The 115,037-nt window shown below is 70.8% G+C and carries 86 protein-coding genes and 1 pseudogene (1 of these 87 running past the window's edge); 33 read left to right on the plus strand and 54 right to left on the minus strand.

Annotated features, from left to right (window positions below; genetic code table 11):
- The 3 genes in view from H0524_RS08785 to H0524_RS08795 are tightly spaced (at most 26 nt apart) and all read right to left on the minus strand, a layout consistent with a single transcriptional unit that may run on beyond the window.
- On the minus strand, nucleotides 1-489 hold the 5' portion of the coding sequence (locus H0524_RS08785) for a VWA domain-containing protein (RefSeq protein ID WP_180198196.1). The gene continues 471 nt to the left of window position 1, outside the view; 489 of the gene's 960 nt are visible here — the first part of the coding sequence; it begins with the start codon at nucleotides 487-489; the stop codon falls past the left edge of the window.
- Nucleotides 486-1,472, minus strand: coding sequence for a DUF58 domain-containing protein (locus H0524_RS08790; protein ID WP_180198197.1), 987 nt, complete (start codon nucleotides 1,470-1,472; stop codon nucleotides 486-488). The genes H0524_RS08785 and H0524_RS08790 overlap by 4 nt, the downstream gene beginning before the upstream one ends.
- 26 nt (nucleotides 1,473-1,498) lie before the next feature.
- Complete coding sequence (locus H0524_RS08795; protein WP_180198198.1) at nucleotides 1,499-2,545, minus strand: MoxR family ATPase; 1,047 nt, start codon at nucleotides 2,543-2,545, stop codon at nucleotides 1,499-1,501.
- A 329-nt stretch (nucleotides 2,546-2,874) separates the two neighbouring features.
- Between H0524_RS08795 and H0524_RS08800 the strand changes: the two genes are divergently transcribed.
- Complete coding sequence (locus H0524_RS08800; protein WP_255435847.1) at nucleotides 2,875-3,711, plus strand: S1 family peptidase; 837 nt, start codon at nucleotides 2,875-2,877, stop codon at nucleotides 3,709-3,711.
- Nucleotides 3,712-3,892: 181 nt separating this feature from the next.
- Complete coding sequence (locus H0524_RS08805) at nucleotides 3,893-4,834, plus strand: endonuclease/exonuclease/phosphatase family protein (RefSeq protein ID WP_375371997.1); 942 nt, start codon at nucleotides 3,893-3,895, stop codon at nucleotides 4,832-4,834.
- 1 nt (nucleotide 4,835) lies between these two features.
- On the opposite strand, the gene cimA is transcribed toward H0524_RS08805, so the two are convergent.
- Both cimA and H0524_RS08815 read right to left on the minus strand, forming a co-directional pair.
- The gene (cimA, locus tag H0524_RS08810; RefSeq protein ID WP_180198200.1) at nucleotides 4,836-6,428 is read right to left on the minus strand and encodes a citramalate synthase; all 1,593 of its coding nucleotides are present in this window, start codon (nucleotides 6,426-6,428) and stop codon (nucleotides 4,836-4,838) included.
- 249 nt (nucleotides 6,429-6,677) lie between these two features.
- Nucleotides 6,678-6,968 (minus strand): MFS transporter, encoded by a 291-nt coding sequence (locus tag H0524_RS08815; RefSeq protein WP_309225047.1) that lies wholly within the window; start codon nucleotides 6,966-6,968, stop codon nucleotides 6,678-6,680.
- Nucleotides 6,969-7,048: 80 nt separating this feature from the next.
- Here H0524_RS08815 and H0524_RS08820 point away from each other — a divergent pair, with 80 nt between their 5' ends.
- Both H0524_RS08820 and H0524_RS08825 read left to right on the plus strand, forming a co-directional pair.
- Nucleotides 7,049-7,414 carry a helix-turn-helix domain-containing protein gene (locus H0524_RS08820; protein ID WP_255435848.1) on the plus strand — a complete coding sequence of 122 codons (366 nt, stop codon included), beginning with the start codon at nucleotides 7,049-7,051 and terminating at the stop codon, nucleotides 7,412-7,414.
- Nucleotides 7,415-7,465: 51 nt separating this feature from the next.
- Nucleotides 7,466-8,194: a tyrosine-protein phosphatase gene (locus H0524_RS08825; RefSeq protein ID WP_180198201.1), complete on the plus strand. Its 729-nt coding sequence runs from the start codon at nucleotides 7,466-7,468 to the stop codon at nucleotides 8,192-8,194.
- Nucleotides 8,195-8,203: 9 nt separating this feature from the next.
- On the opposite strand, the gene H0524_RS08830 is transcribed toward H0524_RS08825, so the two are convergent.
- Nucleotides 8,204-9,301, minus strand: coding sequence for a branched-chain amino acid aminotransferase (locus tag H0524_RS08830; RefSeq protein WP_180198202.1), 1,098 nt, complete (start codon nucleotides 9,299-9,301; stop codon nucleotides 8,204-8,206).
- 293 nt (nucleotides 9,302-9,594) lie between these two features.
- On the minus strand, nucleotides 9,595-10,626 hold the full coding sequence (locus H0524_RS08835; RefSeq protein ID WP_180198203.1) for a 3-isopropylmalate dehydrogenase: 1,032 nt from the start codon (nucleotides 10,624-10,626) through the stop codon (nucleotides 9,595-9,597).
- A 226-nt stretch (nucleotides 10,627-10,852) separates the two neighbouring features.
- On the opposite strand from H0524_RS08835, the gene H0524_RS08840 reads away from it, so the two are divergent.
- Together H0524_RS08840 and H0524_RS08845 are read left to right on the plus strand one after the other, a co-directional pair.
- Nucleotides 10,853-11,707 carry an FAD:protein FMN transferase gene (locus H0524_RS08840; RefSeq protein WP_180198204.1) on the plus strand — a complete coding sequence of 285 codons (855 nt, stop codon included), beginning with the start codon at nucleotides 10,853-10,855 and terminating at the stop codon, nucleotides 11,705-11,707.
- 346 nt (nucleotides 11,708-12,053) lie between these two features.
- On the plus strand, nucleotides 12,054-12,392 hold the full coding sequence (locus H0524_RS08845) for a hypothetical protein (protein ID WP_309225062.1): 339 nt from the start codon (nucleotides 12,054-12,056) through the stop codon (nucleotides 12,390-12,392).
- A gap of 95 nt (nucleotides 12,393-12,487) precedes the next feature.
- Here the strand turns inward: H0524_RS08845 and serA are convergent, their stop codons facing one another.
- From serA to H0524_RS08870, 5 genes are all read right to left on the minus strand, one after another.
- Nucleotides 12,488-14,083 (minus strand): phosphoglycerate dehydrogenase, encoded by a 1,596-nt coding sequence (gene serA, locus H0524_RS08850; protein WP_180198206.1) that lies wholly within the window; start codon nucleotides 14,081-14,083, stop codon nucleotides 12,488-12,490.
- Nucleotides 14,084-14,432: 349 nt separating this feature from the next.
- Nucleotides 14,433-15,446: a ketol-acid reductoisomerase gene (gene ilvC, locus H0524_RS08855; RefSeq protein WP_180198207.1), complete on the minus strand. Its 1,014-nt coding sequence runs from the start codon at nucleotides 15,444-15,446 to the stop codon at nucleotides 14,433-14,435.
- A gap of 59 nt (nucleotides 15,447-15,505) precedes the next feature.
- Entirely contained in the window at nucleotides 15,506-16,021 is a 516-nt protein-coding gene (gene ilvN / locus H0524_RS08860; RefSeq protein WP_018218878.1) for an acetolactate synthase small subunit, read from the minus strand.
- Between the two features lie 61 nt (nucleotides 16,022-16,082).
- Nucleotides 16,083-17,966, minus strand: a complete 1,884-nt coding sequence (locus H0524_RS08865; RefSeq protein ID WP_180198208.1) for an acetolactate synthase large subunit — start codon at nucleotides 17,964-17,966, stop codon at nucleotides 16,083-16,085.
- A 390-nt stretch (nucleotides 17,967-18,356) separates the two neighbouring features.
- A complete protein-coding gene (locus H0524_RS08870; RefSeq protein WP_180198448.1) occupies nucleotides 18,357-20,636 on the minus strand; it encodes a bifunctional diguanylate cyclase/phosphodiesterase in 2,280 nt (759 codons plus the stop codon).
- Nucleotides 20,637-20,780: 144 nt separating this feature from the next.
- On the opposite strand from H0524_RS08870, the gene ilvD reads away from it, so the two are divergent.
- From ilvD to H0524_RS08885, 3 genes are all read left to right on the plus strand, one after another.
- A complete protein-coding gene (gene ilvD, locus H0524_RS08875) occupies nucleotides 20,781-22,628 on the plus strand; it encodes a dihydroxy-acid dehydratase (protein WP_180198209.1) in 1,848 nt (615 codons plus the stop codon).
- A 737-nt stretch (nucleotides 22,629-23,365) separates the two neighbouring features.
- Nucleotides 23,366-24,766 (plus strand): right-handed parallel beta-helix repeat-containing protein, encoded by a 1,401-nt coding sequence (locus tag H0524_RS08880; RefSeq protein WP_180198210.1) that lies wholly within the window; start codon nucleotides 23,366-23,368, stop codon nucleotides 24,764-24,766.
- A gap of 147 nt (nucleotides 24,767-24,913) precedes the next feature.
- Nucleotides 24,914-25,303: a PH domain-containing protein gene (locus H0524_RS08885; protein WP_180198211.1), complete on the plus strand. Its 390-nt coding sequence runs from the start codon at nucleotides 24,914-24,916 to the stop codon at nucleotides 25,301-25,303.
- Here H0524_RS08885 and H0524_RS08890 read toward each other — a convergent pair.
- A complete protein-coding gene (locus H0524_RS08890; RefSeq protein ID WP_180198212.1) occupies nucleotides 25,297-26,214 on the minus strand; it encodes a 2-hydroxyacid dehydrogenase in 918 nt (305 codons plus the stop codon). The two genes, H0524_RS08885 and H0524_RS08890, sit on opposite strands and share 7 nt — an antisense overlap.
- Nucleotides 26,215-26,294: 80 nt before the next feature.
- Here H0524_RS08890 and H0524_RS08895 point away from each other — a divergent pair, with 80 nt between their 5' ends.
- Both H0524_RS08895 and H0524_RS08900 read left to right on the plus strand, forming a co-directional pair.
- Nucleotides 26,295-27,461, plus strand: coding sequence for a sorbosone dehydrogenase family protein (locus H0524_RS08895; protein ID WP_180198213.1), 1,167 nt, complete (start codon nucleotides 26,295-26,297; stop codon nucleotides 27,459-27,461).
- A gap of 238 nt (nucleotides 27,462-27,699) precedes the next feature.
- Nucleotides 27,700-29,280 (plus strand): metallophosphoesterase, encoded by a 1,581-nt coding sequence (locus tag H0524_RS08900; RefSeq protein WP_180198214.1) that lies wholly within the window; start codon nucleotides 27,700-27,702, stop codon nucleotides 29,278-29,280.
- Between the two features lie 35 nt (nucleotides 29,281-29,315).
- On the opposite strand, the gene H0524_RS08905 is transcribed toward H0524_RS08900, so the two are convergent.
- The 13 genes from H0524_RS08905 to H0524_RS08965 all read right to left on the minus strand — a co-directional run bounded on the left by H0524_RS08905 (nucleotide 29,316) and on the right by H0524_RS08965 (nucleotide 48,791).
- Nucleotides 29,316-31,673 carry a transketolase C-terminal domain-containing protein gene (locus tag H0524_RS08905; RefSeq protein ID WP_180198215.1) on the minus strand — a complete coding sequence of 786 codons (2,358 nt, stop codon included), beginning with the start codon at nucleotides 31,671-31,673 and terminating at the stop codon, nucleotides 29,316-29,318.
- Between the two features lie 115 nt (nucleotides 31,674-31,788).
- Nucleotides 31,789-33,288, minus strand: coding sequence for an Asp-tRNA(Asn)/Glu-tRNA(Gln) amidotransferase subunit GatB (gene gatB, locus H0524_RS08910; RefSeq protein ID WP_180198216.1), 1,500 nt, complete (start codon nucleotides 33,286-33,288; stop codon nucleotides 31,789-31,791).
- Between the two features lie 13 nt (nucleotides 33,289-33,301).
- Complete coding sequence (gene gatA, locus H0524_RS08915) at nucleotides 33,302-34,777, minus strand: Asp-tRNA(Asn)/Glu-tRNA(Gln) amidotransferase subunit GatA (RefSeq protein ID WP_180198217.1); 1,476 nt, start codon at nucleotides 34,775-34,777, stop codon at nucleotides 33,302-33,304.
- Complete coding sequence (gene gatC, locus H0524_RS08920) at nucleotides 34,774-35,079, minus strand: Asp-tRNA(Asn)/Glu-tRNA(Gln) amidotransferase subunit GatC (protein WP_018220804.1); 306 nt, start codon at nucleotides 35,077-35,079, stop codon at nucleotides 34,774-34,776. The genes gatA and gatC overlap by 4 nt, the downstream gene beginning before the upstream one ends.
- A 152-nt stretch (nucleotides 35,080-35,231) precedes the next feature.
- Nucleotides 35,232-37,649: a bifunctional diguanylate cyclase/phosphodiesterase gene (locus tag H0524_RS08925; protein WP_180198218.1), complete on the minus strand. Its 2,418-nt coding sequence runs from the start codon at nucleotides 37,647-37,649 to the stop codon at nucleotides 35,232-35,234.
- A gap of 144 nt (nucleotides 37,650-37,793) precedes the next feature.
- Complete coding sequence (ligA, locus tag H0524_RS08930; protein WP_180198219.1) at nucleotides 37,794-39,929, minus strand: NAD-dependent DNA ligase LigA; 2,136 nt, start codon at nucleotides 39,927-39,929, stop codon at nucleotides 37,794-37,796.
- Between the two features lie 83 nt (nucleotides 39,930-40,012).
- Nucleotides 40,013-41,020 carry a methionine synthase gene (locus tag H0524_RS08935; RefSeq protein WP_180198220.1) on the minus strand — a complete coding sequence of 336 codons (1,008 nt, stop codon included), beginning with the start codon at nucleotides 41,018-41,020 and terminating at the stop codon, nucleotides 40,013-40,015.
- 52 nt (nucleotides 41,021-41,072) lie between these two features.
- Nucleotides 41,073-42,146: a tRNA 2-thiouridine(34) synthase MnmA gene (gene mnmA, locus H0524_RS08940; protein WP_180198449.1), complete on the minus strand. Its 1,074-nt coding sequence runs from the start codon at nucleotides 42,144-42,146 to the stop codon at nucleotides 41,073-41,075.
- Between the two features lie 145 nt (nucleotides 42,147-42,291).
- On the minus strand, nucleotides 42,292-43,467 hold the full coding sequence (locus H0524_RS08945; RefSeq protein WP_180198221.1) for a cysteine desulfurase family protein: 1,176 nt from the start codon (nucleotides 43,465-43,467) through the stop codon (nucleotides 42,292-42,294).
- 112 nt (nucleotides 43,468-43,579) lie between these two features.
- A complete protein-coding gene (locus H0524_RS08950) occupies nucleotides 43,580-46,288 on the minus strand; it encodes an HAD-IC family P-type ATPase (protein WP_180198222.1) in 2,709 nt (902 codons plus the stop codon).
- A 155-nt stretch (nucleotides 46,289-46,443) separates the two neighbouring features.
- Nucleotides 46,444-47,403 carry an electron transfer flavoprotein subunit alpha/FixB family protein gene (locus tag H0524_RS08955; RefSeq protein WP_180198223.1) on the minus strand — a complete coding sequence of 320 codons (960 nt, stop codon included), beginning with the start codon at nucleotides 47,401-47,403 and terminating at the stop codon, nucleotides 46,444-46,446.
- A gap of 14 nt (nucleotides 47,404-47,417) precedes the next feature.
- Complete coding sequence (locus tag H0524_RS08960) at nucleotides 47,418-48,197, minus strand: electron transfer flavoprotein subunit beta/FixA family protein (RefSeq protein ID WP_180198224.1); 780 nt, start codon at nucleotides 48,195-48,197, stop codon at nucleotides 47,418-47,420.
- A 180-nt stretch (nucleotides 48,198-48,377) separates the two neighbouring features.
- Nucleotides 48,378-48,791, minus strand: coding sequence for a hypothetical protein (locus H0524_RS08965; RefSeq protein WP_180198225.1), 414 nt, complete (start codon nucleotides 48,789-48,791; stop codon nucleotides 48,378-48,380).
- Between the two features lie 64 nt (nucleotides 48,792-48,855).
- On the opposite strand from H0524_RS08965, the gene H0524_RS08970 reads away from it, so the two are divergent.
- Entirely contained in the window at nucleotides 48,856-49,278 is a 423-nt protein-coding gene (locus tag H0524_RS08970; RefSeq protein ID WP_180198226.1) for a PLD nuclease N-terminal domain-containing protein, read from the plus strand.
- A gap of 6 nt (nucleotides 49,279-49,284) precedes the next feature.
- On the opposite strand, the gene H0524_RS08975 is transcribed toward H0524_RS08970, so the two are convergent.
- On the minus strand, nucleotides 49,285-50,907 hold the full coding sequence (locus tag H0524_RS08975; protein WP_180198227.1) for an acetolactate synthase: 1,623 nt from the start codon (nucleotides 50,905-50,907) through the stop codon (nucleotides 49,285-49,287).
- Between the two features lie 73 nt (nucleotides 50,908-50,980).
- On the minus strand, nucleotides 50,981-51,754 hold the full coding sequence (locus H0524_RS08980) for an enoyl-CoA hydratase/isomerase family protein (protein ID WP_180198228.1): 774 nt from the start codon (nucleotides 51,752-51,754) through the stop codon (nucleotides 50,981-50,983).
- A gap of 97 nt (nucleotides 51,755-51,851) precedes the next feature.
- Between H0524_RS08980 and H0524_RS08985 the strand changes: the two genes are divergently transcribed.
- Both H0524_RS08985 and H0524_RS08990 read left to right on the plus strand, forming a co-directional pair.
- Nucleotides 51,852-52,385: a DUF6232 family protein gene (locus tag H0524_RS08985; protein ID WP_180198229.1), complete on the plus strand. Its 534-nt coding sequence runs from the start codon at nucleotides 51,852-51,854 to the stop codon at nucleotides 52,383-52,385.
- A 61-nt stretch (nucleotides 52,386-52,446) separates the two neighbouring features.
- Nucleotides 52,447-52,926: a DUF6232 family protein gene (locus H0524_RS08990; protein ID WP_026185361.1), complete on the plus strand. Its 480-nt coding sequence runs from the start codon at nucleotides 52,447-52,449 to the stop codon at nucleotides 52,924-52,926.
- A 64-nt stretch (nucleotides 52,927-52,990) separates the two neighbouring features.
- On the opposite strand, the gene H0524_RS08995 is transcribed toward H0524_RS08990, so the two are convergent.
- From H0524_RS08995 to H0524_RS09005, 3 genes are all read right to left on the minus strand, one after another.
- Entirely contained in the window at nucleotides 52,991-53,887 is an 897-nt protein-coding gene (locus H0524_RS08995; RefSeq protein WP_180198230.1) for a ribokinase, read from the minus strand.
- A gap of 72 nt (nucleotides 53,888-53,959) precedes the next feature.
- Nucleotides 53,960-54,835, minus strand: a complete 876-nt coding sequence (locus H0524_RS09000; protein ID WP_180198231.1) for an ABC transporter ATP-binding protein — start codon at nucleotides 54,833-54,835, stop codon at nucleotides 53,960-53,962.
- A 77-nt stretch (nucleotides 54,836-54,912) separates the two neighbouring features.
- Complete coding sequence (locus tag H0524_RS09005; protein WP_180198232.1) at nucleotides 54,913-56,088, minus strand: ROK family transcriptional regulator; 1,176 nt, start codon at nucleotides 56,086-56,088, stop codon at nucleotides 54,913-54,915.
- A 117-nt stretch (nucleotides 56,089-56,205) separates the two neighbouring features.
- Here H0524_RS09005 and H0524_RS09010 point away from each other — a divergent pair, with 117 nt between their 5' ends.
- Nucleotides 56,206-57,666, plus strand: a complete 1,461-nt coding sequence (locus H0524_RS09010) for a glycoside hydrolase family 3 protein (protein ID WP_180198233.1) — start codon at nucleotides 56,206-56,208, stop codon at nucleotides 57,664-57,666.
- A 289-nt stretch (nucleotides 57,667-57,955) separates the two neighbouring features.
- Here the strand turns inward: H0524_RS09010 and H0524_RS09015 are convergent, their stop codons facing one another.
- Nucleotides 57,956-58,618: a GNAT family N-acetyltransferase gene (locus H0524_RS09015; protein ID WP_180198234.1), complete on the minus strand. Its 663-nt coding sequence runs from the start codon at nucleotides 58,616-58,618 to the stop codon at nucleotides 57,956-57,958.
- Between the two features lie 154 nt (nucleotides 58,619-58,772).
- Here H0524_RS09015 and H0524_RS09020 point away from each other — a divergent pair, with 154 nt between their 5' ends.
- From H0524_RS09020 to H0524_RS09045, 6 genes are all read left to right on the plus strand, one after another.
- Nucleotides 58,773-59,465 (plus strand): response regulator transcription factor, encoded by a 693-nt coding sequence (locus H0524_RS09020; protein WP_018725865.1) that lies wholly within the window; start codon nucleotides 58,773-58,775, stop codon nucleotides 59,463-59,465.
- Nucleotides 59,458-60,489, plus strand: a complete 1,032-nt coding sequence (locus H0524_RS09025; RefSeq protein ID WP_018218845.1) for a sensor histidine kinase KdpD — start codon at nucleotides 59,458-59,460, stop codon at nucleotides 60,487-60,489. The genes H0524_RS09020 and H0524_RS09025 overlap by 8 nt, the downstream gene beginning before the upstream one ends.
- A gap of 60 nt (nucleotides 60,490-60,549) precedes the next feature.
- Complete coding sequence (locus tag H0524_RS09030; protein WP_180198235.1) at nucleotides 60,550-60,726, plus strand: hypothetical protein; 177 nt, start codon at nucleotides 60,550-60,552, stop codon at nucleotides 60,724-60,726.
- Nucleotides 60,727-60,869: 143 nt separating this feature from the next.
- Nucleotides 60,870-61,388 (plus strand): hypothetical protein, encoded by a 519-nt coding sequence (locus H0524_RS09035; protein WP_180198236.1) that lies wholly within the window; start codon nucleotides 60,870-60,872, stop codon nucleotides 61,386-61,388.
- A 66-nt stretch (nucleotides 61,389-61,454) separates the two neighbouring features.
- Nucleotides 61,455-62,282, plus strand: coding sequence for a DUF72 domain-containing protein (locus tag H0524_RS09040; RefSeq protein ID WP_180198237.1), 828 nt, complete (start codon nucleotides 61,455-61,457; stop codon nucleotides 62,280-62,282).
- 238 nt (nucleotides 62,283-62,520) lie between these two features.
- Nucleotides 62,521-64,263, plus strand: coding sequence for an Ig-like domain repeat protein (locus tag H0524_RS09045; protein WP_180198238.1), 1,743 nt, complete (start codon nucleotides 62,521-62,523; stop codon nucleotides 64,261-64,263).
- Nucleotides 64,264-64,328: 65 nt separating this feature from the next.
- Here H0524_RS09045 and H0524_RS09050 read toward each other — a convergent pair whose 3' ends face one another.
- From H0524_RS09050 to H0524_RS09075, 6 genes are all read right to left on the minus strand, one after another.
- Nucleotides 64,329-65,054 carry a hypothetical protein gene (locus tag H0524_RS09050; protein WP_180198239.1) on the minus strand — a complete coding sequence of 242 codons (726 nt, stop codon included), beginning with the start codon at nucleotides 65,052-65,054 and terminating at the stop codon, nucleotides 64,329-64,331.
- The gene (locus H0524_RS09055) at nucleotides 65,051-69,247 is read right to left on the minus strand and encodes an NEW3 domain-containing protein (RefSeq protein WP_180198240.1); all 4,197 of its coding nucleotides are present in this window, start codon (nucleotides 69,245-69,247) and stop codon (nucleotides 65,051-65,053) included. The genes H0524_RS09050 and H0524_RS09055 overlap by 4 nt, the downstream gene beginning before the upstream one ends.
- A gap of 69 nt (nucleotides 69,248-69,316) precedes the next feature.
- Nucleotides 69,317-71,740 (minus strand): discoidin domain-containing protein, encoded by a 2,424-nt coding sequence (locus H0524_RS09060; protein ID WP_180198241.1) that lies wholly within the window; start codon nucleotides 71,738-71,740, stop codon nucleotides 69,317-69,319.
- Nucleotides 71,741-71,786: 46 nt separating this feature from the next.
- Complete coding sequence (locus H0524_RS09065; RefSeq protein WP_180198242.1) at nucleotides 71,787-72,701, minus strand: carbohydrate ABC transporter permease; 915 nt, start codon at nucleotides 72,699-72,701, stop codon at nucleotides 71,787-71,789.
- Between the two features lie 2 nt (nucleotides 72,702-72,703).
- Nucleotides 72,704-73,576 (minus strand): carbohydrate ABC transporter permease, encoded by an 873-nt coding sequence (locus H0524_RS09070; protein ID WP_180198243.1) that lies wholly within the window; start codon nucleotides 73,574-73,576, stop codon nucleotides 72,704-72,706.
- 165 nt (nucleotides 73,577-73,741) lie between these two features.
- Complete coding sequence (locus H0524_RS09075; protein WP_026322422.1) at nucleotides 73,742-75,022, minus strand: ABC transporter substrate-binding protein; 1,281 nt, start codon at nucleotides 75,020-75,022, stop codon at nucleotides 73,742-73,744.
- 191 nt (nucleotides 75,023-75,213) lie between these two features.
- Between H0524_RS09075 and H0524_RS09080 the strand changes: the two genes are divergently transcribed.
- Together H0524_RS09080 and H0524_RS09085 are read left to right on the plus strand one after the other, a co-directional pair.
- The gene (locus tag H0524_RS09080) at nucleotides 75,214-76,233 is read left to right on the plus strand and encodes a LacI family DNA-binding transcriptional regulator (protein WP_180198244.1); all 1,020 of its coding nucleotides are present in this window, start codon (nucleotides 75,214-75,216) and stop codon (nucleotides 76,231-76,233) included.
- Between the two features lie 99 nt (nucleotides 76,234-76,332).
- Nucleotides 76,333-77,565 carry a hypothetical protein gene (locus H0524_RS09085; protein WP_026322421.1) on the plus strand — a complete coding sequence of 411 codons (1,233 nt, stop codon included), beginning with the start codon at nucleotides 76,333-76,335 and terminating at the stop codon, nucleotides 77,563-77,565.
- A gap of 74 nt (nucleotides 77,566-77,639) precedes the next feature.
- Here H0524_RS09085 and H0524_RS09090 read toward each other — a convergent pair whose 3' ends face one another.
- Nucleotides 77,640-78,653 (minus strand): SDR family oxidoreductase, encoded by a 1,014-nt coding sequence (locus H0524_RS09090; RefSeq protein ID WP_180198450.1) that lies wholly within the window; start codon nucleotides 78,651-78,653, stop codon nucleotides 77,640-77,642.
- Between the two features lie 205 nt (nucleotides 78,654-78,858).
- On the opposite strand from H0524_RS09090, the gene H0524_RS09095 reads away from it, so the two are divergent.
- Nucleotides 78,859-80,646: a glycoside hydrolase family 15 protein gene (locus H0524_RS09095; protein WP_180198245.1), complete on the plus strand. Its 1,788-nt coding sequence runs from the start codon at nucleotides 78,859-78,861 to the stop codon at nucleotides 80,644-80,646.
- Nucleotides 80,647-80,738: 92 nt separating this feature from the next.
- Here H0524_RS09095 and H0524_RS09100 read toward each other — a convergent pair whose 3' ends face one another.
- From H0524_RS09100 to H0524_RS09110, 3 genes are all read right to left on the minus strand, one after another.
- A complete protein-coding gene (locus H0524_RS09100; RefSeq protein ID WP_180198246.1) occupies nucleotides 80,739-81,143 on the minus strand; it encodes a hypothetical protein in 405 nt (134 codons plus the stop codon).
- 33 nt (nucleotides 81,144-81,176) lie between these two features.
- Entirely contained in the window at nucleotides 81,177-84,278 is a 3,102-nt protein-coding gene (locus tag H0524_RS09105) for an FAD-binding and (Fe-S)-binding domain-containing protein (RefSeq protein WP_180198451.1), read from the minus strand.
- 262 nt (nucleotides 84,279-84,540) lie between these two features.
- Nucleotides 84,541-86,316, minus strand: coding sequence for an Ig-like domain repeat protein (locus H0524_RS09110; protein WP_180198247.1), 1,776 nt, complete (start codon nucleotides 86,314-86,316; stop codon nucleotides 84,541-84,543).
- Nucleotides 86,317-86,720: 404 nt separating this feature from the next.
- Here H0524_RS09110 and H0524_RS09115 point away from each other — a divergent pair, with 404 nt between their 5' ends.
- The gene (locus H0524_RS09115) at nucleotides 86,721-87,551 is read left to right on the plus strand and encodes a phosphatidylinositol-specific phospholipase C/glycerophosphodiester phosphodiesterase family protein (RefSeq protein WP_180198248.1); all 831 of its coding nucleotides are present in this window, start codon (nucleotides 86,721-86,723) and stop codon (nucleotides 87,549-87,551) included.
- Between the two features lie 81 nt (nucleotides 87,552-87,632).
- Here the strand turns inward: H0524_RS09115 and H0524_RS09120 are convergent, their stop codons facing one another.
- The 5 genes from H0524_RS09120 to H0524_RS09140 form a co-directional block, all read right to left on the minus strand.
- Nucleotides 87,633-88,469 (minus strand): sugar nucleotide-binding protein, encoded by an 837-nt coding sequence (locus H0524_RS09120; protein WP_180198249.1) that lies wholly within the window; start codon nucleotides 88,467-88,469, stop codon nucleotides 87,633-87,635.
- A gap of 37 nt (nucleotides 88,470-88,506) precedes the next feature.
- Entirely contained in the window at nucleotides 88,507-90,225 is a 1,719-nt protein-coding gene (locus tag H0524_RS09125; protein ID WP_180198250.1) for an Ig-like domain repeat protein, read from the minus strand.
- A gap of 58 nt (nucleotides 90,226-90,283) precedes the next feature.
- Nucleotides 90,284-91,810, minus strand: a complete 1,527-nt coding sequence (locus tag H0524_RS09130) for an MFS transporter (protein WP_180198251.1) — start codon at nucleotides 91,808-91,810, stop codon at nucleotides 90,284-90,286.
- A 124-nt stretch (nucleotides 91,811-91,934) separates the two neighbouring features.
- Nucleotides 91,935-93,728 carry a long-chain fatty acid--CoA ligase gene (locus H0524_RS09135; protein WP_180198252.1) on the minus strand — a complete coding sequence of 598 codons (1,794 nt, stop codon included), beginning with the start codon at nucleotides 93,726-93,728 and terminating at the stop codon, nucleotides 91,935-91,937.
- 759 nt (nucleotides 93,729-94,487) lie between these two features.
- A complete protein-coding gene (locus H0524_RS09140) occupies nucleotides 94,488-95,090 on the minus strand; it encodes a TetR/AcrR family transcriptional regulator (protein WP_180198253.1) in 603 nt (200 codons plus the stop codon).
- A gap of 132 nt (nucleotides 95,091-95,222) precedes the next feature.
- Between H0524_RS09140 and H0524_RS24545 the strand changes: the two are divergent.
- Nucleotides 95,223-96,817: pseudogene (locus tag H0524_RS24545) on the plus strand (FAD-dependent monooxygenase).
- Between the two features lie 144 nt (nucleotides 96,818-96,961).
- Here H0524_RS24545 and H0524_RS09150 read toward each other — a convergent pair.
- Entirely contained in the window at nucleotides 96,962-99,484 is a 2,523-nt protein-coding gene (locus tag H0524_RS09150) for a DUF262 domain-containing protein (RefSeq protein WP_180198254.1), read from the minus strand.
- A gap of 369 nt (nucleotides 99,485-99,853) precedes the next feature.
- Between H0524_RS09150 and H0524_RS09155 the strand changes: the two genes are divergently transcribed.
- Entirely contained in the window at nucleotides 99,854-101,800 is a 1,947-nt protein-coding gene (locus H0524_RS09155) for an ABC transporter ATP-binding protein (RefSeq protein WP_180198255.1), read from the plus strand.
- 214 nt (nucleotides 101,801-102,014) lie between these two features.
- Nucleotides 102,015-103,607: an LPXTG cell wall anchor domain-containing protein gene (locus H0524_RS09160; RefSeq protein WP_180198256.1), complete on the plus strand. Its 1,593-nt coding sequence runs from the start codon at nucleotides 102,015-102,017 to the stop codon at nucleotides 103,605-103,607.
- Nucleotides 103,608-103,744: 137 nt separating this feature from the next.
- Here the strand turns inward: H0524_RS09160 and H0524_RS09165 are convergent, their stop codons facing one another.
- A complete protein-coding gene (locus H0524_RS09165; protein WP_180198453.1) occupies nucleotides 103,745-105,436 on the minus strand; it encodes an alpha-keto acid decarboxylase family protein in 1,692 nt (563 codons plus the stop codon).
- A 555-nt stretch (nucleotides 105,437-105,991) separates the two neighbouring features.
- On the opposite strand from H0524_RS09165, the gene H0524_RS09170 reads away from it, so the two are divergent.
- Nucleotides 105,992-107,428 carry an MFS transporter gene (locus H0524_RS09170; protein WP_180198454.1) on the plus strand — a complete coding sequence of 479 codons (1,437 nt, stop codon included), beginning with the start codon at nucleotides 105,992-105,994 and terminating at the stop codon, nucleotides 107,426-107,428.
- Nucleotides 107,429-107,587: 159 nt separating this feature from the next.
- On the plus strand, nucleotides 107,588-107,998 hold the full coding sequence (locus tag H0524_RS09175) for a hypothetical protein (RefSeq protein WP_180198257.1): 411 nt from the start codon (nucleotides 107,588-107,590) through the stop codon (nucleotides 107,996-107,998).
- A gap of 420 nt (nucleotides 107,999-108,418) precedes the next feature.
- On the opposite strand, the gene H0524_RS09180 is transcribed toward H0524_RS09175, so the two are convergent.
- Genes H0524_RS09180 through H0524_RS09200 form a run of 5 tightly spaced genes read right to left on the minus strand, consistent with a single transcriptional unit; the run spans nucleotide 108,419 to nucleotide 112,284 of the window.
- On the minus strand, nucleotides 108,419-109,324 hold the full coding sequence (locus H0524_RS09180) for an ABC transporter ATP-binding protein (RefSeq protein ID WP_180198258.1): 906 nt from the start codon (nucleotides 109,322-109,324) through the stop codon (nucleotides 108,419-108,421).
- 17 nt (nucleotides 109,325-109,341) lie between these two features.
- A complete protein-coding gene (locus tag H0524_RS09185) occupies nucleotides 109,342-110,130 on the minus strand; it encodes a hypothetical protein (RefSeq protein WP_180198259.1) in 789 nt (262 codons plus the stop codon).
- Entirely contained in the window at nucleotides 110,127-110,765 is a 639-nt protein-coding gene (locus H0524_RS09190; RefSeq protein ID WP_180198260.1) for a hypothetical protein, read from the minus strand. Before H0524_RS09190 ends, H0524_RS09185 begins: the two co-directional genes overlap by 4 nt.
- Before the next feature lie 41 nt (nucleotides 110,766-110,806).
- Nucleotides 110,807-111,736 carry a hypothetical protein gene (locus H0524_RS09195; RefSeq protein WP_180198261.1) on the minus strand — a complete coding sequence of 310 codons (930 nt, stop codon included), beginning with the start codon at nucleotides 111,734-111,736 and terminating at the stop codon, nucleotides 110,807-110,809.
- 2 nt (nucleotides 111,737-111,738) lie between these two features.
- Nucleotides 111,739-112,284 (minus strand): RNA polymerase sigma factor, encoded by a 546-nt coding sequence (locus tag H0524_RS09200; RefSeq protein ID WP_218941651.1) that lies wholly within the window; start codon nucleotides 112,282-112,284, stop codon nucleotides 111,739-111,741.
- 435 nt (nucleotides 112,285-112,719) lie between these two features.
- Between H0524_RS09200 and H0524_RS09205 the strand changes: the two genes are divergently transcribed.
- The 3 genes from H0524_RS09205 to H0524_RS24555 form a co-directional block, all read left to right on the plus strand.
- Entirely contained in the window at nucleotides 112,720-113,613 is an 894-nt protein-coding gene (locus H0524_RS09205; RefSeq protein ID WP_180198262.1) for a hypothetical protein, read from the plus strand.
- On the plus strand, nucleotides 113,610-114,809 hold the full coding sequence (locus H0524_RS25375; RefSeq protein WP_309225049.1) for a methyltransferase: 1,200 nt from the start codon (nucleotides 113,610-113,612) through the stop codon (nucleotides 114,807-114,809). Before H0524_RS09205 ends, H0524_RS25375 begins: the two co-directional genes overlap by 4 nt.
- A gap of 43 nt (nucleotides 114,810-114,852) precedes the next feature.
- Nucleotides 114,853-115,037: helix-turn-helix domain-containing protein (locus H0524_RS24555; protein WP_255435849.1), on the plus strand; the 185-nt coding region annotated here is incomplete at its 3' end.

Genomic DNA, 115,037 nt, shown 5'->3' on the forward strand with positions numbered 1-115,037 from the left:
CCCGGTCGCCCCCTCGACCAGCCGATCAATCCCCTCGTCGAGCGCCTCCCGGTCGGTGTCCGGCGGCACCAGGACAGCGGCGCTGCCGGCGAAGGCGACCAGGCCCACGTTGAACTCGTCGGGGAGGCCGTCCACGAAGCGACGGGCCGACTCCTTGGCGGCGCTGAGCCGGTCCGGCTCCACGTCCCCGGCGAGCATCGAGGTGGAGACGTCCACCGCCACCATCACGGTCGCCCGTTCCCGGGGAACCCGCACCTCGGCGGTGGGCCGGGCGAAGCCGACCACCAGCAACGCCAGCATCGCCAGGAAGAGCCCGGCCGGCACGTGCCGGCGCCAGGCCGGTCGCTGTGGTGCCACCCGGTCCAGCAGCCGCAGGTTCGTGAACCGCACCGCGTACTGGCTCCGGCGGCGCTGTAGCAGGACGTAGCCGGCGACCAGTCCGAGCACGGCGAGCAGCAGCCACAGCCGGGTCGGCGAGAGCCAGATCACCCGCTACCTCCCCTCCCGGCTGGGACCGGGACGGTGGCCAGCCGGCGTTGTTGGTGCACGTGCCGCACGATGTCGGCGACCCAGTCCCGGTCGGTCCGCAGTGGCAGGTGCGCCGCACCGCCACGGCGTAGCGCCTGGCGTACCTGATCCCGCTGGGCGGCAGCCGCCGCGGCGTACCGCTGGCGCAGCCCGGGGTCGCCGGTCCAGACCTCCCGCCGCCGGCCGCTCTCCGGGTCCACCAGGGTGACCAGGCCAACGTCGGGCAGCTCCCACTCCCGCGGGTCGGTCACCTCCACGGCGAGCACCTGGTGCCGAACGGCGAGCCGCCGCAGGAGTTGTTCCCAGGGGGCGGGTTGCCCGGGCGATTCGGGCAGGCCATCCAGGAAGTCCGAGATCACCACCACCAGCCCGCGGCGGGTCGCCACCCGACGTACGCCGTCCAGCGCGGTGGCCAGGTCGGGGGGCGCGAGCGGTGCGGTGTCCTGGTCGTACCCGCCGTGCCGGGGAGCGGCCAGCAGCGTTCGCAGCAGCCCGAAGAGATGGGTACGGCCGCTGCCGGGGGCGTGGCGGCGGAGCCCGGTCGGGGTGAGCACCGACGCGCCGAGCCGGTTGCCCACTCCGGCGGTGAGGAAGCCCACCGCCGCGACGGCGGCTACCGCCAGTTCCCGCTTGTCCAGTTCGGCGGTGCCGTACTCCATGCTGACGCTGGCGTCCACCAGGAGCCAGGTGGTGAGTTCCCGGTCGGCGTCGAGCTGACGCACGTGCGGCACGGTGGTCCGGGCGGTCACCGCCCAGTCCATCCGGCGGACCTCGTCCTCACCGGGCCGGTACTCCCGACTGCCGGCCGGTTCGCTGCCTGGCCCGGGGAGCAGCCCTTGGTACTGGCCGTGCAGCAGGCCGTCGAGCCGCCGGGTCACGGCCAGCTCGAGCCGGCGGAGCCGCCGGTCCCCGGCCAGGTCGGCCAGGCCGGGGTCCGGTAACACCGGGCCAGCGGGCCGACCGCGCCACCTCACGCCGCCGCCAGGTTGGGCGCGGCGTCGGTGACCCCGGCGACCCGGGGCGGCGGTACCGCGTTGACCAGCCGCCGGATGACCGACTCGGCCGACACTCCGTCGGCGACCGCGTCGAAGGAGAGGACCAGCCGGTGGGCGAGCACATCGGGCGCCAACTCGCGGACATCTTCGGGCAGCACGTACTCCCGGCCACGCAGCAGGGCCTGGGCTCGGGCGGCGGCGACCAGGCCGAGGGTGGCGCGGGGACTCGCCCCGTAGGCGAGCAGCGGGGCGACGTCGGGCAGGCCGAACCGGACCGGGTCCCGGGTGGCCAGGATCAGCCGGACCACGTACTCGGCGAGCGCGTGGTGCACGAAGACCCGGCTCGCCCGGGCCTGGAGGTCGAGCAGCCGTTGCGGGTCGAGCACCGGCTGGGGCGTCGGCCGGTCGCTGCTCATCCGGTAGAGGATGGCGAGTTCGTCGGCGTCGCTCGGGTAGTCCACCGTCACCTTCATCAGGAACCGGTCTCGCTGCGCCTCCGGCAGTTGGTACACCCCCTCGGACTCGATCGGGTTCTGGGTGGCCAACACCAGGAACGGCGCCGGGACCTCCCAGCTCCGCCCGCCGATCGAGACCTGGCGTTCGGCCATCGCCTCCAGCAACGCGGACTGCACCTTCGCCGGAGCACGATTGATCTCGTCGGCGAGGACCAGGTTGGCCATGATCGGACCCAGTTCGACATCGAACGTCTCCCGGGACGCCCGATAGACACGGGTGCCGACGATGTCGGAGGGAACCAGGTCGGGAGTGAACTGGATGCGGGAGAAGCTGCCGCCGACGACGGTGGCGAGGGTCTGCGCGGCAAGTGTCTTCGCGACGCCGGGCACCCCTTCCAGGAGGCAGTGTCCGTCGGCGATCAGCGCGGTGAGTAGGCGTTCCACAATCCGGTCCTGCCCAACGATCACGCGCTGGACCTCGGCGAGAGTCTGTCGTAGCTCGGTGCCGGCTGCGTCGGGATCGACCGAGCTGGGCTCGGGGGCCAAGGTGTCCGAGATGTCCGTCACGGTGCTTGCTTCCCGCGTCGGACGGCGGCAAACGTCGGACTTACCGCACGGGGAAGCCCACCACCAATGATTCTCCTCGTAACTGGACAAAGAACCTATTGAACGCCGAATACCTGCGGCAGCCTCGGCGCAGGGCTGGGCAGAGCGGCGTGCCCTGGACGAGTTACGCCACCCACGCTCCCGCCAACGTAGCCCCGACCCGGACATTCGGCCGACGAACGTGCTGGTCATCGGCGTAGGCCAGCAATGACCGGCCCGCGAGAAGGCCCGGCGCCGTTTCCCGCCGCAACACTTGCCGGATGACTCGTTCATCTATATCGACAGGTTCGATGGTGAGAGCCACGGACACGCCAAGCCGTCGGGCCATGTTCGTCAGGAGAGCGGCGAAACTGCTGAGCGGACTAGCCGCGCTGACGGTCGTCGTCGGAGCGGCCGCCATGCCCGCGCAGGCGACGCCGACGCTCATGGCACCGTCAGCGAACACCGCCACCACGCTCACACCCGTCGGCGGCGGCGACGGCATCATCTTCCTGCTCCGTCCGACCCCGGAGGCGCCCACCAGCTACGGCATCTGCACTCTCACCGCGGTCGGCCGCGATGGGACCGGCAATCTGGTGGCCCTGACCAACGCACACTGCTTCATCGACCCCGAGGGCAACAAACTGGTCGGCGAAGAGGTCTATCTCGACTCCTCACCGGCCGGGACGGCGGCCGCCCCCGCCCCGCCCGAGCAGAGCCGTCCGGACCTGACGACGGGCCCCATCGGCACGGTGACCTACGTCAGTACGCCCAACAACCTACTCAGCACCGACCCCAAGGGTCTGGACTTCGCGGTGATACTTCTGGACGAAACCAGGGTCGCACCCACCAGCACCGTCGGCGGGGTGACCATCACCGCGATTGGACCCCCACCCGCCACCGGAACCCGCATGTGCAAGCAGGGGCACAGGACCGGTCTCACCTGCGGCATGCGGCTGGGCACCAACGGCATCTGGTTCACCCACCTCGTCTGGACCTGGTCCGGGGACTCCGGCGCCCCCATCGTCGTCGGCCAGACGCTGGTAGGCAACGCGTGGGGCCTCCAGCACAGTTCGCCGATCCTGAGCATCATCGACGAGATGAACGCGGTGGGCGGCGTCGGCGCAGGATTCCACATCGTCTCCTGACGGCCCGGGGTAGGTACGTGGCGAGGAAGAAGTGAGCAGGGCCCCCGCGCTGGCGCAGCACGAACCGCGCCAGCGCGGGGGTCGGGCCACGGCGAACTCGATTCGCCTGCTGCCGTTGCCGTACTAGGCTGCGGTCGTGGCGGAGACAGGTACCCCCCTTCGACGGCCGAGGGCTTCGACCGTGGCCGGTTGGTTGGCCGTCACACCGGGTGCCGCCTGGGCGGCGGTACGCCTGCTCGGCCTCGACCACGGGCCCCTCGTCCAGCTACTGGCCTTCACCCCGTACGCCGCCGCGGCCAGCCTGCTGCCCCTGATCCTGCTCCTCGCGTGGCGACGCTGGCGGCCGGCCGCCGTGGCGGCGGTGACGACCGTGGTTCTGGTCGCCGTGGTGGCACCGCGGACGTTCGCGTCCACCCCGCCGCCCGCCACCGGCCCGCCGGTACGGCTGCTGACCGCCAACCTGCTGGCCGGCACCGCCGACGCCGAGGCGCTGGTTGGCCTCGTCCGGCGGCACTCGGTGGAGGTGTTGGCCGTACAGGAGTTCACCCCGGCGATCGCGGCCGAGTTGGACCGCCTCGGGCTCGACCAGCTCCTGCCGTACCGGGAGCTACACCCCGTCGAGGGGACCACCGGCTCCGGGCTGTACGCGCGCTACCCGATCAGCGCGGGCGGCGTCCGGCACAACAGCAACGGCTGGGGCTTCCGCCAGGCCTACGGAACCATCCTCGTCCCGGCGGCACCGCCGGTCCAGGTCGAGTCGGTGCACCCCGCCGCCCCGTACGCGCTCGACCAGGTCGGAAACTGGCGCCGGGACCTCGCCACCCAACCCCCCGCCACCCCGGACGGACAGCTGCGCATCCTCGCCGGCGACTTCAACGCCACCCTCGACCACGCCCCGCTGCGCGCCCTGCTGGACACCGGGTACGTGGACGCGGCGGACGCTGCCGGGACCGGGCTCACCGGCACCTGGGGGCCGTACGACGGTGACCTGATTCCACCGGTGACCATCGACCACGTGCTGGTGGACCGGCGGATCGCGGTCCGGTCCACCGCCGTGTACGCGATCCCGGGCAGCGACCACCGCGCGGTCTTCACCGACCTCCGCCTCCCGCCGGCCGGTTGAGTCAGGACCCGCCACCCCGGGCCTGGTCCAGCCCGTAGGTCAGCGCGTCGACCAACGCGTCCCAACTCGCCTCCACCACATTGGGGTGCACGCCCACCGTGGTCCAGTCCCGACCGGCGCGGTCTGACGTCTGCACCAGCACCCGGGTCACCGCCCCGGTGCCGTGGCTGCCCGCCAGAATCCCCACCTTGTAGTCCGCCAACTCGACGTCGCGCAGCTCGGGGTAGTGCCCGACCAGACCGGCGCGCAGCGCCTCGTCGAGCGCGTTGACCGGGCCGTTCCCCTCCGCGGTGGCGATCACCCGCTCGCCGCGTACCCAGATCTTGACGGTCGCCTCGGAGACGATCACGCCGTCCTCGCGGTGCTCGACCAGGATCCGGTAGGACTCCAGCGTGAACGGTCGGGGCGGCGCCGCGTCCGGCAGCTCGGAGCGGACCAGCAGCTCGAACGAGGCGTCGGCGGCCTCGAACGACCAGCCCTCGGCCTCCAGCTCCTTGACCCGCTTGGTGACCCGGCTCAGCGTCTCCGGGTGGTCGGCCAGGTCGAGGCCCAGCTCCCGGCTCTTGAGTTCGATGCTGGCCCGGCCGGCCATCTCGGTGACGAGGATGCGCATCCGGTTTCCCACCAGCTGTGGGTCGATGTGGTTGTAGAACAACGGATCCACCTTGATCGCACTCGCGTGCAACCCCGCCTTGTGGGCGAAGGCCGCCGCCCCGACGTACGCCTGGTGGGGGTCGGGGGCCATGGTGGCGAGCTCGGCGATGCCGCGGGACACCCGCACCATCTGTTCCAGGCAGCCCTCGGGTAGGACTGGCAGTCCGAGCTTGAGTTGCAGGTTCGCCACCACGGCGAAGAGGTCGGCGTTGCCGGGTCGCTCGCCGTACCCGTTGGCGGTGCCCTGCACGTGCCGCACGCCCGCCTCCACCGCGGCGATGGTGTTGGCGACGGCGCAGGCGGTGTCGTCCTGGGTGTGGATGCCGAGTTGCTCGGGCGCCACCGGAAGCCGGGCGGTGAGGTCGGCGATCACGGCGGTGACCTGGGAGGGGAGCATGCCACCGTTGGTGTCACAGAGCACGAACCGCTCGGCACCGGCGGCGAGTGCGGCCCCGACCACCGACGAGGTGTACCCGGGGTCGTCGCGGTAGCCGTCGAAGAAGTGCTCCCCGTCGACGAAGACCTGCCGCCCCTGCGCCACCAGGTACGTCACGGTGTCGTGGACCATCGCCAGGTTCTCGTCGGCGGTGGTGCGTAAGGCCCCCCGTACGTGCCGCAGGTCGGCCTTGGCGACCAGCGTGACGGCGGGGGTCTCGGCGGCGAGCAGGCTGCGCACCTGCGGGTCGTCGTCCGCCTGTTGGCCGGCGCGCCGGGTGGCGCCGAAGGCCACCAGCACCGCGTGGCGCAGGTCGAGTTCGGTACGGGCCAGGCGGAAGAACTCGGTGTCCTTCGGTACCGCGCCCGGCCACCCTCCCTCGATGAAGCCCACCCCGAACTCGTCGAGGAGCCGGGCCACCGCGAGTTTGTCGGCCACCGTGTAGCTGAGCCCCTCGCGCTGGGCGCCGTCACGCAAGGTCGTGTCATAGACCTGGAAGGTCATCAGGATCCTCTCTGCGGCAACAAAAAGACCCCCCACGAACGTGGGAGGTCTGCGCGCTCGGCGGACGGGAGGCCGGCGCGCTAACGGCGAATAATCAGGACGGTGTGGTGCACAGAGCTCACTGTGCCAGCCACGGCCCCGGTGGGGCAGCTAAATCCGCATTCCGGGACGACTTTCGGAGGTCGCCGGCGTCGGACACCCGTCGGTTCCGCGGCACGGCCCTCCCGCCGTGGCAGCGGTGTACCCAGCTCAACACCGGGTACCAACCCGCGGTGGCCCGACGCCGGACGGGAGCACCCGCATCGTGCGCAGGGGCGAGAAGAAGATCGGGACCCAGGCCACGGCCATCCCGATCGTGCCGCACCACAACGCCGCACGCAACGACACGTTCTCCCCGACGAAACCGGCGAGCACCGAACCGATAGGCAGCGCGCCGGAGAGTACGAAACGCATCGTGGCGTTCATCCGGCCCAGCATCCGGTCCGGGGTGATGGCCTGCCGGGCCGACGGGGGCGCGGTAAGCCTTCGCCGACCTGGCACCCTCCGTAAGCTGGCGCGACAACCTACTCTCGGTCGCCCACCCGCGCTTCACCGGTCACCGCCAACTCGACGGCGAGGGCTTGTTGCTCATCCCGTCGGCGTTCGGGTGGCCGACCGTCTTCTCCAGCACCCTGCCGCCATGGCAGCCAACCCTGACCTATCCCGCGCGGGGCGTGGCGACACTGTGGGAGAAACGGACAGCCGCAACCGTCCCGGCACTCGAGCGCGTGCTCGGCCGGTCGCGGACCCGACTACTGCTGGAGCTGGAGTTGCCGGCCTCCACAACGGAGTTGTCCTACCGCACCGGGCTGAGCCCGGGGGCCGTGTCGCAGCACCTGAGCCGGTTGCGTTCCGCCGGTCTGGTGAACGCCGCGCGCAGTGGTCGCCTGGTGCTGTACTTCCGGACCGATGCGAGCGAGATCCTGCTGACCGGGGTACCCACCTGAGACCGGATTGGTAGGACCACAGGCGCCGGGTCATACCGCTACCGTGTCAGGGTGGATCCCCTTGAAGTAACTCAATTCGACAGTCTGTTCAACTTCCGCGATGTCGGCGGGCCCGCCGGCCACGACGGGCGCACCGTCCGAAGTGGCCGACTTTTCCGCTCGGACACCCCGCACCGGCTGGCCGGCGCCGACCGGACGGCGTTCGCCGCGTTTGGCGTCCGCACGGTGCTCGACCTACGCCGACCACACGAAGTGGACCGGGATGGCCGGATCCCGGACTTTGCGGGGCTGACCTGGCGGCACCTCCACCCGGAGCATGCCGAATGGGCCGACACCCCGTACCAACCCGGTGCCGACCTGGCCCGCTACCTCGCCGACCGGTACGCCGACCTGGCCTCGACCGGCACCGCCGGCCTGGCCGCCGCGATCGGGCTGATCGCGGACGAGACCAACGCCCCGCTCCTGGTGCACTGCGTCGCCGGCAAGGATCGGACCGGCATTGTCTGCGGTCTCACCCTGGCCGTGTTGGGCGTCTCCGACGCTGAGATCGCCACCGACTACGCGTTGAGCACCGCGGCCGGCGAGCGCTTCCGGGCCTGGTTCGCCACGACGGGCGAGACGTTGCACCCGGCGCTGCCGCCGCTGGGCTGTCCCGAGGAGGCGATGCTGCTGTTCCTCGCCGAACTGCGCGACCGCTACGGCACGGTCGAGGGCTACCTGCGCCACGCGGGCGTCACCGACGCCCAGGTGGCCGCGCTCCGCGACCACCTGCTGGAGTAGCCGCACACCTCAGAGCACGTGGTGGACCCAGTTCTGCGGATCCGCGGCCTTGCCCCGCTGGATGTCGACGAGTTGCTGGCGCAGGGCCATGGTGACCGGGCCGGTTTCGCCGCCACCGATGTGGAACTCACCGTCGGGAGAGCGGACCACGCCGACCGGATTGATCACCGCGGCCGTGCCGCAGGCGAAGACCTCGCGCAGTCGACCGCTCGCCGCGTCGGCCTGCCAGTCGGCGAAGGCGATCGGCTGCTCCGCCACCCGGTGGCCGGCGGCGGCAGCGAGCGTGAGCACCGACTCCCGGGTGATGCCGGGCAGGATGGTCCCAGTCAGCGGCGGGGTAACCAGGGTGCCGTCGTCGTAGACGAAGAAGAGGTTCATCCCGCCCAGTTCCTCAACGAAGCGGCGCTCCACCGCGTCCAGGAAGACGACCTGGTCGCAGCCGTGCTCGATCGCCTCCGCCTGGGCCACCAGCGAGCTGGCGTAGTTGCCGCCGCACTTGGCCGCGCCGGTACCCCCGGGCGCCGCCCGGGTGTAGTCCGGCGAGGCCCAGACGGTCACCGGCTTCACCCCACCGGAGAAGTACGCACCGACCGGGGACGCGATCACCGCGTATAGGTATTCGTTGGCGGGCCGCACACCGAGGAAGACCTCGCTGGCGAACATGAACGGCCGCAGGTAGAGGCTGCCGTCCTCCCCCTCGGGAATCCAGTCCCGGTCCACCTCGATCAGCCGCTGCAGCGAGTCGACGAAGGCCTGCTCGGGGAGGGGAGGCATCGCCATCCGCCGGGCGGACGCGGCGAACCGGGCGGCGTTGGCGTACGGCCGGAACATCGTCACGCCGCCGCTGGCGGTGCGGTACGCCTTCATGCCCTCGAAGATCTCCTGGGCGTAGTGCAGGACCGCGGCGGCCGGGTCCATCGGGATCGGCGCCCGCGCCTCGACCCGGGCGTCGTACCAGCCCTTCCCGGCGGCGTAGCGGATAGTAACCATGTGGTCGGTGAAGACCCGCCCGAAGCCGGGGTTGGCCAGCAGCGTGCCCCGGTCCGCTGCGGATACCGGCGCGGAATTCGGACGGATCTCGAACTCGAGCTTGTCACCACCGCTCATCGCGCTGACCTCCCTGGAATGGATGATGACGGCATGCGGCCCCGCGTGCCGAGCTGGTGCGAGCAAACTTACCCCGAACGGTCGTTCAGCGGGTAGCGGCATCCGGGGAGGCCCGCTCCGACTGGCACACGGGCCGCCGGACCGCCGTACGGGTGGCTCGTCCCGGCTGCCGACCGGGGCGAGGGCTGGGTGGCGACCGGGACGAGGGCTGGGTTGTCGACCGCCTACCCACCGTGACCGAACGCGGGCCGCGGCGGCGGCTCACGGCCCGAGCCGCGGCGCCGGCTGACGGTTCAGCCGGCCGCGTAGCCTGCCAGCCGATCGCCGACCTCCGCGGTACGGACCGGCGCACCCGGCACCCGCCCGGCCAGCTCCGCCGCCACCGCGGCGGTGATCCGGGCTGCCGGCTCGGCGTGACCGAGTTGGTCGAGCAGGAGCGCGGCGGAGAGGACCGCTGCCACCGGGTCAGCCAGACCGCGACCGGCGATGTCCGGCGCGGAGCCGTGCACCGGCTCGAACATCGACGGGTATGCGCGCTCCGGATTGATGCTGCCGCTGGCCGCGAGCCCGATTCCGCCGGTGGCGGCGGCGGCGATGTCGGTGAGGATGTCGCCGAAGAGGTTGTCGGTGACCAGCACGTCGTACCGCTGGGGCTGGGTCACCAGGAACATCGCGGCGGCGTCGACATGCTGGTATTCGGTGGTCACGTCCGGGTGCTCGGCGGCGACATCGGCGAAGGCACGGGCCCAGAGCGAGCCGGCGTGGGTGAGCACGTTGGTCTTGTGCACGAGGGTGACCTTGCGCTGTTCCCGCCGTTGCGCCCGGTGGAACGCGTCTCGGATCACCCGCTCGACGCCGTGCCGGGTATTCAGGCTCTCCTCGGTGGCGACCTCGGCCGCGGTACCGCGGTGCAGTGCGCCGCCCGCGCCGGCGTACAGCCCTTCGGTGCCTTCGCGGACCACCACCAGGTCGACCTCGCCGGCCTTGACGCCACCGAGGGGGCTGCTCGTGCCGGCCCAGAGCCTTGCGGGGCGCAGGTTGACGTACTGGTCGAAGGCGAACCGCAGCCGCAGCAGCAGGCCCCGCTCCAGCACGCCGGGCGGGACGCTCGGGTCACCGACGGCACCCAGCAGAATGGCATCATGCCCGGCCAGTTCCGCGAGGACCGAGTCGGGCAGCACCTCGCCGGTGCGGTGGTACCGCGCGGCGCCCAGGTCGTACTCGGTGGCCTGCACCTTCGGGAGCACCGCATCGATGACCTTGCGGGCCTGCGCGACCACCTCGGGGCCGATTCCGTCCCCAGCGACCACCGCGATCCGTGCCACGTCCACTCCTCTGCCTCGCTCGCTCGGCTCCGACCGTACGCCCCGGTCCCGAGCCTCGGTACGACTCTTCCACTATTCGGGAAAACGGATGTACAGGAGGCTTCCAGGTGACATTCATTCAGCGGTGATCTCCGCTGCCTATCCTGATCAGCAGCGGGGGTTACGGGCCACCCACCAGGGCCCACACCAAGACCGCGGCGCAACGGGCCGTCGGCCGGGAGGCGGGATGAGAATGAGGATCGACGAACAGCCACGCAGCCACTGGAGCGGCTCGTCGCTACTCCGCCCGCAGCCGCGTCCGGACCTTCGCCTCGGTGGCAACCAGCGGCGGGTCGGCGGAGCAGGTCCGGCAACCGGGGAACGGATCGCCGTCGCGCACACCGTCCGCACCACCATCGCCGAATACACGTTGCTGTTCAACGCACCGGACTGGCTGGGCCGCCGGGGCGTCAGCGCGGTGCTTCGCGACGCTGTCGCGGAGCTACGCGCGATCGACCTGGCCTACGGACCGAACCGGCCGGAGAGCCTGGTCTCCCGGTTACGGCGGGGGGAGGTCAGCCCCGAGTCGTACCCGCCGCTGACCGACCTGGTGGACCGCTGCACCGCGATGCGGGCCGCGACCGACGGCTGGTTCGACGCCTGGGCGGTGCCCGGCGGCTTCGACCCGGGAGGACTCCTGGGCGGCTGGGCAGTAGAACGGGCCGCGGCCCGGTTGCGGGCCGGGGGCGTCCACGACTACGCCGTGCTCACCGGCGCCGACCTCGTCGTACGTGGGCACGCCGCGCACGGGGGACCGTGGCGGGTCGCCGTACACCACCCCACCCACCGGCGCCAGGCACCGCTGGTGTTGGAGATGACCGCCGGCGCGATCGGCACCTCCGGCGTGACCGGGCGACGGGGGCACGTGGTGGATCCGCACACCGGGGAACCCGCCGACCAGTTCATCGCCGCCACCGTCGTCGGTCCGGACCTCGCCGTCGCCGACGCCTACGCCACCGCGCTCTACGCCGCCGGCCCGGCCGGTCTAACCTGGTTCCACAGTGGAACGGATTATCGGGTCCTGCACGCTCACCGCCACTGATCGACGCTCCGGGGCGCCATCCGCGCCCCGGGCCGGAGCGGGGGTCACGATCGGCCCCCACGGTCTCGGCAACTACCGTGAGGGCCGGTCAGCGACGATTGCGCGTGGCTCGCGCATCCGAGGGGTGCGGACCAGCAGGGCCGGACGTCAACCTCGTCACCCGAAGACGGGCCCACATCACGGAATCAACCAGTAGCCGCATCGGTACGCTAGCGAATTGACATAACCCCACGCAAGAGGATCTACTGCCGACTCTCCTGACCGGAGGATGGACTGTTCGGGAAGGGCGACTTCGACATGGCAACCGACAACTGGCACGCTGTCCGCCGTGAGTTTCGATCTAAGCGTGTGGGCTCTGACACCCGGGGCGACGCCCGAGGACGTACGAACAGCCGTACGGCGGTGCCGGGCAGGCCAGCACACCGATCGCCAGCCTGACCCCCGGGTCGTCGGATTCTATCGGGCGATCACCGCCGCGTACCCGGAACGACCGGACCTGGCGGACACCCCCTGGGCGTCGACACCACTACACACCGCCAGCGACCACATCGAGCTGAACCTGCATCCGACCTGCGCGGACCAGGTGCTGCTGGACATCGAGCGAATGGCCGGCGAACACCGACTGATGCTCTTCGACGTCCAAGACGGCTCGGTCTATCCACCGCCCCAGCGCACCGACGGCTGACCGACCCGGCGACCAGACCGGTACGCAGCCCGGGCCCGGGACCACCCACGCCACGAAGGGCCCGCCGGGCAGGCCGAGCCCTCCGTGGCCCGCGATCACTCCTCCCGCAGGTCGGCAGCGCTGGCCGAGGTCGCACCGACCGAACCGGCGACCGAGGTGAGCAGATCGGCGCCGAGCGCCTGGTCGACGGTGAGGGTCATCAGCGTCTCCCCGCCGGCCTCCCGGCGGGCCACCTGCATCGCGGCGATATTGACGCCGGCCTCGCCGAGCAGGGTACCGACCGCGCCGACCACACCGGGCCGGTCGGCGTAGCGGAGAAAGACCAGGATGCCCTCCGCCCCGATCTCCACGTCGAAGCCGTCCACCTCGGTCAGCTTGTTGACGTCCCGGGCACCGGTGACGCTGGTGCCGGAGACGCTCACCGTCCGGCCGTCCGGCAGGGCACCCCGGATGGTGACCAGCAGCGCCTCCTCGGCCGTCTCGGGCCTGGTGACCAGCGACACCTCGACCCCGCGCTCGGCCGCCAGGTGCGGGGCGTTCACGTAGGTGACCTGCTCCTCCACCACCGAGCTGAACAGCCCCTTGGTCGCCGCGAGCTTGAGCACCGAGACGTCGTTGCTGACCACCTCGCCGCGCACGTCCACGGTCACGCTCGCGGCGATCCCGCCGGCCACCGCGGTGAAGGCCCGGCCGAGCTTCTCCGCCAGCGGCAGTAGCGGCCGGACGTCCTCGGCGACCACGCCACCGGTCTGTACGTTCACCGCGTCCGGCACGAACTCACCCTGCAACGCCAGCTTCACACTGCGGGCCACGGCGAGGCCCGCCTTGTCCTGCGCCTCGTGCGTGGAGGCGCCCAGGTGTGGGGTCGCCACCACGTTGTCGAAGGCGAACAGCGGCGATGAGGTGCAGGGCTCCTTCGCGTACACGTCAACGCCGGCCCCGGCGACCCGCCCCTCGGCGATGGCGTCCGCGAGGGCCTGCTCGTCCACGAGACCTCCCCGCGCGGCGTTGACGATCCGCACCCCGGGCTTGACGATCGCCAGCTCCTTCTCCCCGATCAGACCCACCGTCTCCGACGTCTTCGGCAGGTGGATGGAGATGAAGTCGCTCTGGCGCAGCAGCTCGTCCAGGCCGACGAGGCGGACGCCGAGCTGTGCCGCCCGCGCCGGCTGGATGTAGGGGTCGTAGGCGATCAGCCGGGTACCGAACGCGGCGATCCGCTGTGCGAAGAGGACACCAATGCGTCCGAGGCCGACCACCCCGACGGTCTTGCCCTGCACCTCCACCCCGGTGTACTTCGACCGCTTCCACTCCCCCACCTTCAGCGCCGTGCTGGCGCTGGCGGTGTTCCGCGCGACCGCCAGCAGGAGGGCGACCGCCTGCTCAGCCGCGGAGACGATGTTGGAGGTGGGGGCGTTGACGACCATGACGCCGCGGGTGGTGGCCGCCGGCACCTCGACGTTGTCCAGGCCGACGCCGGCCCGGGCGACCACCTTGAGTCGTGGTGCCGCGGCGATCGCCTCGGCGTCGATTCGGGTCGCACTGCGGACGATGACCGCGTCCGCCTCGGAGAGCGCCGAGAGCAGGGCCGGACGGTCGGTGCCATCCACATGTCGGACGTCGAAGTCGTGGGCGAGCACCTCGATGGCGGCGGGAGCGAGTTCTTCGGCGATCAGTACGACGGGATTCATTGGTCCTCTAAATGTCGTCTATAGCGGTCGGCCGGGCGGCGGGGGCGGCACTGCGCCCCGCCCGCAATCCAGCCATGGCCGTCAGGTGCCGGCTACGGGCACCTAACAGGGATCGTAGGGGGCCGATCGGGGCCGGCGCCCCGGTGATCAGGGTGAGTGCCCTCACAGCAACCGCCCGGCACGGCCAGTTACGCACCCGCCCGGCACAGCCAGTTGCGCACCCGTCGTCGGTGCCGGAGCGCAACCGCCGGACGCCCGGGAACCGACGCCGGGGAGGGAGAGCGTCAGGTCACGGGCGTCCGCGGTCCCCGGGGAGCCCTCGCACCAGGGCGCCCCGGAGCTTCCTGGATCAGGCGGTCTCGGTGATGGGGCGGTCCACCCAGCTCATCATGGCCCGCAGCTTGCCGCCGGTCTCCTCGATCGGATGCGCCGCGCCCTCCGCCCGCCACTTGGCGAATTGGGGGCGGCCGGCCTCGTCCTCGGCAACCCACTCCCGGGCGAACTCACCGGATTGAATCTCGCCCAGGATCGCCCGCATCCGCTCCTTGACCCCGGAGTCGATGACGCGGGGGCCACGGGAGAGGTCGCCGTACTCGGCCGTGTCCGAGATGCTGTACCGCATCCGGGCGATGCCGCCCTCGTACATGAGGTCCACGATGAGCTTCAGCTCGTGTAGGCACTCGAAGTAGGCCACCTCGGGGGCGTAGCCGGCCTCGGTGAGCACCTCGAAGCCGGTCTGCACCAGCGCCGCCGCACCGCCACAGAGCACCGCCTGCTCGCCGAAGAGGTCGGTCTCGGTCTCCTCGGTGAAGGTGGTCCTGATGGCGCCGGCCCGAGTGCCACCGATGGCCTTGGCGTACGCCAGGGCCAGGCCGAACGCGCTACCGCTGGCGTCCTGCTCAACGGCGACCAGACAGGGCACGCCCTTGCCGTCGACGTACTGCCGGCGAACCAGGTGGCCGGGGCCCTTCGGAGCGATCATCGCCACGTCCACCTCGGCCGGCGGCGTGATCAGCCCGTACCGGATGTTGAATCCGTGCCCGAACAGGAGCGCCTTACCCGCAGTGAGGTGCGGCGCGATCGACTCGGTGTAGAGGGTGCGCTGGGCCGTGTCCGGCGCCAGGATCATGATGATGTCGGCCTCGGCCGCCGCCTCGGCCGGGGTCTGCACCCGTAGCCCCTGCTCCTCCGCCTTCGGCCGGCTCTTCGACCCGGCGGGCAGACCGATCACCACCGCAACACCGGAGTCGCGCAGCGACAGCGCGTGGGCGTGGCCCTGACTGCCGTACCCGATCACGGCGACCGTGCGGCCCTGAATCAGACCCAGGTCGGCGTCGTCGTCGTAGAACACCTCAACGCTCATGAACTTCCCTTTCGTACGGCCGCGCCCGGCGGCCGATCGGAGATCTGGTGGGGTACGGATCAGGCGGCCCGAAGCGCCGGGCCGGCGGTGATGGAGCGGGACCCACGGCCGATGGCGACCGTGCCGGACTGCACCATCTCCTTGATTCCGAAGGCCTCGAGGTCCCGGAGCAGGGCGGCCAGCTTGTCCGGGGTACCGGTCGCCTCGACGGTCAGCGTTTCCGGGGCGACGTCGACGACCCGGGCGCGGAACAGGTTCACCGTCTCCAGCACCTGACCGCGGGCGCTGCGGTCCGCGCGGACCTTCACCAGCAGCAGCTCCCGGGCCACCGACACCTGCGGGTCCAGCTCAACGATCTTGATTATGTTCACCAACTTGTTGAGCTGCTTGGTGACCTGCTCCAGCGGAGAGGAGTCGGCGTTGACCACGATGGTGATCCGGGAGACATCCGGGTTCTCGGTCTCCCCCACGGCCAGACTGCCAATGTTGAAGCCGCGCCGGGAGAAGAGCCCGGACACCCGGGCCAGGACCCCGGGCTTGTTCTCCACGAGCACGGAGAGCGTATGCATGGTCACAATGGTGCCTTCCTCGTCTGGTTCTCCCGACCCCTGCGGTGCCCGGTGTGGTGGGCCATGACTACACCTCGTCCTCATCGAAGACCGGCCGGACCCCGCGGGCAAACATGATCTCGTCGTTGCTGGTGCCGGCGGCGACCATCGGCCACACCATGGCGTCCTTGCCGACCACGAAGTCGATGACCACCGGGGCGTCGTTGATGGACATCGCGGCCTCGATCGTCTGGTCGACGTCCTCCGCGGTCTCACAGCGCAGCCCGACGCAGCCGAGCGCCTCGGCGAGCTTGACGAAGTCCGGAATGCGATGCTTGTGGGTACCGAGTTCGGTGTTGGAGTAGCGCTCTCCGTAGAAGAGGGCCTGCCACTGCCGCACCATGCCGAGATTGCCGTTGTTGATCACAGCAATCTTGACCGGGATGCCCTCCAGCGCACAGGTCGCCAGCTCCTGGCTGGTCATCTGGAAGCAGCCGTCGCCGTCGATCCCCCAGACCACCGTCTCCGGCCGACCAACCTTGGCGCCCATCGCCGCCGGCACCGCGTACCCCATGGTGCCGAGGCCGCCGGAGTTCAACCAGGTGCGGGGCTTCTCGTACGAGATGAACTGGGAAGCCCACATCTGGTGTTGACCCACACCCGCCACGTACACCGCCTCCGGGCCGACGATCTCGCCGAGCCGGCGGAGCACGTACTGCGGGGAGAGCGTGCCGTCGGCCGGCTCCTCGTACCCCAGCGGGTAACGCCCGCGCAGCTCCTGCAGCTGGGACCACCAGTCGTCGAGGTCGGGCCGGTGACCGGCCGACTGCTCGACGGTGACCGCGCCGACCAGTTCGTCGATGACGTGCCGGGCATCTCCGACAATCGGCACGTCCGCGTGCCGGTTCTTGCCGATCTCGGCCGGGTCGATATCGGCGTGCACCACGGCCGCGTCGGGAGCGAACGAAGCCAGCTGGCCGGTCACCCGATCATCGAACCTCGCCCCCAGCGCGACGATCAGATCCGCCTTCTGCAGACCGTAGACCGCCGCGACCGTCCCGTGCATGCCGGGCATGCCCAGATGCTGCGGGTGTGAGTCGGGGAACGCACCGAGCGCCATCAGAGTGGTGACCACCGGAATCCCGGTCAGCTCGGCGAGCTGGCGCAGCCCATCGGTCGCATTGGCCTTGAGCACCCCGCCACCGACGTAGAGCACCGGCCGGCGGGCGATGGCCATCAGCCGGGCCGCCTCCCGGATCTGCTTTCCGTGCGGGTGCAGCGTCGGCCGATAGCCGGGTAGGTCGAGCGTCGGGGGCCAGGCGAAGACGGTTGACGCCTGGAGGACGTCCTTGGGGATGTCCACCAGAACCGGGCCGGGCCGGCCGGTTGCGGCGAGGTGGAACGCCTCGGCGAGCACCCGGGGCAGCTCCTCGGCGCTCTGGACCAGGAAGTTGTGCTTGGTGATCGGCAGCGTGATGCCCTGGATGTCCGCCTCCTGGAAGGCGTCCGTCCCGATCGACGGCCGGGCGACCTGGCCGGTGATCGCCACCAACGGCACCGAATCCATGTACGCGTCGGCGATCGGCGTCACCAGGTTGGTCGCACCGGGCCCGGAGGTGGCGACACAGACGCCGACCCGCCCGGTCGCCTGCGCGTACCCGGTGGCCGCGTGTCCGGCGCCCTGCTCGTGCCGGACCAGGATGTGCCGGACGGTGGAGTCGTACAACGGGTCGTAGGCCGGCAGGATCGCGCCGCCGGGGATGCCGAAGATGACCTCGACGCCGAGCGCTTCGAGCGAGCGCACGAGAGAGCCGGCACCGGAGACCTGGGCGGGGACGGAAACGGGGGTGCGTACCGCCGGGACGGTCGGCGTGGCCGTCCCGCGGGGCCGGTCGGCGTCGCGGGCCTGCTCGACGGCCGCGCGGGCCCGCCGGGCGGAGTTGGCGAGGGTCTCGGGTGTGGGTCTCGTCATGGCGGTTCAGGCCTTCGGCTGGAGGGTGCGGTGGGTTCTGCGGTGGAACGCCGGCGGGGTGCCCGACGGGATCTGACGGCAACAAAAAAGCCCGCGTGCGGGATGCACGGGGCCAGCGCACTCTCGGTGGGAGAGTGCGCTCAGGTAAGTACTCGCAGCGACCGATACGACGACATGGGGAACAGCATGACGGATCTCAAGCAATGAGTCAACCGGTCCCACATGCTGGTTAACGGATCGGTCGAAATCCCCACCCCGGGACAGTCGACGCCACCGGCCCCGCTGCGGCCCGGCCCCGCTCCGACCCAGTCCCGCTCCGACCCGGCCAGTTTTCGGCCCGATCCGCCCGACCCGGCCAGCTGAGGCTCAGGCTGCTCCGACCGGCACCGGCTACTCCGGCACCGGCTGTCCGGGCCCGGGCCGGGGCAGCGGCCGCCGGGGCGGCGGCGGGCCGGAGGCCAGCACGGGCGGCACCGACATGGCGACCGGCGGGGCGTGGGACGAGGTGGCCGCCTCCAACATCGCCTCCAGGTGCTCGGCCGGCACCCCCCAGCCGAGGAGCGCGCCCTGACCGAAGTGGCAGCCCGCGGCGACCACTTCGGCCAGCTCGGTCGGAGTCGTAACCCCCTCGGCGATAACCCCGAGGCCCAACTGATGGCCCAGACGCATGACAATGTCGACCATCGGGGCGAACGCCGGGCCGTCAGCGTCCACCGGACGAACCGGCGCATGCCCGGCGACGAGACTGTGGTCGATCTTGAGGATGTCGAGCGGAAGCCGCCGAAGCTGGCCGAGGGAGGAGTAGCCGGCGCCGAAGTCGTCCAGCGCGATCCGAACCCCGGTACGGCGCAGCGCGGTCAACCGCCGGATCAGCTCGTCCAGGTCGGTGGCGACGGCGTGCTCGGTGACCTCCAGCACCAGGCGCTGCGGCGGAACCCGATGTGCGCGCAGCGCGTCAACGACCTGACCAACGTAGGCCGGGGCGTGTAGCTCTCGAGGCGAGACGTTGACCGACACCCACACGTCGTGCCCGTCGGCGAGCCACCGGGCGAGCTGCTGACAGGCCTGGTCCAGCACCCACTCCCCCAGCTTGGCGATCATGCCGCACTCCTCGGCGAGCGGAATGAACTCATCCGGGCGGACCGCACCCAGCTCCGGATGCCGCCACCGCAGCAGCGCCTCGGCACCGACCGGGCGCACCGACGGCAACGACGCCACCGGTTGGAACACCAGGCGCAGTTCGTCGCGTTCAATCGCCCCCCGCAGCTCGTGCTCAAGCGTGGCCCGCCGGCTCAACAGCTGGTCGTAGGCGACGTCGTACCGCTCGATCCGGTTCTTGCCGCGCTGCTTGGCGTAGCGCAGGGCCAGGTCGGCGTGGCGCAGCAGCAGCTCGACATCGGGGTGGCGGGCCCAACCGGCGATGCCGATGCTCGCCGAGAGGAAGACGGGCCCCTCGGGCAGTTCGTACGCCGCCGCCACCGCCCCGAGGAGCCGCTCCCCCCGCTGGTCGATGGTGGCCGGCGAGCCGGGCAGCAGGACGGCGAACTCGTCCCCACCGAGTCGGGCCGCCAACTCGCCGGAGCCCAGGGGGGCGCGTAGCCGCCGGCCCACCTCGGCCAGGACGGCGTCCCCGGCGTCGTGACCGCGCACATCGTTGACGTTCTTGAAACCATCCAGGTCGAGCAGGAGCAGGACGCACGGGGTGCCCTGCTCCGCGCAGCGGTGCAGGGCCCGCAGCAGTCCCCGCCGGTTCGCCAGGCCGGTCAGGGCGTCGGTGTGTGCCAACTCCCGGAAGTGCGCCTCCCCCTCGACCAGCCGGCGCGCGTACCGGCGGACATCGTGCAGGGTCAGGTACTGCCGGGCGACCAGGGCGAAGACCTCGACGCTGGCAGCGGCCACGCCGCACGGGTCGAAGCTGCCACCCTGGAGAGAGTGGTACGCCGCCGCGCCCGCCATCACCAGGATCGGCAGGACGGCGTGCTCACCCTCGCGCCGGGTCGGGTCGATGTCCGACCGGCAGGGACGATCGAACCCATGCAGCACCAGCGCCACGGTCAGCAGGCCGGCGACGGCCACCGTCGCGCCACCGAACGCCAGCCCCGCCTCAGCCTTCAGCAGCCCGGCGGCGACGCCGAGCCCACCCAGGGTCGTCGCGGCGGTACCCGCGCCGAGCGCGGCGAGCCGGCGCCGCGGCGACGAGACCCGAAACACCACGACGGTGGCCAGGCCCGCGATCAGCGCCGCGCTGGCGGTGGCGAGCAGGATCGGCGCACCGACCGCCGGAGCGGATCCGAGCAGGCGGGTCGGCTCAACGAGGAGCACCCAACCCACGAACCAGACCGCGGTAGCGATGATCACACCGTCCAGCAACAGCCGGGTGGCCACCCCGATGGTGGGGGCCATGCCGGGGAGGCGGAGCAGCCCGGCACCAAAGAGCAGCCCGCTGGTCGCGGTGGCCAGGGCGACCACCTCCGCCCAGCCGACCGAAGGGACCGGCTCGGGCTGCCCGGCAGCCGTCAGCAGCACCGCCACGCCGGCCACGACCGCGACCAGCCCGATGACAGCGGCCACGGCGAGGAGGAGGAACGCTGCGGGCCGGCGGGCCGACAACCGACGCGCACCGCCCGCCGCCGGAATGGCAGCCGGCTCGCGGGTGAGCCCGCTCCGCACCGCGCCGCGAAACCGACTTGTTGGTAACAACACAGCCCAACTCTGCCGGATGAACGCGGAGTATGGGGGGGCGGGATGCGCATCTGTTGGGACACGTCCGGCGCGGGCTCCGGTCGCCCCCGCGACGGTGCCAGACTGGTACGCATGCCTGAGCTGCGGTCGAGGACCTCCACCCACGGTCGGACGATGGCCGGCGCCCGAGCCCTGTGGCGGGCCACCGGGATGACCGACGACGACTTCGGCAAGCCGATCGTCGCCATCGCCAACAGCTTCACCCAGTTCGTTCCGGGGCATGTCCACCTCAAGGAGCTCGGTGGCCTGGTCGCCGAAGCGGTAGCCGACTCCGGCGGGGTGGGCCGGGAGTTCAACACCATCGCCGTGGACGACGGCATCGCGATGGGCCACGGCGGCATGCTCTACTCGCTGCCCAGCCGGGAGCTGATCGCTGACGCCGTGGAGTACATGGTCAATGCCCACTGCGCCGACGCTCTGGTCTGCATCTCCAACTGCGACAAGATCACTCCCGGGATGCTGCTGGCCGCGCTGCGGCTGAACATCCCGACCGTCTTCGTCTCCGGCGGCCCGATGGAGGCCGGGAAGACCGTCGCGATCGAGGGGGTCGTGCACTCCAAGATCGACCTGATCGACGCGATGATCGCCGCGTCCAACGAGGCGGTCACCGACGACCAGCTCGACCAGATCGAACGCTCGGCCTGCCCCACCTGTGGCTCCTGCTCCGGGATGTTCACCGCCAACTCGATGAACTGCCTCACCGAGGCGATCGGCCTGGCCCTGCCCGGCAACGGGTCGACACTGGCGACCCACGCCGCCCGCCGGTCACTCTTCGTCGAGGCCGGCCGTACCGTCGTCGAGATCGCCAAGCGCTGGTACGACGGGGACGACGCCACGGTGCTGCCCCGCGCGGTCGCCAGCCGCGCCGCCTTCGACAACGCGGTCGCCCTCGACGTCGCGATGGGTGGTTCGACGAACACCATCCTGCACCTGCTCGCCGCCGCCCGCGAGGCCGAGCTGGATTTCGGGGTGCTGGACATCGACGCCATCTCCCGGCGGGTGCCCTGCCTGGCCAAGGTCGCACCGAACTCCCCCAACTACCACATGGAGGACGTCCATCGGGCGGGTGGAATCCCCGCCATCCTCGGTGAGCTGGACCGGGCCGGCCTGCTCAACCGGAAGGTCCACGCGGTGCACTCCCCCTCGCTGGAGCGCTGGCTCGCCGACTGGGACGTGCGCGGCGGCGCCGCGACGCCGAAGGCGATCGAGCTGTTCCACGCCGCGCCGGGCGGGGTACGCACCACCGAGGCGTTCTCCACCACCAACCGCTGGTCCACGTTGGATACCGATGCGGCCGGTGGGTGTATCCGGGACCGGACGCACGCGTACACCGAGGACGGGGGACTGGCCATCCTGCACGGCAACCTGGCACCGGAAGGCTGCGTCGTGAAGACCGCCGGGGTGCCCGAAGAGTGCCTGACCTTCCGCGGCCCGGCCCGGGTCTACGAGTCCCAGGACGACGCGGTCACCGCCATCCTGGCCAAGGAGGTCACCGCGGGGGACGTGGTGGTGATCCGCTACGAGGGCCCCCGGGGTGGGCCCGGAATGCAGGAGATGCTCTACCCCACCTCGTTCCTCAAGGGCCGAGGGTTGGGGCGAGCCTGCGCGCTGCTCACCGACGGCCGGTTCTCCGGCGGCACCTCCGGGTTGTCGATTGGGCACGTCTCACCGGAGGCGGCCGCCGGGGGGCTGATCGCCCTGGTCGAATCGGGCGACGAGATCGTCATCGACATCCCGAACCGGGCCATCGAGTTGGCCGTACCGGCCGAGGTGTTGGACGCCCGCCGGGTCGCGCAGGAGAAACGAGACCGGCCGTACACGCCGGCGGAGCGGCAGCGCCCCGTCTCGGCGGCGCTGCGCGCATATGCCGTCATGGCGACCTCCGCCAGCGACGGCGCCTACCGCCGCGTCCCCGAGTAGCCAGAATTCGGGGCGCGACCTCGAGGACCGCCCCGAGATAGCCCGGGAACGGAGCTAAACCCGCGACTCACCGTTGGTGGCGGAGGTCTTTTCTTGCTGCCCAGTCCCTGGATCGGTTGGATTCGCGAATCCCGTCACGGCGATTACAACAACAGCGACCAGTCTCACGACCTTCTGAATCGTCACGTCGTCCTCCTCGTCTGCCGGTCGGCAATGCCGCGGCGGAGCAGCCGGAACTCGCCTCCGCCGCACCGATGGTTGACTCTACCGCCCACTCCCCGACATTCACATTTATCTAGCTGCAGGCTCGTCCCAGAATTACCTTAATAAGCCTTAAATTCGAGCACTCAGCAGTTAATCGAACACTTTACGTGACGCCAGTCGGTACCGTCTTTCTGGAATGGCTTCGCACCGCACGCAGCCGCAGACCCAGCGTCACCCGCCCGATGCCTCCGTTCGACCCAACAGCCTGAGCCCCCTGGCGGCCCGCGCCGGGCGCGTGCCGGGCACCCACCGCGTCGACCAGCCCGGAACGAGGCGGGCAGGAGCGGCCGACGACAGCAGGGTTTTGTCTGTTTTGGGCATCTTTTTCGGGTTCATGTTCATTTGATCTGTTTGTCGGTTTAGCGTCCGGGGTGGCCGCTACCGCCCGCTCGGTAGCCGAGGAACCCACCCGGGCCGGCACTACCGGGCGGACGGCTCCTCGTCGTTCACGGGGGAAGGACACCGACACCGCGATGAACCAGCAGGAACACATCCAGACACCCGAACCGGACCGCCCGGGCGGGCACCGGGCGAGGTCACGGCGGCGCTGGTGGACCGTCGGGCTGGCCGGGGTGACCGGCCTGGCCCTCACCACCGCCGGCATCACCGTCACCCCGATCGGGGATGCGGTCGGACGCGCCATCAGCAGTAGCGACGACCGGCCTGGGAAACACCGGGGCACCCCCTCCACCGGAGGGGACTACCACGACGAGCGAGCCAAGGGGGACGGGAGCGCCCACGACGGTAGGGGCAAGGAAACGAAGGGCGTCCCGGTCCCCTGCAACACGGACAAGCTGATCGCCGCGATCACCCTCGCCAACGCCCGCGGCGGCGCCACCCTCGACCTCGCCAGCAAGTGCACCTACCTACTCACCGCCCTCCTCGACGACGCCGGCCTCCCCGCCATCACCACCCCCATCACCCTCAACGGCGGCAAACACACCACCATCGAACGCGCCGCCGCCGTAGAACAGTTCAGAATCCTCACCGTCGACACCGGTGGCGACCTCACCCTCAACCACCTCACCATCACCGGCGGACACACCGACAACGACGGCGGCGGAATCCTCGTCAACACCGGCGGGGCACTCACCACCAACCACAGCACCATCACCCGCAACATCGCCAACGGAGACGGCGGCGGCATTTACAGCGCCGGCGTCACCACCGTGCGACACACCACCGTGAGTCGTAATACCGCCATCGCCACCGGGGGCGGTATCGCCAACTCCGGGGGGCGGGTGACTCTGGAGAAAGCAGCGGTGAAGGCAAACACCGCAGGTGCCGTGGGCGGTGTGGTCAGCATCGGTTCCTCCGCCGTCGTGACGATCCGGCACAGCCTTATCGCCGACAACAACTCCGGGGGAGCCGGCGGCCTGCTGATCCTCAACGACGGGATCGGCACAGTCGTCGACAGCACGATCACCGGTAACCGCTCGAGCAATTTTGCCGGGATCCAGGTTGACGGACAGCTCACCCTGAAGCGGGTGAAAATCACCAACAACACCGCCTCCTCCGGGTTTGCCGGCGGCCTGTTCGTCGGCCCCGACTCCACCGCTGTGGTCGAGGAGGGCCTCATCCAGGACAACACCTCCCTCTCGAGCTTCGGCGGCGGCGTGTACAACTTCAGCGTGCTGGTGATGCGCAACACGAAGGTCATCGGCAACCAGGCCGAGGAGGGCGGCGGCATCTACAACGCCGGGGGCATGGTGACGCTGTTCAACACGCAGGTGGTGAAGAACATCGCCACGGTCGACGGCGGCGGCATCGTCAACGACGGTGGGACGGTTGACCTGAACACCGCCACCGGCACCATCGTCATCAAGAACCGGCCCAACAACTGCGTCGGCGACGTTCCCGACTGCCCAGCCTGAACCGGCACCCACGCGGGGCTCCGACCCGCCGCCTCTGCGGCGGTTCGGAGCCCCGCACTCCTGGCGGTGATCGACCGTGTCACCACCCGCGGCGCACGGGACCGCCCCGTCCCGACACCGCTGGGGACCAGGTGGGATCATCACAGGGTGAGCCGCTCCGACACCCTCCGCTTCCGGCACAACCAGGCCCTGCTGGTGGCCGCGGTGGTCGCCTTCTTCGGCGCCCTGCCGCTGGCCGCCGCCCGGTGGTACCTGTTGCCGGTGCTCCTCGTACCGCTGCTCCTCGGCGGGTGGGCCTGGCGGGCCGGCACCGACGTCACCGCACAGGGGCTGTGCCTGCGGGCGCTCGCCGGCCAGTACCGGATCCACTGGGACCAGATCGTCGAGCTGGGCGCGGACCCAACTGGCCGGGCGGTCGCTCGGCTCACCGGCGGTCAGACGGTCCCGCTGCCCGCCGTCCGCCGGGACGACCTGCCCCGGCTCGTCGCGGTCACCGAGCGGCCCGAACCTGGCTCGGCCGACCAGTCGACTCAGTAACCCGCCACCACCACGTTGGTCGGCGGCTCGCCCGCGGCGCAGCGGCGAATCTGATCGCCCACCAGCCGGTACGCCCGCGGGAGCAGACCCTGCACCGAGCCCGCGACATGCGGGGTGAGTAGCACGTTCGGCATCGCCCACAGCGGGTTGTCGGCGGGCAGCGGCTCAGGGTCGGTGACGTCCAGTACGGCCGAGATCCGGCCGGTGCCCAGCTCGGCGACGAGCGCCTCGGTCTGCGCCACCGGCCCCCGCGCCGCATTGACCAGCAGGGCGCCGTCGCACATCGCCGCGAGGAAGCCCTCGTCAACGAGCCCACGGGTCTGCTCGGTCAACGGCACCAGCAGCACCACCACATCCGCCTCCGGCAGCAGCCGGGGCAGTTCCGCGACGGCGTGTACGCCGGGCCGCGCGGTCCGGGCCACCCGGGTGAGGCGTACCTCGAACGGGGCGAGGCGTGCCTCGAGCGCCGTGCCGATCGAGCCGGCGCCGACGATCAGCACCCGCTTGCCGGCCAGTTCGTCGGTGGGCGCCACCTCGCGGTAGGCCCACTCCCGACGGTCCTGTGCCCGGACCAGCGTGGGAAGGGAGCGCAGGTGCGCCAGGATCGCGGCGACGACCCACTCCGAGGTGGCCTGGTCGTGCACCCCCCGCGCATCACAGAGCGTCACGCCCGGCGGCATCCGGCCGACCCACGCGTCCGCACCGGCGGTCAAGAGCTGCACCACGTCCAGATCCGGCAGCTCCCGCAACAGGTCGGTGGTCTCCGCCTCGGCCAGGAACGGCGGGACCCAGAACCGGACGTCGGTCACCGGGGACGGGAGCCGGTCCGGCTGCGCCACCTCCACCGTGACACCCGCCGGCAGGTCACCGAGGAGGGACGTGCCGTCCTCATGGGGGATCCACACCTTCACACCCGCCGACGATAGAGCCTCGGGCCGGCCCGCCCTTCTCCGGGGCCCGCACCGGCCCACCGGCCGCTACCCTGGTCCCGGTGAGCGCCCGTCCCGCGCACCCGCGCATCCGCCGCTTTCGGGCTACCCTCGCGGCGTCGTGCGCGGCGCTGCTGATCGCCACCGGTTGCAGCTTCGGCGAGCCGGGGCCCGACCCGGCCGGCGAACCCCCCACCTTCCCCACCCCGACCACCTCCGATGCGGGGAGCACCGGGCCGGAGGTGGTGGCCACCGTGTTGGCGAAGGGCCTACGAGTCCCGTGGGGCATCGCCTTCCTCCCGGACGGGGGCGCGCTGGTGACCGAGCGGGACTCCGGCCGGATCCTCCAGGTCGGGCCCGAGTCCGACCCGGATGGGCTGCGGGTGACCGTGGTCCAGACCCTCGCCGAGGTGACGGCAGGTGGCGAGGGCGGGCTGATGGGGATCGCCGTCTCCCCGCACTACCAGCGGGACCAGACGGTCTTCGTCTACTACACCGCCGAACAGGACAACCGGGTTGCCCGGCTCACCCTCGGCGAGCCGCCGCGTCCGATCCTGACCGGCATCCCGAAGGCGCGCACCCACAACGGCGGTGGCCTCGCCTTCGGCCCGGACGGGCAGCTCTACGCCAGCACCGGCGACGCCGGCGATCGGGAGCAGGCGCAGGATGGCGACCGGCTCGGCGGAAAGATCTTGCGAATCACCACCGACGGCGAGCCGGCACCGGACAACCCCTTCCCCGACTCTCCCGTCTGGTCGCTGGGACACCGGAACGTGCAGGGCTTCACCTGGGCCGCCGACGGTCGGATGTACGCCGTCGAATTCGGCCAGAACACCTGGGACGAGATCAACGAGATCGAGCCGGGCGGCAACTACGGCTGGCCGGAGGTCGAGGGCCGCTCCGACGACAGTCGGTACGTCAACCCGATCGTCTCGTGGCCGCCGGCGGAAGCCTCCTGCTCCGGACTGGCCCGGACCGAGCAGCTCCTCGCTACGGCCTGCCTGCGCGGACAGCGGCTCTGGCTGGTCGAGTTGACCGACACCGCAACGCTCGGCCAACCGCGCGACCTGCTCACCGACCAGTACGGCCGGTTGCGGGCAGTCGCCACGGCACCGGACGGCTCGCTCTGGGTGGGCACCTCGAACCACGACGGGCGTGGAGCTCCGGTGGCGGAGGACGACCGTCTCCTGCGACTGGTGTTCGCGGACGGCGCAGCCGGACGAAGCTGACCGCGAGCCGGACGATGCTGACCGCAGACCCGGACGATGCTGACCGCGAGACCAGGTAAAGCTGACCGTAAGACCAGGTAGAGCTGACCGTAAGACCAGATAGAGCTGACCGGGAAGTCGGTTGACACTGACGGTGAGACCGGACAAAACCGACAGCGAAGCCGGGTAGTGCCGACAATGAGCAACACCCCGCCCAGATTTTCCCGAGCCTTTCGCCGGGGCGAGTCAGAATTTCAGCATGGACGGTCAGGAGAACGAGCAGCAGGACAGCCGAGGCGGCCAGCCGCCGGAGACGGGCTGGGGCCGGCGGCTCCGGCGACGGCACCGGCGGGCCGGCGGTCGTTCGAACCGCTGGCGGGCGCTGCGCGCCGCCGGGATGACCCTGGCCGTACTCGCCGTCACCCTGGCCGGGGTGTTGATCGGCACGCTGGCCGGCGGCCGGGTCAGCACCGAGGTCGGACCGTTCCAGGCGAACCTGACGGTGACGCCGGCGCTGCACGGCGGCACCACCATCGACATCCCGCCGCTGGGCGCGCTGCTGCTGGACAGCCACGACGGGCCGACCGAGCTGACCGTGCAGTTCGGCGCCCTCGATCAGGACCGCACCGAGGCGTTGCTACACGACCCGGAGAGCCTCGACCGAGCGAGCCAGACCGCCGTCGACGACATCCGGGAAGGCGTCCTGCGCCTCGGTGTCCGTACGGTCGCCGCCACGGTGCTGGTCACCCTGCTGCTGGCCCTGCTGGTGTTCCGCGACACCCGCCGTACGGCCTGGGCGGGGGTGCTCGCGCTCGCGATCACCGCGGGCAGCCTGGGCACCGCGGCGGCCACCCTGCGACCGCAGGCGATCGAAGAACCCCGCTACGAGGGGCTGCTGGTCAATGCGCCGGCGCTGGTCGGCGACGTCCAGCGGATCGCCAACGACTACACCCGCTACGCCGAGCAGCTCCAGCGCCTGGTCGGCAACGTCAGCCAGCTCTACTCCACCGTCTCGGAGCTGCCGGTCTTCGAGCCGCAGCCCGGCACCACCCGGGTGCTGCACATCTCCGACCTGCACCTCAACCCGGCCGCCTGGCAGGTCATCCAGACGGTGGTGGAGCAGTTCGGGATCGACGTCGTGGTCGACACCGGCGACATCACCGACTGGGGCAGCGAGCCGGAGGCGAACTACGTCGACTCGATCGGGCTCCTCCGCAAGCCCTACGTCTACATCCGCGGCAACCACGACTCGGGGGGTACGACCGCCGCCGTGGCCCAGCAGCGCAACGCCATCGTGTTGGACAACGCGACCACCGTGGTCGCCGGGCTGACCATCGCCGGCATCGGGGACCCCCGCTTCACGCCGGACAAGAGCACCTCACCGGCGGGCAGCAACCTGACCGGGGAGACAGCCGACCAGCTCATCGGCACCGGCGAACAGTTGGCGGCAACCGCCCGTAGCGCACCCCGGCCGGTGGACCTGGCGCTGGTGCACGACCCCGCCTCGGCGGGGCCCCTCTCCGGCGCCACCCCGCTGGTACTCGCCGGACACACCCACAACCGCGAGGTGTACCGGCTACCCCAGCAGCCGGACCAAACCCCCACCCTGTTGATGGTGCAGGGTTCGACCGGTGGCGCCGGCCTGCGCGGCCTGGAGGGCGAGGAGCCCACCCCGCTGTCGATGACCGTCCTCTACTTCGACGAGGAGAAACTGCTCCAGGCGTATGACGACATCACGGTCGGCGGCACCGGCCAGGCCCAGGTGAACCTCGAACGGCACATCGTGGCGGACCCGAAGGCCGGAGCCCCCGCCCCGGTCACCCCCACCCCGACCCGCTGACCGGACCGCCGGACGAGCCGGCGGTCACCGACCGGTCAGCGCAGGGAGAGCGCGGCGAGGGCGGCGTTCACGATGCTGCCCGGCAACAGGTCGTGGAGCTCGTACAGCTCGGCGACGCTGCCGGACTGACCGAACTCGTCCACGCCAAGGGGCACCGCCGGAGCGCCGACCGCCGAGCCGAGCCACGCCATCGCGTGCGACGCGGCGTCGTGCACGGTGACCACCGGCACCCGGTCGACGAAGGCCGACCGCAGCGCGCCCGGAACGCTCGGCACGGTGGCGGTGCGGACCCCCTGGCGCAGGGTGCGCTGCCAGGCCCGGTAGAGGCGGTCCAGGCTGGTGACGTCCACGACGTGCGCGGCGATCCCCTCCTCGGCCAACTCGGCCGCGGCGGCGAGCACCTCGGGCAGGACCGCACCGGAGGCGGCGAGCTGCACGACCGGGGCGTCGGCGAGGTGCGGGTACGCCTGGTGGGCGTCGACCAGCCGGTAGGCGCCGGCGAGCACCTGCCGACGCAGTACCGCGTCGCCGAGCCGGCTCCGGGCCGCCGCGAACGGAGCCTGGTCAACCGGGCGGGTGCTGAGTCGGAAGTAGTACCCGCCGTCCTCCCCGGGCGCGGCGGTCGCGGCCGGCGCCGTACCCCCGGCGATCTGCCCCAACGCGTCACAGAGCAGCCAGTCCAGGGTGGTGGCGTAGGCGGGCTCGACGAAGGTGACCCCGGGCAGCTCCAAGCCGACGCTGGCGGTGAGCGTCGACTGGTGTGCGCCCCCCTCCGGCGCCAGGGTGACCCCCGAGGGGGTGCCCGCGACCACGAACCGGGCGCCGGAGTAGGTGCCGTGGAGGAAGGCGTCCAGGCCCCGCAGCACGAACGGGTCGTAGACGGTGCCGACCGGCAGCAGCGGCTGCCCGGAGTGGTCCCAGGCCAGGCCGAGCTGGCCGAGCAGCAGGAACAGGTTCATCTCCGAGATACCCAGCTCGATGTGCTGGCCGGCCGGGCTCTCCGTCCACCGCAGCATCCGGTCCTCGGACCACTCACGCTGCGAGGTGGGCGCGAACACCCCGGACCGGTTGATGAACCCGGCCAGGTTGGTCGAGGTGGCCACATCCGGTGCGGTGGTGACGAGGTAACGCCCGACCTGCGGGTCACGGGACAGGTCAACCAGGACCCGACCGAAGACCTCCTGGGTGGAGACCGGCTTGGTGGCGCGTACCCGGGTCGTCTCCGGGACGCTGACGCCCAGTGCCCGCGTGCGTGGTGCCCGGGACAGCGCCTCCCGGCGTTCCCCGGCCCGGACACCGGCCGCCGACGCCGGGTCGAGCCGGTCCCACTCGGTGTCCCGGGTGCGGCCGTGCACGGTCCGCAACGCGTCCACCTGCGCGGTGGTGAGCAGCGCCGAGTGGTTCCGGGGGTTGCCGGCGATCGGCAGCCCCCAGCCCTTCACCGTGTACGCGAAGACCACGCTGGGCCGGTCGATGACCGCGTCGCACTGGGCGTAGGCCTCCAGCACCGCCGCCAGGTCGTGCCCGCCGAGGTCGGTGACGAGCGGGCCCAGCTCGTCGTCGGGGATGTCGGCGATGAACTCCGCGATTCCCGCCGGCGCGCCGTCGAGGAACTGCTTGCGCAGCAGCGGCCCGGCGAGGCCGAAGAGCGACTGGTACTGCTCGTTCGGCATCCGGTCGATCCAGTCCCGCAGCGCCGCCCCACCCGGCCGGGCGTACGCGGCGGCGAGCCGGCGACCGTACTTGACCTCCACGACGTGCCAGCCGGCGGCCTCGAACTGGCCCCGCCACTGGTCGATCCGGATGCCCGGCACGACCCGGTCCAGCGACTGGCGGTTGAAGTCGACCAGCCACATCACATTGCCCAGCCCGGCGGTGGCCGGGTCGGCGACCGCCTCCCAGATGTTGCCCTCGTCCAGTTCGGCGTCGCCGATGAGGGCGACGAACCGGGACCGGGGACGGGCGCCGAAGTGCGCGTCCACGTAGCGGCGGGTGACCGCCGCGAAAAGCGGCGCCGCCGCGCCCAGGCCCACCGAGCCGGTGGAGAAGTCGACCTCGTCCGGGTCCTTCGTCCGGGACGGGTACGACTGGAGGCCACCGCGGGCGCGCAGCCGGGTCAGGTACGACCGGTCCAGGTTGCCGAGCAGGTACTGGATGGCGTGGAACACCGGGGAGGCGTGCGGCTTCACCGCGACCCGGTCCTCGGCGTCGAGGTGCGCGAACCACAGCGCCGTCATCGCGGTGACCAGCGATGCGCTGGACGCCTGGTGTCCGCCGACCTTCACGCCGTCGCCGGTGTCCCGGTCGTGGTTGGCCGCGTCCACGATGCGGGTGGCGAGCCACAGTACCCGGCGTTGGATCTCGTCGAGGACAGCAAGGTCGTGCTGTTTCACGGGGACTCCATCCGGGCGCCGCCGTTGGCGCCCTCCGAGGGGTGGGCAGGAAGGACCCGTCGAGGGGTGGCAGGAAGGGCCCGCCGGCAGCCAGCCGGCGGGCCCTTCGCGCACGTCAGCCCTGGACGCCGAGGCGCTCCAGGATCAGCTCACGCACGGTCTTGGCGTCAGCCTGGCCACGGGTGGTCTTCATGACCGCGCCGACCAGGGCACCGGCCGCGGCCACCTTGCCGCCGCGGACCTTGTCGGCGATGGCGGGGTTGGCGGCGATCGCCTCGTCCACCGCCGCGGTCAGCGCGCCGGTGTCGGAGACCACCTCCAGCTTGCGGTCGGCCATGATCTTGGCCGGCGAGCCCTCTCCCGCGACCACGTGCTCCAGCACCGTACGGGCCAGCTTGTCGGTGAGCTTGCCGGCGTCCACCAGGCCCTGCAACTCGGCAACCTGCTTCGGGGTGGCGCCGATGTCGGCCAGCTCCACCCCGGTCTCGTTGGCCCGGCGGGACAGCTCGCCCAGCCACCACTTGCGGGCGGCGGCCGGGGTGGTGCCCGCCGCGATCGTCGCCTCGATCAGCTCGACCGCGCCAGCGTTCAGGATCGACTGCATGTCCAGGTCGGACAGGCCCCAATCCTGCTGGAGGCGACGCCGGTGCAGCCGCGGCAGCTCCGGCAGCGCGGCCTTCAACTCGGCCACCCAGGTCGGGTCCGGCGCGACCGGCACCAGGTCCGGCTCCGGAAAGTACCGGTAGTCGGTCGCGGTCTCCTTGGACCGGCCGGAGGTGGTGTCCCCGGTGTCCTCGTGGAAGTGCCGGGTCTCCTGGGTGATCCGGCCGCCCGCGGTGAGCACCGACGCCTGCCGGATGATCTCGGAGCGCACCGCGCGCTCCACCGACCGCAGCGAGTTGACGTTCTTCGTCTCGGTCCGGGTACCCCACTGCTCACCCGGGAGGTTGAGGGAGGTGTTGACGTCGCAGCGCAGCGACCCCTCCTCCATCCGGACGTCGGAGACACCGAGCGAGCGGAGCACGTCGCGCAGCTCGGTGACGTACGCCCGGGCCACCTCCGGCGCCATCGCGCCGGCGCCGGGGATCGGCTTGGTGACGATCTCGACCAGCGGGATGCCGGCCCGGTTGTAGTCGACCAGCGACTCGGTCGCGCCGTGGATGCGGCCGGTGGCCCCGCCCACGTGCAGGGTCTTGCCGGTGTCCTCCTCCATGTGCACCCGTTCGATGCTGATCCGCACCGGTTCGCCGTTCACCTCGACATCCAGGTAGCCGTCCACGCAGAGCGGCTCGTCGTACTGGCTGATCTGGTAGTTCTTCGGCATGTCCGGGTAGTAGTAGTTCTTCCGGGCGAACCGGCACCACTGCGCGATCGAGCAGTTCAGCGCGAGCCCGATCCGGATGGTCGCCTCCACGGCCGCCCGGTTGGCCACCGGAAGCGAGCCGGGCAGCCCCAGGCAGACCGGGCAGACCCGGGTGTTCGGCGCCCCACCGAAGTCGGTCGGGCAGCCACAGAACATCTTGGTGTTCGTACCCAGCTCGACGTGGGTCTCCAGGCCGATCACCGGTTCGTAGCGCGCGACGACCTCGTCGTACGCGGGCAGTGTCGTCGTCATCGGTGCTCCTGCCTCACAGTGCCGGTGGGGTGAACGGGCCGACGGCGCTCTCCAGCGCGGCCGCGACCCGGTACATCCGGTCGTCGGCCATCGTCGGTGCCATGACCTGCAGGCCGACCGGCAGCCCGTCGGCGAGGCCACAGGGCACCGAGATGCCCGGCCCGCCATACAGGTTGCTCGGAATGGTGAACAGGTCGGCCAGGTACATCTGGTACGGGTCGGCGGTGCGCGCCCCGACCGGGAACGCGACGAACGGCGTCGTCGGCGAGATCAGGGCGTCGACCTGCTCGAAGGCGGTGGTGAAGTCCCGGCTGATCAGCGTGCGCACCTTCTGCGCCTGACCGTAGTACGCGTCGTAGTAGCCCGACGAGAGGGCGTACGTGCCGAGCATGACCCGCCGCTTGACCTCCGGGCCGAAACCTGCCTCCCGGGTCGCCGACATGACCTCCTCCAGCGACCGGACGCCGTCGTCACCGACCCGCAGGCCGAACCGGACCCCGTCGAAGCGGGCCAAATTCGACGAGCACTCGCTCGGGGCGATCAGGTAGTAGGCCGGCAACGCGTACTGGAAGTGCGGGCAGGAGACCTCGACGACCTCGGCGCCCAGCTTGGTGAGCGTCTCCACCGCCGCCCGGAAGGCCGCCAGCACGCCCGGCTCGGCGCCCTCCCCGGCGAACTCCCGGACCACGCCCAGCCGCACCCCGGTCAGGTCGCCGCCGGCACCGAGCCGGGCGGCAGCCACCACGTCCGGCACCGGCGCGGGGATCGAGGTCGAGTCGAGCGGGTCGTGGCCACCGATCGCCTCGTGCAGCAGCGCGGCGTCCAGCACCGTACGGGCGCAGGGGCCGGGGGTGTCCAGCGAGGACGAGAAGGCCACCAGGCCGTACCGGGAGGTCCCCCCGTAGGTGGGCTTGACGCCGACGGTGCCGGTGACGGCCCCGGGCTGCCGGATCGAGCCGCCGGTGTCCGAACCGATCGACAGGGGCGTCTCGTACGCGGCCAGGGCGGCCGAGCTGCCGCCGCCGGAGCCGCCCGGGATCCGGCTCAGATCCCACGGATTGTGGGTCGGCCCGAAGGCCGAGTACTCGGTGGACGAGCCCATCGCGAACTCGTCCATGTTGGTCTTGCCCAGCATCACCGTGCCGGCCGCCCGCAGCCGCCGCACGATCGTGGAGTCGTAGGGCGGGCGCCAGTCGGCCAGGATCTTCGACCCGGCGGTGGTCGGTACACCCTTCGTGGTGAGCACATCCTTGACCGCCACCGGCACACCGGCCAGCGGGCCGAGCGCCGCACCGGCGGCGCGGCGCGAATCGACGTCGCGTGCGGCGGCGAGGGCACCCTCCGTGTCGACGTGCAGGAAGGCGTGCACCCGGTCGTCCACGGCCGAGATCCGGTCCAGGTGCGCCTGGGTGACCTCGACCGCCGAGGACTCGCCCCGCGCCACCAGGCCGGCGAGTTCGGCGGCGGAGTAGCTGGTCAGGTCGGTCATGAAGCCACATCCTCGTCCAGAATCCGCGGTACGCGGAACCGCTGCTCAGCGGCGTCGGGCGCGCCCGACAGCGCCTCCTGGGGCGTCAGGCACGACGCCACCACGTCGTCGCGCAGCACGTTGGTCAGCGGCACGGAGTGCGACGTCGGCGGAATGTCCGCCGCGGTCACCTCGCCGACCTGGGCGACTGCCTGGAGGATCACGTCGAGTTGGCCGGCGAGGGTAGCCAGCTCCTCCTCGGTCACGGCGAGCCGCGACAGTCGCGCCAGGTGCGCGACCTCCTCGCGGGAGATGGCGGCCATCGGTGCCCCCTTCGTGGCTGTCCTGCTGATCTGTCCGCGCCGACCGCGGGCGGTGCTGCGCTACCCGCGGTGACCGCAGCGAGTCTATTGCTCCCGCCCGGCGCCGCTGCCTCGACTCCCCCCTGGGCGGCCCGGCGGCGGGGGGGCACCGGTCAACGGGCGGGGCGCGGCCCGACGGCCGCCCCCGGGCCTGCCGCCGGGCGGACCGGACGATGCCGGGCCAGCCAGGTGACAAGCTCCTCGGCCGGCATCGGCCGGGCATAGAACCAGCCCTGCGCGGCGTCGCAGCCGATCGCGTGCAGCATCCGCCAGGTCCGCTCGTCCTCCACCCCTTCGGCGACCGCCCGTAGCCCGAGCGCCCGGGCCAGCTCGACCACCGAGGTGACGATCGCCGCGTCGTCGGCGTCCTCGGTCATCCCGAGCACGAAGGAGCGGTCCACCTTCACCTCGGTAAGCGGTAGCCGCCGCAGGTGTTGCAGGGAGGAGAAGCCGGTGCCGAAGTCGTCCAGGGCGATCCCCACGCCGAGTCGGTGCAGCCGGGTGATGGTGGCGAGCACCCGCCGCGGGTCGGCCATCAACGCCCCCTCGGTGATCTCCAGCTGGAGGCGCTGCGGCGGTACGTCGTGCCGGAGGAGTCGCTCCGCGATCCGGTCGGCGATCTCCCCGGTGTGTAGGTCCCGGACGCTGACGTTCAGGGCGGCCCGGAGGACCACACCCGCCGCCTGCCACCGTCCCAGCTGCGCCACCACGTCGTCGATGACCCGGAGGGTGAGCAGGCGCATCACCGCGCTCTGCTCGGCCACCCGGATCAGCTCCTCCGGGTCGACCATCCCGCGCCGGGGGTGACGCCAGCGCAGCAGCGCCTCGACCCCGACCACCTCCCCGGTCGCGATGGCGACCTGCGGCTGGTAGTACATGGTGATCTCACCCGCGCCGGCCGGGTCCGCCAGACCACCGGCGCGCCCCACCGCTGCGGTGGGCTCCGGCCCACCGGCTCCATCGGTGGCGGCGGCGAGCGGTGCAACGGTCTCGCCGGCGGCCGGCAGTCCGGCCGGGCCGACGATGGTACGGCGGCGAATCGGGTCGGCCGCGGTGACGATCCGCTGGATCAGCTCGTCGGAGTGGACCACGTGTACGCGCTGCCGTCGGCCCCACCGCGACCACCGGCCCGGGCTCGGCCCGCTCGTGCCGGGCAGCACCGCACCGGCGCCGCCGAGCGTCGGACGCGCCACACCGTTGCACCCCGGGTCCGCCCCGCCGCCGTCCGCATCGGGGCGGAGCCCGGAGGCGAGGACCCGGCGCAGGTCGGCCAGGAGGCCCAGCCGCTCGGGCGAGTTGTGGTCGGACTCGGCCACGTAGACGGCGACCGTGTCGTTGCGCTGCTTCGCGTCGTACATGGCCACGTCGGCGTGGCGCATCAGGGTGGTGAAGTCCTCACCGTGGTCGGGGAAGAGCGCGACCCCGATCGACCCGCCCACATCCAGCGGCAGCCCGTCCAGCGTGACCGGCTCGGCCAGCGCGGCCACCACCCGGCCCGCCCGGTCACGTGCCTCGGCGACGTCGGTCAGCCCGGTCAGCACGATGGCGAACTCGTCCCCGCCGAGCCGGGCCACCAGGTCCCCGTCGGCGACCTCGGTCAGCCGGGCGCTCACCTCGACCAGCAGCCGATCACCGACGGCGTGCCCGAGCGCATCGTTGACGTGCTTGAACCGGTCCAGATCGAGCAGCAGCAGCGCCAATCGGGCCGGCGCCGAGCCATCCGCGGCCCGCTCCGCGTGCCGGTGCAGCCGCGCGCCGACCTCGGCGACCAGTGCCTTCCGGTTGGGCAGGCCGGTGAGGGGGTCGAGGGAGGCGAGCTGCTGCTGCTCGGCGCTGAGCCGGGCCATCTGGTAGACCGCGAACAGCGGCGCCAGCACCAGCGGGACCAGCGCCGCGCTCGCCTGGGCCGCGGTGACCAGGACCGGCGCGAGCAGCAGCAGCGAACCGGTGGAGAGCAGCTCGAAACCCATCCCCGGCCGCCAACGTGCCCCGAACCGCAGCCACACCGCCGCGCTGACCAGCCCGAAGTTGACGGTGAACCAGGCGAGCATCGCGCCACTGACCGCGACCACGTCGGTCCCGCTCAGCTGCCCGCCACCGACCAGGTCGCCCGGGCCGAGGCCGATCAGGACATGGGCGGCGGCGAGGGCACAGGCGTACTGCCCGGCGTTGAAGGCGATTCGCCAGCTGGCGTGCCCCATGCGGACTCCGGCCACCACGACCGCCACCGCCTGCACGGCGACCGCCGGGCCCAGCCCCCAGCCGAGCAGGATCGCGAAGGTGAAGCAGATTGACGGAAACATGACCGAGGACCGCCGCCGCCCCGGCGGGACGAACGGCCACGCGTCTCCGGCGACCGCCAGCACCGCCATGGTCCAGAACGCGGCGGGCAGCCGGAACACCTGGTCGGGGAGGGCCAGCAACGGAGCTGCCGACGTCAGCGCGGCCGCGGCGAGGACCACCGCCACGAAGGCGAAGAACGGCGCGCTCCGTCCTGGTGGGACGAAGTTGCGCGGGTCGGCCGTCGCCATCACACCTCCCGCGGGTCAGGGTCGGCGCACCCAGATGTACGCCGTGTCCCCCATGAAACGCCCCAGGAGCCGGAATTCCCCCTACGACAGTCACGAATCGGTCGTAGTCGTAATTAAGTTGGTATACGCGCCCACGGCCGCCGGTCAGCCCTCGACCCGGGCCACCGCCTGAGCCGCCTCGGGTCCCGCGTCGAGCAGCACCGCGAAACCTTCTTCGTCCAGCACCGGCACCTTCAGGCTCGCCGCCTTCTCCGCCTTCGTCCCAGGGTTGTCACCGACCACCACAAAGGCGGTCTTCTTCGAGACCGAGCCGGTGACCTTGCCGCCACGGGACTTGATCGCCTCGGCCGCCTGGTCCCGGGAAAAGCCGGCGAGCGTCCCGGTCACCACCACGGTCACCCCCTCCAGCGGGCGCGGCCCCTGCTCGACGGCCTCCTCCGCCATCCGCACCCCGGCCTCGGCCCACTTCCGCACCACCTCGCGGTGCCAGCCCACGGCGAACCACTCCCGCACGCTCGCCGCGATGGTCGGCCCGACTCCCTCAACAGCCGACAGCTCCTCCTCCCCGGCCTGGTCAATCGCCTCGACCGACCGGAAGTGCCGGGCCAGGGCCTGCGCCGCGGTCGGGCCGACGTGCCGGATGGAGAGCGCCACCAACACCCGCCAGAGCTCGCGCTCCCTGGCCACGGCCAGGTTCTCCAGCAACTTGACCGCATTGCTGCCGAGGCTGCCGTCCTTGTTGACGAAGAACGGGGACCGCGCCAACTGCGTGGTGTCGAGAGTGAACAGATCACCCTCATCGGTGATGATCTGGGCGTCGAGCAAGGCGGCGGCCCCCTTGTAGCCCAGGACCTCGATGTCGAAGGCCCCCCGCCCAGCGAGGTGGAAGACCCGCTCCCGGAGCTGGGCCGGGCAGCTACGCGTGTTGGGGCAACGGATGTCGATGTCGCCCTCCTTCGCCGGCGCCAGCGGGGTGTCGCAGCACGGGCACCGGCTCGGCATCACGAACGGCCGAGCCTCCGGTGGGCGCAGCTCGACCACCGGGCCAAGCACCTCGGGAATGACGTCACCGGCCTTCCGGATCACCACCGTGTCGCCGATCAACACCCCCTTGCGCTCCACCTCACGGGCGTTGTGCAGGGTGGCCAGCGCCACCGTCGACCCGGCCACCCGGACCGGCTCCAGGACCGCGAAGGGAGTGACCCGGCCGGTGCGCCCGACGTTCACGTCGATATCAAGCAGCCGGGTGTTGACCTCCTCCGGCGGGTACTTGAACGCGATCGCCCAACGCGGTGCCCGGCTGGTCGAACCCAGCCGGCCCTGAATCGCCACCGGGTCAACCTTCACCACCACGCCATCAATCTCGTGCTCGACGTCGTGCCGGTGCGCGGCATAGTGCGTGATGTACTCCGCGACGCCGGCCAGCCCCGGCACCACCCGCCACCGATCGCTGGTCGGCAGCCCCCAGGCCCGCAACGCCGCGTACGACTCGGACTGGGTGCTCGGCGCCCAGCCGCGGCGGGCCCCGAAGCCGTGCACGACCAGCCGCAGCGGCCGGGACGCGGTGACGCGTGGATCCTTCTGCCGCAGGCTGCCGGCGGCCGCGTTGCGCGGGTTGGCGAAGGGTGCCCGCCCCTGCTCGACCAGCCCGGCGTTCAGATCCGCGAAGCCGGCGACCGGGAAGTAGATCTCACCGCGCACCTCGAGGAAACCGGGAATCTCCGGAAACTCGGCCGACGGCGTCAGCTCCCCCGGCACCTCCCGAATGCTGCGGACATTCGCCGTCACGTCCTCGCCGGTGCGGCCGTCCCCGCGGGTGGCCGCCCGGACCAGGCGCCCCTGCTCGTAGGTCAGGTTGATCGCGAGGCCGTCCACCTTCAGCTCGCAGAGGTAGGGAACCGGGCCACCGGCATCCCGCTCGACCCGCTCGGCCCAGGCCGCCAGCTCCTCGTCGGAGAAGGCGTTGTCGAGCGACATCATCCGCTCGGCGTGCGCCACCGGGGTGAAGTCGGTGGAGAAGGCGCCCCCCACCCGCTGCGTCGGCGAGTCCGGCGTACGCAGGGCCGGGAACTCCGCCTCCAGCGCCGCCAGCTCCCGCAGCTGCTCGTCGAAGGCCGCGTCGGAGATGGTCGGCGCGTCGAGCACGTAGTAGCGGTACTGGTGCTCGGTCAGCTCCCGGCTGAGCGTCGCATGCCGCTCGCGCGCCGCCGGGGTCGGCTCCGCGCCGGCCGCCGCCTCCTGCGCCGCAGGAACCTGCTGACCGATGGCATCCTCGGACATCGCCCTGACCTCCCATTCTTCCCACTACCCCGGGAACCGTATCGGGGCGGTGAGACAGTGGGCCGGGCACCCGCCCGCGCCGGTCACCCCTGCTCGCTCAACCGCCGTCCCGCGTCCCGGCAGGCGGTGAGGACCGCTCGGGTGTGCCCGCCGGTGGCGTTCGCCAACCCGCAGGCCGGCGTGATGACAACCTGCTCGGCGAGCTGCCGACGGGGGAACCCGAGGCGGTCCCAGAGCCGGCGGACCCGCTCGGCGACCTGCGCCGACGTCGGTGCGTTGCCGCCCGACGCCGGTCGCGTGGGCGCGGCACCGGCCAGGAGGCCCAGCCCGGCGTCGATCGCCTCACCCAGCGGATCCAGGTCGGTGACCAGGTCGAGATCGAGGGCCGCACCGACCGCGCCGACCTCCCGAATCAGCTCCAGCGGCACGTCCGGGGCGCAGCAGTGCACCACGACCGGTACGTCGGCGGCGGCGACGACCTCGCGCAGCAGACTGCGGGCCCGGCCCGGCTCCACCGGCTGGTACGTCCCGAACCCACTCTCGGTCGACACCCGCCCGGCGAGCACCGCCGGCAACGACGGCTCGTCCAGCTGCAGCAGCACCGTGGCCCGCGGTAGCCGACGCGCGACGGCGGCGACGTGCTCCCGTACCCCCTCGGCCAGGGAGCCGGCCAGGTCCCGCACCGCGCCGGGGTCGCGTACCAACCGGCCGCCCATCGGCAGTTCCACCGCCGCGGCCAGGGTCAGCGGCCCGGCGACCTGGACCTTGACCGGCCCGGCGTACGTCTCGGCCTGCGCGGCGAGTTGGTCCAGATCCCGCTCCATCAGGTCCCGGGCCCGGCGCCGGTCCCGACCTGGGCGGGAGGCGACGCGCCACCGGGCGGCGTAGAGCTCGACCGGCAGCTCCACCAGCAACCCGGCGGTCCGGCCGATCAGCTCCGCGCCCGGGCCACGGGCGGGCAACTCGGGCAGGTGGGGAAGGAGGGGCAGCTCACCGAGGACGATCCGCTGCGCCTCCGCGATGTCGGTGCCGGGGAGCGACCCGACCCCGGTCGCCGCACCCGCGGGCCACGGCCACGGCTGATCATTCACGGTCGAAGACTAGCGGATTCACGGACGACCGCCGCCGGGCCACCCGGGTGGCTCAGACCGCGATGGTGGCGGAGCCGAGCACGATGTCGCCCGCCGGGTCCGGGCGGTAGGCCACGATCGCCTGACCGGCCGCCACCCCGCGGACCGGCTGATGCAGCTCGGCCCGGAGCCCGTCGCCGGTCACCGCCACGGTCGCCGGCACCACGTCACCGTGCGCGCGCAACTGCACCTCGCACTCGACCGGGTCGGTCGGTCGGGGTCCGCCGATCCACACCGGGCTCTCCGCCTGCACCTGGGACACCGCCAACGCCTCGGCCGGGCCCACCGTCACGGTGTTGGTCTTCGGGGTGATCGACAGGACGTAGCGGGGGCGACCGTCCGGGGCCGGGCGGTCCAGGCGCAGCCCGCGCCGCTGCCCGACGGTGTAGGCGTACGCACCGGTGTGCCGGCCCACCACCTCGCCGGTGGCGCCGTCAACGACGTCGCCGGGCGCCGCACCGAGCCGCTGGGCGAGGAAACCACGGGTGTCCCCGTCGGCGACGAAGCAGATGTCGTGCGAGTCCGGCTTGTCGGCCACCGCCAGGCCGCGCCGGGTCGCCTCCGCTCGGACCTGCGTCTTCGTCGAGTCCCCCAGTGGGAACATCGACCGGCTCAGCTGCTCGCGGGTGAGCACGCCGAGCACGTAGGACTGGTCCTTGGCGAGATCGACGCTACGGCGCAGCAAGCCGTCGACACCGAGCCGCGCGTGGTGGCCGGTGACCACGGCGTCGAAGCCCAGGGCCACGGCCCGGTCCAGCACCGCGGCAAACTTGATCTTCTCGTTGCAGCGAAGGCAGGGATTCGGGGTACGGCCGGCCGCGTACTCGGCGACGAAGTCATCCACCACGTCGGCCTGGAACCGCTCGGCCATGTCCCACACATAGAACGGGATGCCGAGCACATCGGCGGCCCGCCGGGCGTCCCGGGAGTCCTCCAGCGTGCAGCAGCCCCGGGCGCCGGTGCGATAGGTCTGCGGGTTGCGGGCCAGCGCCAGGTGCACCCCGGTCACGTCATGCCCCGCCTCGGCGGCCCGCGCCGCCGCGACCGCGGAGTCCACGCCGCCCGACATCGCCGCCAGCACCCGCACCCCGACCACCTTCTCCACACCGTCCGGCACCGCGGTGGTGCCCGGACGAGCGTAACCACCCTGGCCGCCGCCCCCAAACCCAGCGCGCGCCGCTCTCCCGGAGGGTGCCCACGGAGCGAACCACTGCCGCCGGGCGGCGGTGGGGTCAGCCCGAGGCGCGGAGGCTACCGGCCCGCCGGGCCCGGTCGACCGCCTCCGGCAGGGCCGCGATCAGCGCGTCAACCTCCTCCGGCGTGCTGGTGTGACCGAGCGTGAAGCGCAGCGAGGAGCCGGCACGAGCGCTGTCGGCGCCCATCGCGAGCAGCACATGACTCGGCTGGGCAACCCCCGCCGAGCAGGCCGAGCCAGTGGAGCAGGCGATGCCCTGCGCATCGAGCAGGAGCAGCAACGCATCGCCGGCACAGCCGGGAAAGGAGAAGTGGGCGTTGCCGGGCAGGCGATCGTTCGGATCCCCGTTGAGCACCGCCTCCGGCACCGCCTGCCGTACCCGCGTCACAAGATCGTCCCGGAGCGCGGCGACCCGGGCCGCGTACTCCTGCTGGTGTCGGACCGCCGTCTCCAGGGCGACCGCGAAAGCGACGATTCCAGCCGTGTCCAAGGTCCCCGAGCGGACGTCCCGCTCCTGGCCGCCGCCGTGCAGCAGCGGGGTCACCGCGACGTCCCGGGCGAGCACCAGGGCGCCCACCCCAGCCGGCCCGCCGAGCTTGTGCCCGGTCACGGTCAGCGCCGAGACGCCACTGGCGGCGAAGTCCACCGCCACCTGACCGACCGCCTGGATCGCGTCGGTGTGCAGCGGCACCCCGTGCTCGGCGGCCACCGCGGCCAACTCGGCGACCGGCTGGACCGTACCCACCTCGTTACTGGCCCACATCGTCGTGATCACCGCCACCTGGTCGGCGGCGGTGGCCAACTCGGCGCGCAGCCGCTGCGGGGTGACCCGGCCGAGGGCATCGACCGGAAGCCAGCTCACCTCGGCGCCCTCCTGCGCGGCCAGCCAGTCGACGGCGTCGAGCACCGCGTGGTGCTCCACCGCGCTGGACACCACCCGGGTCCGCCGGCGATCGGCGGACCGGCGGGCCCAGAAGATGCCCTTGACCGCGAGGTTGTCACTCTCGGTGCCACCCCCGGTGAAGATCACCTCGGCGGGGCGGGCACCCAACGCGGCGGCCACCCGCTCGCGCGACTCCTCCACTCGGCGGCGGGCCTGACGGCCCGCCCCGTGCAGGGCGGAGGCGTTGCCGACCTCGCGCGCGGTGGCGACGTACGCCTCCAACGCCACGTCGAGCATCGGAGTGGTCGCCGCATGATCCAGATAAACCATCAGGGCCAGCCTAACGACCGAATCGGCGTCAGGCGGAAGCCGGCGGGCTTCCGGGAAGAACCGCGCCGCACCGGGTGGGCAAGCCGCGGCAGCTCAACCGAGCCGGCGCTGCTCAGCCGAGCCGGCGGCCGAACCAGCCGAACCGCTTGTCGAGTGCCACGACGGCACCGGCCACGAGGGCGACACCCAGGATCCGCAGCCACGTTCCGAGGCCGATGGGCGCCGTCCGGAACAACGTGTTCAGCACCGGCAGGTAGGTGAGCGCCACCTGGCCGAGGGCCTGCAGCAGCACCCCACCGATCAGCCAGCGATTGGTGAACAACCCCAGCCGCCACGCCGAGTGGCGCAACGACCGGCAGCTGAACAGATAGAAGATCTGCACGGCGACGACGAGGTTCACCGCCGCGGTACGGGCCTCCGCCAGCTCCGCGCCACCGCTGCGCTCCCACTCGAACACCCACCAGGCACCGGCCACGACCAGTGCGGAGACGAGCAGAATCCGCACCACCAGCGCGCCGGTCAGCAGCGGCTGGGCCGGATTCCGGGGCGGCCGGGACATGATCCCGCCCTCCTTCGGCTCGAACGCGAGCGTCAGCCCGAGCAGCACCGCCGAGGTCATGTTGATCCAGAGGATCTGGCTGGGCAGGATGGGCAACGCGGTGCCGAGCACGATGGCGACAAGGACCAGCATGCCCTCCGCCGCGTTGGTGGGCAGCGTCCAGGTGATGAACTTGGTGAGGTTGGCGAAGACGCCCCGCCCCTCCTCGACGGCCGCCTCGATCGTGGTGAAGTCGTCATCGGTGAGGATGATGTCCGACGCCTCCTTCGCCACCTCGGTGCCGCTGCGTCCCATCGCCACCCCGATGTCGGCCTGCCGCAGGGCCGGCGCGTCGTTCACACCGTCCCCGGTCATGGCCACCACCTGCCCATCGGCCTGCAACGCCTCCACCAGCCGCAGTTTCTGCTCCGGCGACACCCGGGCGAAGACCGCCGCCCGGTCCACCGCCGCTGGGCTGTCGGCGGGCGAGAGCCGCGCGAGGTCGGCGCCGGAGAGCACCGCACCGGTACCCGGCTCCGCGGCCAGCAGTCCGAGGCGACCGGCGATGGCGCGCGCGGTGCGCTGATGGTCACCGGTGATCATCTTCACCGAGATTCCGGCTCGCCGGCTGGCGGCGATCGCATCGGCGACCGCGGCCCGGGGCGGATCCAGCATGGCGTGCAGACCGGTGAAGACCAGACTGCCCGGCAACTCCTGCTCCGCCAGCTCGGCCGCACCGTCCAGCCGCACCTGCGCCGTGGCCAGCACCCGTAGCCCCTCACCGGCGAGCGCTTCGGCGGCGGCCAGCACCTCGTCCCGGTCCAGTGGCACCGGTTGCCCCTGCTCGTCCAACGCCGCGACGCTCCACTCCACCAGCCGCTCGACCGCGCCCTTGACCAGCACCACCCGTCCGCCGTCCCCGGCGTCGTGCAGGGTCGCCATGAACCGCCGCTCCGAGGTGAACGGGATCGACTCGACCCGGGGCAGCTCCTCGGCCACCGCCGCGGCCCACAGGCCGCCCTTGGCCGCCACCACCAGCATCGCGCCCTCGGTCGGGTCGCCGAGCACCACGTACTCCTCGTCCCGCTCGACCAGCCGGGCGTCGTTGCAGGCCACCCCGGCGAGCAGCGACCAGCGCAGCGCCCCGGCACCGGAGATCCGGGCGGCCTCGCCGTCGGGACCCCGGAGCTCACCGGCGGGCCGGTATCCGCTGCCGGTGACCTCATACCGGCCGGCGACTGTCCAGAGCGCCCGTACCGTCATCTGGTTCTCGGTCAGGGTGCCGGTCTTGTCCGTACAGATCACCGTCGTGCTGCCCAGCGTCTCCACCGCCGGCAGCCGCCGGATCACCGCTCGCCGGCGGGCCATCCGCCCCACCCCGATCGCCAGCGTGATCGTCACCGCCGCCGGCAGCCCTTCGGGAATGGCCCCCACCGCCAACGCCACGGCGGCGGTGAACATCTCGCTGCCGCTCTCCCCCCGGAGGATGCCGACTCCGAAGGCCACCCCGGCGAGCACCAGGATCACGACGGTGAGCAGCCGGCTGAATCGGGCCAGCTTGGTCGTGAGCGGGGTGTCCAGCACCTGGGCGCTGCCGACCAGGCGATGAATCCGACCCAGCTCCGTCTCGGCCCCGGTGGCCGTGACCAGACCGGCCGCCGAGCCGCCGGTGAGAAGCGTGCCGGAGTAGAGCACGTTGCGACGATCGGCCACCGGGGTCCCGTCCGGGACGACGACCTCGTCCTTGCGGACCGGCTGCGACTCACCGGTCAGGGTCGACTCGTCGACCCTGACCTCGTCGGCCCGGGCCAGGCGCAGGTCGGCGGGGACCTTCTCCCCCGCCTCGACCAGCACCAGGTCCCCGGGGACCACCTCCGCCGACGGCACCCGCCGCGATTGGCCATCCCGGACCACCCGGGTCTCGGTCCGCACCATCGACCGCAACGCCTCCAGCGCGGCCTCGGCCCTGGACTCCTGCAGGAACCCGACCAGGGCGTTGACCAGGACCACACCGAAGATCACGACCGAGTCGACGTACTCGGCGAGCAGCAGCGTGACCAGGCCGGCGCCCACCAACACGTACACGAGGGGGTTCTGGAACTGGCGGAGCAGCCGGCGGGGCAGGCCGCCGCGACTGGCGGCCGGCAGGACGTTGGCCCCGAAGCGCTCCCGGCGGTCGGCCGCCACCGCGTCGCTCAGGCCACGCTCGGTGTCGGTCTCGAGCAGCAGCACGACCTCGGGCAGGGCCAACGCGTGGTGACCCCGGTCGGGCGTCCTCGGCATCCGCGCTCCTCGTTCCCCGCCTCGGCCGCGGTGCGTACGGGGCACGCAGGCCATCCTCGCAGGTTGGCGGGGTGGCGGTGCGCGGACGCCGATACGACCAGCGCCGGGAACCCGTGGGGTTCCCGGCGCTGGTCGTGGCCGACGAGTCAGTCAGCTCACCGGCGCTTGCGGATCTCCTCGGCGGTCTGCGGTACGACCTTGAACAGGTCGCCCACCACGCCGAAGTCGGCGAGCTCAAAGATCGGCGCCTCACCGTCCTTGTTGACGGCCACGATCGTCTTTGAGGTCTGCATGCCGGCCCGGTGCTGGATCGCACCGGAGATACCGAGCGCGACGTAGAGCTGCGGGGAGACCGTCTTGCCGGTCTGACCCACCTGGAACTGGTGCGGGTAGTAGCCCGAGTCGACGGCGGCGCGGGAGGCGCCGACGGCGCCACCGAGCAGGTCCGCCAGCTCCTCGACGAGCTTGAAGTTGTCGGCGGTGCCGACCCCACGGCCGCCGGAGACCACCACCGACGCCTCGGTCAGCTCCGGACGGCTGCCCTTCTGCTCGGCGACCCGGTTGACGACCCGAGCGAGCTTGTCGGCGGCCGGGACCGAGACGGTGAGCTGCTCGACGGCCGGGGTGACCGCGGCCGGTTCCGGGGTGACCGAGTTCGGCCGAACGGTGACCAGCGGCAGGCCCCGGGTGACCTTGGACTTGACGATGGTGGAGCCGGCGAAGACGACCTGCGTCGCGGTGCCGTCGGCATCCAGCCCGACCACGTCGGTCAGGATGCCGTTGTCGAGCTTCACCGCGAGCCGAGCGGCGATCTCCTTACCCTCCTGGGCGGAGGCGAGCAGCACGGCGGCGGGCTGCACCCGGGTCACCAACTCGGCCAGGACGGTGGCCTTGGGCGCAACCAGGTAGCCGTCGATCTCCGCACTCTCGGCGGCGTAGATCTTCGCTGCCCCGTACTCACCCAGCTTCGCGCTCAGCGCCTCGGCTGCGCCGGGGCCGCCGAGCACGACCGCGCTCGGCGTACCCAGGCCACGGGCGAGGGTGAGCATCTCCAGGGTGACCTTCTTGACGCCGAACTCCTGGGTGGCTTCGACGACGACGAGAACCTCAGACATGTCCAGACCTGCTCTCACACGAACTTCTCGGTGGCGAGGAACTCGACCAGCTGCGTGCCGCCGGCGCCCTCGTCGGTGACCTTCGTGCCGCTGGAGCGCGGCGGGCGCTTGCTGTGCTCCAGCACGGCGCTGGTCGCGCCGGCGCGGCCCACCTCGGCCGGGGCGACACCGACCTCGGCCAGGGGCAGGGTCTGCACCGGCTTCTTCTTGGCGGCCATGATGCCCTTGAAGGAGGGGTAGCGCGGCTCGTTGATGGTGTCCCAGACGGAGACCACGGCGGGCGTCTCGGCGGTGATCACCTCGTAGCCCTCCTCGGTCTGCCGCTCGATGGTGAGCGTGCCGCCGTCGACGGTGAGCGTCCGCGCACCGGTCAGCGCTGCGACGCCGAGCCGCTCGGCGATCATGTGCGGCAGGACCTGGACCCGGCCGTCGGTGGACTCGGCACCACAGAGCACCAGATCGGCGTTCAGCTGCCCGAGCGCGGCGCTGAGCACCTTGGAGGTGGTCACGGCGCAGGAGCCGGCCAGGGCGTCGTCCAGGACGTGTACGGCCTTGTCCGGCCCCATGGAGAGCGCCTTGCGGATCGACTCGGTCGCCTGGTCGGGCCCCATGGTCAGGATGGTGACCTCGCCGCCGTGCGCCTCCTTGATCTTCAACGCCTCCTCGATGGCGTACTCGTCCATCTCGTTGATGACGTTGTTCGCCGAACCGCGGTCGACGGTGTTGTCGTCAGTACGCAGGTTGCGGTCCGCGCCCGAATCGGGCACCTGCTTGACGAGTACGACGATATTCATCGCGCTTCGACGACCCTCCTGTGGTTGATGCGATTCGCTCGCCCGGTATGGGGCGCAGCCTCCCGCGTAACTCAACGCGCGGTCAACCGCGGACGCTGTGCGGTTGACCACGACGCCATGTTACCCACAAGTAGCTTCCGCCCCCGGGGCCCGTATGGTGACACAGCTCACCGGAGCGACTCAGACCGGCTCCACCAGCGCACCCCGGATGCGCTCGATCATCGCCGTCTCCCGCGGGGTGACCCCCCGGTGCGCCCCGGCCGCCTGGTCGGCGGCGGCCAACACCACCTCCCGGTAGGTCCGCACGTCCGGTGGCGACTTCTCCCGCAGGATCGCCACCGCCCGGGTCAGCGCCGGCAGCACCACAGACTCGATCTCCAGCTCCGAATCGCGCGGCAGCCGGGGCAGGGGACCACTGGTCAGCACCGCCTTGACCACCCCACTGGAGTCAGCCAGCGCGGCGGAGGCAGCGAAGCTCTCCCGAACCAGCGCCAGCACCCCGGGCTCCACATTTGACACAAGGACGACCGCGCCGAAGGCGCCCGTCTTGAGGGTCAGCCGCTCCTCGGCCGTCAACCGCTGCTCCATGATCACGGAGTGTAAATGTCGCGCCCGCCGTGGGGTGTGGCAACAACCACGGGTACGTCATGATGGTGTCATGGCCCGGCTGTACGTTCTCCTCTTCCTCGCGCAGGTCGTCCTCGCCGTCATCGCGTTGATCAGCTGTCTCTCGGCCGAGGAGGGCGACATCCGCGCCCTGCCCCGGATCGCCTGGGTGCTGATCATCCTCTTCTTCCCGCTGGTCGGCTCGATCGCCTGGTTCGTCGCCGGCCGCGAGACCAGAGCCGGTCAGCCCGGGGCCGGACGGCCCGGTGCCGGCCGGCCGGCCGGCTACGGTCTCACCGGGCGCCGGCACCGCCCGATCGCACCGGACGACGACCCCGAGTTTCTCCGTTCGGTCGAGGAACGCACCCAGAGCCAGGCCGACCGGGAGCTCTTCCGCCGCTGGGAGGAGGACCTGCGCCGCCGCGAGGACGACCTGCGCCGCGGAGACGGTGAGCAGAAGCGACCCGAGGCCTGACCCGCCTCAGGCGAGATTCGACGACCGGGGGTACGCGTCAGCCGGGTCGGTCACCACGTTGACCAGATACGGCACCCCGGCCGCGAAGGCCCGCCGCAGTGCCGCCCTAAGGTCGGCGGCCCTCGTCACGGTCTCGCCCGCACCGCCCAACGCCTGGACCACCTGGTCGTAACGGAGCTCCGGCTGGAGGTCGGCGGCCACGTCGTAGCCGTACAGCGCCCGCATCGGATGCTTCTCCAGCCCCCAGATGCCGTTGTTGCCGACGACGATCACCACCGGCAACCGCTGCCGGACCAACGACTCCACGTCCAGCAGGGAGAAGCCAGCCGCGCCGTCCCCCATCAGTACGCAGATCTGCCGGTCGGGGTGGGTGACCCGGGCACCCATGGCGTAGCCCATCCCGGTGCCGAGGCAGCCGTACGGACCGGGGTCGAGCCAGGTGCCGGGCTGGGCGGGCTCCAGGTACCGACCCGCGTACGAGACGAAGTCGCCACCGTCGCCGATGGTGATCGCGTCCCGGGCCAGCACGCGGCGCAGTTCGCCGTAGACCCGGGCGGGCCGGATCGGGTCGGTCTCCGCGGCCATCTCCGCGGCGTCGCGGGTCCGGGCGGCATCCTCGGCGGCCCGCAACTCGGCGACCCACTCCGTGTGGTCGGCGCGGGCGCCGGGGTGGTCGGCGAAGGCGGACAGGATCAGTCGCAGGTCACCGGCGGGGGCGGCGGCCGGCTGGCGGTGCCCGGCACGCTGACCCGGCGCGTCCACGACGTGTACCACCGCCGCGGCGCCGAAGTCACCGAAGTTGAGTCGGAAGTCCAGCGGCGTGCCGACGACCACCACCACGTCGGCCTGCTGCAACGCCACCCGGCGGGACTTGGTGAAGGCGAGCGGGTGCTCCGGCGGCAGCGCGCCCCGGCCCATACCGTTGGTGAAGACCGGCACCACGAGGGCCTCGGCCGCCGCGCGCAGCGCGGCAACGGCATCGCCGGCGTAGACATCGGAGCCGGCGATGAGCACGGGTCGCTGACCCCGGGCGATCAGGTCGGCGGCCTTCGCCACCTCCGCCGGGTCCGCCTCGATCGCCTCGATCGGAGCGACGGCCGGCAGGTCGGCGTCGGCCACCGAGAAGGCCACCTCCAGGGGGAGGTCCACAAAGACCGGGCCACGGTGCGGGGTCAGCGCCGTGGTCAACGCGGCACCCACCGCACGGGGGATGTCCTCGGGGCGCAGCACCGTCTCGGCGTGCTTGGTCACCGGGGCGACCAACGGCAGGTGGTCCAACTCCTGGAGACTGCCCGCCCCCCACCGGAACTGTGGTGCTCGCCCACCGAGCACCAGGATCGGTGACGCGTTGAAGAAGGAGCTGGTCAACCCGGAGATGCCGTTGGTGACGCCCGGTCCGGCGGTCAGTACGGCGAGGCCGGGGCGGCGCTGCAGCTTTGCGACCGCCTCGGCCGCGAAGACCGCCGACTGCTCGTGCCGGACGTCATAGATCGGAAACCCGAGCTGGTGCGCGGCGTCGTAGAGCGGGAAGACGTGCCCACCGGAGAGGGTGAACATCTCCCGCACTCCGTGTGCCCGCAGCGCCGCCAGCGCGAGCGCCCCACCGTGCCCCTCGATCCGCTCCGACATGACCAGCTCCCCCTGATCGCGGAAGATCCGGGCATACGCTACCCAGCGGTAGCCGGAAAGGGAACGCCCCGGATCAACGTCCGGTGAAGTCCGGCTTGCGCTTCGCCACGAAGGCCGCCATGCCCTCCCGCCGGTCGTCGGTGGCGAACAGCGCCGCGAAGAGCTGACTCTCCCAGGCCAGGCCGGAGGTCAGATCCATCTCCAGACCACCGTCGACCGCCAGCTTCGCCGCGCGCAGGGCCTGCACCGGCCCGGTCAGGTACGGCTGCACCAGGGCCACCGCGGCGGGGTAGACCTCGGTGGCGGGTACCACCCGGTCGGCCAGCCCGATCCGGAGCGCCTCCGCCGCGTCCACCATCCGCCCCGACATGATCAGGTCCTTGGCGCGGGCCGGGCCGACCAGGCGGGCCAGCCGCTGGGTGCCACCGGCCCCGGGAATGACGCCGAGTTTGATCTCCGGCTGGCCGAGCTTGGCGTCCTCGGCGACCACCCGCCAGTCACACGCGAGGGCCAGCTCACAGCCGCCGCCGAGGGCGTACCCGGTGATCGCGGCGACCACCGGCTTGGGGATCTGGGCGATCGCCCCCAACGCGCTGGAGAGCGCGACCGCCCGCTCGGACATGTCCACGTAGGACATGTCGGCCATCTCCTTGATGTCCGCCCCGGCGGCGAAGACCCGCTCCCCGCCGTACACGATGACCGCGCGGACGGCCGGGTCGCCCCCCGCCTGGGTCGCCGCGGCGCGCAGCTCCTCCTGCACCTGGGTGTTCAGCGCATTCATCGGCGGCCGCTCCAATCGGATGGTGCCGATCCCGTCCTTGATCTCCAGCCGCACGAACTCGCCCACGCCGTCCCTCACTTCCTCGTCGAAGTAGCGTGCCAACCTTACGGCCCGGCCGCTGGAGCCGTAGTCTGGCGCCAGCCCCGTAACCGGGAGTTCGGAAATGGTCACGCATTACCACGATAAATCGATACAAGTAACATCAACGGCTGTCCAGGTACTGCACCAGACCTTCCCGCTGGCCGAGATCAGCGCCGTGTGGCACCACCGCGGCAGCCGCTCCTGGCGCGTGCTGGTCGGCCGCGGCGCGATCGGCGCGGCCCTGGCCGGCCCGCTGGTCGCCGCGGTGGCGGGCATCGCGCTCGCGCTCTGGCTCGGCCGCTCCCCCACCGTCACCATCGCCATCATCGGCACCTCGGTGCTGATCGGGCTCGCGGTCGGGCCGGTCGCCGACTTCCTCTTCGAACACCTGGACCGCTCGTACGCCCGCGGCAGCCGCCGGTTGGAGATCTGGATCCGCTGGCAGGGCCGGCCAACGCTGCTGCTGGCGACCGCGGACGCGGTCCGGTTCGGGCAGATCTACCGAGCCCTGCAGCGTGCCATCGAAGCCAGCCAAGAAGCCCTCCAACCACCGCACCCGGCGGCGAGATCCGCCCACTCCCGGGCCAACAGCCGGAGCGGCCCGGCACCGAAGTAGGGGCCGGCACCCGGGCCCGATCAGGCCGACCCGCACCGACTGACCCCGGTTAGAGTTAATGATGACCCTCTATTACCGGGACGACGCGGTGCAGGTGACCTCCGAGGCGATCCGGTCGGGCGGGCTCCGGGTACCGATAGCCGAGATCAGGTACGTCTGGCACGCGAAGGGGCGAACCACCCTCGCCGTCCGCGGACGGCTGCTCAGCCGCGGTGTCCTGGTGCTGCTGTTGTCGCTGCCGCCACTGGCGGCAGTGCTCTGTGCACTCTCGCTGGTCTGGTCAGCGCCGGAGCGAGGGTGGCTGCCGGTGCTGCTCACCCTCGCCGGGTGCCTGCTGCTCGCGTTGGCCGTAGCGCCCTTCCTGGAGCTCCCGCTCAGCTGGCTGGACCGCTCCTACGAGCGGGGCAACCGGGTGCACGAGCTGTGGGTGCAGGCACAGGGCCGCGAGTTACTGCTCCTGCGCACGCCGGACGCACTCCGGTTCGGCCAGATCTACCGCGCCGTACAGCGCGCCGTCGAACAGCAGACCTACGACCGGTGACCCGGCCGGCCAGCACATCCCGCCGTCGCGGCCACCACCGCCCTGGCCTGCGGTGCGGGAAGAGTCAGCCCGGCTGGTACAGCTCGTCGATCTCGTCCCGGCGGGGCAACGCCACCGAAGCGCCGAGCCGCCGGACACACGCCGCGCCGGCGCCCGTCGCCCACCGCACCGCGTCCACCAGGTCGCGCCCCTCCCCCCAACCGACCGCGAGCGCGGCCGAGAACGCGTCCCCGGCCGCCGTCGAGTCAACGGTCTCCACCGGCACCGCCGGGACGCACGCCCGGCCGCCATCCCGGTCGCCGTACCAGGCGCCGGAGACGCCGAGGGTGAGCACCGCCCGGGGGGTCAGCTCCAGTAGGGCCGCTGGGTTGTCCCGACCGTGACCGCTGAACGTCTGCGCCTCGCTCTCGTTGACCACCAGCACGTCGGTGGCGGCGAAGAGCTCCGGCGGCACGGTCCGGGCGGGCGCGGCGTTGAGCACCACGCGGGTACCGGCGGCACGCGCCGCCACCGCCGCCTCGGTAACGGTCTCCACCGGGATCTCCAACTGGGCGACCAGCACATCCGCTTCGCGGATGGCGGTCAGCTCCGGCTCGGTCAGCCCGGTCATCGTGGCGTTGGCGCCAGGACTGACCACGATGGCGTTCTCCCCCTCGGCGTTCACCATCACCAGGGCGACCCCGGAGGCACCGTACGCGACCCGCAGCTGGCTGGTGTCCACTCCGGCCGCGGTGATGCGGGCGCGCAGGGTGACGCCGAAGGCGTCGGAGCCGATGGCACCGAGGAACGTGCAGGCCGCGCCGGCCCGGGCTGCCCCGATGGCCTGGTTGGCGCCCTTGCCGCCCGGCACCATGACAAAGTCCGCGCCGAGCAGCGTCTCCCCCGGTCGTGGCAGCGCCGCAGCGGTCGCCACGAGGTCCATGTTGGCGCTGCCCAGGACGACCACCCGGGTCTGTGGCATTGAGCACCTCCGGTTGTGCAGGTTGGGGGCTACGGAATCCCTACCCGGTCCGGGCGTGGGCCACGCCGTGCCTCAACCGGCACGGGCGGTGTAGCGGTCGCCGTGCCGCTCCACCACCAGGGACAGCCCGAACGTCTTGCTGAGATTGTCCCCGGTGAGGACATCGGTCAGCAGGCCCTGCGCCATCACGTCCCCGTCGCGCAGCAGCAACGCGTGGGTGAAGCCGGGCGGGATCTCCTCCACGTGGTGGGTGACCAGCACCAACGCCGGGGCGTCCGGGTCCGACGCCAGCTCCGCGAGCCGGGCCACCAGCTCTTCGCGGCCCCCCAGGTCCAGTCCGGCCGCGGGCTCGTCGAGCAGCAACAACTCCGGGTCGGTCATCAGCGCCCGGGCGATCTGTACCCGCTTACGTTCCCCCTCGGAGAGGGTGCCGTACCGGCGGTCGGCGAGATCTCCGACGCCGAGCTGGCCAAGTAGAGCTCGGGCCCGGGTCTCGTCGCCGCTGTCGTACTCCTCCCGCCAGCGGCCCACCACGGACCAGGACGCGGTCACCACCACGTCCACGACTCGCTCCTCGGTGGGGATCTGCTCGGCGAGGGCTGCGGTGGAGAGCCCGATCCGCGTGCGCAGCTCGGTCAGGTCAGTCCGGCCGAGCTGCTCGCCCAACACGTGGGCGAGCCCGGCCGTCGGGTGCAGTCGACCACCGGCCAGGTTGAGCAGCGTGGTCTTGCCGGCACCGTTGGGACCGAGGACAACCCAGCGCTCGTCCAGCTCGACCTGCCAGTCCACGTCGTGCAGCAGGGCCGCACCAGCGCGGCGCACGGTCACGCCGTCGAGGCTGACCACCAGATCCGCGTCCACGGAGGCGGGGGCGGGGGCGGCACCGGCGGGGCCGGGGATCAGGGCACCAGTCACGACTCCATCCAACCACGCACCGGTCAGCCACACCCGAGCCCCCGAAGGAGCTACCGGAGCGAAGCGCGGTGGACCGGCGGAGCCTCGGCCGACCACACCGCCCCCGCCGGTCAGCTCGTCGTGGAGCCGAACACCTCGTCCCGGACCGCCGCCAGGGCGGTGTGCAGCGCGCCGCGCAGAATCGGCTCCTCGGTCAGGCCGGTCGGCACCACCCGCGGCCGGACCAGAGCGATCGCCGCCACCTCCCGCTGCACTCGTTCGGCCAACGCCGCCCCGCCGGCCCCGCCGACCGCACCAGCCAGGACCACCAGCGGCGGATCCAACACCACACAGGTGCTCGTCACCCCGAGCGCGAGCCGACGGGCCAGTTCGTCCAGCATCGGAGCACCCGCCGCACCGTCGGCGACCGCCGCGGAGACCCCACCGGCTGCCGTAGCGTCGGGGTACCCGTGCTCCCGGGCGAGCGCGCGAACCGCCTCCGCGCCGACGAGCTGCTGGAAAGCGGGCTCCGTACGAAGGGCAGCGGCACGCGGGATCGGCACCCCGGGCACCGGCAGCCAGCCGATCTCTCCGGCAGCGCCGGTGCTGCCGTGGTGCAGCCGCCCGCCGATCATGATCGCCAGGCCGATACCGGCGTCCACCCAGGCCAGAACGAAGTCGGCTACGCCCTGCGCCGCTCCCGACCGCGCCTCCGCCATCGCCGCCAGGTTGACGTCGTTCTCGAAGACCAGGGGGGTACGCAGGTCGTCCCGGAGCGCACCCAGCAGGCCGGCGTGCCACCGCGGCAGGTTGAACGCGAAGGTGATGTCACCACTGGTCGGATCCACCAGGCCGGGGGCGCCCAGGACGACCCGGCGTACGGTCGCCAGCGGCGCCCCGGCGCTGCTCGCGGCTTCGACGACGGCGTTGTGCACCACGCCGACCGGGTCCTCGGTATCGCCAGTTGCCTGCTCGGAGCGGCCGACCACCGTCCCGGTGATGTCCGCGCAGGCGGCGACGACCCGGTCGGCCCCGAAATCGACCCCGACCACGTGGGCGCTGCCCGGGCGGACGGCATAGAGCTGGGCGTTCGGACCCCGCCCGCCTGCCTGCTCACCAACCCGGGTGACCAGCCCTCGTTCCTCGAGGCGCTCGACCAGCTGAGAGGCGGTGACCTTGGACAGGCCGGTCAGCTCGCCCAGCCGCGCCCGGGTCAGCGGGCCCTGCTCCAGTAGCAGCTCCAGCGCCGCACGGTCGTTGAGCGCCCGCAACAGGCGAGGAGTGCCGGGGAGCCGGGTCATAGTCATGCCAGTCCTCGAGGATTCATAAACCAGCCGCACGCAACGACGAAAGAGGTAACCGTAGCGTAACGACTACCGACCGAGCGGGTAACTGGCCGTACCGACAGAGAGACAGGGGAGCAGATGAGGCCGGATCGAGGAATTCGCCGCCTCGCGCTGGGCACGCTGCTCGCCGCGTACCCGGGACCGGTCCCACCACAGTGGGCCATTGACCTGGTCGGCGACGGCCTCGCCGGGCACACGCTCTTCGGCACCAACGTGCACGACCCCGAACAGGTGGCGGCGAGCACCACCGCGTTCCGTACCGCCCGGTCCGACGTTCTGATCGCAACCGACGAGGAGGGTGGCGACATCACCCGCCTCGCGCACGCGACCGGAAGCCCGTACCCCGGCAACGCCGCGCTCGGCGCGATCGACGACGTGGCGCTGACCCGCCGGGTCCACGAGGCCGTCGGGGCGGAGCTGGCCGCCCTCGGCATCACCGTCAACCTGGCCCCGGTCGTCGATGTCAACAGCGCCGACGCGAACCCGGTGATCGGCACCCGTTCCTTCGGTCGCGACCCGGATCGGGTGGCCGCGCACGCCGCCGCCGCGGTGGCCGGCCTGCAACACGGCGGCGTCGCCGCCTGCGCCAAGCACTTCCCCGGCCACGGCGCCACGGTCACCGACTCCCACCACGAACTGCCCACGGTCGAGGTCCCCCTGGCGCTCCTCCGCCAACGGGACCTACCGCCGTTCGCGGCGGTGGTCGACGCCGGCGCGCGGGCGGTGATGACAGCGCACATCCGGATCCCGGCCCTGACCGGGGCTGGCCCGGCCACCTTCAGCCGGGCAGCCCTGGTCGACCTACTACGCCACGAGTACGGCTTCGCCGGGGCGGTCGTCACCGACGCCCTCGAGATGAGGGGCGCCGTGTTGGCCGCGGGCGGGGTCGGCCCGGCCGCGGTCGCGGCGCTTGCCGCCGGGGCGGACCTGCTCTGCCTCGGCGCGCGGGTCGACGCTGGCCGGGTCGAGCAGGTCGCCAGCGAGATCGGGACGGCGCTCACCGACGGCCGGCTGGAGCTGGCACGGGTCGAGGAGGCGGCCGGCCGTACCGCCGAACTCGCCGCCTGGACCCGGACCACCGGCGCCGCCAGCCCCCTGCCCCCCCGGCTCGGGTACGCCGCCGCCCGCCGGGCCGTCCGGGTGGAGGGCACGCTGACCGGGCTCGGCCGTCCCCTGGTGGTGCAGCTGCACGCCAGCTCGACAGTCGCCGAGGCACGGGTGCCGTGGGGACTCGGCCCACACCTCAGCGGCGTCGAGCAGCTGCGGGTCGTCGCCACCGGCACGGACCCGGCGACCCTGCGCCGGATCGCCGGCGCGCGGACGATCGTCCTGGTCGGCCGGCGGCTACACCTGCTCCCCGGCGCCGCCGACCTGGTGACCGCGCTCGCCGCCCAGCACCCGGTGGTGGTGGTCGAGATGGGCTGGCCCGGGTCGTGGCGACCGCCCGGAATCGAGGCCTTCGTCACCACGTACGGTGCCAGCCACGCCAACGGCCGCGCCGCCGCCGAACTCCTCGGGCTGACCACCGGACGCGCCTAGCACGCTCCGTCACCATTCATGCCAGCCGGCCGTACAGCTTCTCACTGCAGGTCAGAGTCCAGTTTTCGACACACCAACACCTCCGATCGCCCCTTGCCTACCCGCCGCTAAATACGTAGCGTCACAACTGCATCCAGCAATCCGCCCCCGGGCGGCCAGCGGGGGCCTGGGGGAAGGACGCGGACCGGGGTTCCGGCCCGGGAGCTCCGGTCCGCGCCCTACCCTTCGCCCCACCCACTCCCGGCGGCACGCGTCGGCCGCCGCTGCCCCGATGCGGGTCGCGCTCCATTCAGCCCGGGTAGACCCCGAACGACCGCCAGCCCCGGTCGGGGAATCCGGCCGCCTCGGCCACCCGGGCCGACGCCCGGTTCCGCCGACTGTGCAGATACGTCGGCACCGCCCCCTCGGCGAGGACACGGCGGGCCGCCTGGGCGACCAGCCGACGGGCCAGCCCCCGCCCCCGGGCTGCCGGGACGGTGCCCACCGCCAGCTCCCGGCCGTACGCGTCATGCCACTTGACGCCGACCCCGGCCTGGTACTCGCCGCGGTCGTCCCGCACCACCAGCACCGGCCGGTCGAACAGTCGGAGCCAGGACGGCAGGCCGGGCGAGGTCGGCGGGATCCACTCACCGACCTCCGGCAGCGGTGCGGGGTCCTCGGTCCACCGAAACACGTCGTCGTGCACCACCCAGTCGGGGTGGCCGACAGCCGCCGGCAGGCCGGCGAGGAGCCGCCGGGACGAGCCCCGGGCCAGTTCCCAAACGGCTGGGACCCGTTCCGGCGCCACGGAGAGCACCTGGTGCTCCCCGGCGGAGACGGCGATCGCCGGCCGGAGGCGACCGTCCCAGGCGGGTTCGGCGCGGCGCCGCGCGGCGACCACGTGCCGACCCGGGCCAGCCGGCCACTGCCCCAGCCAGGTGGCCAGGTGCAGGTGAAGCCGCCGGCTGCCCATCGCCCTCCTTCGAGGTCTGCTCGTCGTGCTCCGCCTACCGGGTCCAGGGTGCCTCACGGGTCGCTGGCCACCGCCGCTGACGACGGCCGTAACCGCCTCGCAAGATCTTAAGCTGATCACTGCGGCTACGCTGGGCGACAACGAGGGAGGCCCGGTGACGCAACGGGTACTGGTCGTTGACGACGACCGAACAGTCAGTGACGTGGTCTGTCGCTACCTGGTGCACGCCGGCTACCAGGTGCGGCATGTCGGCGACGGCGACTCGGTGCTCGCCGCGGTCGCCGCCGAACCGCCGGACCTGGTCGTGCTGGATCTGATGCTGCCCGGGCTCGACGGGCTGGAGGTGTGCCGGCGGTTACGCGCCAAGCCGGGCGGGGTGCCCATCATCATGCTGACCGCGCGCGGCGACGAGGCGGACCGCGTCCTCGGCCTGCAGCTTGGCGCGGATGACTACCTCAGCAAGCCGTTCTCGCCCCGGGAGTTGGTGCTGCGGGTCGGGTCGGTGCTGCGGCGCAGCGGTGAGCCGCGGACGGCACCGGCCACCGTGCTCCGCGACGGCGCGCTCGTGGTCGAGACCGGCCCCCGGGTGGCCCGGCTGCACGGCCACGAACTGACCCTCACCGTGCGCGAGTTCGACCTGCTGGCGTACCTGATGCGACATCCCGCCCGGGCGTTGGGCCGGGCCGAGCTGCTGGAGCGGGTGTGGGGCTGGAACTTCGGTGACCAGTCAACGGTGACCGTCCATGTTCGCCGACTACGGGAGAAGGTGGAGGCCGATCCCGCGGACCCCCGCCGGATCGTGACGGTCTGGGGCATCGGGTACCGATACGAGCCGACCGATGGGTGAACTGGCGCTGATCTTCGCGTTCGCGCTCGGTCCGGCGCTCTGTGTCGGCGCGTTCGGCGCCCTCGCCCTGCGCCTGCTGCGCGGGCGCTCGGTGACGGTACACATCGTCACCCTGCTGGTCGTCGCGGTGACCGCGATGGTCGCCGCGGTGGCCATGGTCGCCGACCAGATGTTCCTCTCCCCGCACGACCGGAACGTGGTGCTGATCACGGTGGCGGCGGCGGCCCTGGTGGTTCTCACGGTCGGCTGGCTCTTCGGGCGCCGCCTGGCCGCCGCCGCGGTCTGGGCGGACCAGGCCCGGCAGCGGGAACGCCAGATCGAACAGGGGCGGCGGGACCTCGTCGCCTGGGTGTCGCACGACCTGCGAACCCCACTGGCCGGGCTGCGCGCGATGGCTGAGGCGCTGGAGGACCGGGTGGTCGACGATCCCGCGACGGTGAGCGAGTACCACCGCCGGATCCGGGTGGAGACCGATCGGATGACCCGGCTGGTCGACGACCTCTTCGAGCTCTCCCGAATCAACGCCGGCGCCCTGCGCCTGACCCTGTCGGCGGTGCCCCTGGGCGACGTCGTGTCAGACGCCGTGGCCAGCACCGCACCGCTGGCAGCCGCCTGCCGGGTCCGCCTGCTGGCACCCGACTCGGGCTGGCCCACCGTACTGGCCAGCGAGCCCGAGTTGGCCCGGGTGGTGGGGAACCTCCTGCTCAACGCCGTCCGCTACACCCCGTCGGAGGGGACCGTCCGGGTCGAGGCCGGTGCGGAGACCGACTGCGCCTGGTTGGCGGTCGCGGACACCTGCGGCGGCATCCCCGAGGCGGATCTACCCCGCGTCTTCGAGGTCGCCTTCCGCGGGGAGCGAGCCCGCACCCCCTGCCCCAGCACCGGGGAACTGGCCAGCTCCGGAGGGCTGGGACTGGCGATCGTACGAGGGCTGGTCGAGGCGCACGGCGGTCGGGTGCAGGTCCGCAACACCACCGGTGGGTGTCGGTTCGAGGTCCGGCTACCTCTTCCGGGAGCCGCCTAGCCCATCGACTGTTACCGTTATCTTCAATAGACGTACAACATTCTCTGGAATGGTGGGGTCATGCCGAACCCGCCGCAGCACCGCCGCTGCCATGACTCCAGCCCACTCTGGCCAACCGCCTGGATTGCCGCGGAGCGCTTTCCGGCCCAGCCACCACACCGCGGCGTCCGCGCCTCGCCGCTGCTCTCCTGGGTTGAGCTGAACCGCCGGCCCACCCGCCACCCCAACATCCACTGACCCTCCGGCCGGCTCCGGGGTCGACACCCTGGGGATCAACGCCACCACCGCAACAACCGGCGAGCCGGCGCCGGCATTCGCACACCTGTCGGGTAACGTCTGCTGGTCCTCCAGACCGGGCTACGACGGGAGAAGTTCCGCGCATGGGCAAGAAGACGATCCGCGTCTCCGACTTCAGCGGCCGGGTGCTCCAGCCCGACGACGAGGCCACCCGGGTGGTTGTCCTGGAGCACCCGGACCTGGTTGCCGGGCCCGTACAGTTGGACGCCACCCCGGCCGAGGTGGAGAACATCGACGACGCAGCCCTGGACGTCGCGGTCGTGGAGATCCACGACAGCCACGGTGGGGGCGAGCCGCGCCGGGTCGTACTGACCGCCAGTGAATTCGACGCGATGGCCACCGACACGCCGATGGCGCAGCTGCTGCGGACCGCCGAGCGGGTTCGCCCGCCGAAGAGCCGCCGCGCCGCCGAGAAGGTCGACTACGGCACCATCGAGCACGCGGGACGGCCGCACCGGGGTCGGGTCACCGAGGAGGAGGCCCGGCTGGTGCGGGAGCGGCTGGACGAGGTCAACAAGCGTCTCGCCGACTCCGGCGTACGCCAGATCGAACCGGCCGATCCGGAGCACGCCGCCCGGTACGGCTTCCCCACTCCGGCCTGACCTGCTCGCTTCCGGCGGCTGGGATCGGCGAGGGGATACCGCGTGCGGCTCCAGGTGGGATGCGCGATGTGGACGCACAGGGCGTGGCAGGGGCGCCTGGTGGCCCACCCGCTACCGGTGCCCGAACGCCTGCGGCACTACGCCGGGTGGTGCACGGCGGTGGAGGGGAACACCACCTTCTACGCGACCCCCTCCCGGGAGACGGTGTCCGGCTGGGCGCAGCAGACCGACCCGGGTTTCGGGTTCGTGCTCAAGCTGCCCCGGGTTGTCATGCACGAGCGGCGCCTCGGTGCGGTGGAGGAACCGCTGCGTGCCTTCCTCGACGCGATCGAGCCCCTGGGCCCTCGGGCCCAGGCCCTCTGGGTCCAGCTGCCGGGTTCCTTCGCTCCGGGCGATGTGGCCACCCTCGCCCGCTTCCTGCGGCGCCTTCCCCCGGCCTACCGGTACGCGGTCGAGGTGCGCCACCCCGCGTTCTTCGTCGACTCCGGCGCGGCCCGGTTGTTGGTCCGGACGCTGGCCGCCACCGGCACCGAGTGGATTCCCTTCGACACCACCACGTTCTTCGCCCACCCGCCGACCAGCGACGCGGAGCGGGATGCCTGGACGAAGAAGCCACGGCTGCCGCTCCGCTCGGTGGCGCTGACCGACCGGCCGGTCGTCCGTTACCTCGGCCGGGACGATCCCGACCAGACCAGCGCAGGCTGGCGGCGCTGGGTCGACACCGTCGCTGGCTGGCTCCACGAGGGCCGCTCGCCCACCTTCTTCGTCCACACTCCGGACAACGCCGACGCCCCGGTGCTCGCCCGCCGTTTCCACGACGAGGTACGCGCCCGCGTCCCGGCGCTCGAGCCGCTGCCCCGACCGGCTCCGGTACAGCCGCTGACGCTCTTCTGAGCGCTGCCGCCGCGGAGCGCAGCCCCTCCCTGAGCGCCGCCGCTGCGGGCCACCGCCGTCGGCGCTGACCCACGTCGCGGATGCCGAGTCAATCGTCCTTTTGCCCAGACCAACACCCTTAACGCCCGGCACGCGTTGACCCTGGTGGTAGAGACATTTCTACCCGCTCAGGGTGATAGGTGGCTAAAGATGGCTGCTGCCCTATTAGCGGCTATTTGTCGGCTCGGAGGTATGCACGATGCAAGGAATCGGTCAACGGCTCGGCCGAGGCGTTGAAGGGCAACAGACCGGACGCACCGCTGCCGGCTGGCTCTCCCTCGCGCTGGCCGTGACGGTCACGCAGGCGCTCGTCGTGTCGCCCGCGTTCGCGCAGAACAAGCCACCGACGGCCGCCGCCGTGACAGACACCGCCCTGTCCTGGGGCGAGAACGACAAGGGGCAGTTGGGTACCGGGACCAACGACAACAGCAACGTACCGGTCGAGGTCAGCCTCCCCGCGGGCACCCTGGTCACCGACATCGCCGGTGGTGGCTCCCACAGCCTGGCATTGACCAACACCGGCGCCCTGCTCGCCTGGGGCGACAACTCCTTCGGTCAGCTCGGCGACGGCACCACGACCAGCAGCAACACCCCCGTCGCGGTAGACCTACCCACCGGAACCGAGGTTACCGCCATCGCCGCCGGCAACGTCCACAGTCTGGCGTTGACCTCCAGTGGCACCGTCTTCGCCTGGGGCGGCAACTCCTCCGGCCAGCTCGGCGACGGGAGCAACGACGACACCAGCACACCCGTCACCGTCGGCCTGCCCACGAACACCACGGCCACCGCCATCGCCGCCGGCGCCGTCCACAGCCTGTCGCTGACCGCCACCGGCAGCGCCTTCGGCTGGGGGGCGAACGACCAGGGCCAGCTCGGTGACAAGACCACCGACAACACCAGTAAGCCGACTAACGTCGCGCTGGCATCGGGCACGACGCTCACCGCGATCGCCGGCGGCGCCGCCCACAGCCTCGCGGTAACCACCGACAACACCGCCCTCGCCTGGGGGGACAACTCCCAGGGGCAGCTCGGCGACGGGACCAACGACGACGCCCTCGCACCGGTCAACGTCGCCCTGGCACCGGGCACCGAGGTCACCGCTGTCGCCGCCGGCCGCCTCCACAGTGTGGCGTTGCTCGGCAACGGCACCACCGCCAGCTGGGGTAACAACTCCTCGGGCCAGCTGGGCAACGGGAACAACCTCACCAGCAGCACCCCGGTCGAGGTCATCCTGCCCGCCGGCACCACGCTCACCGCCATCGCCGCCAACAACAGCAACCACACCGTGGCGATAACCGACGCCGAAACCGCCCTCGCCTGGGGCGACAACTCCTTCGGTCAACTCGGCGCCAATCTCACCACCGGCGGCGGAGTCGGCATCGCCAGCAGCAGCAACACGCCCATCGCGGTCGTCCTGCCCACCGGCACCACCCTGACCACCGCCGCCGTCGGCAGCAACCACAGCCTGGCCCTGCCCACGCTCCAGGCGACCTCCGCCACGGGCCTGCAGGTCTCGCCGCCGGACCCGACCACGGATCAGGACGTCACCCTCACCGCCACCGTCACCTGCGACCCCGGACCCGCGACCGGCAGCATCACCTTCCGCAACAACAACACCGAACTCGCCACCGTGCCCCTGGACACCACCGGCACCGCCACCCACACCCTCCGGCTCCCCGCCGGCGTCCACACCATCACCGCCGACTACACCAGCGACACCGTCCTGTGCCCCAACAGTCAGTCCGAGGCCGTCACCGTCACCGTCACGGAGCCGACCGACCCCACTGACCCGACGGACCCGACCGATCCCACCGATCCCGACCTACCCATCACCGGGGCCAGCCTGCCCAGCCTGCTCGGCACCGCCGCCCTGCTTCTCCTCGTCGGCGCCAGCTTCATCTTCCTCACCCGCCGGCACCAGTCCACCCACCACCAGAAGTAGCAGGTAGCACACAGCCGGCCGGGGCTGCTCGTCGCCGACAGCGACGAGCAGCCCCGGCCGGAGCGTCAGTGCCGGTGGTAGTTGTCCGGCTGGTTCGGGTCGCCCGGGTGCTCCAGCCCCGGCACCAGCCGAAGCCGGTGCGCGCGAGCGTGGTCGAGCCACCGGACAAAGGCGATCCGACGCGCGGAATCGTTGATCCGATCAGTCGGATCAAGAGCCGGATCGACCAACTCCCGGCGTCCCCGAAGCACCACCGTCCACGAGTCGACGGTGACCGTCTCCCCCGGCGCGGCCGAGCGCAGCGCCGCCGCCAACGCCGTCGGCAACGAGTCCGGTGTCGCCTCGAAGTCGCCATCCGCGGAGGACAACTGCCACACGACTCCGGCCGGCCGCGCCGCGGTCGCCGCACGATAGGCGGCGACCTGCTCCGCTGGCGCGGTGACCTCCGCGGTCAGCGCCGCGTACAGGGACCGGACCGCGGCGCAGCCCTCGAACGCCGCCGCGGTGATGGACCCGAACTCGACGGCGGCCAGCTGATCCAACCGAACCAGTGGCGCATCCGTCACGTCGAGACCACGGGCCTCGGCCTCCGCGATGCAGAGCTGTTCGGTCAGGATCACCTGCGCCACCCAGCGGGTCAGCTGCCGGTCCTCCGCGCTCCCGGGCACCGGCAGTGCGGAGGACCGCAGCCCGCCGCGCAGGGCGGCGAGCCGGCGGTCGAGTTCCGTACGGTCCAGTGGCCGTCCGTCGAGCCAGCCCAGCACCGACTCGTCGAGCTGCGCGGTGGTCATGGCTCCAGCACCAGTTCCACCGTCGGGGCGTACTGGCAGCGGCCGAACCACATCACCTTCACCAGCGCCCAGAAGCGGCCCGGGTCGGCGTCCCGCGGGGGAACGACGTCGAAGGTGATCGTGTCGGACTCACCCGCGGCCAACGCGACGCCGCGGATCGGCTCGGCGATGGCGTCCCAGGTGCCCCAGGGCGAGACGAGCTGAAGCTCAGCCCGGATCTCCCCCCGAGTGCGGTTGTGCAGCGACACGCCGACGGTCGCCCGCCCGCCGGGAGCGACGGTGACCGAGGTGGTGGTGACGTCCACCGTGAGCCCGGTGTCGCGTCCCGTCTCGGCCGTCGTGCCCTGCATCGCGTCCGCGTCCTCCGGAATGTCTCCGGGCACCGGCAGCAGAGCGGGAAGCTCGCCGACCGCGACCGTGGCGACATCCTCGATCGTCTGCCCGAGGTGCTCGGTCCGCGCCGTGATGAAGTACAGCCCGGACTCCACCCCGGCCGGGGGCGTCACCGTGACGTCGACGCGGAGCTGACCATCGGGGTCAAGCCGGTACGGGCGGCTGCCCAGCGAGGTCGTCCACCCCTGTGGTACGAGGACGTTGACGGTCCCCTCGACGGCCGCGTCCCGCAGGTGCGAGGCGAGCACCACGGAGACCTCGACCGGCTCGCTGACGGTACGCAGCAGCCCCGGTGAGACGCCCACGGAGACCGGTAGGTAGCCCATCGGCGCCGGGCCCCGGTTGTGCAACCAGTACCGGGAGTGCACCGGCTGGGCGATCTCGACCTCGGGTCCGAGCGGCTTCTCGCTGCGCGGGGCCGCGGCCGGTACCCCGACGACCGTGGTGACCTGCGAACCCGCCAACTCGATCGAGTCCGCGAGCGGCGCACCACGACGTTCCAGCAGGTCGGCCTGGTGCTTGTCGGACAGGGCCAGCGCCCCGGTCAGGGTCGCGGAGCGGCCGAGCCCGGTGGACTCCAGCAGCCGCAGGCTGACCGCGTCCGCCGGGTCCGAGGACGCGGCGGCGCCGTGCGCGATCGGGTTACCGGTCGGCTTGAGCGTGCCGATCAGCACCTCCCGGGCGGGCTCCACCCCCAGGTACGAGTGCGTCGCCGGCTTCGTTCCCGGGTGGTTCTCCACGACCCGGCCGTACAGCGGGTGGTTGAACTCCTGGCCCTGTGCGGGCAGCGTGAGCGCCCGCCAGTCACCGTCGCCACTGGTCACCGCGTAGTTGAACTCGTGGGTCCAGTGCTGCAGCTGGAACGAGGCGCCGTCGGGCAGGGTCCGCTTCGGCGGGTCGATCCAGACCCCGGACGGCCAGCCGGTGCAGGAACGCATCAGCGACAGGTGCAGCGCGCCGGTCGGGTCGACGGCGAAGCCGGGCAGCCCGTAGGTGAGCATCGCCACGGTGTGGTTGACCAGCAGCTCCGAGGCAGGCATCGAACCCGGGCAGGGCGCCTGGATCTGGGCGTCCGCGACATCCTCGGTGAGCGCGGCGACGTCGGTGACCACGAGCGCCGGCAGCGCCCGCAGGTCCCGCAGGTCGGCGTTGGGCTGCCACACCTCGTGCAGCGGCTTCTCCGCGGGAATCCAGACCCGGCCGTGCTGCTCCAGCGCCTCGACGTACTCCGGGCCCGCCCGCTCCAGCAGCTCCCGGGTGGCGTCGTTGGTCTGCGCCCCACCGATGAGGATGCGGAAGTCCGGCAGGTTCGAGTCGACGTCGAGCCAGCCGTACCGCGCCCAGTCAGCGCTGGCGGTCGTCACCGTGACACCGACCGCGGCCAGCGCGACGACCAGGTCGCGGGCGTCGGCCGCCTCCTCGAGGGTGGGGGTGACCACCTCGGCGACGCCGAGGGCGCGGTCCCCCACCGGGGCACCGGCGGCGTCGGTGAGCGAGACCCGTGCGGTGGAGCCGAGCCCGAACCAGGTGTTGGCCGGGTTGTCCAGCGTCCAGGGCGCGGTTGCGGCGTCCACGTCCGGTAGCGCGAATCCACGGCCGACCACCGCGGCGGCAACCTCGGAGACCGGCAGGGCACCGGGCAGGTCGACCGGGAACCGCACCCGAACCAGCCGGTCGGCGCCGGCGAAGTCGACGATGCGGGTACGGCAGTCCACCCGCCGCACACCGTGCCAGAGCGTGATCGTCTGCTCGTAGCCGATCTCCTCCACGACGCCGGTGACCACCAGGCGGGTGCCGATCGGGCTGGTCTCGACGCGGACCGTCGCCCCCGCCGCCGCGCTGCCCACGACCGGGCCCTTCGGCAGCAGGTGCCACGGACCCTCGCCGAAGTCGGGGTGGGTCGGGTACTCCTCATAGATCCGCAGCTCGTTGCCGAGGTGGTCGGCGCGGATCAGTTCGCGGTCCGAGATCTTGTCGTAGATGCTGTCGAGCCCGCCACCGCGCTCGGCGTCGGCGGTGACCCGGTAGTAGGCGTTCTCGATCGCGGCACCGTCGGCGGGCGTCCAGGCCGGTTCGGCGCTGGAGACGCCCGGCAGCAGCCGCCAGGTCCGCCAGCCCAGGGCGGGGACGTCGGCGGCGTGGAAGCGCACCGTGCCCCGGTCCACGACGGCCGGCACCTCGGCGCCGGTGTCGTCGATCACGCGGCCACCGTCGTGGCCCTCGGGGAGCCGGACCGACACCAGGTCGGAGCGGACGAAGGAGAGGGTGTTCGTGACGACGATCGGGGTTCCGTCACCGGTGGTGTCGACCGTCCCGACGAGCGCCTCCAACGACCGGTCCCGGACGGTGGCCGCCAGGTCGTAGGCCTCCCGCCAGCCGGAGAGCAGGTCGATGTAGACCTGGTCGGACTCCGATCCGGTGATGGCGTCGTGGTGGGCGCCGTAGGCCAGCTGCCGCCAGACCTTGTCGAGCGCGGCGTCGGGGTATCGACCGAGCCCTTCCAGCGCGGCCAGCGTCGCCAGCTTCTCCGCGTCCACGGCGGCGACCTCGCCGGCCCGCTGCGCCTGCTTGGTGTCGATGTAGGAGACGTCCTTGCCCGTGTAGACCGGGTTCATGTCCCGCGTCTGTGGGCTGGGGCGGCGTCCGGCTTCGGCCAGCTCCGCGCGGACGGCGTCGAGGAAGTCCCGCGGGTTACCGCAGACGAAGCGGGGCCAGACGTACTTCTCGGCCCACGAGCGGTGGATCTCGGTGACCCACTTGTTCGGCGGGGTGTAGTCGGTGCCCACCGGCAGCAGCAGGTTCTTCGTCGCGCCGACCGGCTTGAGGCGCTGGTACAGCTCGTAGACGGCCTTCTCGGCGCTGGCCAGGTCCGGCGAGGAGTCCATCCACCAGCCGGCCGAGTAGTGGTGCGGCATGAAGTGGGTGAGGACACCGAGCCCCGACGGCGAGATCCACTCGAACTCGCTCGGGAACTGCATTACCGTCGCGTCGTTCTTGGCCTCGCGGAAGTTCTTCTGGATCGGCCCCCACTGGTGGAACGGGCCGCGGGCCCAGGCCGAACCGGTCAGCCCGGCGTCGGCGAGGTAGCCCGGGAACTGCGGGTCGTGCCCGAACACGTCCAGCTGCCAGGCCGTCTGCGGGTCACCGCCGAGGATGTCCCGCTGGTAGCCGACACCGTAGATGATGTTCCGGATGGTGGTCTCGGCGCCGGTGAGGTTGGTGTTGGGCTCGTTGTAGGTGCCGCCGATCAGCTCCACCTGGCCGCGCTCGATCAGCAGGCGCAGGTCCGCCCGACGCTCGGGGTGCAGATCGAAGTACGGCTTCAGGTAGTCGATCTCGGCGAGGACGAAGGTGTACACCGGGTCGCGCAGGGCGAGGTCCATGTGCGCGTCCACCAGCGCGAAGCCGTTGCGCTCCCAGAGCGGCCGGGTGGTGGCGTCACCGGAGAGCAACTCCCACGGCGAGGTGTACGCGGCCTGGGTGTTCCACCACACCGGGTCGTAGTGGAAGTGTGAGACGAGGAACATCGTCCAGCCCGGCTCGGCGACCACGACCGTTGCGTCGGCGGTCGCGTCGCCGGCCGTGACGGTTACCGGCAGCTTCCTGCCGGGGGTTCGGTCGTCGATGTCCAGGGGGACCTCGACGACGCCCGTGCCGGTCGCGTTACCGGAGACACCGGGCCCGGTGACGGTGACCGGACCGGGCGGGCCGTCAAGTGTCACGCGGAGCACCTGACGCGGGTTGTCCTCGGTACCGACGAACAGGTCGGTGGACTCGACGGCGGTAATCATGACCGACACGGGGTCATCCTTTCTTGATTGGTACGCCCACCAGCGCAAACAGGCTCACGTTGGTGGCAGGTGGGAAGGCTACTCTCCCCAGGCCTCGAACTCGTAGATGCGGGTGGCGGGGTCGCCGCCCTGGGTCGGGGTGTCGACCACCAACCGCACATACCGTGCGCTGACACTCACCGGATGTGTCGTCAGCTCGGCGGTGTTGTCGGTGACGGTGACGGCCGTGGTCCACGGGTCCGAGGCCGTGGACCGTACGTCGATGGTGAAGTCGCGGGTGTTCCACGAGGCCGGCTCACCACCCGCGGCGGCGTGTGCGACGACGAACCGGTCGAGGGAACGGACCGAGCCCAGGTCAACTTCGAGCCACTGGTCTGCGGTCGTCGTGCACCACTTGTCGCTGTTCCCGCCGGAGACACTGCCGTTGACGGCCTTGGCGGGTCCTTCGGCAGCGGTGCACTGCCCGGACGCCGTCGCCGGCCGGTCCAGAGCCAGGTTCGTCGTGATCGGCCCCGTACCGGACCAGGTGACGGTCGTGGTCGCCGCGGTGGAGCGGCCGTACTCGGTCGACACCGCCTCGACCTCGATGACCGTGCTGTTCTCGGCGCCAACCCGGTCGAGCTGCGGCACAAAGTACACGTCGTTCGGCGTCGCGCCCAGGTGGGTACGGCTGCCGTCCGGGTTGCGACGGTACACCTCGTAGTGGTGCACCGATCCGCTGTTCGACGGGGTCCAGCCCAGCCGCAACGACTTGCGGGTCGCCGAGACGTCGGTGCTGCCCAGCACGGTCAGATCGGTTGGCGCGGCAGCGGTGTCCACGGCCCCGTCGTACACGGCGAGCTGGCCGACCTTGATGTCGTAGGACGGAACAACGGCCGGCGCCGACGCCTGCAGCCCGATCTGGGCGATGGTCCTACCGGCGTACGCGGACAGGTCGAGAACGCGACGCTCCCAACCGGTACCGGCGGTCGACCCGAGGTCGAGAGTGGTGAAGGTGTTCGGGGCGTCGGTGAAGGCCACCGCCACGCTCAGGTGGGTCGCACCGGCGGCCGGCGTCTTGACGACCGTCGACAGCTTGGTGTCCGCGGCGACCGGCAGGTCGGTCTGGTAGAGGCGCACGGTGTTCGTGGCGTCCAGCCTGCCGTCGAGCCGCAGCGTCGAGCCGCCCTCGTAGGCATCGGTGAAGTCCAGCGACGGCGTCAGCTTCGTGCCGGTCGAGGAGACAACCCACTGGTACGTCGGCGGCACGTCCTGCAGCGACAGGTTGTTCCAGCCGCCGGTGTGCACCCGCTCACCCAGGACGTGGTAGGCATCACCGTTTCCGGTGTTGAAGCTGGTCACGAAGGGCTTCTGGGTCACCGGCGTGGACTCGGCGACGTAGTTGGCGAGCCCCTTCCAGGGCGAGGAGGTCGTGGTGTTCGACGGGTCGCCGTTCGCGCCGACCCAGTAGCGGGAGTCGCGTGCCCGGAAGTCGGCCGGTCCACTCGACGACGTCCAGGTCCACTCCGGGCGGTAGATGCCCAGGGAGGTGACGTGCGACTCACCGGCGGGGAACAGGGCGTTCCAGTTGACGTTGGTCTGGTAGCCGTTGGCTTCGGTGTCGATGCCGGAGTACAGGTCGTACCCGCTCCGCCCGAGTGACTCGGCGCGGTCCCGGGAGGAGGCCAGGCCGCCGGTGGACCACCAGAAGTTGAGGAACATCGAGTCCGACACCGGCGCCGGGCCACCCAGGAACGAGTCGTTGGCGGTGGTGAGTGCGTTCTGCCAGGAGATGGCGCCGGATTCGGTCATCGCGTCGTACCACATGAACTCCACGCCCTTGTTCCGGCCGTAGGTCATCAGATTGCGAAGTTCGGTGGCGAGGGCGGCGTCGCCACCCGTCGTCTCCTGGTTGATGAACCAGCCCTCGAAGCCGTAGTACTCGGCGACCTCCGCGAGCTTGTCGGCGACCGGATAGGTCGAGCCCGACTTTTGCACGAAGTCGTGCACCCATTCGAGCTTGCCGCCGTAGGCGACCGGCGGGAAGAAGACGGTGCCGTACACCTTGACGCCGTTGCGGTGCGCGGCGTCGATCACCGTCGGGTTCGGCGCCAGGATCAGGCCCTCGACGGACGATCCGCCCCAGAAGACCAGGGTGTCGATGTACTGCCAGTGACCGAACGCGTAGTAGTCCTCGTCGAGCGAGCCCTGGGACGGGTTGTCCGACGTCGGGGCGAACGACACCAGTGACGCCACCTCGCCCTCGCCGGCCCGCGCGTTCGGGTTGGCCTTCAGCGCGGGGTCGGAGACCCGCTCCTGGAGCGGAACAGTCGCTCGGTTGAAGCGGGCGTCGGGGTCGGTCTCCGGGTCCCAGTCGAGGATCTCGTTCGGGAACCAGTACGAGGCGTACGGCTGACTGCCGTCCTGCGGGTTGGTGTTGGCTGCCGCGGTGGGGGCCGCGTTGAGGGTGCTGCCAGCCACGACTGTGGCACCAACCAGCAGGGACAGAAGCAGGCGTCGCATCCAGGATCACCTCCATTGGGGGTGGGGGGTGGGGGTGGGGCGAGGGTTACCCCTTGATCGCCCCCTCCTCGACGCCGCGGAAGAAGAACCGTTGCAGCGTCGCGAAGACAATGACGATCGGAATGAACGCGATCATCGTGCCGGCCGCGATGACCCGCGGGTTCGCGGTGAACGCCCCGCTGAGGTATTGCAGGCCGACGGTGAGGGTGTAGTTCTGCGGGTCGGTCAGCACGATCAACGGCCACAGGAAGTCATCCCAGGCGCCGATGAAGGCGAAGATCGTAATGACGCTGAGCATGCCCCGCACGTTGGGTAGCCCGATATGGATCAGGCGTTGCCAGGCCGACGCGCCGTCGATCACCGCCGCCTCGTCCATCTCGTCGGGGATCGCCATGAACGCCGCGCGCATCAACAGCACGTTCAGCATGGCGACGGCGGTGGGCAGCGCCACACCGACCAAGGTGTCGGCCAGACCGAGGCTGCGGACCGTCACGTACTGCGAGACGATCGTCACCTCGCCGGGCAGCACCAGGGTGCCGAGCACCAGCGCGAGAAACAGCGTCCGGCCTCGGAAGTGCAGCTTGGCGAGAGCGAACCCGGCGAGGGTGCAGCCCACGGCGTTACCGGCCACCGCCATCGCCGCCACGATCAGCGAGTTCTTCGCGTACGACAGGACGGGGATCGTCTCGGCCACCCGCAGGTAGTTGTCGAACGTCGGATTGGAGGGAATGAACTGCGGGGTCGAGGTGTAGATGTTCTCGCCGGCGCCCTTCAGGGAGGTGGACAGCTGCCACACGAACGGCCCGACCGTCACCACCAGCGCAAACAGCAGCAACACGTACCGGAGCACCTTCTCGCGCCGCCGCATGGTGCCGAAACCCGAGCCCCGACGCGGTCGCCTCGGCAAGGAGGCGGGCTTCTTCGCCGGAGCGCCGGCGGGTGGGGTGGTGAGCTGGGTCATGGCTAGGCCGCCTTCCGGTTCAGGCGCAGGAGGAGAAGCATGGGGCCGACAGTGATCACGAACAACACCAGGCTGAGCGCCGAGGCGTAGCCCAGGTGCCCGGTGAAGCCCCGGCTGTACATCTGGATGAGCATGACCAGGGACATGGTCCGGCCGCCGGGCCCACCGGTGCCGTTGGTGAGGACGAACAGCTCGGTGAAGACCCGCAGTGCGGAGACGGTGACCAGGACGCTGACCAGCAACATCGTGGTGCGCACGCCGGGCACCGTGACCGACCAGAACCGGCGGATCGGACCGGCGCCGTCAACCGCGGCCGCTTCGTGTAGCTGGCGCGAGACGTTCCCCAACGCCGACAAGTAAATGATCATGTAGTAACCCAGCCCCTTCCACACGGTGAGGCTGATCGCGCTGAACAGCAGCAGCCAGCGTCCGCTGAGGAAGGGCAACGGTTCGGTGAGGAAGCCGAGCTGCTGGGCCAGCCCGTTGACCAGGCCGCGGTCCTCCAGCAACCAGGTCCAGATCAGCGCCACGACCACCGCGGAGGCGATCACCGGGGTGTAGAAGGCGGTACGGAAGAACGTGATGCCCGGCAGCTTCTTCTCCAGCAACACCGCGAGCAGCAGCGGCAGGAAGAGTAACAGGGGTAAACAGACCAGCATATAGACGATGCTGTTCACCAGCGCATAGACGAGTTGATCGTCGTTGAGCATGCGCTCGAAGTTGGCCAGTCCAGTGAAGTTTCCACCGCCGAGTGGCTTGGCGTTGGTGAACGCGAGGACCACGGTGTTGATCGCTGGCCAGAGGTTGAACACCAGCAGCCAGACGAGGGCAGGCCCGAGCAACAGCCAGGGGGTGAACCAACGCTGAGTTTTCATTACGTCCCGCTCTGCTTTTCCGGTTGGGTGGCGCGGCGATGCGGTAAGTCGCGCAACGAGAGGTGATGGCAGTGGTGGCGCCGCGGCGCGGGCGGTGCTCGGCCGGCCGGGTTCCGGTCCGGCCGAGCACCGCTGGTCAACGTGGGACCGGCCCGACTCGGCCGATCAGTTGTTGAGCAGTTGGTTGCACTTTTCGACTGCCTTGTCCAGCGCCTGCTGCGAGGTGATATCTCCGCTGATCGCGAGGGAGAACTGCTGATTGATGAAGTCGGCCATCGCCTGGTCAACGATGACTGGCTTCAACAGCTCCGCCTCGGCCAGCGAGGTGAATGCGATCTTCTTCGCGTCCCCGGCGTTGGTGCCGTCGCTCTCGCTGAACTGCGGATCCTCAGCGGAGGCGACCGTGCTCGGGAAGATGCCGGGCACGACCTCAGCGAACGCCGCCTGGTTCTCCGCGTTGGTCACCCAACGGGCGAGGGCGACGGCCGCGGGCAGGTTGTCGCTGCCCTTGGCCACCGACAGCCCCTGAGTGTACAGCGGCGGGGTGCCGATCGCCGGTGACGCGATGATCTTCTCGGCCAGCGACGGGTTGTCGACCTTGATGGTGTTGATCGAGTTACCGCCACCGGTGGTCCAGGCGACCTGCTGCTTCTTGAACAGCTCCATGTTGCCGAGGTAGGCGTCGGTCAGCACGTTGCTGGGCAGGAGCCCTTCGGCGAACGCGTCCCGGTAGGTGTCGAGGACCGCCACGGCCTCGGGGGTGTTGAAGACGAACTCCTTGCCGTCCGAGGAAAGGATGTCGACTCCGGCCTGGGTCAGATCCTCGACGCTGGGCATCCGGCTCAGCAGGTGGACCTTGCCGTCGGACTTCTCCTTGACGATCCGGGCCTGGTCGACCAGTTCCTCGATCGTGGTCGGGAGCGTGGTGGCGTCCAACCCGTACTGGGACAGCAGCTCCGTGTTCCAGTAGTTCACGTCGGTGTTGAGGTACCACGGGTAGCCGTAGACCCCGGTCTGGCCGGCGTACTCGTAGGAGGCGACGGCGCCCGCGACGTACTCCTCGCGGAGCTTGTCGTCGGCCTGGTCGACGTCGAGCAGCAACCCCTGCTCGGCGAGCGGCAGGGCGAAGTCCGGTGGGAGATTCGTCACGTCGGGCAGCTCATTGCTGGCCGCCTGGCTGAGCACCTTCTCCGAGTAACCGTCACCGGGCTGGTCCAGCCACTTGACGGTCGTTCCCGGGTACTTCTCCTCGAACCCGTCGATAACACCCTGCATGTAGTCGGTGAACTTGGGCTTCAGGGCCCAGGTCTGCAGGGTCACAGTGCCTTTGACCTCACCGGTGATGTCGACCTGGTCATCACTGGTGTCCGTGCCGGACAGCCCGCATCCCGCGACGGCCGTCAGCACAGCCGACGACAGGGCAAGCCCGGCCAAGCGTGTTCGCATCTCTCTCCGCCCCTAACTTTTAGTCAGCCGGCCACCCCGTCGGATCGGGCGTGTCCGGTGCTCACAGGCGATCCGCCGGCAATGATAAACCGGTCTAGTGAACGGACTATCCCCCCGGTTAGAATCACGTGTCAAGAGCGGCCTACCGACCGTCGCTTCTCGGTAGCCGCGTGGAGGGAGAGCGTCGCCAGATGCAGCGACCGACAATCGCCGACATCGCCCGGCGGGCCGGGGTCTCCAAGGGCGCCGTCTCGTTCGCGCTCAACGGCCGGCCCGGCGTCAGCGAGGCCACCCGGGCGCGCATCCTCCGCGTGGCTGAGGAGATCAACTGGCGTCCGCACAGCGCGGCGCGAGCCCTCGGCGGAGCCCGAGCCGACGCGGTCGGGCTGGTGATCGCGCGCCCCGCGCGCACCCTCGGCGTGGAGCCCTTCTTCGCCCGCCTCCTCTCCGGCCTGCAGGCGGAGTTCTCCAGCCAGTCGATCGCGCTGCACCTGATGATCGTCGAGGACACCCAGGCGGAGATCGAGGTCTACCGGAGCTGGGTCTCCGAACGCCGGGTGGACGGCCTGGTACTGATCGACCTGAAGGTTCGTGACCCCCGCATCGCCGTGGTGGAGCAGCTCAAGATCCCGGCCGTCGTGGTCGGCGGGCCCGGCCGGCACGGGCGCGTCTCCTCGGTCTGGGCCGACGACCGAGCGGCGATGCTCTCGGCGGTGGAGTACCTCGCGGTGCTCGGCCACACCCGGATCGCCCACGTGTCGGGGCTACCCGAGTTTCAGCACACCCAGCGCCGCTCCCGAGCACTGCGGGACGCCGCCACCCGGCTGACGCTCCCCCGCGCCCGGTCACTGCACACCGACTTCAGCGACGCCCAGGGCGCGGCCGCCACGCGCAAGCTGCTCGCCGGAGCCGACCGCCCAACGGCGATCATCTACGACAGTGACCTGATGGCGGTCGCCGGGCTGGGCGTCGCACTGGAGATGGGGGTCACCGTCCCACACGAGTTGTCGATCATCTCCTTCGACGACTCGGTGTTGGCCCAGCTCACCCACCCCTCCCTCACCGCGCTGTCCCGCGACACCTACCGCTTCGGCGTGCAGGCGGCCCAGACCATGATGGCGGTCCTGGCCAACCCCACGAAGACGAAGAACCACAAGACCGATACACCCCGGTTGATCACGCGGGAGAGCACCTCGCCGACCCGCAACTAGTACTCCCGGGTCGATGCTCGCGTGTCGAGTAGCACTCGAGGTGTGAAATAAATCGGTTTAGCACCCCATCTGTGCCTGGCTATCCACATGGAGGACCTTTTGATCACCAATGCCCGTACGCAGAGCACCCGAAGGTTCCGCCTCGGCGCCAACTACGTACCGTCCGAGGGCTGGTTCTACAGCTGGCTCGACTTCTCGGCTGACGCAGCCCGCCGCGACCTCGAAGACCTGGCGAGCATCGGCCTGGACCACGTACGCGTCTTCCCGATCTGGCCGTGGATCCAGCCCAACCGCGCGCTCCTACGCCAACGGCCCATCGACGACCTGCTCTCATTGATCGACGTAGCGGCGGAGTTCGACCTCGGGGTCTCGGTCGACCTGCTCCAGGGGCATCTGTCCAGCTTCGACTTCCTGCCCTCCTGGGTGCTTACCTGGCACCAGAGCAGCATCTTCACCGACCGGACGGCACGCGACGGCATCAACGAGTACGTCCGACGGCTCAGCACCGAGGTCGCGACGCGCCCCAACGTCTTCGCCATCACCCTCGGCAACGAGGTCAACAACCTCTGGCCGGCCAACCCCACCACCCCGGACGCCTCCCACCAGTGGGCGGCGGAGCTACTCGAGGTGGTCCGCACCGCGGCGCCCGACGCACTCCGCCTGCACTCCGTCTTCGACGACGCGTGGTACGCCCCCGATCACCCCTTCCACCCCGCCGAGGCGGTCGAGCTGGGCGACCTGACCACGGTGCACTCCTGGGTGTTCAACGGCACCTCGCGCATTGACGGGCCGCTCGGGCCGGCCACCACGTCACACGCCGACTACCTGCTGGAGCTCGCCGCCTCGAGCGCCCCGGACCCGACCCGCCCGGTGTGGCTGCAGGAGGTCGGGGTGCCCCGGCCGGACGTACCGGCGGAGCAGGCCGGCGAATTCGTCGCGCGTACCCTGGCGACGGTGGCTGCCAACCCGGCACTGTGGGGTGTCACCTGGTGGTCCTCACACGACATCGATCGTCGCCTCGCCGACTTCCCGGACCGGGAATACGATCTGGGGCTGTTCACCGTGGACCACCGACCGAAGCCGGCCGCGCTCGCCCTGGCCGAGTTCGCCCGCGACACCGCGGCCCACGCGCCAGCCCTGGCTCGACCAGCGCTGGTGGCCCCGATCAACCCGCTCCAGGAACCCGCACGGCGGGCGGAGGTCGCGCCGGGAAGCGCGTTCCACCAGGAATGGGTGAAGGCCCGGCAGACCGAACCCACCGCGATCGTCACCCCGGACCGGGTGACCGACGAGGGCTACCTCGCCGCCCGCGGCCTCAGCCCGGTCCGCTAACCGGGATCCGACCGGCCCGGGCCGGGTCAGCGCCACAGGCGGCTCCAGCCGTCGGCGCTGACCCGGCCGGCCGCTCAGATACGACGCCAGGCGAGCAGGCCGAAGAGCAACCCCGCTGCCCCCGCCACCGACACCATCCGGTGCCGGGACAGCCAGGCCTGTGGACTGTGCCGCAGCGAGCGATCGGTGAACGCCCCGTGCGCACCGAAGTCGTGGCCGCCCGACCCATCGGCCGGCTGCCACAGGTTCACCGGCTGGTCCGGCCCGACGGGCTGGTCAGTCTGCTGCGAGTCATAACCCGTCCGGCCCAGGTAGCGATCCAGCAGCCCCGGCACCAGCCGGTTACCCAGGATGGTCAGGACGGTGGGCGTACCCACCCAGTAGGCCCGCCGCCCCGGCCGGGCGGCAGCGGCGACGATGGTGCGGGCGGCGACCTCCGGCTCGTAGATCGGTGGCACCGGCTGGGCGTGCCGCGGCAACCGGGACAACAGCCACGAGAACTGCGGGGTGTTCATCGCCGGCAGGTGCACCATGGTGACCTTGACGTTGCTCTTGTCGTGCAGCAACTCACAACGGAGCGACTCGGTGAACCCGACGATGGCGTGTTTGGCCCCACAGTAGGCGGCCTGCAGGGGAATTCCCCGGTACGCCAGCGCCGATCCGACCTGCACGATCGCACCCCGGTCCCGCGGGACCATGTGATCCAGGGCCACCCGGGTGCCGTAGACGTAGCCGAGGTAGGCGACCTCGGTGGTCCGGCGGAACTCCTCGGGTCGAATCTGCTGGAAGGGCGCGAAGACCGAGCTGAACGCCACGTTGATCCACACGTCGATCGGCCCCAGCTCGTCCTCGACCCGCTGGCCGGCGGCGGCGACCTGGTGGTAGTCGGCCATGTCGACCTCGATCGGCACCGCGTGGCCGCCGGCGGCGCGGACATCGCCGGCCGCGGCGTCGAGACCGGCACGACCGCGGGCCAACAGGGCGATCGTGACCCCCGGCCGCGCCAGCTGCCGTACGGTGGCCCGCCCGACCCCGCCGCTGGCACCCGTGACCACCGCCACCTGAATTTCCCGCCGCCCGTGCCCCATCCGCGCCACCTCCCGTAACGGGTTGACCTGCTCCGGCTCCACACCTCGGCACGCTGTCTACCCGGGGCGTTTCGAGTTAGTCGAGCCGGCTGGCCGGCCGCCGGGGTGGGAGCCGGCTGGCCGGCCCAGCTTGGGAGCCGGCTGGCCGGCCGCCACGGGTGTCGGGGACCGCCGGATCGGGTACGGGGGGCGGGGAGGTGCTGCCGTGGCCCGCAACGAACGGACGAACAGCCCCAAAGCGCGCCACCTGGACTCGCCGAACGTGCTCCGGGAGTACGCGCTACTCGCCGACGGGCAGCGGGGGGCGTTGGTCGGCCCGGACGGGAACATCGTCTGGCTCTGCGCCCCCAGGTGGGCCGACCCGCCGCTGTTCAGCAGCCTCCTCGGTGGCCGGGGCAGCTACCTGGTGACCCCGACGGAACGGCGCTTCGTCTGGGGCGGCCAGTACGAGCCCGACTCGCTGATCTGGATCAACAGATGGGTGACCACCGACGGGATCATTGAAACCCGGGAGGCCCTGGCCTTCCCCGGCGACGCCCAACGGGTGGTGCTGCTACGCCAGGTGCGCGCGGTGGACCAGGACGCGAAGGTCCGGGTACGGCTCGCCCCCCGGGCGAACTTCGGCCGGGAGCCGCTCCGCCAGGTACGGCAGGACGGGGGGTTGTGGCACGCTCGCTCCGGTAACCTGCACCTCCGCCACACCTGCGGCCACCCGCTCGAGCCCAGCGCCGAGGGCCCGCTCGACGGCGAGCTGCGGGTGCCCGCCGGTGGGCAGGTTGACCTGGTGCTGGAGATCGCCACCCAGCCACTGGAGGGGAAGCCACCCGACGCCGCGGAGCTGTGGCGGATCACCGAGAAGTCCTGGCAGGACGTACTGCGCCCGCTGTCCCGCGGCACCGCGGGACGGGATGCGGTCTTCGCCTACACGGTGCTGCGCGGGCTGACCCACCCCGGCGGCGGGATGGTCGCCGCGGTGACCACGGGGCTGCCGGAGCGAGCGCTCGCCGGACGCAACTACGACTACCGCTACGCCTGGATCCGCGACCAGTCGTTCGCCGGACAGGCCGCCGCCCTGATCGGTCGGCACGAGCTCCTCGACGACGCGGTGCGGTTCCTCACCGACCGGGTCCTCGCCGACGGCGATCGGCTCGCTCCCGCCTACACCATCGACGGTGGCCCCGTCCCCTCGGAAGAGGAGCTGACCTTCCTGCCCGGCTATCCGGGGGCCAAGGCCCGGACCGGTAACTGGGTTGGCGGCCAGTTCCAACTGGACGCCTACGGTGACGTGCTGCTGGTCCTGGCGGCCGCCGCCGAGCGGGGACGGCTGGAGTCCACCTCCTGGCAGGCGCTGACCGTCGCCGCCCAGGCCATCGAGAAGTGTTGGCGGTCGCCCGACTCGGGCATCTGGGAGCTCCCGGCCCAGCAGTGGACCCACTCGAAGCTGACCTGTGTGGCCGGGCTGCGCGCGGCGGCCCGGATCGCGCCGGGCGGGCTGGCCGGCCGGTGGGCCTCCCTCGCCGACACGATTCTCGCCCATACCACGGCGCACGCTCTGCACCCCTCCGGGCGCTGGCAGCGCGCCTACGACGACCCCCGCGTCGACTCGGCGTTGCTGCTGCCGGGAATCCGCGGCGCGCTCCCCGAAGGCGATCCCCGGACCGAGGCGACCCGCCGGGCCGTGCTGAACGAACTCCAGAAGGACGGCTACCTGTACCGGTTTCGACCCGACCGCCGCCCACTGGGAGACGCCGAGGGGGCCTTCCTGCTCTGCGGTTTCGCCGCGGCGCTCGCCGAGTGGCAGGCCGGTGACGCCGTCGCCGCGAACCGGTGGTTCGAGCGCAACCGGGCGGGGTGCGGCCCACCGGGCCTCTTCACCGAGGAGCTCGACGTGGCGCAGCGGCAGCTACGGGGCAACCTACCGCAGGCCTTCGTGCACGCGCTGATGCTCGAAACCGCCGTACGCCTCGGCCACGCCGCTCCCTGCGCCGACTGATGCCGTGACCCACCAACGTTCGCGGTGCGCCCCACGAAAGGTACGCCGCGCCCGCCCGCGTAGCGGCCTTCTTCGGCACCACCAGGCGCCCGTCACCGCCGGCCGCGGGCACCCGCCCGGCTCGCGGCGACACCGTCGTGGATGGTCCACCCGGTGGCGATGGCGGCGTCAGTCAACGCGACCCGACGCCATCGCCGGTCAGCGATGAGCGCCACCGCGGTCAGCGCGTGCAGCCCGTCGGCGACCGCACCGAGCCGGAACGCCTCCGGTGTCGGCCACCGGAGCAGCACCGCGGCCTGCACCAGGTGCCGGATTCCGAGCACCCGCAGGATCGCCGACGGGGTGGAACCCGGATGGCCGCCCATCACCCGCAGCACCCGGTCGGGCGCGGCCAGGAGCAGCCCGCCCCAGACCAACCGGGTCAGCTCCCCCACCGCCGCCGTCGAGGTCAGCTCCCCCCGGCCCACGATCCGGGCAGGCGCCTGTTTCGCCACCATCGTTTCCGCCCTCCCTCCGATGCCGAACCCGCCTCACCAGAGCCGCCGTGGCCGTGACCTCCCCCACCCCCGCACCTTCGCCTCGACCAGGGCGACCACCGGCGCGAGTACGGCCAGGCCGACCAACCCGACCGCGGCCAGCCGCGCCCGCCGGGACGGCGACTGCGGCCGGCGCCCCCAGCGCCGTTCCGGCCGGGGCAGCACCGACTCACCGTGCAACCCGGCACGCAGTAGCTCGGCCAGGTGGATCGCCGTGCGACCGCCGGACGCGCTCTGTTCGACCTGGGTGCGGCAGCTGAACCCGTCGGCGAGAATCACATCGGTGTCGCTGGCGTCCCGAACGGCCGGCAGGAGCACCCGTTCGGCGCAGGCCTCGGAGACCTCGTAGTGCCCCTGCTCGAAGCCGAAGTTGCCGGCGAGGCCGCAGCAGCCCGAGTCGAGAAAGTCTGCTCGCACCCCAGCGGCGGTGAGCACCGCCTGGTCGGCGGCGGTACCCAGGACGGCGTGCTGGTGGCAGTGGGTCTGGATCAGCGCGTGCGCCGGCAGCCGCGGCGGCTGCCAGCCGGGGCTGTGCTCATGCAGGAGTTCGGCCAGGGTGACTGTCTGCTGGCGGAGCCGGATGACATCCTCGTCGTCCGGGAAGAGCTCGTAGGCGTCGCTACGGAAGACGGCCGTACAGCTCGGTTCCAGACCAACCACCCGGGTACCCGCCCGTAGGTGGGGCCGAAGGGCAGCGACCGTACGCCGCAGCACCCGCCTGGCGACACCGAGTTGACCGGTGGAGAGCCAGGTCAGCCCGCAGCACACCGGCCCCTCTGGCACCCGGACCCGCCAGCCGGCGGACTCCAGCACCTCCACGGCGGCCTGGGCCACCCCGGGATGGAGCCGGTTGGTGAAGGTGTCCGGCCAGAGCAGCACCTCGCCGCGGTGGCCGTCCCCGGTCGGGGTCCGGTGCGCGAACCACCGCTGGAAACTCTCCGCGGCGAAGGTCGGAATGTCGCGCCGCTGGTCGATGCCGCCCGCCGCCTTCGCCAGCCGGCCCAGACCGGGCGCGTGGGTGAGGGCGTTCACCACCCCCGGCACGGTTCCGGCCACCGCCGCCAGCACCGGCAGCCACCCCATCGAATAGTGCGCGCGGGGACGGAGGCGCCCGGCATAGTGGTGGGACAGGAACTCCGCCTTGTAGGTCGCCATGTCCACGTTCACCGGACAGTCCGCCTTGCAGCCCTTGCAAGCCAGGCAGAGATCGAGGGCGTCGCGGACGGCGGTGGAGCGCCACCCGTCGTCGATGCTGCCGCCCCGGGCGCTACCGTCGAGCATCTCGAAGAGCAGCCGGGAGCGGCCCCGCGTGGAGTGCTCCTCCTCCCGCGTCACCATGTAGGAGGGACACATCACCGCACCGTCGTGCCGGCGGCACTGGCCCACCCCGACGCAGCGGAGCACGGCGTTGGCGAAACTACCCTCGTCGTTGGGGTAGGCGAAGGTGGTCCGCACCGGGCCGTGGTCATAGTCGACGCCCAACCGCAGGTGGCTGTCGAGCGGGTAGGGCGACACGGTCTTGCCCGGATTCATCCGGTCGTCCGGGTCAAAAATCGCCTTAAGCTGGCCGAACGCCCGCATCAGCCGGCCACCGTACATCCTCGGCAGCAGCTCGCCCCGGGCCTGGCCGTCCCCGTGCTCACCGGAGAGAGATCCACCGTAGGAGGTGACCAGATCAGCTGCCCGCTCCAGGAACGACCGGAACCGCCCCACCCCGTCGGGGGTGTTCAGCTCGAACGGAATGCGGGTGTGCACACACCCCTGCCCGAAGTGACCGTACAGCGACGCCTGGTCCAGGCCGTACTCCTCGAGGAGCTGTCGCAGGTCCCGCAGGTAGTCGCCGAGCTGCTCCGGGGCGACGGCCGAATCCTCCCAGCCCGGCCAGGTGCGCTCGGAGCCACGTACCTGTGCGGTCGCTCCCAGGGATGACTCCCGAACCTGCCACATCTGCCGCTCGTGGGCCGGGTCGTTGAATTCGTGCACGGTTCCCGCACCGCCACCACGGACGGCGGCGATCAGTCGGTTGGCGGCGGCACGGGCCTGTCCTGGCGTGTCCCCGCCCATCTGGATCATCAACCAGGCGCCGCCCTCGGGGATCTCCCGAAGCCCCGCGGGCCGTTCGCGTCTGCGCCGCTCGTCGTCGACCAGCCGATGGTCGATCCCCTCCAGGGTGACCGGTTGGTGCGCCAGCACCCGCATGACGTCGTCACCCGCCGCGGCGATGTCCGGATAGTTGACAAAGACCAGGGCGGACGCCTTCACCACGGGCACCAACCGCAACCGCGCCCGGAGAATGGTGACCAGCGTGCCCTCGGAGCCGACCAGGGTCTGCGCGACGTGAAAGCCCTTCTCCGGCAGGAGGCTGTCGAGGTTGTACCCGGAGACCCGGCGCGGAATGTGTGGGTAGCGGGTACGGATGTCGGCGAGGTACTCCTCGCGCAACGCCCGCAGCTGCCGGTAGATCTCAGCCGGTCGCCCACCACGGAGCTGGATCTCGGCGTACTGCTCGTCGCTGGTCTCCCCGACCCAGATCCGGGTGCCGTCGTAGAGCAGTACCTCCAGCTCGACGATGTTGTCGACCACCTTGCCGGTCCGCTGGGCGGTGGCGCCGCAGGAGTTGTTGCCGAGCATGCCGCCCAAGGTGCAGCGGCTGTGGGTGGACGGGCGGGGGCCGTACTCCAGCCCGGTCGGCGCGAGTTGGGCGTTGAGTGAGTCCAGGACGATGCCGGGCTCCACCAGGCAGGTCCGCGCCTGCGGATCTACCTCCAGCAGGAGGTTGCAGTACTTCGACCAGTCCAGCACGACGGCGGTGTTGGTGCACTGTCCGGCCAGGCTGGTGCCACCGCCTCGGGAGACCAGCGGCGCCCGGTGCCGACGGCACACCGCGACCGCCGCCACCCCCGCCTCGATCGTCCGGGGCAGCACCACCCCGAGCGGCACCTGCCGGTAGTTGGAGGAGTCGGTGGAGTAGGCGGCCCGGGAACCGGCATCGAACCGGACCTCACCGTCCACCTCCGCCCGGAGGTCGGCGGCGAGTGCGGCCAGGTCGACCTCCAGCGCCGGCCCGGGTGCGCGTACGACCGGCTGGGGCAGCATGACCTCACTCACGGCCGCCGCTCCCACCGCACGTGAACTCGCCGCTCCCCTACCCCCACACCACGCTCCCGCCTGTTTCATACCGCTAGTCCCTGTGCTACCGACTTGACGTAAATCTCGGGCCGGGTACCCGCGCCGCGTGCCGCTAAACCCCTCCCCGGCGTTCTCCGATCAGCCGGGAGCCCCGCCCGGACTCAGGTCAACCGGGAGTTGGGTTGCCGCTGCTGGTCCGGCCGGACCAGCAGCGAAAGGGCCAGGGTGTTCAGTACCGGTGACGCGGACGGGTGAGGTGGATGAGGGCGGCGCCACCGAGGATGAGCAGGGCTGCCGCGACGAGCAGGGTGGGCAGGTTGGCTCCGGTGGTGGGCAGTTCGGCGGGCTCGGCGACCGTGATGGTGGTGGCCTCGGACTGACTGTTGGGGCAGGCGCTGGTGGTGCTGGTGTAGGCGGCGGTGAGGGTGTTGGCGCCGACCGGGAGCCGGGCGGTGTGGGTGGCGGTGTTGGTGGTGTCCAGCGGCACGGTGGCGAGGTCGGTGTTGTTGCTGCGGAAAATCACGCTGCCGGCCGGGTCTCCGGCGTCGCAGGTGACCGTGGCGGTGAGCGTGACGTCCTGATCCGCGGTCGGGTCCGGCGGCGAGACCTGCAAGACCGTGGCCGAGGCCGCCTGGAGCGCGGGCAGGGCCAGATTGTGGTCGTTGCCGACGGCGATCATCTCCAGCGTGGTGCCGGTGGGCAGACCGACCGCCACCGGGGTGGCGCTGTCGGTGGTGGTCCCGTCCCCCAGGTGCCCCTGCGAGTTGAGGCCCCAGGCCAGGGCGGTGCCGTCACCGGCTATCGCCACGTTGTGGTCGCTGTCGCCACTGGCGATGGCGGTGAGCCGCATGCCGATCGGAAGATTGACCGAGACCGGTTCGCTGCTGTCGGAGGTGGAGCCGTTCCCCAACTGCCCCAGCTGGTTGCCGCCCCAGGCGAGAGCGGTTCCCTCGGAGGTCAACACCGCACTGTGCGTACGGCCGGCGGCAACGGCGGTGGCCTCGGTGCCGACGGACAGGGCGACGGTGCCGGGTACGAGGCTGTCCGTGGTGGTGCCGTCGCCGAGTTGACCACGAGAATTACTGCCCCAGGCCAGGGCGGTGCCGTCGGCGGTCAACGCCAGGCTGTGGTCGCCTCCGCCGGCGATGGCGGTGACCGTGGGGCCGGCTGGCAGCGCAACGGCGACCGGGACGCTGCGCGCGAACCTGGTTCCGTCGCCCAGCTGGCCTTCGCTGTTCGCCCCCCAGGCGAGCAGGGCCGCCGGCCCGGTCGCGGTCAGGACCAGATTGTGGTCGCGGCCCGCGGATACCGCGGCGACCACGGTACCCGTCGGCAGGCGCACCGCGACGGGTGTGCTGCTGCTGGTAACCGTGCCGTTGCCGAGCTGGCCGGAGTTGTTGGCGCCCCAGGCGAGCAGCGAGCCGGTGGCGGTCAACGCCACACTGTGATTGGCCCCGACAGCGACGGCGACGACCCGGATACCCGCGGGCAAACGCACCGGGACGGGCTCGCCGCTGCTGACGGTGGTCCCGTTACCGAGCTGGCCTTCAGAGTTGCTGCCCCAGGCGAGGAGGGAGCCGGTGGAGGTCAAGGCCAGGCTGTGGCGCTCACCGGCAGCGACGGCGGCGACCGTGGTACTCGCGGGCAGGCGCACCGCGAGCGGCTCACTGCTGTTGTCCGTGGTCCCGTCGCCCAGCTGACCCCCGGCGTTCCCACCCCAGGCGAAGATCGCGTCGGAGCTGGCGGAGGTCGATATGGGTTGGTGGTGCGCCGATCCGGGTTGGTGGTGCGCCGATCCGGGTTGGTGGTGCGCCGATCCGGGTTGGTGGTGCGCCGATCCGGGTTGGTGGTGCGCCGATCCGGGTTGGTGGTGCGCCGACGCGGACGTTCCGCCGATCACCGGCGAGAACGCCACCACCAGCGCTAGGGAGAACCAACCGGCGACCGCACGTCGCACCGGCTGCACTCCGCCGCCCCGGCCACGCCGCTGGCAGAATCCCTGCATCGCACCCACCTCCGAGCGGACAATCCTCCGCCAATAGGACAGAAGTCATTATTAGCGGCCGCTACCGGATCGACGCGCAGAAACGCCCACCACATGACCCTGGTCGATCCGCCGATCGAAATCCCAGCCCAGCGGTGTTCCATGGCCGAAACAAGCTCGCCCGCCTCCGAACAAAAGGGTCTGCTGCACCGACGGGTGACATCTGAGATGGCTTGCCCTCGTGGCGGGCTGGAAGGATGTTGCGGTGCCAGGTCACGCCGCCTTCCCCAGGGATGACACCGAGGGGCGGCATGCGGATCGCCGGATCAAAGTACGGCTGGAGTTAACAGTGGGTTGGGCAGCCGGCCGCCGGCCGCGCCTAGCATCTGTGTCGTTTGAGCTTTCAAACCTTCGGAGGTTGATTCATGCTTCGCCGGTTGTCGGTGGCCCTGGGCCTGGTGGCGACGATGCTGCTGGGGGCAGCACCCGCCTGGGGGGCTGGCAGTAGCAGCCCACTAGCACAGGCGCACGCACACAACGACTATGAGCACGAGCGGCCACTGCTGGACGCCCTTGATCACGGTTTCACCAGCGTCGAGGCCGACATCTACCTGGTCGGCGACAAACTGCTGGTCGGTCACGATTTCTGGGACCTGCGACCGGGCCGGACCTTGCAGAATCTTTACCTGGACCCGCTCGCGGCCCGGGTGGCCAGCAACAACGGCCAGGTGTATCCGGGTAGCCAGCAGCCGCTGCAATTGCTGGTCGACATCAAGAACAGCGGCACGAAGACGTACACCGAACTCGACCAGGTCCTGCAGTCGTACCGAGAGATGCTCACCCGGTACGACTTCGGCCAGGTCCACACCAGCGCGGTGACGGTCGTGATCAGCGGGGACCGGCCCCGGGACCTGATGGAAGACCAGTCCGTTCGGTATGCCTTCTACGACGGCCGGATGTCCGATCTCGACACCGGTGCCACTTCGGCGTTCATGCCGCTGATCAGCGACAACTGGAACAGTCTTTTCGCCTGGCAGGGAGTCGGCCCGATGCCGACCGAGCAACAAACCCAGCTGCGCGACATCATCGCCGTCGCGCACCAGAACGGGCAGCGGGTGCGCTTTTGGGCCACGCCTGACGAGCCCGGAGCGCAACGAGAGGCCGTCTGGCACGAGCTGCGCGCGGCCGGGGTGGACCACATCAATACCGACGACCTGGCTGGCTTGGAGAACTTCCTACGTGGGCCGACCCGGTGACGACCGCACCACCCCGAGGCGAATATCCGACCAGTAAGGGCGGCTCCGTGACGGGCGCGCACCTACCTGCGGAGTTAAAGATCAAGTTAGGCGGGTAGGGGCAAGGAACGTCCGGGCACCACGGAGCTGGGTGGTCAGCTTTGACTGGGTCTCGGTGCAGTCGAGGCGGACCCGGATCGGACCAGGAACGGTGGTGTCGGCCCGGCGGCCGGCGGGCAGGACCGTCTCGTCGAGACCGTCGCGGCGGGCGATGAGCAGGCCGAGTTCGTAGCGGCTGACGGCATCGGCGCCAGCGACGTGGTGGATTCCGGCGTAGGCGGAATGGGCCAACTCCAGCAGCGCCGCGGCCAGGTCCGTGACGTGGATCGGGCAGCGTACGTCGTCGGTGAAGAGGACCCCACGGGTGGGATCGGCGGTGAGAGTGTGGACCAGCTTCTCCGGGCGGGAGCTACCCTCAGCTCCAATGATCAACGAGGTACGAGCGATGACGGCACTCGGAGCCAGGCCCCTGGTCGCCGTCTCGACCGCCGCCTTGGCCGCACCGTACGGGCTGATCGGGTCGGGGTTGTCCGTCTCGTCGTACCGTTCCGCCGTGCCGGAGAAGACGGCGTCACTGGAGACCTGCACCAGGCGGGCCCCGCTGGCGGCGGCTGCGGCAGCCACGTACATGCCGCCGTCGGCGGTGGTGACCCAGTCGTCCTGCTGGTACGCCGCATTGATGATCGCACCGGGTCGGAGCTGGTGCACCAGGGCGGCGACCTCGTCGCGGCGTCGGATGTCGAGCCTGCACCAGCGCACCCCCGCTACCGGCGGCACCTGACGGTGAAAGGTCGCCGCCACCTGACGGCCGGTCCGCCGCGCCTGGCGGACGATCTCTCGACCCAGCAGCCCACTACCGCCCACTACGAGAAGGTCCATGGGCCGCAATGGTGCCCGATACCGCTACCTGGCCACCTCAGTGGTGGGCCGACCGGTGTCGGCGGGTGAGGTAGATGAAGCTGACGCCGGCGAGGATGAGCAGGGTGGCGGTGCCGAGCAGGCTGGGCAGGCTGGCCCCGGTGATGGGCAGATCAGGATCGGTCGGATCGGTCGGATCGGTGGGATCGGTCGGGTCGGTGGGGTTGGTCGGGTCGGCGACGGTGACGGTGGTGGCCGCGGACTGGCTGTTCGGGCAGACGGTGCTGGTGCTGGTGTAGTCGGCGGTGAGGGTGTTGGCGCCGGCGGGCAGCCGGGTGGTGTGGGTGGCGGTGTTGGTGGTGTCCAGCGGCACGGTGGCGAGGTCGGTGTTGTTGCTGCGGAAGGTGACGCTGCCGGCCGGGTCTCCGAGGTCACAGGTGACGGTGGCGGTGAGCGTGACGTCCTGATCCACGGTCGGGTCCGGCGGCGAGACCTGCAGGGTCGTGGCGGAGCCCACCTGCTGAGCCGGCAGGGCCAGGCTGTGGTTGTCGCCGACGGCGGTGGCGGTCAGGCTGATACCGGAGGGCAGGGTGACGGCCACCGGTGTGTTGGAGTTGTTGCCGGTTCCATCACCGAGTTGGCCGAAGACATTGCTCCCCCAGGCGAGCGCGGTGCCGTCGGTGGCTATCACCACCGTGTGGTCGCTGTCGCGGGAGGCGATGGTGGTGAACGTGGTGCCCGTGGGCAGGCTGACATCGATGGGTTCGCTGCTACTGCTGTTACTCCCGTTTCCGAGCTGCCCGGCGCTGTTCTCCCCCCAGGCGAAGACGGTGCCGGCCGAGGTCAGTGCAGCACTGTGGACGCGCCCGGCCACCACGGCGGCAACGTCGGCGCCGAGGGGTAGTGCGACGCCGACCGGCGTACTCCGGTTGGTGGTGGTCCCGTCCCCGAGCTGGCCGAAAACGTTGTACCCCCAGGCCAAGGCGGTGCCGGTGGAGGTGACCGCCAGGCTGTGGCGCCGGCCGGCGGCGATCGCGGTGACCTCGGCGCCGGGGGGCAGGGCGACACTGGCCGGCGTGCTCCGATCGTCGGTGCTCCCGTCGCCCAGCTGACCGAGGCTGTTCAGCCCCCAGCCGAACGCGGCGCCCGCGGAGGTCACCGCCAAGCTGTGGCTCTCGGCGGCGGCGACAGCGGTGACCGTGGCACCGGACGGCATGATCACCTCGACGGGAGTGGTACGCCGGGTCGTGGTCCCGTCCCCGAGCTGACCGAAGCTGTTGCCGCCCCAGGCGAGGACGGTACCGGCCGAGGTCAACGCCAGGCTGTGGATGCCACCGGCGGCAACAGCGGTAACCGTGGTGCCCGCCGGCAGGCTCACCTCCACGGGCGCCCTACGGTCGACCAGGGTTCCGTCCCCGAGCTGACCGAAGCTGTTGCCGCCCCAGGCGAGGACGGTACCGGCCGAGGTCAACGCCAGGCTGTGATCCCGACCGGCGGCGACAGCGGTGACCGTGACGCCCAGCGGCAGGCTCACCGCGATCGGCTCGTTACTTCCGGTGGTACCCCCGTTGCCCAGCTGCCCATCGTTGTTGTTTCCCCAGGCCAGCAGGAACGCCGACGCGGTGGTCGATCCGGGCTGGTGCTGCGCCAACACCGGCGACACCCCGATCGCCTGCGTTACCGTCACCGCCAGCACGAGGGCGAACCATCCGACGACAGCGCGTCCCGCTCGGCGCCCTCCGGCACCCCGACCCAGCCGCTGACAGAACCCCTGCATCGCGTACGCCTCCGCGCAGTGAAGTACCGCAAGAAGGACAACTGCTACTACTAGCCTGCTATCCCTCAATGCGGGCAGAAACACCTCTACCGCCAGGATCAACGCCCGGTGGTACGTCAAGGTTGTTGGTCACCGTGGAAAGACGACCGGCCTCAGCCGAGGGAGGACGACCGGCCTCGGCCGGCTCTGCGGTAGGTGCACTCCGGCTGGAGCCATCCGGTCGGCTGCGGTGCCGCCGGTCCTCCGGTCGGCTGCGGTGCCGCGGTGAGCGGGTCACCCGAAGGCCCGCCCCAACCCCGGACAACGCCAGCACAGCAGCCAACCCGACCGCGGCCAGCGGCGCCCAGCCCTCGATAGCGGCAGCGCCGGCCGCAGCGCCAATGGCGGCGCCGAGCTGGATGGCAGCCCCGGTCCAGGACTGCGTCTCCGCGTCGGTACCCGACGGCGCCAGGTCACCCGCACCGTTGTACAGGGAAACGAAGGTGGGCCCGATGAAGAGACCGACCAGGAGGCACCCGGCCACCAACAGCCCCAGCGGCAGCCGACCGACCAGCACCAGGGTCACACACGCGAGGGCAAGCCCCAGGAGCAGAACGGGCAGGCGCGGTACCCACCGGCTACGCAGCACCCCAACGACCAGGCCACCGACGATGCTGCCGACAGACAGGATGCTGACCAGAGCCGCGCCTGCCGACCGACCAGCCACCGCGGGGAGCGCGATCTGCACGGCGTGCAACGCTGCGGAGAAGAGACAGGCGACGAGCAGCAGCCAGCGTAGGGGCCCCAGCACAAGCGGCCCAGCCCAGTGCCGCCCACCGCCGGCACCCCGTCCCGACTCCTGGGTGGTGCCGCCCGACTCTCGGCGGGTGCCCGCAACCGACTCCCGACGGGCACCCCCGGCCGACTCCCGGCGGCTTTCCGCCAACGGCTGCCGGTGGGTGTCCCCGACCTGATTCCGGCCGCCTCTCCGGGCTGGTTCCCGGCCGGCCTGCGCCCGCAGGAGCAGGACCGTCGCCAGCGCACTCGAGCCGCTGGAAACCACCAACCCGGCCATCGGCGACACGGTTTCGGTCAGCAGACCGACCAGGGCAGGTCCAAGAACGAAGGCGAGGTCCGTGAGCACCGCGTCGAGCGCCAACGCGCTCCGCAGATTCTCCGGCTGCGACATCCGGCGCCACATGACCCGCGACAGCACCCCGACCGGAGGCATCGACACGTTCGCCACCAGCGCTGGCCCAAAGGTGGCCAGCACCGGCCCATGCAGCCCCTCGTTGACCGACAGTGCCGCCACAGAGACCACATGCACGGCCAGGATGGGCCACAGGACCCGCTTGTCGCCGAACCGGTCGAGCAGCCGCCCACGGAGGGGTGCCGCGATTCCGCCGAGGGCGGCGACCGCGACCACCAGCGCGGCGACGCCGTAGGAACGACCGGCGGAGACCGCGTAGAGCAGCGCGAAGGAGAACATGCCGGCCTGCAGCTTGCTGGCGGCGGCGCCCGCCAACCGGACCCGGAAGCCGGACTCGACCCCGAGGCTGCGGTAGCCGTACCGGGCCGGCGGTCGCGGAGCCATCACACCATCCATTTTGCCGGCGCTGCCCTGCCGCCCGCCCGCACCCCGAGGCTCGCTACCGGGAGCACGAACGCCGGAAGGCCCTGACACGTGACGTGGCACGCGCAGGGCCTTCCGGGGTACGGCCAGGGGTGGATCAGTCGTACAGCTCGGCCACCTCGCCGGCGAAGTCAGTCATGATCACCTTGCGACGCATCTTCAGCGACGGCGTCAGGTGGCCGGACTCCACGGTGAACTCGCTGGGGAGTACGCGGAAACGACGTACCGCCTCGGCCCTGGACACCGCCGCGTTGCCCGCGTCCACGGCGCGCTGCAACTCCTGCAGGAGGTCGGGGTCACTGGCCAGCTCCGCGGAGGTGGCCTCGGCCGGCTTTCCCGCGCTGGCCTTCCAGTGCTCCAGGTACTCCGAGTCGATGGTGATGAGCGCGGCGATGTACTTCTGCCCATCCCCCACCACGAGCGCCTGGGCAACCAGGGGGGAGGAGGCGATGCGATCCTCGATCAGGGTGGGGGACACGTTCTTGCCCCCGCTGGTTACCAGGATCTCCTTCTTCCGACCCGTGATCCGCAGGTGACCATGGTCGTCGAACTCTCCGATGTCGCCGGTGCGGAACCAGCCATCCTCGGTGAAGGCATCGGCGTTGGCTGCCTCGTTGTTCCAGTAGCCCGCGAATACCGGGTCGCCGGTGCACTGCACCTCACCGTCGTCGCCGATGCGCATCTGCACGCTCGGCAGGACCCGGCCCACCGTCCCCGGCCGGAAGGACTCCAGCGAGTTGACCGTGACCGCCGCACTGGTTTCGGTGAGCCCGTAACCCTCGAACACGGTGATGCCGCAGCCCCGGTAGAAGTGCGTGAGGCGCTCCCCCAGCGCCGCACCCCCGGAGATGACGTAGCGTAGGTTTCCGCCCAACGCGGCACGGAACTTGCTGTAGACCAGCCGATCGAAGAGAGCATGGCGGAGGCGCAGACCCAGACCGGGCTGCTGCGCTTCCGAGTAGGCGATCGCCGTCGCTGCCGCACGGTCGAAGATCTTGCCCTTGCCACCCTCGTACGCCTTGCGTCGGGCGCTGTTGTACGCCTTCTCCAACACGTACGGGACCGAGAGCAGGAAGGTCGGCTTGTAGCTGGCCAGTTCCGCCGGAACCTGCTTCACATCGGAGCAGTGTGCCAGCGGCGTCCGCGCCACCGCGGCACCGACCTGCACCATCCGGCCGAAGACGTGGGCAAGGGGCAGGAATAGCAGAGTCGCGGCGGGAAGGTCACCCACCGGCCCGAACATGGTGCGGAGCAGTTCGACCGAGTTGCCGGAGCCAGCGAGCAGGTTGGCGTGGCTGAGGGTGCAGCCCTTGGGCATCCCGGTGGTGCCCGAGGTGTAGATGATCGTGGCAAGGTCCCCGGGGTGGACGGCCTTCCGACGCTCCTCCACCACAGCTGGCTCGACCGCGGCACCCGCGCCCCGGAGTTCCTCCACCGCCCCGGCGTCGAGCTGCCAGACATGCTGCAGGGCGGGGAGCTTCCCCCGCAATCCCTGGACGACCTCCTCGTGCGTCGCGTTCTCCACCACGACCGCCACCGCACCCGAGTCGCCGAGAATCCATTCGATCTGCTCGGGTGAGGAGGTCAGATAGATCGGGACAGGCGACGCACCGATCATCCAGAGGGCGAAGTCCAGGAGCGACCACTCGTACCGATTACTGGAGAGCAGGCCGACCCGGTCCCCGTGCTCGACCCCCTTGGCGACCAACCCACGGGCCAGATCGGTGACCTCGGTGAAGAATGTCGCGGCGCTGACCGGCTCCCAACGGTCCCCGACCTTGCGGTGGAACACCGGCGCATCCGGCTCCTCGGCGGCGTTGCTCGCGACGAGGTCAGCGAGCCCGCCCTTCTCCGGCACCACGTATAGCGGCGGCGATGTCGACTCCCGCACCCGATCCTCCAATATTCAGTGGCGGCGGTCGCCGCTGCTGCTATCAGGGGAACCGGCCGCCCAGCCTGTTGAGAGATTTCAGAGCTCCGACAATGGCGCGTTACCGGACTCAACGCAGACAGCCCGGCTTTACTGGGAAGACCACAAACAAGCCGGCGGGAACGATCTGCTGCGCCCCACCAACCGCGCATTCACGTTAACCGAATTCTCGGCTAACGGGAAGGTCTGTTCGGTGCCACTCTCCGCCCACCAGGCCAGTCCGCACACCGGTAGGTCACCTCGGCCGGCCCGCCGGTGCGGCCGCCCACCCCCACCCCAGAACCCGCCCGGGCAGGACCACCCTCACCAGGGACAACTCGTCAAGCACCTGCCGCCGCCGAGCCAAACCCGCCGTCGGCGACGCCCCACCGGCGAGGTACGCCCGACCAGCCGCAGGTCATCGGGGGTGCCCGTTCTGCGCCATCGGCTTGCGGGCGACGACCTCCCGGATCCACTCCGAAGCCCGAAGCAGACCGTTCCGGTGGCGTACAGGTCGTGGATAAATCGCCCCCGGGCGGCCAGGGCCGCCAGCACAATGAACGGAATCCGGGAAGAGCGAGTTCGACGTCCTTTAACGACCCTTTCCTGAGGTGTGGCAATCAGACCAAGGCCACACCGCAGTACGCTCCGCAGTGTCTTGGGCGAGGTTGCCGAAACTCTCGTGTGGAGGGGGATTCTGTGGCGACACGGCGCCACGCCAGCGGTCGCTCGACATCGACGCTACCCCGCCGCAACGCCGCCGAACCGGCCGCTGATCAGCGCTTGAGCCGCCCGGCCGTACGAGTCGGCGTCGAGGCGGGGATCCCAGGCACGTTGCAGGATAAAGCCCTGGATGATGGAGATCAGAACCTGCGCCGCGGCGTCCGCATCGATGTGGACGCCGCGGTCGGCGCAGTTGGCCTCGATGCTCTCCCGAAGCGCGGTGCGAGCCCGCCGTAGCCCTTCCTGCATCCGCTGGGCCAGGACTGGATCACGGAGCGCCTCCCCCCACGCCTGCACCGCCAGCCGCATCCGCTCATCGATGTCTTCGAGGTCGAGCAGCGCGCCGGGCAGGGTAGCCAGCAGGTCGGCGACGGGATGACCGGCCTGGACACCGTCGCGGACCACCGTCTCGATCACGCCGATCGCCTCCAGAGAGATCGCCATGACGATGTCGTTCTTGGTGCGGAAGTAGCGGTAGACGGCACCGAACGACAGGCCGGACTCATCCACCACGTCCTGCATGGAGGTGCGGTGAAAGCCGTCGCGGGCGAAGCGGGTGGCGGCAGCCGACAGGATCTGCCGGCGGCGGGCAGCACGGTGGTCTTCGGAGACTCTCGGCATCTACTCATCGTAAAGCGAGCACTCGCTCTTGACGGCGCCCAGCGGACGGGCGCACGCTGAAAGAGAGCGAGTGCTCGCTTTTATTGGCCATGCGCCATCGGCCATCGGCCATCGGTTAGAGAGGTGCACGACATGCCACACCCGCAGGTACTGATCGTCGGGGCCGGTCCCACCGGCCTGGTCCTCGCCGCCCAACTGACCCGACTCGGTGTCGACACCCGAGTCATCGACAAGCACGCCGCCCCGCTGGAGCTGACCAAATCCGCCGCGCTGCACGCCCGTACGCTGGAGCATCTCCGCGTTCTCGGAGTGGCCGACCGGATCCTCGCCGAAGGGCAGCGGGTCGACCTGCTCACCCTGCGAACCAGCCGCCGCGACCGACTCAGCGTCGACTTCCGCCTGCTCGACGACACCGCGTACCCGCACCTAGTCGACATTCCGCAGTACCGCACCGAGCAGATCCTCATCGACCACCTGGCCCGGGACGGCGTCACACCGCACCGCAACACCACCCTGGTCGGCCTCAACGCGACCGCTACTGAGGTCACCGCCACCCTCACCACACCGGACGGCGACACCGAAACCGTCACGCCACAATGGGTCGTCGGCTGCGACGGCGCACACAGCACGGTTCGGGAACTGCTCGGGATCGACTTCGATGGCACCACGTACAGCGATCCGTGGGTGCTCTGCGACGCGACGGTCGACTGGCCATTGCCGCGTAACGAGATGACCTTCTCCAGTGACAGCAGCGGGATCTACGGCGTCTTCCCCCTACCCGGGCAACGGCGGTTCCGGCTGGCATACACCCAAACCATCGACGCCACCGGCCAGCTGGTACCCCCCACCCACAGCGACGCGCAGGCGGCCCTGTCCCGGACCGGCATCCCCGCCACCATCGAATCCACCGACCAGTTCTGGACCTTCACCTGGCCCGCAAGCAGGCGAACAGCTACCGCGCGGGTCGCGTCTTCCTGGCCGGCGACGCAGCGCACGTCCACACCCCGTTCGGCGGCCAAGGGCTCAACCTCGGCGTCGCCGACGCGATCAACCTGGGCTGGAAGCTCGCCGCGGTGATCGCCGGCTGGGCACCGACCGCGCTACTCGACAGCTACCAGGCCGAGCGGCATCGGATCGGACGACAGGTCGTCCGCTTCACCCACCTCGGCGCGGCGGCGATGCTGTTACGGGGCGACCCGCGCCGGCACCTACGCGACCTGGTGCTGTCCGGGCTACAGGCCAGCACGCCGGCCCGCCAACTGCTCGCCCACCGACTGTCCCAACTCGCACACAGCTACCGCGGCACCGCCGGGGTGACCGGCCGCAAGGGCGGACTGCACGGTGGGGACCGCCTGCCCGACCCGACGCTGTTCGACGGGAGCACCCACCAGACACAACGCCTGCACGACCAACTCGCCACCGACCGCCACACCCTCCTGCTGGCCGCACCGAAGCCCGACCCGACCCTGACCACACAGATCAACAGGCTGGTCGACACGCTGGCCCGCCGCTGGCCCGGCGCGGTCGAGCTGCGGCTCCTGACCCCCGCCTGGCAGGTGGCCCAGGCCGTACGTGCCCCGGTTCCGGTCCTCCTCGACCGGGGCCGTAGCGCCCAGCAGCTGTACGAGGCCGGTACCGCGGCCTTCGTGATCCGGCCAGACCGGCACATCGGCTATGCCGGCCCACCGGAGCCGAACCGGATCGAGCGACACCTGTCAGGCAGGTAGGCAGATCCGGCGGCTCCCGGCAGTAGGACCCACGAACGGTGGGCGTTTTGAGTGCGCACCGTAACGAGATCCAAGGCTGACCGGGAGGGGCCGCCGGACTGACTTTGTGTCGGGAAGGCGATTCACCCCACGGTGGTGGCGTGGTCAGGTTCCGGGTCGCGCCGCAAGCCGATAGAACCAGTCAAGATGCGCGATCAACGCCTCGCGAGCCTTGGCGTCCGCGAGGACCTCCAGGGGGAAGCCGGGGCGGAGGGCGAGCTTCGCGGCGGCGATCCTGACCCCCGGCAGCTCGTTCAACCGCTGGCGGAACGCCTCGCGAAGCGCGATGTCGTCGAACGGCGTCCTCGTGCTCATGTACTGATACACAATCTCGAACTTCCCACTCGGGTAGATCGCCGCGGGCCAGATGTTGCCCAGCTCGTGGTCCTTACCGCGGGCCATGAGCAAGCACGAGGTCTCGCCGGCCGAGCCGTAGAGCGCCCTGCCACCCAGCTTGACCCAGGCCTCGATGACACCCAGCGTTCCGGCCACAACCCGCGCATCCTGCAGGTCGGTCAGTTGCTCGACGAACCGGTCATCGAGCTCGTCCCTACGGCGGGACCGGGGACGGAGAAACTTCCGCGACACATCCTGCTGTGGCAGACCGGCGAGCTGGGCCAGCTCCTCGACGCCGAAGCGCTGCGCCTGGCTGGCCCGCCCGTACCTGTCGAACTCGATACCCTCGGCGTGCAGCAGGTCGCACGGGTTGTCCGTCCGGACGGGGTCTACCCACCGGAAGCTGGGCGACACCGTGCCTTCCGCCTGAAGCACCCGGTGCGCGTTCGGAGCCGGATGGTTGGCCAGTCGGGTCCCGACCGGCACGGGATGACTGCCGATCAGCGCGGCGACATCGCCGTACGCCGTCCAGGAGCCGGCGGGCAGCGCGGCGAGCGCCTTGTTCATGACGTCCCAGGGCACCTCGGAGCGGTTGCCCGCCTCCGCGGTGGGCCCCGGCCAGTGGGCGATGATCCGCTCGGCGAGGGCGTCGGCGCGGGCATAGATCTCGGGGCGGCCCCAGCGCTTCTGCGCGGCGATCTCCCCGTTGAGCGAGATCCCACTCTTGCCCAGCTGTGCCCGCTTGACCAGGAAGGAGCTGTTGCTCAGCTCAGCGTTGTAGCCGGTGAGGGTGAGGTTCCCCAGCGTGTGGACCAGAGCCTCGTGCACCTCGGCGAAGGTCTCCTCGCCCTGCAGATCCTCGCTCAGCGTCCGTCGCCACTCCGTGGTGGGGCTCTGCGGCATGACGTGTTCAATGGTCAGCAGGTCCGGCGCCACCGGCTCCTTGCTGGCGTACGACTCCTCCAGCCACCGAAGCACGAGCTTGCGCTGGCTGGCGCGGCCGTTGAGATAGAACGGGATGGACCGCACCGCCTCCCGAACGCTGGCATCGGTGGCGTAGTACTTCCGGCCGACCGACAGGTACGCCCGCAGCGCCTCGTCAACCGGCAGGTCCGTACGCATATCAGTCACGACGCGCAGCAGGATCCGGTTGATGTTCGCGGTCGCCCGGCCGATCACCAGACGCCGGACGAAGAAGCTCTCCACGTACCGCATCGCCGATGCGACCTGCTCAGAGGTTGCCGTCCCCTGCTCGCGGCTGTCCAACAGGTGCAACAGCAGCGGGTACACGGTGGTCGTGTCCCACGCGTTGAGCCGGGCCAGCCGCCGCCTTACCTCCGGATCGTCTTCCTCCTCGGGGTGCAGGATGATCCGCAGGAGGGCACCGAGCCGGCAGAACCGACGCACCTCGGCCTCGATCTCCGCCTCGGTGTTCAGGCCGTTCAGCCGCTTCTGCTGGCCGGTGTAGGTGTCGGTCTGCTTGACCCCGGGATCTCGGTGCACCAGGTCAAGCCAGAACAACTGCTCAAGCTCCCCGGAGTCCAACTGCTGCTGAAGCGGGAACCACAGTGAGCGGTAGACCTCCTCACCACGGTTCGGCAGCCGCATGAAGAGATAGTTGCGCAGCAGGTCGGCCTGGGTGAGCTTGAGACCGGTGTTGTTCAGCGACTCAAAGATCCGGTAGACGTTGTCGCCGGCCTGGGCGACGACCGAGACCAGTGCCATCCCCGAGATGACCGCATCCTCGAGACGCTGGATGTCCAACGGGTCTTCCGGGTCGTCCGCGGCGGCGAGTTGGGCCACGAAGAACCGGTACGCCGCGCCGACGCGGTCAGATCCGCCCGCCTGCGGAGTGGCGTCCAGACACGCCTCGTACGCGGGTCGATCGGCCTGGGTGGGGACAACCTTCAACCGGTGCGTGGGCTTCCATTTATTGATCAGGTATTCCTGGTCGATCCGGTCCCGGTGGCCCGGGTCCTCGTGCTGGGCCCGGTGGTCCCGAAGGGCGCAGAGCAGAATGGACAGGGTGGTGAGCCGCTGCTGGCCGTCTACGACCAGGAACTCGGAGACGCCCGCCGGCCCGTTCGTCGGGCTGGGCGCGAGCACCAGCGAGCCGATGAAGTGCGTCAGGTCCGGATCCTCGACCCGCTCGTCGGCCAGCTTGCGGATGTCTCCCCACAGGCGGACAAGCTGAGGTTCCGTCCACGAGTACGTCCGCTGGTACAGCGGTACCCGATACTGCTTCGCGCCCTCCAGCAGCTCCCGCAGCATCGTCTCGTGTGCCGCGACCATGCGCTCAGCTCCTCACTCACGGTGACACTCTCTGAGCCGGCTACACAACCAGAGCACCAATCAATGAAGCAACCCGCAGACCCGATCGTTAGCTGTCCAAAAGCCGACAACGATCCAGGTCCTCCGGGCGCAGCAACCTGCAATATCCACACTGACGAACGGTCTGCGGTTGCGGTGGGCCGGTCCGAGGTTGCGCCCGCAGTCGACGCTCTTCCGAGCTCGGTTCACCGCCCCGGCACGCTGGCTCAGGCGGGTTAGCGTGATCCGAAACGGCGGCGTACGGCGGAAGCGGCAATGGCCACCACCCCGCGTACCGCCCGCACTGTCCTGGCGCGCTGACGAACGAGGGCTGGGTGAGGGGAACACAGGATGGGTGACGTACGGATGGCCGAGGAACGTCCGGTCGGGACGGGAGCAGAGAAGCAGCCGGACACCGCGAAGGAACAGTTCGACACCGCCGGCTTGAAGGCACTGCTGACGTTTGCCCGGCCCTATCGGAAAACACTCGTTGTCGGTGTCGGCCTGGGTTTGTTCGGTTCGGGCGCTGCGCTGGCCCAGCCGCTGGCCGCACGTGAGGTGCTGGAGCGGGTTGGTCAGGACGGAGACCTGCTGCGGCCCATCCTGTTTCTCGTCGCCCTGGTGCTGGGCGGCGCCGCGCTGTCCGGGATCCAGTTGTTCATCCTGGAGCGTTCGGGCGAACGGATGGTTCTGGGACTGCGACTGACCCTGGTGCACCGGCTGCTGCGGCTGCGCATGAAGGAGTACGACCGCCGTTCGACCGGCGACCTGCTGTCCACCGCCGGAGCCGACACCACCCTGCTGCGGTCGGTCATCACGGCCAACGTGCTGGACTCGGTGTCCGCCGTGGTGACGCTCGTCGGGGCGATCGCGTTGATGGCCTACCTGGACTGGGTCCAACTGGTGTCGGTGCTGGCGGTTCTGCTGGTCGTCGGCGTTGGTGTGGTGCCCGCGCTGAACCGGATCAGGACCGCCACCGAGCGGGCACAGGAAGGGCTGGGGCAGATGACCGCCGGCCTCGAGCGGGCCCTGGGTGCCATCCGTACGGTGAAGGCCAGCGTCTCGGAGGAGCGCGAGTCCGAACGGATCAGTGCATGGGCCCGCACGTCGTACGCGGCGGGGGTCCGGTCGATTAAACTGGACGCGGTCGTCGGCGTCGCCAGTGGCCTCGCCGTCCAGCTGTCGTTCCTGATGGTCCTCGGCGTCGGTGGGGTGCGCGTGGCCAACGGGAGCATCTCGGCCGCCGACCTGGTGGCCTTCCTGCTCTACATCCTGTACCTGGCCTCCCCGATCATCCACATCGTCAATGCGGTCACCCAGCTGCAGAAGGCCTCGGCCGCCACCACGCGCATCGTGACGGTGAACGATATGGAGGTCGAGCCGGTACCCGGTAGCGCGGCGCCCGTGGTCGGCGAAGCCGTCCCGCTCACGGGGGCCGGCGACACCGCCGGGCCGCCCGCACCGTTCAGCGGGACAAGCACACCGTTCAGCGGGGCCAGCGCATCGTCCGGCGGGCCGCCCTCGTCGGTGACGTTCGAGAACGTGAGCTTCGGCTACCGCGCGGGCGTCCCCGTGCTCCGTGAGGTGTCCTTCCACATTCCGGCCGGTGCCCAGGCGGCACTGGTGGGCCCCTCCGGCGTCGGAAAGACCACCGTCCTGGGCCTACTCGAACGCTTCTACGAGCCCGAGACGGGCCGTGTCCTGCTCGGCGACCGCGACGTGGCGGACGTCCCGCTCAACGAGCTGCGCCGCCAGATCGGCTACGTGGAGCAGGAAGCTCCGGCCCTGGCCGGCACGCTGCGCGAGAACCTGCTCTACACCGCGCCGGCCGCCACCGACGACCAGCTGAACGCGGTGGTGGCGGCCAGCCGTCTCGGCGCCCTGGTCCGCCGGCTTCCCGACGGCCTGGACACCGAGATCGGTGACCGCGGAACGCAGCTGTCCGGCGGCGAGCGCCAACGGCTGGCCATCGGTCGCCTGTTGCTGAGCCGGCCCCGGCTGGTGCTGTTGGACGAGGCAACCTCCCAGCTCGACTCGGTCAACGAGGCGGCACTGCGCGAAGCTGTCGAGGAACTCGCCGCGGGCTGCACGATGCTGGTGATCGCCCACCGGCTGTCCACCGTTGCGGCCTCCGATGTGATCGTCCTGATGGGCCACGGTGGCGTCCGCAGGACCGGCACCCACGACGAACTCATGGCCGAGGACGAGCTCTACCGGGAGCTGGCGCGGGGGCAGCTACTCAGCGGCGACCGTACCGTCGCCGCCGGGTCGGCAGTGCCCACCGAGGTAAACGGGTGAGCGGGCAACCCCAAGAAGTGCTGGACCGAAACGCCCGCACCAACCGCATCCGATAACAGGAATACCGGACCGAATCGACCGATAAAAGTTCGCTTGCGGCAATTGCGACATGACTGATAATTCAAGTAACTCAATGTAGGATATTCTGATTAAATCAGCCTTAATGCACGCCTAGGGCATCGAGGCGACCAAGAATCAGGTATTCTGCCGGGCCATGTCCTATCTCAAGGTCCGCCTGGCAGCGAGCGCGGCCGCTCTGGTCGTCGCCGCGTCCGCCGGCACTCTGATTTCACCTCCTGCCCTCGCCGCAGGACCTCAGCTGGCTATCTCCTACAGCACCAGCGGGGAGGTCGACAACAGCGGCCGGCTCGTCGGGGCCTATGCCTACAACAGGGGCGACCAGCCAGCCGCCGACGTGACCATGACGTTCGACGCGAGTGACCTGCGTGGGGTCGACATCAGCGTGCCGGAATGGATCGACTACTGCGAGGCGAATGGTCAGGTCGTCACCTGCGAACTCACCGGTCTCCCGGCGGAGCACACCGAATGGATGCACGCTTTCGAACTGAGGAGCAAGCAGCAGGCCGCGCCCGGCCCCGCCGGCACCCTCAAGGGCACGATTCACGGCCTTGGCCCCGACGGCGCCGAGTACACCGGCGGCGGTGACCTCGACGTCGTGATCCTGGAAAGCGGCCCCGACCTGGTCGCGTCAACTGCCGACATCTCCGGTGCAGACGACCCCGTCGGCGGTGGCGACGTCCGTCCGATCACCGCCGGAATCTACAACGACGGCGACACACCGACCGACGAGTGGTACGTCGAAATCTGGGTGCCGACCGGCGCCGGCATCGTCGAGCAGTACTCGGACTGTGAGTACCGGGACTGGTGGCCGGGCGAGCACCCGGAGGGCTACATCTACGGACCGAACGTCGTCACCTGCCCGGCACCACCGGGCCTCGAGCCACTCGGTGTCGGCGAAGGCATCGCATTCGTTGATGACGAGGGCACGTCGCTCTTCCACGTCGCCTTCGGTAAGAACCTACGCGGCCCGGGCGAGGACGCCGGAGGCGTCCAGGTCGGACTCATTGACGACCTGGAAGCCGAGCGGTCACCGAAGTCGCTGACCCGCAATGGGGCGGCGGGGAAGACATTCGCGGCCGCACTCGCCGACCTGACCCCCACCCCAAAGGCCGCCAGCCTGCGCGAAGGCAACACCGACAACAACTGGGCCAGTTTTTCGGTCTGGACCAAGCCGAACACGCACGACTTTACGGTCACCGCGGAGCCGGTCAACGGCGCCATCGGCGAAATCGTCGAAATTCCCTACACTGTGATCAACAACGGCCCATCCGATGGTAGCGCCAGCTGGACGTTCAAGGCGCCGGCCGGCACCGTGCTGGTCGCCGACGAGGAATACAACGGACCGTGGTGCTACTTCCTGGACAAGGATGGGCAGCCGGTCGAGGAACTTCCCGAGGTCACCTGCGGCACCGAGTCCGAGTGGCCGGCGGTCGCATCCGGGTACCCGGGCGTCAAGGGGATGATGAAGCTACGGATCATCTCAACCCCCGGCGATGACGGCACTCTGCGGGTCCGGCCGCACCCCGAGTCGGCCGAGTCTGACCGGGCCAACGACGAGGTCAAGCTGGTCGTCACCGTCGGCGGCAGTGGTGGTGGTGGTGGTGGTGGCGGTGGGCTGCCGATCACCGGAGCCAACACCGCCCTCCTCGGCGGTATCGGTGGCGGGGTCGTGGTCATCGGCGCGGCGTTGATCTACTTCGCGCGCCGACGCCGCACAATCGAGTAGCACCACCGCCCACGGAAGGGGACCTCGCTGGCCCGGCGGTATCCCCTTTCGCGGGCGATGCCCTTTGGCCGGCCACCACCTCGCGATCGCCCCAATTACCAGCGCTAGATTGCGCCGAAATCGACACACTCCCTCCGCTAGGATTGCGGGACGGCGGCCTTCCGAGTCCACTGCCGCATTCCTTCAGGCACATCCGAGGGATCGGCCATCACCTCGATGAGCATCAACCGACTCGGGCGCTCTTCGATACCACCCAAGATCTCCGCCAGCTCGGCCTCGGTGCGGACGGTATGCACCACGAAGGCCCCCTTCGCGGCAAACACCGCTGGTAGCTCACCGTACCGCCAATCAGGTATCTCCTCCCCGTGCGACTGAGCCCTTCCCCCAACCTCTTTTTCTATTGCCCGCTCCGAGGTGTAGCCACGATTATTTATCACGAAAATGATCGGATGTTGGTCAAAGGCGAGAATCCGGCTTATGTCCTGTGAGGACATCTGCAGACCTCCATCGCCGGTAATCGACACCACCCGCCGTTCAGGCATCGCGACTCCGACGCCGAAAGACGCCGGAATAACATAACCGACCGCCCCCCAGGTCGGCGCCATCAGAACGGTATCCCCGGCCGGTAGCCGCATCGTTGCCAAACCAAAAAATGATGTCCCAACCTCCCCGACCAGGATGTCGCCCGGACGGAGCACCCCCTGAAGTGCCGGCCATAGCCGTTCATGACAGATTGGCCTGGCGCCCGCCCGAGCCAGTTCGGACGATTCGATCAACGGAGCCGCGTCATGCGGCCAGTCACTCGTACGACTCGGGGCCACCTCGTGCAGTTGACCCAGCGCCGCGCCCATGGAGATCGGGCCAAACCGGGTGCCGGCAACCTCTGCGGAATCCTGCTCCAGGTTGATGATCCGATCAGGATCTGGGTCTACCGTGAAAAGACCGCTCCACTCAAAAAATGTGACACCCAGGCAGACCAATACGTCGGCGCCCTCAACCACTTCCCGGATTGAATCATGACTCCCACTGCCACTATAGACCCCGACGAAGCGCGGGTCAGACTCGTCAAACAATCCCCGACCGGGCGCCTGCGCGGCGACGGGCCAATTGTGCTCGGCCGCAAAGGCGGCGACCGCAGGCCCGAGGCCAAGGCGGATCGGGATATTTCCCACCAGTAACGCTGGCCGCTCCGTGTGAGTGAGCCGCCGTTGAACGGCGACGGCGAACGCGTCCAGTTGCGCGGAATTCGAGACCGGCTCCGGGCGGGTGAAAGGTCGCGACGGCCGCGGGACGGGCGTTTTAGACACATCTGCAGGAATCCGGATATACACGGGACGCTGCTGCGACCAACACTCGGACAGAACCCTGTCGATCTCCCGGAGCGCACACTCCGGGGCCAACGAGGTTTGGGCAACGGTCACCTGTCCGGCGACGTTAACCCAACTGTCCGGAAAATTATCCACCAGTGAATGACGGATCAGGGCGCGCCCCCGCATGACCTCCATTGAAGGGCCGATCACGACCGACACGATCGGCACAGACTCAACCATCGCGGCAGCCAAGGCATTTGTGCTCGATAATTCACCCGCGCCAAACTGCGAGACGATCACCCCCAGACCATTAACCCGCGCATATCCGTCAGCACTGAAGCCAGCGTTCAGCTCGCTGGAACTGCCGACCCAGTCGATTCCATCGAAGGCCAAAACCTGATCGGTAAAACCCATTGTGAATTCGCCGGGCACTCCAAACACATGCCGTACACCCAGGTCATGGAGGCGACCAAGCAACAGCTCGCCGACCGTTACCGTCGGCCCATCCTCCCCCACCATTCCTCCAATTGAAGCATTCTTCGGATCCACGCCATGGAACAGCCTCACCCTAACCTCAACGTTCGCGCCTGAGGTCGGCTTCCGTAACTCGGCGTTGCCTCCTCCGGTGGTGGAGCATCGGCCGGAGCAGCCCGTCGGCCCGACTTGTGACGCCGGCCTGTCCGGTAGCCGCGAGCAGCGGCGGCAGCGCCCGCAGGTGCGCGAACTGCCGCGGTGCGTACCCCGGCGTGGGTAGTTCCGGCGCCCCAGACCGAATCAATCCCCGATTCGGTCTCCGGCCCGTTGCCAGTGGTTGATACTGACGGAGCCTTGGCCAGCGAGCATTGCCCGGTCAAAGTGGTGCCATGGTGTCGAGGACCTCCGGCCGCCTGTACTGCTGCGCTCACTGCACCCGAAGCGGGTAGGGGGCCGAGGGTGCCCGCCCCACGATCCGATGACCGCGCGGACGGCCGGAGTGGCGGCAGGTGCAGACCGCGACCTATGTCGGCGGGTCACGGGCCAGGCAGACAGCCCAACCCGGTCTCGTAGGTGCTGTCGCAGGATCAGGCGGTGAGGATGTCGCGGTCGAACGTTCCCGTAGCGGCCGCGTATGCCCGGCCGTGGCGGTTCCTCAACCTTGCGCTGACCGTCTCGTTCATCACCTGGATCGACCTCGGTGCCATCACCGTGATGCTGCCCTCGATCGACCGTGCGCTGGGCACCGACAACAACATTCTCCAATGGGTCTTCTCCGGCTACTCGCTGATGTTCGCGCTCGTCCTCATCCCCGCCGGGCGGCTCGGGGACGCCAAGGGACGACGGTTCACCCTGCTCCTCGGTCTCGCCTTGTTCGTCGCAGCCAACACGATGGCGGGACTCGCCAACTCCGGCATCATCCTGGTGGTCGCCCGGCTGCTGCAGGGCGCCGCCGCCGGTGTCCTCACCCCCCAGGTCAACGCCCTGGTGGAGGAACTTTTCCGCCCCGGGGAACGGGGCCGCCCCTTCGGAGCAGTCGGTGCCGCCTCCCACGCGGGTGCCGCCCTTGGCCCACTGCTCGGTGGCATCGTCATCGCTGTGGCCGGGGCGGACGACGGCTGGCGGCTGGTCTTTCTCGTCAACGCCCCGATCGGAGCCGCGGCGGCGGTGCTCATCTGGCGGTACTTCCCGAGCAGACCGACCCGCCGCCAGACCGATCACCACGACCTGATCGGTACGCTGCTACTGGCCGTCGGGATCATGCTGGTGATCCTGCCCGCACTGCAACAGGGGCAGTGGACGGGGCTGCTGCCGTGGCTGTTGGTACCGGTCGGAATCGGTGTCCTCGTCGCCTTCCGATCCTGGGAAACCGCCACCGCGCGACGCCACCCGCCGGTCTTCGACTTCCGTCTGTTCACCCAACGGACGTACCGACGAGGGCTACTGATCGGATTCCTCGTCGGCGCCGGGTTTGCCCCACTGCCGGCAATCTTCAGCTTCTACCTGCAGTACGGTCTTGACCGCAGTCCACTGATCACCGGTCTCACCATCGCACCGTTCGCGGTAGGTTCGGTCCTCGGGGCCGTGCTCGGTGGACGGAAGGTTGACCGTTACGGCCGTCCACTGCTGGCCATCGGACTCATCGCCGTCGTGGCGAGTCTCGCCACGACGATAGCCTTCGCCGGTCTGCACGGGACGACCTTCTTGATGGTGAACGGCCTTACGCTACTACTCGTCGGGATCGGCGGCGGCCTCGTGATCACACCGAACAACACGCTGGCTCTCCAGGAGGTGCCCCGGGCTGACGTCGGCAGCGCCGCGGGCATGTACCGCACCCTGCGGCAGGTCGGATCCGCGATGGGGCTGGCGATCATCACCGCGACCCTGTTCGCGGCGGTCGGGGCCAACGACGGACGCTGGTCAACCGCGCTTCGGTACGCGCTCGCCGTGGCGATCGGCATCGTCGCCGCCGCTCTGCTCACCAGCCTGGTCGAGATCCTCGGCAACCGCCGCCACGGACATGGTCGGGCATCCTGAGCCACCCGCTACCCCGGCAAGCACCTGTCCGACCCGGCCCCCGGAGGGCTGGTTGCCCCGCCGGGATGTGACACGCGGGGTGTATCTTCCGGCAGGTCCACCCCTATTCTGTATTCGCGTTCCGCACCGTCTTCGGATAGCTCGGAAATGGGTACTGAAATGCGCTTGCACAGCTTGCACACCAGAATCTTCCGGTCGGCCGCCGGCCTGGTCGCCCTGCTCGGCATCGGTTCCTGCACCGCGCTGCTGTCCGGCACCGAACCACGCTCCGGAGGGCTCGACCCGGAGACCCTTCGCAGTTCACTGATCGGGGCGCTGGCGGTTTTCGGCGTGCTCGTTCCCGGGGTGCTGGCCCTGTTGCGCTCGGCGACGCGGCCGACCCGGTGGGGGCCGGCCGCCCTCTTCCTGGCTGGCGCGACGAGCGCGGCCGTGCTGGGTGCGATCGAGGCTGAGCCCCCGCTCAGCCTGACGCTCGGCCTCGCGATCGCTGTCAGCCTATTGGTCAGCACGATTGGGCTGGTCGGCTTCGGCGAGCACCCGGCGAACCAGCCCGCCCGAGGCAGGTTCTGAGCCGGTGGCTGGCACCCCGAGCAGGCCGCCAGCATCGAGGGACTGAGCCCCAAGAAGGGGTACGAGGCTCGAGGCGCCAGTCACGACCCGGCCGCAACGAGCTGCATGAGCTCACTGAAGTCGGTGACAACGTCGTACCTCACCGGTTCCTTCCGCTCGTGGTTCAGCGGGGCGAACGGCATGCGGGCGCATTCAACCTTGGCTCTTTCGACACCCGGAGTGGGAGAAGATGAACCGGACCAGTTCGGCGAACGACAGCAGCCGCTCCTTGTCGCGCAGAATCAAATCGTACGCATCGACATCTGTCGCCTGACCTACCCCTTCCCCGCGGTTCGACACCTTTGGATCAGGAGGCGCTTGATCCTCTTGTCGATCGAGAAATACCCCTGGTGGGTGTCCTCGCGGTCGTAGTCGCGGTATTTAGCCACATCGTCGGTCCCGCGCCACTTCCTGGGGACGCGCACGAGACGTCCGCATCAGGGCGACATAACCGTCCTCCAAGCTCGGCGCCACCGCCTCCGCCCCGACGGGCGGAGTCTCGGTGACGAAGCGGTAGAGCATGCCACTCGACGTGGCCTGCGCATTGACCACCGTCAGATCGCCGGCCGGCGGGGCGCCGGTGGTGTGCAGGCTGAACGTCCTGCCGTCAGCTGCTTCGACCAGACCGTTGGTGCTTCCGTGGTAAGCCAGGCGGCCGGCGTTGAGCACCGCCACCGCCGGACAGGTCTGTGCCACGTCATCGAGAATGTGGGTGGACAAAATGACCGTCCGGTCACCTCCGAGGCCGGCGAGCAGGGTGCGGAACCGCATCCGCTCCTCCGGGTCCAGGCCGGCGGTGGGCTCGTCGACGATGACCAGCTTTGGGTCGCCGAGCAGAGCCTGCGCAATGCCGAGGCGACGTCGCATGCCTCCGGAGAAGCCGCGTACCCGGCGGTTGGCGTGCTCGGTCAGCGCCACCCGTTCGAGCAGTGACCCGACCTGGCTGCGGCGGACCCGCTTGTCGTCGATGCCCTTGAGCAGGGCCACGTAGTCGAGGAACTCACGCGCGTTCAGGTCGGGATACAGGTCCAGGTCCTGTGGCAGGTAGCCGAGCACTCGGCGGACCGCCTGCCGGCCCGGCCCGGTGGCCACGTCGTGGCCACCCACGATCACCCGGCCGGACGTCGGGCTGATCAAGCCCGTGATGATGCGCATCAGGGTGGTCTTGCCGGCCCCATTGGCACCGAGCAGCCCGATCATGCCGGGTGCCAGCGACAGGGAAAGTTGGTCCAGAGCGCGCGCGTCGCCCTTGAAGGTCTTGGTCAGATCCGTGATCTCGATGTCCATCAGGTCTCCGGTCGGCGTCAGAGGCGGCGTCGGGCGAGCGCGCACGACGCGGTGAACAGCACGGCGCTCATCGCCACCACGAGGAGGAGGTTGACGGCGGCGGCGGTGAAGGAGGGGGCGGGAGCGGCGAAGGCGCCCTCGCCGGCCCAGAGGGTCGGGGTGTGCAGCCAACCACCCGCGACATAGTCGCCCAGTGGGGACAGCAGCGTTCCGGTGATGGTGGGGATGGGCACGATGCTGGTGCTGAGCAGGGTGGCCCAGAACCAGGCGGCCACGGCGATCACCCGGACCACCGCCATCGGCAGCACCAGTCCCAGCGTCGCCGCGAAAGTGGTCAGCAGCAGGGCGCTGGGCACGTTGACCGTGCAGAAGGCGATCACGGCCCACCCGAGGGTGGACACGTCACCACTGGTGAGGGTGAACACGACCCCCACCACGACCATGGTGACGGCCACGGGTGCGAGCGCCGCGGCGAGGCTGCCGGCCAGCGACCCGAGCAAGCGCGCCGCCAGTCTCGACGGGGTCGCGAGCAGCAGCTCGTTGAGACCCCTCCGGGTGGTGCCCGTGAACCGGTCGGCCAGAGCCACGCCCAGCCCGACCACCACCAACAGGTTCATGGTCAGTGACCAGGCACCGACGCGGGCGGCCGCGGTGTGTGGCTCGGCCGGCTCCGGCGACAGCATCTGGATGAGCAGTCCGATCGCGAGCAGCGGCAGCACCGCCAGCCACACCACCTTGCGGCGCGTCGCCATCAGGAACTCGTACCTGATCGCGCCGGTCCACGCCGAGTTCAGCAGGCGGCTCATTCCCGGCTCCCGTTGATGAGCCGCTCGGAGACGCTGAGCCTGCGCAGGGCCAGGACCGCGAGCGCGACACCGGCGACGGAGAGCAGCGCCCGGTTTACCTGCCACACCCCGATGAAGCGGTCGAGGTAGAAGATCTGCAGGAACCAGAAGCCGATCACCACCACCGAGGCGCCACCAACCGAGCGCAGCCTGGCGGTGGCCCAGGCGCCGGCGCCGATGAACAGCAGCGCGGGGCCGAGCGGCACCAGGATGGCCGCGACACCGTGCGCCGGATGGTTCCACTGGCCTCGCGCGACCAGCACGACGATCAAGGCGGCGGCGGCCAGCAGAGTCACGGCGGTCACCACGACGAGGCGACGCAGCACCGTCCGTGGATAGGGGGTGGGCATAGTGGACTGCAGCTCCGGCATGCGCTCCCGACCGACGGCGGCGACGGCGGCGATTCCCGCCGTGATCGGGAAGGCCATCGCCACCAGCCTGACCATTCCCAGACCGACCGCGTCGGCCGTACCGGCCTTCGCGGCGGCCGCGGCTATGGAGACGGCGATGATTCCACCGGCGGCCAGCCAGGGCAGCGCGAGGCCGGCGACGCCGCAGCGCCTGGCCTCGAATCCCCAGATCTCTACTCCTGTCACAACAGGTACGTAGCGGCCGGGGGCCGGGTGGTTCACCGATCCTAGATGGAAATCCGGCGTGGTTCCGGAACCAGCCGGACTGCCAGCGCCAGGAGGAGCACGGACACGACGGCCGGGAAAGTTGAACCGGACCAGACCGCATCAAGAATCGCTCCGACCCCCACATCGGGCACACGTCGTGCCGGCAGATCGGTCACCACAGCGGAGAACCACACCAGTGCCCCGGCCAAACTCCCGAGCCAGTAGGCACGCCAGATCGTCAACAGCACCGCCACCGAGGCACTCAGCAACGACGGCCCAAGCCAGCCGGAGATCAGCACCAGGCTGTCGACGGAGTGGTCGAGCAGGGCCGCCAGCCCGGTGGCGAGGAGCGCCGCTGTCAGATCGACCGCCAACACCAGCACCAGCCGGGCCAGGAACACGGCACGTGGAGTGACCGGCAGCACCATGAGCAACTCCCACCTCGGGTCGGTCCGGGGACCGCTGACGGCCAGCCCGCCGGCGAGCAGGAGCAGGCTGACCAGAGCTCCGAAGGCGGCGCCCCGCCAGCCGGGGTCGGGCACGACCACCGCGAGGCAGACCGCCAGGGCGAGTCCAACCGCGGTGAGCGGGAGTAGGTAGCCGGGGACTAGTTTGTACTGGGCCGCCACCAACTGCCGAGCCACCCGCGACGACCGCCGCAGGCCGGGTCGTGGAATGGCTTCCGGCGGCGCGGTGTCGGCGACCGTACCGGCCTGGGTCGACCGACGTCCGGCGGGCAGCGCCGGTGCGATCAGCGTGTCGAACGAGGGCACGTCGGCCGGGCCGGTGAGCATCTGGTCGGCGGTCCGGGCCGCGGCCGCCAGCCGCTCGGTGGCGGTGACGCGCTCGGCGCACGCCGCGCACCCGGCCAGATGGGAGCGCACCTGCGGCGTCAGGGCCACGGTGGGATCTGCGGCCGATAGCAGCGCTTCATCGTCGAGATGGACCATGGCTAGGCATCCCCTGTTCCCACGGCGGCGGCCAGCCGGACCCGTGCGTGCGCCATCCTGCTTTTCACCGTGCCGACGGGGACGCCGAGAACAGCGGCCACGTCCCGATACGGCAATTCGTCGACGACCGCCAGGATCACCACCTCCCGCAGATGGCCCGGCAGCGCTGCCACGGCCTCTGCAAGAGCCATCAGATCCGCCTTGACCAGCGCCTGGGCCTCGATGTCGACGGTGGGGTCGGCCACCGCCAGCGCTTCCGAGAGCTCCGTCGTCGGTGGCGACAGCCGGCGCAGCCGGTTGTGGGCCTGACGTCGTGCGACGCCCAGCAACCAGCCGCGCACCGACGAGTCGCCCCGGAACGAGCCGGCCGCCTGCCACACTGCCAACCAGGCTTCCTGCATGATCTCCTCCGCCACCGACCGGTCCGAGGCCAGCCGCCGCAGCATCCGCAACATCGTGGCGGCGTGCCGCCGGTAGAGCTCCCGTAGCGCTTCCTCGCTGCCGTTGGCCAGTGCGTTCATCAACTGCTCGTCCGAATCCACTGCCATGTACGTAGCCGCTCCCGTCCGCACGGTTCACGCCGCAGCCCGGCAACGTCCGTCGCATCTCCGGCACGGGTAGAAATTCGCGCATAACGATAGCAATCAACCGTGATGCCACTACTCTCCACAGCGGTGGGAGGGATCCTCCACAAGAACCCCACCTACGAGCCATCTCCAGGATCGCCTCCGTCGTCGCGGGTCCTGGGCGCCGTGGCCGTCCAGGTCCAGGGTGACGAGGGCGTGCGTAGCTGCTGTCCGGAGGGTCCAGCGCGGCGGTGCGCCACTCCCAGTCGGGGTCGACATCGAATCGAGGCTCGCCGAACACCTGCCGGTCTCACCGTTTGTGATGACAAGCCCGGGGTTCGACCGGGCCACCTCTTGAGCAGATGCTCAAATCAGTCTACCCTCCGTTTGAGCGATCGCTTAAACCTGGGAGGAAGCATGACCAGTGAGCCGGAGCCGAGGCGTACCTGGGCCAACTGGACGCTCGCCAGCCTCATCGCGGCCTTCGGGGTCGTCGTCTACGCCATCACCGTGGCCCAGGGGCGCGCCGACAGCGCCCTGCTCTTCGTCGGACTGCCGGTGCTGCTGGCCGCCGCCCTCGCTCTGACCCCGGGCCGTACCACCCACGGCCGGGTCTTCGCCGCCACCACGATCGCGCTGCTGCTGGCCTCCGTGGCGCTGCACGAAGGCGCCATCTGCGTCATCCTGTCCGCGCCGCTGGTGTACGCCATGACCCACGGCACCACCGCCCTGATCAGGTGGGCCCGCCGCGGCACCACCCGGGCGTACTCGCTGGTCGTCGTGCCCCTGCTGCTCGTACCCGGGCTCGAGGGCACCGGGCTCGCCCCACGGATCAACCCGGAGCAGTCGGTCGAGGTGGTGCGGGTGGTCAACCTCCCGGCCCACGCGGTCGGCGGGCGGCTGACGGCCGGCCCTCGCCCGGTGCCGGTCCGGTCGGTGCCGCTGCGCCTGCTCGGCGTACCCGTGCCGACCCGGGTCACCGGCGACGGCCTCGCCACCGGGGACCGGTGGATGTTCGCCTACCACGACGGCTCGCACGGGCCGGGCGGGCAGCTGCTCACCGAGGTCACCGACAGCGAGCCGGGCCGGGTCGGCTTCCGGTTCGTCGAGGACACCGCCATCACCGGTCGGTGGGTCACCTTCCGGCGCGCGGAGGTGACCTGGCAGGCGGTGGACCGGGACCGTACCGAGGTGCGCGTCCGGGTGGAGTACGAGCGCGGTCTCGACCCCTCCTGGTACTTCGGGCCACTCCAGGACGGCCTGCTCCACGAGGGCGTGGGGCACCTGCTCGACATGCTCGTCCTGCCGTGACCACCGCCCGCTGGCTCGCCCTGGGGATACCCCTGCTGGCGGTGCTGGCCGCAGCCCGGCTGGAGCGCGACCAGCGGGCGCGGGCCGCCGCCCTGCTCGCCGCCGTGGCCACCGCCCTGGGCATCGCCGCGCTGAACGAGTCGGCCCGCCGAACGGGCTGGTACGCGTTCGCGCCGGTACACGGGGCCTACCGGGGGATGCCGGTCGACCTGTGGCTGGGTTGGGCGGCGCTCTGGGGCGCGCTGCCGGTGCTGCTACGGCGGTTCCTGCCCCTGCCCCTCACGCTGGGCCTGCTGCTCTGGCTCGACGTGGTGGCGATGCCGGCGCTGCACCCGCTCGTCCTGCTCGGGCCGCACTGGCTGGTGGGCGAGGTGGTGGGGCTGCTCGCCGTGGCCCTCCCCGCGCAGCTGCTCGGCCGGTGGAGCGCCGACGACCGGCACCTGCGGGCCCGGGTGCTGCTCCAGGTCGTCGTCTTCGCCCCGCTGCTGCTGTGGTTCGTGCCCAGTGTCGCCTTCGAGCTGGGTGGCGGCTCGTGGTCCCCGCTCACCGGGCTGCCCCGGGCCGCCCTCCTGGTCCTGGCCCAGGTCACGCTGCTGGTGGCCACCCCGGCGCTCATCGCGGTACGCGAGTTCGCCGGGCGGGGCGGCGGCACCCCGTACCCGTGGGATCCGCCGACCCGGCTGGTGCGCACCGGGCCCTACGCGTACCTGGCGAACCCGATGCAGGTCGGCGCGACTGCCCTGCTCCTGCTGACCGCGGCCGTCACCCGCAGCCTGGCGCTGCTGGCCGCGACCGCCCTCGCCGTCGCCTTCAGCGCGGCCGTGGCCCGGCCGCACGAGGAGCACGACCTGGCCCACCGGCACGGGGACGCCTGGCGGGACTGGCGACGGGCGGTACGCGACTGGTGTCCGCGCTGGCGGCCGTACGCCTCGGGCGCGCCCGCGGTGTTGCGGCTCGACACCGGGTGCGGGCCGTGCGTGGCGATCTGGCGGTTCCTCGCACGGCGGGACCCGGTGAGCCTGACGATCGTGCCGGCCAAACAGGGACAGCTGCGGGCCGCGTACACGGGCGGCGACGGCCACGCGGAACGGGGGGTGGCCGCCGTCGCCCGTGCTCTCGAGCACCTCAACCTCGGCTGGGCCTGGGTGGGCTGGACCCTGCGGCTGCCCGGCATGACCTGGCTGGCGAACTGGTGACGGATGCGATGATCGCACCGCCACATCCGGCGGGAGGAGAGCAATGTCGGACACCAAGGGACGCCTGCTCCACGGCGCCCTCGCCGCGATCCGCCAGCACGGCATCGCCGGCGTCTCGGCCCGCACCATCGCCGCCGCCGCCGGAGTGAACCAGGCGCTGGTCTTCTACCACTTCGGGACGCTCGACGAGCTGCTGGCAGCCGCGTGCCGGACCGGCACGGCCGAGCG

The organism is Salinispora sp. H7-4 (assembly GCF_013416675.1).
Classification (GTDB): Bacteria; Actinomycetota; Actinomycetes; order Mycobacteriales; family Micromonosporaceae; genus Micromonospora; species Micromonospora vitiensis.

Bases quoted from the DNA above. Each gene is read 5' to 3' on its own strand.
- H0524_RS09070 (WP_180198243.1), bottom strand. From the start codon at position 73,576: ATGAAAACTCAGCGTTGGTTCACCCCCTGGCTGTTGCTCGGGCCTGCC.
- H0524_RS08985 (WP_180198229.1), top strand. From the start codon at position 51,852: ATGGTCACGCATTACCACGATAAATCGATACAAGTAACATCAACGGCT.
- H0524_RS08955 (WP_180198223.1), bottom strand. From the start codon at position 47,403: ATGTCTGAGGTTCTCGTCGTCGTCGAAGCCACCCAGGAGTTCGGCGTC.
- H0524_RS09125 (WP_180198250.1), bottom strand. From the start codon at position 90,225: ATGCAGGGGTTCTGTCAGCGGCTGGGTCGGGGTGCCGGAGGGCGCCGA.
- H0524_RS09015 (WP_180198234.1), bottom strand. From the start codon at position 58,618: ATGGGCAGCCGGCGGCTTCACCTGCACCTGGCCACCTGGCTGGGGCAG.
- H0524_RS09155 (WP_180198255.1), top strand. From the start codon at position 99,854: ATGGGTGACGTACGGATGGCCGAGGAACGTCCGGTCGGGACGGGAGCA.
- H0524_RS08990 (WP_026185361.1), top strand. From the start codon at position 52,447: ATGACCCTCTATTACCGGGACGACGCGGTGCAGGTGACCTCCGAGGCG.
- H0524_RS09025 (WP_018218845.1), top strand. From the start codon at position 59,458: ATGGGTGAACTGGCGCTGATCTTCGCGTTCGCGCTCGGTCCGGCGCTC.
- H0524_RS09150 (WP_180198254.1), bottom strand. From the start codon at position 99,484: ATGGTCGCGGCACACGAGACGATGCTGCGGGAGCTGCTGGAGGGCGCG.
- H0524_RS09080 (WP_180198244.1), top strand. From the start codon at position 75,214: ATGCAGCGACCGACAATCGCCGACATCGCCCGGCGGGCCGGGGTCTCC.
- H0524_RS09115 (WP_180198248.1), top strand. From the start codon at position 86,721: ATGCTTCGCCGGTTGTCGGTGGCCCTGGGCCTGGTGGCGACGATGCTG.
- H0524_RS09120 (WP_180198249.1), bottom strand. From the start codon at position 88,469: ATGGACCTTCTCGTAGTGGGCGGTAGTGGGCTGCTGGGTCGAGAGATC.
- H0524_RS08840 (WP_180198204.1), top strand. From the start codon at position 10,853: ATGAGAATGAGGATCGACGAACAGCCACGCAGCCACTGGAGCGGCTCG.
- gatA (WP_180198217.1), bottom strand. From the start codon at position 34,777: ATGACCGACCTGACCAGCTACTCCGCCGCCGAACTCGCCGGCCTGGTG.
- H0524_RS09035 (WP_180198236.1), top strand. From the start codon at position 60,870: ATGGGCAAGAAGACGATCCGCGTCTCCGACTTCAGCGGCCGGGTGCTC.
- H0524_RS09185 (WP_180198259.1), bottom strand. From the start codon at position 110,130: ATGAGCCGCCTGCTGAACTCGGCGTGGACCGGCGCGATCAGGTACGAG.
- H0524_RS09160 (WP_180198256.1), top strand. From the start codon at position 102,015: ATGTCCTATCTCAAGGTCCGCCTGGCAGCGAGCGCGGCCGCTCTGGTC.
- H0524_RS09140 (WP_180198253.1), bottom strand. From the start codon at position 95,090: ATGCCGAGAGTCTCCGAAGACCACCGTGCTGCCCGCCGCCGGCAGATC.
- H0524_RS09060 (WP_180198241.1), bottom strand. From the start codon at position 71,740: ATGCGACGCCTGCTTCTGTCCCTGCTGGTTGGTGCCACAGTCGTGGCT.
- H0524_RS08830 (WP_180198202.1), bottom strand. From the start codon at position 9,301: ATGAGCGGTGGTGACAAGCTCGAGTTCGAGATCCGTCCGAATTCCGCG.
- H0524_RS09045 (WP_180198238.1), top strand. From the start codon at position 62,521: ATGCAAGGAATCGGTCAACGGCTCGGCCGAGGCGTTGAAGGGCAACAG.
- H0524_RS08950 (WP_180198222.1), bottom strand. From the start codon at position 46,288: ATGCCGAGGACGCCCGACCGGGGTCACCACGCGTTGGCCCTGCCCGAG.
- H0524_RS09050 (WP_180198239.1), bottom strand. From the start codon at position 65,054: ATGACCACCGCGCAGCTCGACGAGTCGGTGCTGGGCTGGCTCGACGGA.
- H0524_RS08975 (WP_180198227.1), bottom strand. From the start codon at position 50,907: ATGTCGGAGCGGATCGAGGGGCACGGTGGGGCGCTCGCGCTGGCGGCG.
- H0524_RS09100 (WP_180198246.1), bottom strand. From the start codon at position 81,143: ATGGTGGCGAAACAGGCGCCTGCCCGGATCGTGGGCCGGGGGGAGCTG.
- gatB (WP_180198216.1), bottom strand. From the start codon at position 33,288: ATGACGACGACACTGCCCGCGTACGACGAGGTCGTCGCGCGCTACGAA.
- H0524_RS09090 (WP_180198450.1), bottom strand. From the start codon at position 78,653: ATGGGGCACGGGCGGCGGGAAATTCAGGTGGCGGTGGTCACGGGTGCC.
- H0524_RS08960 (WP_180198224.1), bottom strand. From the start codon at position 48,197: ATGAATATCGTCGTACTCGTCAAGCAGGTGCCCGATTCGGGCGCGGAC.
- H0524_RS09010 (WP_180198233.1), top strand. From the start codon at position 56,206: ATGAGGCCGGATCGAGGAATTCGCCGCCTCGCGCTGGGCACGCTGCTC.
- ilvC (WP_180198207.1), bottom strand. From the start codon at position 15,446: ATGAGCGTTGAGGTGTTCTACGACGACGACGCCGACCTGGGTCTGATT.
- serA (WP_180198206.1), bottom strand. From the start codon at position 14,083: ATGAATCCCGTCGTACTGATCGCCGAAGAACTCGCTCCCGCCGCCATC.
- H0524_RS08945 (WP_180198221.1), bottom strand. From the start codon at position 43,467: ATGGTTTATCTGGATCATGCGGCGACCACTCCGATGCTCGACGTGGCG.
- H0524_RS09065 (WP_180198242.1), bottom strand. From the start codon at position 72,701: ATGACCCAGCTCACCACCCCACCCGCCGGCGCTCCGGCGAAGAAGCCC.
- H0524_RS09205 (WP_180198262.1), top strand. From the start codon at position 112,720: ATGACCAGTGAGCCGGAGCCGAGGCGTACCTGGGCCAACTGGACGCTC.
- H0524_RS09005 (WP_180198232.1), bottom strand. From the start codon at position 56,088: ATGACTATGACCCGGCTCCCCGGCACTCCTCGCCTGTTGCGGGCGCTC.
- H0524_RS09105 (WP_180198451.1), bottom strand. From the start codon at position 84,278: ATGCTGCCCCAGCCGGTCGTACGCGCACCCGGGCCGGCGCTGGAGGTC.
- ilvD (WP_180198209.1), top strand. From the start codon at position 20,781: ATGCCTGAGCTGCGGTCGAGGACCTCCACCCACGGTCGGACGATGGCC.
- H0524_RS09165 (WP_180198453.1), bottom strand. From the start codon at position 105,436: ATGGTGGGGGAGGATGGGCCGACGGTAACGGTCGGCGAGCTGTTGCTT.
- H0524_RS08925 (WP_180198218.1), bottom strand. From the start codon at position 37,649: ATGGCGACGGCCGACCCGCGCAACTTCGTCCCACCAGGACGGAGCGCG.
- H0524_RS09195 (WP_180198261.1), bottom strand. From the start codon at position 111,736: ATGGTCCATCTCGACGATGAAGCGCTGCTATCGGCCGCAGATCCCACC.
- H0524_RS09110 (WP_180198247.1), bottom strand. From the start codon at position 86,316: ATGCAGGGATTCTGCCAGCGGCGTGGCCGGGGCGGCGGAGTGCAGCCG.
- H0524_RS09170 (WP_180198454.1), top strand. From the start codon at position 105,992: ATGTCGCGGTCGAACGTTCCCGTAGCGGCCGCGTATGCCCGGCCGTGG.
- H0524_RS08880 (WP_180198210.1), top strand. From the start codon at position 23,366: ATGAACCAGCAGGAACACATCCAGACACCCGAACCGGACCGCCCGGGC.
- H0524_RS09030 (WP_180198235.1), top strand. From the start codon at position 60,550: ATGCCGAACCCGCCGCAGCACCGCCGCTGCCATGACTCCAGCCCACTC.
- H0524_RS08995 (WP_180198230.1), bottom strand. From the start codon at position 53,887: ATGCCACAGACCCGGGTGGTCGTCCTGGGCAGCGCCAACATGGACCTC.
- gatC (WP_018220804.1), bottom strand. From the start codon at position 35,079: ATGGCCGCCATCTCCCGCGAGGAGGTCGCGCACCTGGCGCGACTGTCG.
- H0524_RS08900 (WP_180198214.1), top strand. From the start codon at position 27,700: ATGGACGGTCAGGAGAACGAGCAGCAGGACAGCCGAGGCGGCCAGCCG.
- ligA (WP_180198219.1), bottom strand. From the start codon at position 39,929: ATGTCCGAGGATGCCATCGGTCAGCAGGTTCCTGCGGCGCAGGAGGCG.
- cimA (WP_180198200.1), bottom strand. From the start codon at position 6,428: ATGACCTTCCAGGTCTATGACACGACCTTGCGTGACGGCGCCCAGCGC.
- H0524_RS09200 (WP_218941651.1), bottom strand. From the start codon at position 112,284: ATGGCAGTGGATTCGGACGAGCAGTTGATGAACGCACTGGCCAACGGC.
- H0524_RS09130 (WP_180198251.1), bottom strand. From the start codon at position 91,810: ATGGATGGTGTGATGGCTCCGCGACCGCCGGCCCGGTACGGCTACCGC.
- H0524_RS09175 (WP_180198257.1), top strand. From the start codon at position 107,588: ATGCGCTTGCACAGCTTGCACACCAGAATCTTCCGGTCGGCCGCCGGC.
- H0524_RS09075 (WP_026322422.1), bottom strand. From the start codon at position 75,022: ATGCGAACACGCTTGGCCGGGCTTGCCCTGTCGTCGGCTGTGCTGACG.
- H0524_RS09180 (WP_180198258.1), bottom strand. From the start codon at position 109,324: ATGGACATCGAGATCACGGATCTGACCAAGACCTTCAAGGGCGACGCG.
- H0524_RS08865 (WP_180198208.1), bottom strand. From the start codon at position 17,966: ATGACGAGACCCACACCCGAGACCCTCGCCAACTCCGCCCGGCGGGCC.
- H0524_RS09040 (WP_180198237.1), top strand. From the start codon at position 61,455: ATGTGGACGCACAGGGCGTGGCAGGGGCGCCTGGTGGCCCACCCGCTA.
- H0524_RS08800 (WP_255435847.1), top strand. From the start codon at position 2,875: ATGGTGAGAGCCACGGACACGCCAAGCCGTCGGGCCATGTTCGTCAGG.
- H0524_RS08970 (WP_180198226.1), top strand. From the start codon at position 48,856: ATGGCCCGGCTGTACGTTCTCCTCTTCCTCGCGCAGGTCGTCCTCGCC.